We start from the raw sequence: 115,343 nt of genomic DNA, 5'->3' as shown, positions 1-115,343 counted from the left end.
TTGTTTGATTTCATCTGTACCATTTCCCATTGCAATGCCTGTTCCACATACTTCCATCATTTCTAAATCATTGGAACTATCACCAAAACCATATGCATTCTCTTTTTTTCCATGGAATAATTGTAAAACACGTTCAATACCAGAACCCTTTGTAACTCCATTAGCAGTAATTTCTCCACCCGTTCTACCTAAAGATGCATAATATCCACCAGCAACAACTGTATGTAAAGATGGTGGAACACGTGCAAAGAATACATCTGCAATCAATTCCGTCTGAAATGAAAAATCAATCTTCTGTACAGGTTCATTTTCATATTCACTGATATAAGCCATAGATCTTCTTTTTCTAAAATCTTCTAAGTCTTCTCCTGCATGGCGCACAGAAAAGAAGCGACTCATACGATTCCTTTCCGGTGCATTCTGATAGGCATATGTTGTTGTTAACAAGCCATATCCACCACCCAGGTTATCACAGATCGTTCTAAGTCTTTCCACAGTCGCAGGATCTAAGTCTCTTGTTTCTAAAATTTCTCCATTGTATGCAATTCCAGCACCGTTACAGAAAACAATACCCGGAAATTCCAATTGATCAAAGTATTCCTGTGCCATACGATAACTTCTGCCTGTACAAATAAAACAATGATGTCCATTTTTCATTGCTTGTTGGATTCCATCAATTGCACTTTGTGGAATTCTTCTTGTTTTTGGAGCAATTAAAGTACCATCCATATCAAAAAATAAAAACTTTTTATCACTCATACTTTTCTCCATTCATCATTTCCAGCAACGACCATGTGCCATTGTGGTATTGAAATCTACAGATTCCTCCATTCGGTGTTGGATTGATTCCCTTTTCATGTGCTTCATGAAATAACTTTTTACGATCAATTCCAAACAACGTTTCTAACAATACTGTATAGTAATTTGCATGTGTAACTAATAATACGTTATCTCCATCCACCGCCTGATCCGTTGTGTCACGCAAGAAGGAAACAATTCTTTTCTGTACATCTTCTTTGTCTTCACCACCAATATCTTTGTAGTGAACTTCATCAAAACGTTCTTGTTGCTCGCTGAAGTTTTCTGTATAGTCGCTACCTTCTAGATCACCAAAGAAGATTTCTTTCAATCGCTCATCCGTATATGCATGCATATCTCTATTAGACAAAATAATATCTGCGGTATCTCTCGCTCTTTCACTCGTTGAAGAAAATGCTAGATCAAACGTTACGTCTTTTAATTTTTCACACGTTTGTTTTGCCTGAGTAATTCCATTTTCTGTTAATGGAGAATCGCATTGTCCCTGCAGACGGTGCAGCATGTTAAAATGCGTTTCACCATGTCGAACAAGATAATATGAAACTGTTTTAGGAAAATGCTTTTCCCTAAACTCTTCAGCACTGACAGGTTCTTCCTGCATTGCCCACTTTCCATCTTCATATGTAAATACACAAATACCACAATTCGGCATCCATGGTTTTCCTTCTGCATTTCTTTTCTCAGCATATGCATGCTGATCAAAGTTTAATAATGTTTTCATTAAATGCATAATAAAACTGCCATGAGATACAATCAGAACATTGTCATTATCATTACAGTCTTCCAGGATTTCGGAAAATGCTTTTCTCGTTCTTTGATCAAAGATTTCTGTCGATTCGCCGTGATACTCTCTCCAGTCATCTCTCATCGCATCGCCCCAGATTCTGCTTTTAAATGCATCCATTGGCTGACCATCCAGATCACCAAAATCAAATTCCTTTAAACCCTTTTTATCAATTAAAGTAACATCATGATACTGACAAATGATTTTTGCAGTATCTAATGCACGTTCACTAGATGAAGTATATGCATGTTGAAATGACACTTGTCTTAAAACAGATGCAATTTCTTCTGCATCTTCAACACCTTTTTCAGTTAATGGGGAATCACACATTCCCTGCATTCTCCCAAGACGGTTAAACAGTGTCTGTCCATGTCTGACATAATAAAAGTTAACTTTCATACTCATTTGTCCCTCATTCTTCATTGTACTAAAAAACAGAAGAAATAAATTACCATTCTTCTGCTTTTATGCAAATATTACAAATCTTTTCAAAACAATACGCTGAAAAGTATCTTTCTTCCAATGGAATCCAGCGATTCATAAAATCATCATACTTTTCCGGATTTCTTTCATAAAGTCTTTTTTGTTGGGTTTGTGGATCAATTGTTAAATAGATCATATAGTCATAATACTTTCGTAACACTGGATGCATTGCATATGACCCTTCAATAATCGTTACATGTGTCTGCTTTACAGTTCTTTTTTCTTTCAATGTCATTGTTTTACAATCAAATGGTGCAAATACAATATCAGCATCTGAATGTAATTTTGATGCAACTTCTTCAATGAAACGTTCTCGATCTACGTTACCACCAATTTCAGATAATCTTTCTTTTGTTCTTTGCTCTTTTTTCAAAAAATAATCATCCATATGAAATACATTGGCATGAAAATGTTGCGCCAGTTTATTTGCAAGTGTTGTTTTTCCAGAAGCACATCTTCCATCAATTGCAATCACAATATATTCTTGTGAATTTGCTTCAATTGCTTCAATGACTTGTTTTATCTTATCCATACTTGCTACATTATATCATCTCTATCATATAAAAAGTGCAATATCTCACACGAGAAATCACACTTCATCTTTATTTCATCACTTTCTTGATTGCCATACAGACAGGTGGAATCACTAATAGATGCATCACAATTCCAGGAAATGTAGAAACAAAATACGCTGTTGCCCACATCTGTAAAGAATAATTGCGAAGACCTAAAATCATAGACTGTATCATACCACCTGCAATCCTTCCAACAATCATTGCGATCATCAAAGCAGCATAGATCTTTACACCATCTTTCTTTTCCTTCAATACACGCATCATGATACCTGTCACAATTGCATACACAGGTAATTCAAAACACATCGCAATCAATGTATTTCCCTGTGGCATACCAGTGATCATAGAATTCAAGATTGGACAAAGGACACCAACAATTGCACCTTCCACTGGTCCTAATACAAGACCTCCAATCAAAGCAGGCATATGTAATGGAGAAAACAGCATTCCACCTTTTGGAATTCCATGGAATGCATATGGCAATACAAGACCTAATGCTAATAGCATTGCCATCACTGTAATTCTTTTTGTCTGTTTCATTCGATTATTTCTCAAATTCTTTCACTGCTTCTTCTAATAAATTTCTAATTTCTAAATGCTGCGGACAAACTTTTTCACACAAACCGCACTTCAAACATTCACTAGCTTTTGCATGACCATTTGATGTAACGATATTGTAATAATAATCAGCATTCCAATCTCCAAATGTCTTCTTTGTATTATATGTTGAAAAGATATCAGGAATACGAATATTCTTTGGACAATGATTCTCTTCTACACAATAATGACAACCTGTGCATGGAATCATATGATGACTATGAAATGCTTCAGCCACTTTCTCTACAGCTGTAAATTCTTCTTCCGTAAATGGTTTAAATTCTTTCATGAAAGATACATTATCTTTCATTTGCGCTAAATCAGACATTCCAGACAAAACAACTCTAATATCTTTAAAGGAAGCTGCAAACCGAATTGCATAAGATGCATTTGATCCTCCATGTAATGCATCTAAGATTGCTTGTGCATCATGTGGAAGATTCACAAGATTTCCACCTCTGACTGGCTCCATAACCAATACAGGTTTATCATGTTTTTCACACACTTCATATACAAGTTTAGATTGCACAGATAAGTCATTATAATCTAAGTAATTAAACTGAATCTGAACAATTTCAATTTCTGGATATTCTGTCAATATCTGATCAAGTACTTCCGCACGGTCATGAAAAGAAATTCCTACATGTTTTACTTTTCCTTCTTCCTTCAATGCAAATGCAGTTTCATACGCTTTACATCTTTTGAACTTTTCAAACTCTTTCGCATTCTGTGCATGCATCAAATAAAAATCAAAATAATCAACACCTGTATTTTCTAACTGTTCTTCAAAAAATGGACGAATATCTTCATTTGTGTTAAAAAATGAACCTGTTAGCTTATTCGTTAAAATATATTCATCTCGTTGATGCCTTGAAGATAAACATGTCTTTACCGCTTTCTCACTCTTTCCATTTAAATATCCATGTGCTGTATCAAAATAATTAAATCCATTTTCAATGAAGTAATCTACCATTTTATTTGTTTGTTCCACATCCACTTCTTCATCTTTCATTGGCAGACGCATCATTCCAAAACCAAAATTTTTGTGTATTTGTTGAAATACTTCCATATACATTCTCCTGTTCTTTTTCAAAATTGATTCATTATATTACTTTAAATTCCAACCATTTTAATGAACGATATCTGCAGTAAAAGATGACTGCACGAATCGTCCAGTCTAAACACATCGCAAATGCAATTCCAATCACTCCCATATTCAAATAAATTGCAAAGATGATTGAGAAAACAAACCTAGCAAGTAATGTAGATGCAATGGATACAATCATTGTAAACTTCACATCTCCTGCCGCACGCAATCCATTACTCAAAGGTCCAGAGATTGGATATACAATTGCATTAAATACACCATGAATTACAACAAGGCAGAAAATCAACTGCAGGGTTTCACTAGAGAGTTGATAGAAATGCATGAATAACGGTGTCAAAGCTAAAACAATCAAATTCCACACAATCGATAATACAATTGCCAGTTTATTCAACTTCTTAAAATAATATTTAGCCTGCTCCTGATTACCACTGCCCATGCACTGTCCAATCACAGTAATATAGACTGGTCCAAGTGTCACGCCCATCAAAGCAGCCAGTGACCAGATACTTTGTGCAACGCCATTTGCGGCAATCTGATATGTGCCAAACAAAGCAACCACACTACTCAATGCAACTTTAACAAACTGAAAAATACCATTTTCAATACCATTTGGAACCGCAATACTTAACACTCTTCTTAAAATATCTGTATCAAATGCAAATAAATCTTTCTTTGTATAATATGTCATTTGATTTTGTTGGAAACATAATTTTGTTATCACAATTGCACTAAATGCTCTAGCAATCAAAGAAGGAATTGCTACACCAGCAACCCCAGCATGCAACACAAATACGCCAATACAATTGCCAATGACATTAATGATATTGGATGCTAAAGAAACATACATTGTAGTCTTTGTTTTTCCCATAGAGCGGAACAAAGATGCACCTGCATTATAGATTGCGATAAATGGGTAAGATAATGCAGAAATTACAATATATGTAATACATGCATTCATAACATCTATTTCTACTTTTCCAAATAAAGCAGATAAGATTACCTGATGAAACATGAGAACAATACATGTCAAAACAATAGAGAACAGTGTTGAAAACATCAACAATTGAGAAGAAGAGCGCACACTATTCTTTTGATCTTTATTTCCAATATATTGTGAGATGACAACTGCACCACCTGAAGCTAATGCGGTAAAAAGATAGATAAATATTGTATTAAAACTATTTACAAGAGAAACCCCAGATACTGCAGCTTCTCCAACATAGGAAACAATAAATGTATCCATAATTCCCACTAACATCACTAATAATTGTTCAAAGAACAATGGTACAATCATATTTTTTAAATCGCGATTACTAAACATTAGTCATGAATCTTTCTAGATACGACCATCTTTACAAAATCTGTATCAAAATGCTTTACAGCTGTTCCAACATATCCTCTATCTAAAGAAGAAATCTGATTCATTTCTTCTTCACTCAATGCAAAATCCCAAATATCAATGTTTTCTTGAATTCGTTCCACATGTACAGATTTTGGAATCACTATAACGCCTCTTTGCACATTCCATCGCAGCATTACCTGTCCAATACTTTTATTGTGCTTTGAGGCAATTCCCTTTAATACTTCATTATTGAAAGCATCATATCTTCCACCGCCCAGTGGAGCCCATGCTTCTGCCTGTACATGGTATTCATTCATAATTTCTAACGCATGAGGCTGTGCAAAAAATGGATGTAATTCTACCTGGTTTACCATCGGTGGAATTTCTACAAAAGAACAGAAATTCACTAATGTATGTGGATAGAAATTAGATACACCAATTGCTTTTAATTTACCTTCTTTATATGCATCTTCCATTGCGCGATAAGCACTAAAGTAATCACCCATTGCCTGATGCAAGAGATAAAGATCCAGATATTCCAGACCACTCTTCTCTAAAGAAGCATCAATTGCTTTCCTTGCGGAATCATAATCTTTCATATCCTGCACCCACATCTTTGATGTAATAAATAATTCTTCTCTCGTACAAATTCCTTCACGAATTGCTTCTTTCACAGCTTCCCCTACTGCATCTTCATTTGTATAAGAGGCTGCAGTATCAATCAAACGATATCCAGCTTTGATTGCCTCTAATACAGATTGCTTACATTCTTCTTTATCACGCACCTGAAAAACGCCAAAACCTTCAAGGGGCATCTGTAATCCATTGTTTAATGTTGTATATTCCATTTGATATACCTCTCTTTCCATCCATAGAATAGTATTTCCAAAGCAAGAAGTACAATATCAAACATGTATTGTGCTATACTAAAAATGAATAGAGGATCTATGGATTTACACTTATTAGAAATATTACTGGCATTCAAAAAATACGGTACACTTTCTAGTACCGCAGAGGCTTTACATATCTCTCAGCCAACATTAACAAGAAACATGCAAGCTTTAGAAAAAGAAGTTGATGTTCCTGTTTTTATTCATGGAAAAAACTCTTTGAAGCTCAATGAAACTGGTGAATTTCTCGTGAAAGAAAGCGAAAAGCTTTTACATTCCTATGCGGGAATGCTTCAACAGCTCCATATTTTAGATGATTCTTTAAGAGTGATTCATATTGGCTGCAGTGCCCCTGGACCAAAATCAGTATATGAAACTATCATTCAGTCTTACTATCCAACTTCAAAAATTGATTGGATATCCAATGAAAATGAAACTGAATTACTCGAAGGTTTGCAAAAACATACATATGATTTCATATTCATCCAAAAACAACCATTATCCAAAGAATTCTACTCAAAATCATGCTTAAAAGAGCAATTATTTACATGTGTTGAAAAAGATCATCCATTCATGAAATATAAAGATGGAATCACATTTGAACAAATGGATGGATATACATATCTACAAATTGAAGATGTTGGTATCTGGAAAGATATCAAAGCTAAAAATATGCCTCATTCAAAAATCATCACACAAAAAGATAGAGAAGACTTAACTGCACTTGTCAACAGTAGTTCTCTACCTTGCTTTGTATCTAATATTACAAATGAGAATGATCGTAAATACCCACGCCGCATTCGCATACCAATCATCGATTCAGATGCAACACGAGAATTTATGATCGTTCTGCCTAAAAAATCAACTTCTCGTTTCTCTAATTTTCTATCAGAAGTAAAAACGATCAGCTAAGAGAAAAGACCCATACGGGTCTTTCTCTTTTTTCTAAAATTCATTAAGGGGATAGAAATCACTGAATGATGTTTAGGGGTTTACATTATTCAGGGCAGATCATTCCTGCACCTATAATATAGTGAACATCTATCTTACAATTATGGCATCTATTTGTGAAATTATGTGATTAGGCATTCCCCTGTGCTTTCATAAACACAGATAAGATCCAGTCACTATTAATACATGGGAATTGTTCATCTTCTATTTCAAACATTTCTTTATTTGCTTCCAGTTCATCATGCAATCCACTTACAGGAATTAAGAATGACATCCCTTTATCATCCATGCGAATATCAATTTTCATTACATCATCTTTTGTATAAACATAATCTATCGACGTAACATCTTCAGCTTTTCCTTTTCTACTATCAAGAAAATCAATAAAACTATCGTATTTTGCAAGTTCTACCGCAATATCATTCGCACCATCTTCAAAAATCTGAATCTTTTCCACAAACTCTTTTACCGTAGCACATCTTCTTAATGTGTATCCCTTTGCAATCAAAGGCTTTGCAAAAGAAGAAAGATCACCTAATTCCTTCGCGGATACCCAGATAATAAAACGATGCTCTGTGTCTTCATACAACAAAGGATTTTGAATCATAAAATCACTATGACAATGTGGACAAGAATGTCTAAAGATATCTCCAGACATACATCTTTCTTTTAAATCAGGATCTTGTGATACATTGACTGTATTATAAATTTCTACATCAAATTCTTTTCCACAATATGGACATGTATACTTGATTGTTTCGCTGTTACTCATTGTGCCTCCATTAATTCTTTAATGATATTCCATGAAAGTCGATACCGATTTCATTTGTTTCCTGAATCAATTGATTCATGATTTTCTTCTGTTCCTCATCTAAATGCTCCCCAGCAAACAATGCAAACAACCTCACACCATCATTTAAATATGGAAGTGCATATACTGGTTCCCCTTCATGCACACCAATTGCATCCTTTGGCTCTTCCAATAATGCACCAACTAAAAATGGTCCTTTGATTCCTGTAATACGCATTGGATATTCATACATGCTGAGGTCATGGATCATGCCAGCATATACAACATCTGGATAATATGCGTCACGAATTTCATCCAGTCTTGCATCTTCTCTCGATTTCAAAACATCTTCATCAATATTCTGATCCATCATTTCTAAGAATGGCTGGTTCTTTTCAATCATATCGCGATCTGCTTCCGCAACACGCATAGTTTTATAGTAGACTTCATCAATTGTGAAATCACCAAGCATTTTCTTATTCTTCAACCCTCTTGTACAACGCTCCCAGCTTTGTCCAACAGATAACACATTGAAATGAATCAAACCTTCTTCATCACAATATGAAGAACACAACACATAACAATCCTTTTCTGTGATTTTTACAATATCATTTAATTGTTCTGTTAATTCATCTGCTTCAATAGTTATGTATTTATGATAATAATCTGTAAAGTTATACTCTGAAACGATCATAATTTTCTCCAAATAAACAGGCAGGACCTAAGTCCCGCCTATTATATCATTTTTACTCTGTGATTAGTTATTGTTTGAATTTCTTCCAAAGATTCTTAATACATATAAGAAGATATTAATGAAATCCAGGTAAAGTTCAAATGCGCCATAGATTGCAAGATTGTCAGCTAACTGACCATATCCGCCAACACTGTAGTACATTGACTTGATTCTCTGCATATCCCAGGCTGTAAGTCCTAAGAAGATAATCACACCTAGATAAGATAAGAATAAGCTATCTCTCAATGCTGGAATAAACATAGAAGCAATGGAAGCAATGACCAATGTAATCAATCCACCCATCAGTAATGTTGAGAATTGAGACAAGTCTCTATGTGTTGTTGCGCCAATGACTGCACAGCTTCCAAATAACACTGCCGCAAACAGGAATGCTCCAAATACAGAAGCTGTTGTATAAACATATACAAGTGTTGAGAATGTAAATCCTGTTAATGCAGCATAAGCAAGGAACAATAGATTCGCTGTAGAGCTCTTCATTGTTGTAATCTGACTAGATAAGCCAATGACTACACCAAACTGTGCGAGAACTAGAATGATTGTTCCAATTCCACCTGTCAAGCTGTACCAGTAGTACCATGCATTTGTAAAATAACAAACTGCTGCAACTAAAGCTGTAACAGCTAACCCTAATCCCATTTTTGTAAAAACTTTTACGAGGTATGTATTCACATCATCCTGTGCAAAACCTCTTGCCTGTGTATTAAAATTTGTCATTTTATACACCTCCTTTTCGTAGTATATTTAATAGTTTATATAAGTTTGAACGAAAGTCAAACGACAAGCATATGCAAATGTCTATGCATTTGTATGATACCAGTCTTGGATCATTTGATTTTCTTTTGCATTCCCATTTAAAACAAAAACACCATTTTTATCTGCTTCATCAATCAATATTTTCTTTCCATCAAAATAAATAGATACAATATTCTGTCGCAAGAATGGAACAAATTCATTTCCTTTATGATAAACAAGCCATTGATTCGATAATGAAAAATGCTTGTATGTCTGAAATACTTCTTGGTTAAATGCTTCTACAGATACAATCCTTTTTGTGAACTTACGATATTCTTTGCATCCATAAACATAACTCATCAAAATCAGCACTGTTAAAATAATCGTTCCAACAAAAACAAATGAAATACTTTGACTTGTTTCATGTAATGGAAGTAATGCTGCCCATAAAAGAAGCATGACAACACTCCATATAACAATATTCTTTCCAACAATTGTATTACAAATATTCTTTTTGATTCTTTTCGTTATCATACTTATTCACCTTTCAGGAATGTCTCTAAATCATCCCAGATTGTGATTTCTTGTTCCATACCAATCCAATGCACTGGCATCTGATTTTTAAACCATGTGTATTGTCTTTTCGCAAAGTTTCTTGAATGTTTCTGAATACAGTGCATCACTTCTTCACTTGTACAAGTTCCTTCAAAATAATCTTTCCATTCTTTGTAGCCAATGCCTTCCATGCATGTATCCTCAAAACAAACACCTGCATCTAATAAATGTTTGATTTCCTGTTCCAGGCCTTTGGAAAACATATTTTCTACTCTCTTGTTTATTCTTGCATACAAATGTTCTCTTTCCATCGTGCAGCCTATGATATATGCATCATATAACAATTCATGCTTCTGTTCTTTTTCAATATCACTTTGCTTCTTGCCAGTATTTTTTTGAATTGTTAAAGAACGCATAACTCTTCTACGATTATTTGGATGAATCTTTGCTGCCTGCATTGGATCTGTTTCTTTCAGCATCTCATACAGCTGTTCATTTGTATATGCATCTAAAGCAGGATCATATGCTTCTTCCGCTTCATTTTCAAACGTATAGTCATACAGACAAGCCTTCAAATACAAACCTGTGCCACCACAAATGATCATTGGTTTTTCACTAGAATCCATAAGTTCTCTCGCCATAGACTGAAACATTGAAACACTATAGGATTCTTTTGGAGATAAGATATCAATCAAATGATGTTTAATTCCCTGCATTTCTTCCTCTGTCACTTTTCCACTGCCAATATCTAATCCACGATATACCTGAATGGAATCACCAGAAATAATTTCTAGACCATATCTTTTAGCAATTTCAATTGCGAAATCACTTTTTCCTACCGCAGTAGGTCCCGCAACAACAATTACTTTTTTCATCGGAACTCCTTTATTAGATCATTTACATCCATGAAAAATAAGACTGGTTTATGATCTACAGACATCATTGGTTCTTTACATTGTGATAACTTTTGAATCAATTCTTTCATTTCATCAATGGATAAATTACTTTTCTTTTTTATATGGGAACAGGCAATCTTCGCAATTTCCTGCTTTTTCATTTTCGCAAAATGCAAAGAATCATCACTCTTAAATGCATCTATCAGATCCACTAAGAACTGTTCATCTATATCTTTCATCCAGACTGGCAGACTGCGAACAATCAACGTATCATTGCCAAATGGTTCAAACACAAGATGATATTCTTTACACACTTCATCGATTTCATCACATCTCTGTACAATATCATCACTTGTATGTACCGTCAACGGAACAAGTAAATCCTGCATCAACGCTTCTTGAGCCATTTGATTTAAAATCTCTTCAAACAGCACTTTACGATATGCTCGCGTTTGATCGACAACAGCCAGTGCATGGTCTGTTTCACATAAAATATAAGCACGATGCAATTGACCAATTACACGCAGTTCAGGTAAAGGAACACTTTCTTCACCTTTTTCTTCAACAGGTTCCACTTTTGCCATTAAACTTCTAAGCAATGCTTCATCTTCTTCTTTTTCCTGCCGGATAGATTGTTCCACAGACACATCTTCATGTACTTCTTCTACAGTTTCTTTTTTTGGAAGTTCTATTTCTGGTCTCATTTCTTCTTCATCAAAAGATAATGGCTGATAGTATTCAATCTTTGCTTCTTTGACTTCTCTTACAGGAATGATATCTTCAACATTCAATGCCTGGTGTACCTGATCTTTGATCAACGTTTCTAGTTGTATTTCCTTGGAAATACGTACTTCCCACTTAGATGGATGCACGTTTACATCTAATAGATGCGGATCCATTTCAATGGATAAAACACACAAAGGATATCTTCCACTTGGAATCAGCCCTTCATATCCATCCTGAATTGCCTTATAGATACGATATGTTCTAACCATTCTTCCATTCAGAAATACATGCATCATCTTATTAGAAGCACGTGTAATTTCCGGTTTGATCAAATACCCAGTCACATGATAATCAAAGTCTTCAAAATCAACTTCAATTGCATTTTCACTCGCACTTCTGCCATATACATTAAACACAACTTCTAATAGATTTCCCTGTCCACTTGTTCTAAAAACATCTCTGCCATCATTAATAAAATGAAATGCAATTTCTGGATGAGATAAAGCAAAACGGTTAATGACATCTTGAATCAAACTAGATTCATAAGAAGCAGAACGCATATGTTTTAAACGAGCTGGCGTATGATAAAACAATCCTTCCACTGTAATTTCTGTCCCTTGATTACAAGGATATGGAGATGCACTCTTCTTTTCTCCATATGCGATCACAACACGTGTATTATCTTTTCCATCACTCGTAACTAAAGTAACTTGTGAAACAGAAGCAATACTTGGTAATGCTTCTCCTCTAAAACCTAATGTATGTATTGAAAATAAATCATTCTCACCTTGGATCTTACTCGTTGCATGACGCTTAAATGCCATTTCTGCATCTTCACTGCTCATACCACATCCATTATCACTGATCGTAATTTTAGAGATACCGCCTTCTTCAATAGAAATCGTAATTTGTGTACTGCCTGCATCAATGGCGTTTTCCACAAGTTCCTTTACGACACCCATTGGTCTTTCAACAACTTCTCCTGCTGCGATTAAATTCGCTGTTTGTGTATCTAACTGATGTATTCTTCCCATAACAAATATTGTACAATATTTCTATGCATTTAAAACAAGAATACAGATACGAACAAATTATCAAAAAATCTCAATTCATCGCTTGTCTTAAACCAATTCATTCCGAAGATGAAGCAAGAAACTATATCGAAGAAATCAGAAAAGAATTCAATGATGCCAATCATGTATGTACGGCATATGTATGTGGTGAAAACAACATGATTCAGCGATCCAGTGATAACAAAGAACCAGCTGGTACTGCAGGCGTTCCAATGTTAGAAGCAATCCTTAAAAGTGATATTCAGGATGTATGTGCCTGTGTTGTTAGATACTTTGGAGGTATTAAATTAGGTGCTGGCGGTTTGATCCGTGCCTATTCTTCTTCTGTTTCTACTGCACTGCAGCAGGCAGATAAAGTTGTGGATGTCATATTTCATCAATATTCCATTACTTATCCATATGAATTATCTGGAACAATGGAAAACTGGCTGCGTAGAAATACAAATGTTGTAGATTATATGTATGATGAACAGGTTACATGTTTATTTGAAACAGAAAGTAAAGAAATTGAAACTGAAATTCAAAATTTGACTTCTGGAAAATGCACTGCAGAATACATCAAAGATGTAAAAAGAGAAAAAGACATTTAAAAACACCTTCTCAGTAAAATACCAGGAAGGTGTTTTATTTACATATTCCTTTGAATTTCAAGTATTTCATCAATGGAATATCCTGTCACTTTAGCAATCAAAGAAATGTCTAAATTTTCTGACAGCATATTTTTGCATATTGTCTGTTTCTCGCTTTCAGCCATATCTGCGGCCATATTTGCAGCCATATCAACAGCCATATCTGCGGCCATATCTTTCGCTAATTTTTGAGCAATTCCACGAGCAATTCCTAGTGCTCTATGTTCTGCTTCCCACGCCACCATTTCTTCATAGTTCATATAGCTTTCTCTCTTTCTGTCATTTCGTTTGACTTCTTCAACAGCTTGCTTGATTTTTTCTGTAAATTCATCACTTGTCTGATTTGTTTCAAACAATCTAAGCAACGAACATAGTAATTTATCTTTTGTAATACCCTTTGTATTCAAGAATATTGTAGTTGAGTGACTTTCAAAATTCAATTCAGGATGATCAATCAGTCCACTTTTATAAACATATCTTCTCTCATTCAAGCCAAAAAAATCAAAATTGCATATGAAAATCACAACTGTTTTTTTCAATGATGAATACGACTCTCCTGGTCGAAAAGAAGCCACCTTTTCTAATGCATGGTAGTACTCTGCTCTTTCTAACAAATATTCTCGATACAATTGCAATTCCACGATGTATATTTCTTTATCGCCAACAAATTTTACATCAAATCTTGTTCCATGAGAATTCACTCTTGGCTTAACATGGTGCTCTACACTTGCTTGTTGAATACTTTCAATCTTCCGATTCATACAAATTTCAATTAATTGTTTTGTTAACTTCAAATTTCTTTCATCCGCAAATACTGTCGGAAACATCCACGCATTCATAATTGTTATATCATCAATTTTGTTCATATATACTTTTTCCTTACACTATTCTTATTCACAAAAATTGATGTATTTCCAAAAAAAGATAAGAGATATATTCTCTTACCTTTAGAATCCTAATTCATCCGCAATCTTTTCAGCTTCTTCAATGACTCTTTCGAACTTATCTAAAGCAATATTAATTGGTTCAGGTGTTGTTAGATCAACACCCGCATGCTTTAATTCATCCAATGGATATTGACTAGAACCCATAGACAAGAACTCAAGATAGTTCTTTAATGCATTTTCTTCCTTGTGCAAGATCTTTTCAGAAATAGCACACGCAGAAGAATATCCAGTTGCATATACATATACATAGAACATGTTATAGAAATGAGGAATTCTACTCCATTCATACTTCAGCGCATCATCAACAACCATATCTTCACCAAAATATAATTTGATTAAATTCAGATACAGATCATTCAATGACTGCGTTGTTAAAGCTTCTCCTCTTTCACACATCGCATGTGCTTCCTTTTCAAATTCCGCAAACATTGTCTGACGATAAACTGTACCCTTGAATCCCTCTAGATATTGATTCAATAACGCAAGTCTTCTCTTAGGATCTGTTTCTTTTTCAAGCAGCTGATCAATTAACAGGTTTTCATTCACTGTAGAAGCAACTTCCGCAACAAACATTGTATATTCACTATACTGGAATGGCTGTGTATGATTTGTCAGCCATGTATGCTGAGAATGTCCCATTTCATGCGCCAGTGTAGAGACAGAATCTAATGTACCTGTATAGTTCATCTTGATGACAGGGTTAGAATCATATGTTCCTGCTGAGAATGCTCCTGTTTCTTTGCCCTTGTTTGGATAAACATCGATCCATTTCTGATCAAATGCTTTCTGTACTCTTTCAACATATTCTTTTCCTAAAGGTGCTACAGCATCAAGAACCATACGCTGTGCTTCTTCATAGGAATATGTATCTGTAATACCACTTGTTAATGGTGCATATAAATCATAGTAATGCACTTCATCAAGCTTCAAGAGTCTCTTTCTCAAACGCACATAGCGATACATGAGATCCATTCTTGCATGTACTGTTTCAATCAAGTTGTCATATACTGTTTCAGGAATATTATCACTTGCCATTCTCATCTGACGAGATGAATCATAATGTCTGAGTCTAGCTTCTGTTGTACATGTCTTAACATTACCAGCATAGACAGCTGTTAATGTATTGTTATTATGTGCAAAGCTTTCATAGAAAGAATCAAATGCATTCTTTCTTAATACACGATCCTGTGATGTTTGAAGAAGAATATAGTTCGCAGCTGTTACTTCGTGTGCTTTTCCTTCACTATCCAAAGCATCCTTAAATAACATATCTGCATATAACAATGCACCCATAGCTTCTTCTGGCGTATTCAATGCTTCCGCAAAAGATGCCATGATAGCTTCTTCTTTATTAGATAATGTATGTGCTTTTGCACGAACAAGATTTTCCAGATAAATCTTATAGTCTTTTAAACAATCATCCTGAATGATCGCATGCAATGTTTCTTCATCATTGCTTAGAATTTCAGGTTCTGCATAGGAACAGATCGTCTGCATCTTAACAACTTCACTATATGCCTTTGCATACATTCCCTGTGCCTTTGTATCTCTTGTATCTTCAACTTTTCTTAAAGAAGCATAAGAAAAAATATCTGTCACTTTCAACATCACACCATATTCCGCATCCAGGAATGTCTTGATTGCGGAAGCATTTGTTAATGTACCTTCATACTTAGCAAGATCTTCTACACTTGCTTTTACTGCTTCTAATGCATCTTCGAATTCATCATCACTGTGAAATAGCGTACTGAGATCCCACATGTACGCAGGATCCATTTCATTTCTTTCCTTTAAAACTTCACTCATTTCCTTATCCTTTCTTCACAAACATAATATCCATATCTGTGTGAGTTCCTTCAATACCATCTACTGTACCACAATCTGTGTATTGCCATATTGAAAATGCATATGGATAGTCAGGATATTCCGTATCATAATGTGCTACCCATGTTTCAAATTCCTGCATATATTCCAACAAGAAATACTGTTCCAGTAGACGAGCACTATTATAATTCATTGTCTGATATCCCGCATTCTGAATCACATGTAAAAAAGTCACCGCATTCTGCGTCCATGTTTCTTGACTCAATTGATCCACTCTGCCATTGCCCTCACCAGCTTTTTCAATATCAAAACATACCGGAAGATCAATCGCATAGTCTTTGATTTCACGCAATGTAAATTCAGCTTCTTCTCTTGCTTCCTCTACCGTAGCAGCCTGTGAAAAGAAATACACACCTACCTGTAAACCATTCTTCTTTGCCTGTTGAATATTGTAGTCAAAGTAAGAATCTTTATGAATTTTTCCTGTTTCATAGCCACGATAACCAACACGAATATATGCAAATTCTATTCCAGAATTCTTTACTTTTTCCCAGTCGATCCACTCTTGATGAGAAGAGACATCAATGCCCTGCATAGATGTATATTGATCATCTTCATAAGACATACGATCTCCATCTTTTACAAGTTTTGACCAGTCATATGTGTTTCGAATCAATGCACTTTCCACAGGTGTTTCTTCTTGTTCACGAACTCTTTGAAGATCTTTCAAACAGGAAGAGATTCCAAAAATCACTAAAGACACAAGCAAAATAACAATTAGAACATTTTTCTTGTTAACTTTTCTTTTTCTCTTTCTTCTCTTTTTTGCCATATGTAAAATTATACTCTACAAACAGGCAATGAATTATTAAGTACTCATGAAGATATGCAATCCCACAATAACATGCGTATTTCTACACATTCAAATATTTCTTCACACATCACTTCACCATGATATTTTTCAATGATTTGCTTGATTGTTGCCCATCCATATCCGTGACTCTCAGCGGATGAAACAATGAATTCTCCATCTTTTAATACATTGTGATCAATAGAGTTTCTCTCAATGATTTTCAAGCAGTTTCCAACTTCACTGATTTCAAGAACGATATTCTTCTTGCTTCCAACGTGCTGCATTGCATTATCCAGCAAGTTTGATATTAATAGATATAAGTCACTATCTTCCATCTTGATTGTATGAGACAGTGTCATAACAAACGAAAACGTGATTCCTTTTTCTTTACATTGTTGCTTTGTATGATTCAACAATACATCTAACACAGTATTTCCTGTTTCTACTGGAATCAGATCTTGATTGATTTCATTGAGATATTTTTCTTTCATTGCCTCATCATCTAATGCATTCACATAGTGTTTTAAATCATGTTTGATTTTCAATAATTCCTTCTTTGTATTTAACAGTTGATTCGCAGAAATACTATTCTGTTTATACAATTCCGCAAGAATTTCCTGTTCCTTTAATTTTTCTTCTTCCTGAATTAGATGAATCGACCAGTAAATCAATACAACAGAGAAAATCATGAAACAATACAGACAAATACCTAAATACGATTTCGTCATTTCATCTGTACACAATGCGATTTCAAAACAATCTAATACAATGATCAGAAAAATCAGAAGCAAAGAATATACAGAATAACTCACAGATGGCAGATGCAGCTGTTTCCGATTCCATTTCTTGTAAGCAAAAAGCAAGATTCCCTGCATACATAAAGATACGATCCAGGCAATATGCAAATTATTATTGTGTAATAGCTTATAATCCAGATTGTTATATATAATCATACTCACAACGTATATTGCGGCTGCATTACATACCGCAATACCACTTTCTAATACACAGCACGAAAAGAGATCTTCCGCATGAAATTTTCTTTTATCAATGATAAAAAATACAATTTCCATCACTAAAAGAAGCATTGTGGAATAAATTGGACTAGTAAATATGTCTCTTCCATCCATCCAGAAAAACAGAACAGAAAAACCACCAATCATACATATCTTCCCAGCTTTACTCATCAAATGGTTCAAAAACAAGACTCTAACTACAATCTGTAAAAATAATAATACTTTCATAGTCATCTCCGTAAGCAATATGTTATATATGCTCTTCTTATTTTTTCTAGGTTATTTTTAGGAATTTTCAAAGAAACACCATTTTCCATTTTGAATGTTCCATTGGACAACATATCAACGTTATATAAATTCACAATATATCTTTTGGAAATTCGAATAAAATCTGGCTGTTGAAATATCTTTTCAAATTGTTTTAATGTTTTTCTTTCGCGAAAACCTGTTTTGTTTTTTCGAGTGATGATATTTGCATCATTATCACAAACTTCAATATACATAACATCCTGATAATCAATTGACTGCACTTCACCATTATATGCATACACATATTTTCTAGTTGCTTTCATTGACTGAAGAAAACGATATAACATCATAGGAACATCATGTTTTAAATTTGCTTTACGAATAAAGCCATCAATTCCAAACTGCAGAATTAAATCATCATGATTTGAAGACAGATATATCTTTGCATCAGATTTAACTTTACGAATTTCATTAGAAATACAGACACCATTTCGATATGGCATATCAATATCAATCACATACAGATCAAAAAACACTGGATTCTCAACTTCAAACATTTCATTCATAAATTGTTTATCTGTTACGCATTGCACATAAAATGTAACGCCATCCATATAAATATGTTCAATTTCATTTTTGATCAAAATAGAATCCTGTACATCGTCATCAATGATTATCACTCTATATTCCATACTTTTTCCCCACTAAAATTTTAATATGGCTTTGCTTTCACTACGTCTCAAAATAGTCACATTTAGCTCAATATTTCACATCTTCCAAAATAATTGCTTATACTATAATTAATAAAAGAAAACATCATTTCTTATTCCATTTTACACACAAAGCAAAAGGAGGAAAGCAACAGATTACAATCTAGTTGTACATGAAACTATGAACAAAAAAACGAGTGGAAAGCTATATATTACAATTTCAATCGTATTATTACTTACTGGATGGCTGATTGCTCATTTCTTAGGATATCCACTGAGGGCATTTGCATTATGTAAAGGTGGATGGCCTGATATGATGTTTCTTAGTGAAGTCCTTTCGATAGATTTTATTGCACTACTCATTGGGATCCACGGTATTCTGCTTCTACACAGTAAAGATGAATAACAAAACAGAAGAACTTGCATGTAACTGCTTGTTCTTCTGTTTTTATTTTTATTCGTTTGTTTCAACCTGCTTTTTCTCAGCATTGATTTCTAACAGCTTATTTGTAAGTTCATTTTCAATCTTGGCAAGTTCCTGTTCAGCCTGTGCACGCTTTTCTCTGCCATCTTTTTGAATCTGTTGCACTTCTTCTAATGTAGAAATCAACTGTTCATTTGTATGTTGCAATGTTTCAAGATCAACAATGCCTCTTTCACTTTCCTTCGCTGTATCCACAGTTGCCTGGTGCAATGTTTCAGCATTTTTCTTGAGAAGTGTATTTGTCATATCCGTAACTTCTCTTTGTGCTTCCATTGCTTCCTTAGAATGAGAAATACCCAAAGCAAGAACAATCTGGTTCTTCCATAGAGGAATTGTATTCACAAGTGTAGACTGAATCTTTTCCGTCATCAGTGTATCGTTATTCTGAACGAGTCTGATCTGAGGTGCCATCTGAATTGAAATCTGTCTTGTCAATTCAAGATCATATAACTTCTTTTCAAATCTAACACAAGCCTGTTCCAGATCATTTGCTGCCTGTGCATCTTCTGGCAAGCCACTTTCCTTTGCTTTCTTTGTTAGTTCTGGAAGTTCATTCTCACGAATTTCATTCACTCTTTTCTTACCAGCTAAGATATACATTGTTAATTCCTTTGTATTCTGCTGGTTGCGAGCATACAATTCATCTAACAAAGCAATGTCTTTCAACAAAGTAATCTGATGATCTTCCAGCATCTTCGCAACTTTTTCAACATTTGCTTCTGCCTTGTCATACTTTGCCTTAAACTTTGTAACGGAATCTCCACCCTTATCAAATAAAGAAGCAAAGAAACCCTTCTTTTCCGTTTCATTTGCATCATATTCTTTCAATTCCACTACAAGATCACTCAATAATGTACCAATTTCACCAAGATCCTTTGTACGAACATTATTTAAAGCTGTATCTGAGAAATCAGATACTTTCTTCTGTGCTGCAGAACCATACTGTAAAACAGTATTACTTTCCATAATGTCGATCTTAGAAGAAAATTCATTTACAGTCTGTCTTTCCACTTCAGATAAATTTGCTTCATCAATAGGATTTTTTTCAACAACTGTTTCTTCTGCCTGTTCTTCTTTTTGAGCTTCTTGTTCTTCTGCTTCAGGATCAAGTGTTAATTTGATTTCTTCAGCCTGTGCCTGTTTGTTTTCACTCATCTTGATTCTCCTCATCTTTCTCTCTTTTTAGAAATGATAAATGCTAATAACTTGATACATAGAATCGCTACAAGGATTCCAGAAACAAGTTTTATATATTTTGAAAGCTGTGATTCTGTTGTATTTTTAAAGAAACCCCACAGTGTAAATTCTGTATCTTCTGTTTTGACTTCTGCAGCATTTTTATAGCTGGAAGATATTTCTGCGATATTATCACTGTTTCTTTCCAGTTCTGAAAGATATGTACAGATTGCTTTAAAAGATTTCAGCTCTTTCTTTTTATATGTTAATACATTTGCGCCCAATTTTTGAATCTTTCCACCATTCACATCATAATAACGCACATTCAGACTGCCATCTGTATATGAAGAAAGATTTAATAAATCTCTTGCGGTAGATAATGTTGTAACAACAGGATATAACTCATCATTATGTACAGGAACATAATAATCATTCACCGCATCAACGTATACTTCTTCTACATGGTTATTATCCTGGCGATAATCACTGTATGTATATTTCAAGCCAGAAAAATACAACTGATTTTCTCCATCACCTTTTCTACCATACGTAACATCATATTCACAAAGCTTACGTACATCACTGCCCTTTAAGAATACAAGAATTAATGATTCCCCATAGCTGCCATCACTGCCTGTACCATTTGGAACAACATTATATGCATCCAATGCAGAAATAGAATCCTTTGTAAATGTAGACTGAATTTCCTTCTTGCTGATTAAACCAATCGCACGTTTCTTTACCGTTGGCTTCATATTCTGAATTTCTTCGAGTTTTTTATATTCAGGAGTATCTGGTGTTGGAGTTGGTGTTGCCTCTACCTGTTCTTCTGTTGCCTCTTCTGCAGGCTGCTCTTCCGTATTCTTATCGACTAAAGACTGCGCTGCTTTCAACATCTGCTTTTTCTTATCTTTCCAGGAAGCATACCACTGTGCATACCAGTCATCATATGCCAATGCATATGCATCAGTAATCAGATCCGCAGTATTGTTATTCAACAATTCATTTGTACTATGATCAACTGGCGTAAAGTTAAATGGATTCGCCGCCATTGTTTTATCCACAGAAACACCATATGCATCAAACAATGCAGAAGATACCTGGTTTGTATAGTCATTGATTCTATACGCAACATCAGGATTTTCTTCAATTTCACTTGTGACTGCGACTAACTGATATCCACTAATAGAACCATCCTCTTTATTGATGTCTAATACACCAAGATATTGTCCATTTTCTCCACAAGAAACAATATTTGTTTCTCTTTCTGTTTCAACTTTCCATTTTTCAACAACGTCACAAGAAGCAATAACAGTATTGATACCCTCAACGCTCTTTGCAATTTCATGTGCGAATGCATCACCACCATGTGCAATCGCAATCACATAATCACAACCTTCTTCATTCAATGAAGAAACAATATCTTTTGCTGTATCTACTGCGCTTTCCAAAGAGACATCATCACTAGAAATAGATTGCTCTTTCATCACTGAAAAGATGCCAATTTTCTTCCCCGCTCTTTCAACAACTTTATATGTAGAGCCACCCTTTTCAGCCAATGTACTCTTCAATGCTTTTCCAGCTTCACTGTCAAAATAATTCAGATTACCAGTTAATAATGTAGGAACCGTTTCATTCACACCAATCATATCAGCCAGTGTCTGTGTTCCATAAGTAAATTCTTCATCCCCTAATGCAATGGCATCATAGCCAAACATAGACATCAAAGATAAATCTGGTGCACTTGTAGAATTCAAGCAGCTGAATGCTGAACCAGTAGAGAAATTACCACCATCAATCAACACCGTATTTTCTGTACGATTGAGATGAATAAGATTTGCTAAACGAGAATAGCCTCCTAAAGTAACATATTCCTCATTATCTGCCTGTTTATATTGAAGAATATGATCCTGCAGATCACTTGTGAATAAAATACGTAGATTTGTATCTTCTACCGCTTTTTCTTCACCCTCTTCTGATATTTCTTCTATGTTACCATCATCTTCACCTTCTGCAAAAACAGTAAATGACTGGATGCTCGTGAAAGCTAAAACAGATGACAATAATAAAGGAACATATTTCTTCATACACTCAACCTCGACCCATGCATTATATCATTATTCAAGCATCTCATATATACAGAATAGTATTATATGCATGCCAATAATTAAGATTTTTCAAAAAAGAAAAAGGCAACGTGTGCCTTTTCCTTACTTCATCATATTCATGATATCATTCAAAGAAGGTTCATTGCTTTCCTGCTTTGGCTTTACTTTTACAGTATAGTCAAAATCTTCCTTCTTTAATTCCGTCATTTCTTTCTGATCTGTAGAATTCACAAGTCTTTCTGCCTGTTTTAGAATGGCTTCTTCTACAACATTTCTAGCTAGACGACCATTGCCAGCTTCTTCAGCATTGATGGACTGTACTTCATTAAAGTATTGAATCAATGGTTCTTTCGCATCTTCACTGATTTCATATCCCTTTGATTTTGCCTGGATACAAGCAATCTGATAAAGCTGTGTTCCAGTATAGTCATCAAAGTTAATTAAATTTGGAAATCTAGATTTCAACCCAGAGTTTGCTTCCAGAAATGTAGCCATTTCTTTCTTGTAGCCAGCCAATACGACAATCAGATTATCTCTATGATCTTCCATGGCTTTGACAAGCGTATCAATTGCTTCTAGACCAAACGAATCATCTTTCCCTCGATACAGAGAATATGCTTCATCCACAAACAATACACCACCCATTGCACTCTTGATGACAGACATTGTTAATGGTGCTGTCTGACCAACATATTGTGCAACCAGGTCCGCTCTTGTTACTTCTACAAGCTGACCTTCACTCAATACACCAATGGCTTTTAAATAGCGTGCAAGTAACCTGGCAATGGTTGTTTTCCCTGTACCTGGATTACCCGTAAAAATCATATGCATGGAAACAGAAGCACTCTTGAGACCTTGCTGTTTTCTTTTTTCCTGTAAAGAAATATGAGCCTGTAAAGAACGGATATAGTTTTTTACTTTATCTAGACCTACAATTTCATCAAGTTCTTTATTCACTGCTTCAATTTCTTCTGCACTGTTCTTTTCTCTTGATAATACTTGTTTCTTGCTTCCATAGACTGCATATGGCATGCCATCTGCTTCCTGGAAAAGAATTTCTTCATTGCTGCCTAAGTTCTCATTTAAAACAAAGGCTGAAATAGATACATAAAAATCATGAAAGACAGAACGAATTGCATCAATTCCCTGTGTTTTATCAAAATGTGTATGTACCCAGCAACGAATACTTTCATCCACTTTCACATCAATATGCAGATTGTTTTTACATTTTCCAACAAATACATCTGTATTTTGAATAATGATCTTGCTGATAGCTTCATCATCTAGCTGTACAAATGTAATGTCATCTAATACGTGATACATAAAGTCCGCACCAAATGCATTCTGCACGCCAGATACTTTTCCATTTGTAATAAACACAAGATATTTACCATTCACATGCAATGAATCGATTGCATCTTTCACAAGACCCGTCTGTGCTTCCACTAAAACACCTTTATTCAAGACATATCTCTTATTCAATACAACTTTTCCATCAATCACTAATGCATCCACCATTCTAAGAAATGACGCAAATGAAGATTCAAAGTTTTCAAAGCAAATCACAGAGCCTTTGCCATTTAAAGCCTCATACAGATCCTGCAAGAAAATCTGTTCTTGTGAAGCAGATGTATAGCGAGACATATCCATCGTATATACTTCATTGCTCGCAAGAATGTTTCTTTGACACAATGCACTCGCCACTTCATGAATGGAAGAATGCTTTCCTGTGCCACGTGGGCCGTGTAGAAGCATCACATTCTTAATGCCATTCTCATTTTCACCCATCACAAAAGGACGACGGAACGCAACACAAACCTTTTTCACAGCTTCATCCTGACCAATGATTTTCTGAGATACTTCAGTTTCAATTTCCTGGAATACCTTTCCTTGATCGAATTCTTTGATCACTTCTTTTGCTGGTTCAATTCCATAATCATCTTTAAGCTGTTTCTCAAGTGTTTCTAAATCAATGTCTCTTTGTGTCTGTGCGCGTGCTGGTTCTTTCTTATTCAACTGTTCCTGCATTTGTTGAAGATCTTCTTTTTGTTTTGTTAAGATGCGATTCAACTCGTGCATTGCCTTATCTGCCGTTTTTAAAATTGTATCCGTTGTAGAAGGTGCAGATTCTTTCTTTGGTGCTTCTATTGTTAGTTCAATGTTTGAATCATCTTTTTCTTCATATGTTCTTTTCTTTGAAAACACTTCATTCCAAAGACGATTCTTTTCATCATTTCTATCACTCATAAATCATCTTCCCTGGCCGCTTGAGCGCATACTGCCATCACTCGTTAATCCATCTTTTTTCAATACTGCTTCTAATGTAGAAATATCTGCAGATAAATTAATGAAATCTTCATCTGTCATAGAAGAAATGATCTTAGCCATTGCATCATTGATCAGATGAATTGTACGAATCAATTTATTTTTTGTATCTTCATAAGAAGGATCAGTTTTTGCATACTGCAGATTACGATACTGATTCAAGATATTGATCAAGATTGGTAAATAATACTCATACAGTTTCTTCAGCTTATCTTTAGAATTTGGAAACTTAGACTCTAATGTCTGTACCTGTTTCAATAAAGAAGCCGTTTCATATAAACCATTGGAAATCTCTTCATCTGGAATATCATTATTCAAGCTTGTTATTTCTTCAATGAAATATTGTGCATTCTTTTCCTTCTTTACAGTTTCTTCCTTCTTTGGCTGTGGATTTTCTACCACTTCAGCATCAAATACTTCAGCCTGTAAAGGAGAATTTGCCTGCGTGGAATAAAGATCATTAATGATTGCAGAATAAGATTCTGGATATCTTCTCTGGTAATCATTCAAAGAACAGATATATGTATTATTACGATATACATCCAAGGAAGATAAAGAAGCATATTTTTCTTCTCTCAAACGTAATTCAATTTGGTCCACGACGCGAATGCTGTTTCTAGATTTAAAATACTGTCTTAAATATAAATTGATTTTTGCGATTTTACTGGATTGACTGCTGCCACTTCTTTGATATCTGTTTTCTCTTCGATAGGATGAAAACTGATTGAAAGACTGCTCGTCAGAACTATTGTTTTTATATGTGGAAACAGAAGCAATCGCAATTCCAACAACAACCGCAATGATTAAAAACAATGGCAGCATAAAGCTCATGCCACCTGAAAAAACAAAAAATAATATTAACCAAACCCACCAGTTTGAATTTCTTCTTCTCATACTAAAAATACTCCTTTAGTTTGTCACAATTATAGCATATCCACTCTTCATTCAATTGTTAATATTATTAACACTTTTAAAACAAATTCATTGTAGAATATATCCATGAAAAAAATAATTGCATCGAGCGATCAAAAAGATCCTATTTTAAGAAAACTATCCAGCCAAAATCATGGTATTGTAACCGACACACAAATCATTCCTCTTTCAACTTTTCTCAAAGAAGAAAAAGATGATGATCTCGTTTTAAGTATTCAACTATCTAATAAACTATTACAGGCACAAGAACATTTCCCTATTTATCAGGCAATGTTCCTCTTTCCTGTATTCATTCAAGAAATCTTATCTTTCGCAAAGGAATGTATTCTATATTCAATTTCTGTAGATGATCTTCCAGAAACAAATGCGAACGAAAAAGAACTCAAAGAAATTCTCAACATTGCCTTTACTTTAGATTTCGCAGAAAAAGACAATGTAAAAAATGGAATTCCTGTTTCTTCAGATTCTATTTCATTACATTATCAATTTATTAAAGATTTCTACCACTATGATATCTATGAAAAACTAAAGAAAACATATGACTATGAAGCATATCCGTCCAATACACCAGACGTGTCTTTGAAGTATGCACTAAACGCAAGAAGTGAAGCAGAAGCTATTGCACAGGATATCTGTAGAAAACAGATTCCTTGTAATGTGATTCTATCCACTGCTACTGCTTCACCTCTATACGAAGCTGTCTTTAGAAGATATAACATTCCATTTTCATCTTTAAGACAGTCAAAGTCATTACACTTACCATTGCTTTTTAAATCATTGATTCTTTTTGGAATTCATAAAGATCGCAAATCATTTTTAGAGGCGTTGAAATACAATGCATTCTCTCATAGAGTCAGTAACGATACATATGCATTCTTACGTGATACATTAACAACATATGATCTTCCTGATCCAATTGATCTAGAAAATACAAACTACGCAAAAGATATTGAAAAATATCAAGCTTCCTATGAAAAAGCACAGGCATATTATGATTTGATCCAGGATGAAATCGATAGTCTATTGACATATACATCCATTCATGAATTCTTATTCCGTGCATTTGATATTGTACGCAAATCATCTTATCTGAAAGATCCAACTGAATTACAGGCTGGTATTTCAATGCGTCAGACAATCATTGAATGTGAACCATATATTCAAACGGAACAAGATCTTTTATTTTTAGCACGCTGCTTTGAAACATTGCATTCCGATGAACAGGTTCTACAATCCGATTTCTGTGTGATTACAGATCTAACACATCCTGTTGAGCCAAAGCAAATCAGTTATGTCTGTTCTGTTTCTGGTGCAAACTATCCTTCTGTACCAAAATGCAGTGGATTGTTTGATGAATCCTATGTAGAAAAGATTACGAAATATCCATCTCGTTCTACACGTTATCAACTCTATATGGATCAACTATCCTGGATTGAAAACAGTGCAGAAAAAAAACTTATTTATTCTACATACACAAATGACTACCAGGGAAAAGAAATTCAGCTGGCATTTGAAATTGAAAATAAATATCCAGACATGTTAGAGAAATGGAATCTTGTTTCCTTAGCTCCAGACAAAAAGAAAAATCATGCCTTAACAGAAGAAACCGCAAAAAAACTCTTTGCGAAAAACAATTGTATTACTGGTTCTATTTCAACAATTGAACGTTATTTTGCGTGCCCATATTCCTATTTCATCCAATCTGGCTTAAAAGTCAGAAAACAGGATCATTCATGTGTTGATGCTAGAACTGTTGGAAATATGCAACATGAATTACTGGAAACAAGTGTGAAAGAATATGGTAAAGGCTATTCTAAAATTACAGAGGAACAGATTCGAACATATTTAAAAGATGCATTTGATGTATTAGATGCATTACATCCAACAGAAACAATCTTCAATCAAATCACAAAAGAAAGAATTGTACATGGTATTCAACAGGCACTTGTATTCTTGAATGATTTTGAAAATCATACTTCTTTTAAAATCAAAAGAGTTGAACATGCATTCCATGAACAAGTTACAGAACATGTTGATCTTGTTGGAAAGATTGATCGAATTGATCACTACGGGAATGAATTGATTCGTATCCTTGACTATAAATCATCTAGTAAATCATTAAGTGAAGCACAAATCAAATCTGGTCAGCAATTACAGTTAATGACATATATGATGATTGCGAAAAAGCTCTACAACATAGAGCCAGCAGGCGCCTATTACTATTCTTTAAAAGATGAAAGTTATCAGGCAGATGCAAAGAAAGTAGTGAAGAAAGAAATTGAGGAACAAGACTGGAGTGAAGAAGCAGAACTTGTTCGAATGCTTAATGAAAGAAGACTCAGAGGATTTACGTTTACAAAGCGTCTTACAGAAATGGATGACGATGAAAAACATATCGTTTCTTTAAAAACACAGATGAGTTATGAACTTATTGAAGAGTGTCTGAAGGAAATCTATGAATATTTCTATGCACATGTCACACATGGAAAAATTGATTTATCTCCAACAGACAATGCTTGTCTGTATTGTGACTATAAGACAATTTGTCGATTCCATGGAGAAAGAAGAAAAGCTGCACCCATTTGTTGTGAAGATATCAGTTTTAAAGTTGGAAAGGAAGAAGCATGAACTTAGATATTGAACAAAAGCAAGCCGTTGAAGCTTTAGGAAAAAATATACTTGTATCTGCTTCTGCAGGTGCTGGTAAAACAGGTGTACTTGTACAACGATTAAAGAAAAGAGTCATTCAAGACCGTGTTCGTGTTTCTCGTATCCTTGCGATGACATTTACTGCAGCTGCAGCTTCTGAAATGAAGAAACGTCTTGCAAAAGAACTGCATACTGCCTTTCTGGAAACAACAAGCGATGAAGAAAAAGCATGGCTGAGTGAGCAATTGGTTGAATTAGAAGCCGCAAATATCACTACGATTGACTCATATTGCTTAACAATCATTAAAAAATATTATTCTGTCATTGGATTGGATCCTGCAACAGCCAAGAAAGTTCTTTCCCAAGGCAGTGTGAATATTTATAAAAAGGATGCATATCTCAATACATTAGCGAAATATATTGAAAATGATCCTGCTTTATCCTATAAAGTCATTTCTTATTTTTCTGCACGTGCAGAAGATTATGATTCTTTATACTCCATTATCAATACAATCAATACACACGCACAAAGTACCATTGATCCAGATGATTGGTATCAACAGGCCATTTCTTCCTATGCACCAATTTCACGCATTTCAGATTTATCCCAGGCAACGCTTGAGAACTTCTTTTCCCGTCTTTCACTAGATTTAAATTGCCTGTTATCATATTTAAATCAAATGCGTTTTTACGGCGATGGTGATGAAAAGATCAAATTTGAAACGCTAGACCAGGAAGAAATCGCAATCCGCAATTGCATCAATGCCATTCAGGATCACAACTATTCTAAATATTCATATTCTTTAGAAAATCTAGCATTATGTAAAACAAGTCCTGACACAAAGAATGCTGAATATACTGCTTCAAGAAAAGCACTCAATGATAAAATCAAAGATTTATTAAAAAATAATTATGATTCTAAAATGATGATCCAGGATCATAATGATCTTTCTGATATCACATCTTATATCGTTTCCCTGGCAAAAGATTCATGGAATGCATTTATTTCATCCAAGCAGAAAGACGCTGTCATGGATTTCAGTGACATGGAACGCTATGCATATGATATTTTATGTGCGAATAACTACACAGTAGCGCATATCTTACAAGATTCCTTTGATGAAATCATGGTAGATGAATTCCAGGATACATCAGATTTACAGAATGCAATCATTGATATGATTTCCAATGGTCACAACGTATTCAGAGTAGGAGATGTCAAACAATCCATCTATCGTTTTCGACAGGCAAAACCTTCTCTAATGAGAAATCTCATGCATGATCCAGATACAATTCAAATTACTTTACGGCATAACTTCCGATCTATGAATTCCATTGTAGAGTTTTCCAATCATTTGTTTTCCAGAATCATGAATGTTGATGGATGTAAAGATTCCTATACAGAATTGGATACCGTTTCTGTAGGTACTGCGCGTCAGCAAGAAGAAATCGTTCCTGTTGAATTTACACTCATCAAGCAAGAAAAAGATGCAGATGAAGAACTTAGCGCAAAACAACAGAAAGCATACTGGATTGCAAAAAAAATCTTATTGATGAAAAAAGAAGATTCTGCATTATCCTTTAAAGATTTCTGTATTCTTGTACGTTCACATGCAGATAAAACTGTGATTCGTTCTGCTTTTGATTTCTACAATATTCCATATTTAATTGATGCAAGAGAAGGCTTCTATCAGTCTGAATTATGTCAGACAATTCTTTCTATGATTCGTGCAATCAAAGATCCTAGAGATTCGATTGCTTTAGTTTCAGTATTAACTTCTCACTTCTATGATTTTTCTGATGAAGATCTAGCCCTTCTTAAAATTAGACACAGTTCTATTTATGAAGGTATTTCAGAAGAGCATCCAGAAATCATTGCAGAATTAAAAGAACTCAATCATATCGCGGAAGATAGAAATATCGTTGAATTACTCACACAGATTTCTATTCGTCATGATTTCTATAATCGACTTAACAACAATCAAAAAGCAAACTTTGATTATCTCTTTGATCAAGCCAGCAATACAAAAGTGGATACGATCCAGGACTTCCTAGAAACAATGGAAGCAAGTGTCGATGAAAAATCATCTGAAGCTGTATCAAAAGGAAAAGATGATGACGTTGTTACTGTTACAACCATTCACCAATCCAAAGGATTGCAGTATAAGAATGTATTTCTGTGGAGCACTTCTAAAAATGACTTTAGAGACAAAAGCAGTGCTGTCATGATTGATGATGAATTAAAACTTGGCATCAACCATTTAACAATGCCATACCGTTTAAAACGTCCAACCATTCAAAGACTTGCTGTAGAGTATCGCTCTAACTTAGAAGATATCGAAGAATTTATTCGTCTTTTATATGTTGCGATTACACGTGCAGAAAAAAGAATGTTTATTGTTGATACAACAAAGAAAGATATCTTAAAACAGCCTGTTGATCTATCCCTATTATCACAGCGTGGTGGCATGACTGCATTGATCTACAGTGCAATGAAAGATGATCCATATTTCAAACTCACAGAAGTAGATGAAATGGATGTCGAAAAAGAAAAGGAAATTCCTAAGACATATGTCCAGGAACTTCCACACTTAACAATACAGCCTGCACTTCTTTCTTCCTTGTATACTCCATCCAGTACAGAATTTAAAAAATTACCTGTATTAGATGAAACAAGCAAGCTTGCGGGCAGTAAATATGGTACAAAGATGCATGAAATCATGGAAGCATTGCCGAATAAACTATGGACAATGCAAGACTTAGAAGCTTATGCTTTATCCACTACAGATAAACAAAGAATCCTGGCTTTTTCGCAATCAGATATTTATCAGCAATGCCTGTCTATGGAAATTCATAAAGAATTCCCATTCTATGTTGAACAAAATGGGGAACGTATCACTGGTACAATGGACTTTTTAGCAATGAATGATTCAAATATCATTCTCATTGACTATAAAACAGATAATGCATCTATTCCAGAAATCAAACAAAGATATTCCCCACAGCTGAAAACATACATGAAAGCATTATCAATCATGTACCCAAATAAAGAAGTCAAAGCATATGCATATTCTTTCCATCATGAATCATTCATTCAAATTTAAAGGTATCTCGCATTGAGATACCTTTGTTTTTATGCTATTTCGCTTACAGTATTTGTAACCATTTCTTCATACTGACGTGTATAAAGATCATAGTAATAGCCATGTGCCTGCATGAGTTCTGCATGTTTCCCTCTTTCAATGATCTTGCCATCTTTTACAACTAAGATAACATCAGCATCAACAATCGTTGATAAACGATGTGCAATCACAAAAGATGTTCTACCTTTGATCACTGTAAAAATTGCATCCTGAATTGCTTTCTCTGTCAATGTATCAATAGAAGCAGTAGCTTCATCTAACACTAAGATCTTAGGATCTGCTAGAATTGCTCTTGCGAATGAAATCAACTGTTTTTCACCCGTGGATAACATATCTCCACCTTCACCTACTTCAGAATCCAAACCTTTATCCATTTTATCAATGACAAATTCCGCATTCACAAGTTTCAATGCCTTCCAGATTTCTTCATCCGTAGCATCTGGCTTACCATATCTCAAGTTATCTCTAACTGTACCCGAGAATAGATGAGGGGTCTGTAAAACATAGCCAATATTTGAATGCAGCCATAGCTGAGATCTATCTCTTGCATCTTTTCCATCAATCAGTACTTGACCATATGTTGGCTCAAAGAATCGACATACTAGATTTACAAGTGTAGATTTACCAGCACCTGTTTCTCCAACAATCGCAACGTTTGTACCATGTGGAACTTTCAAATCAAAATGTTCCAGTACCATTTCATTCCCATCAGGATATTTGAAAGATACATCTTTGAATTCTACATCTCCATATAAAGTTTCCCAGTTTTCTTTCTTAGGATGGAATGTATCTCCATACTTTTCAACAACTTCAACACGATCCGCTACATCTGACTGTGTTTCAAGTAATGTTGTAAAACGTTCAATATTGACTTGAATTGCGATCAATCTTGCAATACCACCAACAATACTCTGAATTGGTTCTAACATATTCAATGCATATGTCATAAATACAGAAAGTGTACCAATCATAATGATACCTTCCTGGTTAATCATTCCACCTTTCCATAGAATAATTGCTAATGTAATAGAAGATAACATTGTAACTAAAGAAGAGAACAATGCGGAATATCTTCCTGCAAGAACAGATGTTTTTTCCATATCATCAGAATCTACATCAAAGTCATGATTGATCTTGTTTTCAACAACCAGTGTCTTAATGGATTTTGCACCAGCAATGCCTTCATTGAAGTTTGAAGTGATTTTAGAGTTGATTTCTCTAATCCTACGATTCAGCGCAACCAGTTTCTTTTGAAAGAAAATAATCAGAATCACTGCGAAAGGAATAATCAGCATAATATACATTGCTAAATGAATATTGATGAGTGCCATATTGATCAATACAAATAACAAATAGGATCCCTGCCATACCATATCCATCATATCCCATGACACTAACTGTCCAATTCTACCCGTATCACTCATAACTCTAGCATGAACATAACCAACATTGTTTTGATTAAAATAAGAGAATGATAATTCCTGTAAATGATTAAATGATGCATTTCTCAAATCACGATTCACACTCATTTCAATCTTTCCAGCCCATGTTGTACTAACAAAATTCAAGATAACAAATACGATCAAAATCACAATATATACAATGATAAATGGAACAATTGTATCTGTTGTTTTCAATGCGATGAAATGATTCAGTGCATATTGATTAAACAAAGGATATATAGAATCAATCAGTGAAGAAAGAGCACCCATAATAATCATACTGATCATGATCTTCTTGTATGGTTTTACAAAAGGCAGCAGCTTTGGAATACCAAAATACTTGAGTTTTACATTCTTATTTTCGCTCATTTGGATACCTCCGAAGCACTTCTGCTTTGTAATTCATAAATCTGCTGATAGATGCCGCCATTGTGAATCAATTCCTCATGTTTACCCATCTCAACGATTTTTCCATGATCCATCACAACAATTAAATCTGCATTCATCAATGTTGTAATTCTCTGTGCAATTAAAATCACTGTAGAATTTCCAACATTTTCTTTTAACGCATGACGAATTTTTGCATCTGTTTCCGCATCAACTGCACTCAAAGAATCATCAAATACCATCACAGGAGGTTTCGAAATTAACATCTGTGCAATCGCAGTTCTTTGCTTCTGCCCACCAGAAAGTGTGACGCCTCTTTCTCCAACATACGTATCATAGCCTTCTTTAAAGTGTTCAATTGCATGATCCAGTGAAGCAATCTTCGCTGCTCGCTTTACTTCTTCACGGTCCATTTCAGGCAAAGCAATGGCAATATTTTCTTCCAGTGTTCTAGAGAACAGATAAGGTTCCTGTAAAACCATACCAATATTTGTTCTCAAACAGCTCAATTTAATATCTCTAACATTAACGCCGCCAATTGTAATCGAACCATTTTCTTCTGGCAGTTCGTATAGACGATCCAGTAAATACATCAATGTACTCTTGCCAGAACCCGTTCCACCAAGAATACCTACTGTTGTTCCTGCTTTGATTGTAAAGTTGATATCATCCAGGATTTCAGCACTTCCATTTTCATATTGGAAAGATACATGATTGAATGCAATATCCTGATGCAGATCGACATCCTTTGCACCTTCAACATCCTTTTCTTCTTTACTGTTCATGATATACATCAAACGTTCAATGGAAATTCCAGCTTTTGCCAGGTTTGCGATAACTCTGCCAATATTACGAATTGGCCACATTAACATCGTCGTATAGGAGTTGAATGCGATAAAATCACCCGCACTCATTTCTCCATTGACACACAATACTGTGCCAACACATAAAACACTAAAAATCTGCAAATACGAAAACAAATCAGAACTGCTCCAGAACGCAGCTAATAAGCGCATTAGATGCACCCACATATTTGTGTAGTGTTCATTCTGTGCTTCGAATCTTTCTCTTTCGTAGGATTCTCTGCCAAATGCACGAACAACTCTAACACCTGTTAAATTCTCTTGTGCAATAGAAGAAAGTTTACCTTCTTCAATGTCTACCTTTTCAAATGATTTTCCAATTCCTTTATGAAAGAACAAGGAATATCCAATAATCATTGGAATAAAGATAGAAGAAACAAGTGTCAGCTTCACATTGATTGTAAACATGAAATACATCGCAAATGTAATCAAAATAACAATTCGGAATAAGAATATTAACTGTTCAGATAAGAAGATTTTGATCTGTTCCACATCTGACGTACATCTTTGAATAATATCTCCTGTCTGGTTTTCAGAATGCCAGACAAATGGTAAATGCAAGATGTGATTAAACAATTCATTTCTCATTGTGTGTACCAATTTCTCTGCCCCTTTTGCATTCAAAAGATTTAAAAAGAAACGGAATAATGCACCTAATGCTGCAATACACACAACAAGCAATGCCATAAACCACAAATGCTCTTTAATCCACACTGTCCCACCAACAGAAATCAACATTTTGTTTAGCACTTCTGGCAGTTCTGTTACTTTATCACCAAGAACACTGTCGACTGTAAATCCAATGATTCTTGGATTGATCATATCCATGAAAGACACAAGACATCCTGAAATAATCGCAAGAAGAAAATATTTCTTGCTTCCATTCAGGAAAAACAAAACCATCTGTGTCTTTGTTTCAAATCGCTTCCTTTCCATTCATTTCCCCTCTTTCTAGAAAGATTAGATTGTTTCTAATTTTGTATATCCTTCTAATTTTTTATATGTTTCTTCATTTCCAACAACACAGATACATCCTTCATCTAAAGCTTTCTTAAATACATCTGCGTATGTGGAAAGTTCTTCCCCTGTTGTTTCGATGATTGATTTACGATTATTTTTTCTATCTTCATACGTTACATTTGTAAAATAGAAGCGATCTGCAACTCTCACTTTTGATAGTGGAGAAAGCAAAGGTTCGCTTGAAGCAATCGTACCAATGATCATCTGCGTCAGATCTTCATTGGAAGCCGCCAATGAAGCAACTCTTTCATATACATGCTTATATGCATTGATCGCATTTGTAACATCTGGATCACGATATGAATATGCCCCAATATTTCCATTCTGATTGACCGCAAATCCAGTGCCATAAGCACCTCCCTTCACTCTGACTTCATTCCATAAATAATCGTATGTCAGTAAATGAGAAAGAACATTTAACTTTGGTGAATACTTGCCACCAGTTTCTTCAATATTCTGATTGATTGCACTATAAGAAACACCACCAGTAATCTGAATAAACTCTTTCTTATCTTTTAATAATGGATAATGCATCTTAGCTGGCTGAGCATCTACGTTATATAAGCCGTCTACAAACTTTTCAACAAATGACAATTGATCTTCTCCTGTAATAGAAGCTGTGCAGCGAGCCTTTGAGAACAACACTTCCTGATACAATTCACATTCCTGAATAAACGTATCTATTTCCTTTTCAAAGTTCTTTTCTAGATTCTTTTCATAGATACCAGACTCATATCCACCAACATATTCTCTAAAGACACCTTCTGCACTATTATGTGCAGCACATCTTCTCATTGCGATACTTTGACCATTGGCAAGTAATCCTTGTCTAAAGGATTCATTATCCTGTTTCAAAAGAGGAAGAATCTTTTCTGGATCAAAGACTGTTTCTTTCGCTATTTCTAGCATCAAATCAATTGCTTTTTCTGTATTTTCCTTTAAACAAGAAGCTGAAATACCAAGCAATGGAATACAAGAATCATGTACCCCTGTTGGAGAATATGCATCCAGGAAGAATGATAATCCACCTAGATCTTTACGAATTGCACTTTGAATCTGTTCAACTGTCTTATTCTTTGTTGGAAGATTCGTAAATAAACTTGCAAAGAATCCTAATGATGGTAAATGATCTACAGTAATTCCTGCTAAGTTAAAATAGAAATTTAAATATGTAATACCACTATCTTCTGCTGGATGTAATACAACATCGACACCATACTTACGAATGACTTCATATGGATATACAATTGGATCCTTTGAAATATCTTCTTTTGTCAGCTTTGGCAGTGTAGCTAGCTGTTCTTCTGTATCTGCTGTTGCCTGCCATGCATCTAGTGTTTGATTTAATGCAATGTATTTTGATACATCTTCTTGCCAGGAATCTTTTGCTTCTTTTAATTTTGTTTCTTCTTTTTCTACTCTTTCTTGAGAAAGCGTATAGGAAGGTACCGCAACAACTGTGGATAAATGATCTGACAGGAAGAATTCTTTTAACAATTCTTCAAAATACCCTTCATCTACTTTCTTGCGTAATTCTTTAAATACAGGATTTAAAGAGAATCCTTGTGTAATGTCCCCATCATAAAGCCATGTTTCTAATGCACGCTGTGCAAACATAACACCTGCGGGTTCATGCTTTTCACGATATTTGAATTCTAACTGATTGAGTGTAGCTAATATCGCATCATGATCTAAACCATTTTCAATCAATCCTTCTGCGCACTTCTTGATTGCTTGCATCACTTCATCATATTTCTCTTCATCTGTATTTCTAACACACATGACAATCCATGGCTGTTGAATGCCATCATAGATATCTAATTCAACATCTTCACCAAGATCTTGTTCAATGATTGCTTTTTTCAATTCAGATTCATTGGAAGATACAAGAATTGTTGATAGTAATCCCCATGCCAGGTTCTTTAAAGGCTGATCATAAGAAGATACAATTCTTGCCAACGCAATCTGTGTTCTATGTTCCTTGCTTTCATCTTTAGATAATTCATATTGCACAGTATGATGTTGTGCTTCTCTTTCAACTTGATTTGGAATAGAAAAATCCATCTCTTCCTTTTCATATTGAGAGAAATATTCATCATTGATAAACTTTGTTACTTCATTGATATCTAATGTACCATCCAGCCACACTCTTGCATTACTTGGATGATAAAACTTCTGATGTGTTTCAATAAAAGATTCATAGCTGAGATCTGTAATATGTTCAGGATCTCCACCAGATACATATTGATAACAGTTATCAGGAAATAGCATACGATTCAATTCATCAATAATCGTTTCATCTACAGAAGAGAATGCACCTTTCATTTCGTTTAAGACAACACCTTTATAAATTGGTGTATCTTCTTCATGACGAATTTCATAATGCCACCCTTCCTGATAAAAAATATTAGGATTTGTATAAATTGCTGGATGGAATACCGCATCCATATATACAGACATCAGATTCATAAAGTCTTTATCATTTCTAGAAGAAACGGGATACAGTGTCTTATCTGGGAATGTCATTGCATTCAAGAATGTCTGCATGCTTCCTTTCAATAGTTCAACAAATGGTTCTCTGACAGGATATTTCTTAGATCCATTTAAAACTGAATGTTCAAGAATATGGAATACACCTGTATCATTTTCAGGAATTGTTTTAAATGCTATCGCAAATGTTTTATTTTCATCTGCACGATCAAGCCAGGCAAGCTTTGCACCTGTCTTAACATGCTGCATTTCATACAGTGTACCTTTCACATCACTTAATTCTGTTATATTTTTGATTTCAAATCCGTTGATTACTTCATTTATTATCATTTTGATACCCTCACATGTCTTCTATTTTATTATGGATTGCTTTCTTTTTCTTCTTTTTTGACTAACATACTTCTATTTTTATACCAGAAAATGTAAGAAATTAAACCAACGACGCAAAATACAGCGGATAAGCCATACGTTGCAGTCAAAGAATGATCTGCCGCAACTCCAAACGAAACACCAGTAAAGAACATTCCTAAATGTTGAAATAATGAATACAGCGATAACGTACTTGCACGTGGTGTACCGTCAATGGATTCATTTTGAATGTCATTCATCAATGCATATGTCATAGATTCTGCACACACCATACATGCAAATATAACAACAGAAAGAATTGCACTATGTGTAAAAATGATAGCGATGGATAAAACTGCAGCCATTACAAACAGCATCATCATAAAATGATCTCGCTGGATTCTTTGTGTGATTGCATCTAGTAAACCAGTACTTAATGAAACTAAGTTCATGATCATAAAGAGAATACCAAACCACTGTACGGGAATACCGACGCTTTCATACTGCAATTGATTGTAATACGTTGTTAATGTATGCATGGATTCACTCAGTAACAAGGACGCAATCAATACAGGCAGCATCTTTTTACATGCTCCTGCAGTTTGAAGCAATGAATTCTTTGTTTCTTGTTCTTTCTTTTCTTCTTTGACATCTATAAGGAAAAACGAAATTACAAAGGAAGCAAAATGCATGATTGCAGTCCATAACGCTGCACCTCTTAAGTCATGAGAGAAAAACAATGAAAAGGATAAGGAAGCACAACACATGCCTAATGTTCCAAACATGCTCATTCTTCCAAATGCTCCAATGGCTTTTTCTTTTGGAACGCTAAGATACAGAAGTGCAGTATCACATCCCGATAAACCAGAAGATGCAATCCCTAATAAAACTCTTTCAATCACAAATCCCCAGAATGTCGTTGCTTTATAAAAAGCAAGCTTTGACAAAAAGAAGAATCCATTCGAAATCACTATTGTCTTACGATATCCAATCCGATCACAAATCAAACCCCACGGTACTTCAAATAAGATGACACAGATACAAAGTACACCATCAATCAGGCCCATCTGTGTTAATGTAATTCCACAATCTGTACGATATAACGTACAAACACTGCTATAAAAAACAAGTCCTTGCAAAAAAGCAAGAACATAAAAAATCAAAATATTATTCTTTTTCATATTCAACTCCTTAGCATGATAAAAACATCTATATTTACATATTCAGTTTTCTTACATACAAGGCACGTATTTCATAATGAAAAAAGTATAAAATAAAAAGAACTGTAAATCAACCTTCATGATACGAGGTATAAATCAAATATCCCATAAACAAAAGGATGGAAGAACCTCCCATCCAATTAATTATCGTATCCTTTACGAATCTTCTCCAAAAAAACATGCATGTATTTTTGATAAGTTAAGTGCAGTTTACAGAAATATAACATACAAGTTTATTTTCATTTGTTACATTTTTACAGTTGGATTACTTTTGTAAATCTATCTAACACTGACTGTTCTGTTCCGTGAGAAATCATGATCAGTGTTATATCCTTACGACTCAATAAATCATTCAAGATATCTCTCGCACTGTCTGCATCTATTGCAGACAAAGATTCATCTAATACAAATATTTTCTTATTAGACACGTATGCTCTTGCTAATGCAATTTTCTGTTTTTCTCCACCTGATAAATTCTTTCCATTTTCCTGGATAAGATAATTTAAATTTCCACCGCAGGATTCATATAAATGTGTTAGTTTCAATCGTTTAATAATATCTAAAAGTTCAGCTTCCCTGATATCTGTATATAAAGTCATATTGTTCTTAAGACTTGTATTGAAGATATGAACTGTTTGATCCAGATACGCTACATCTTTTAAGATATCAAAAGAATGCAGTTCTTTTCTTTCTATGCCGTTTAATTGAATGGATCCCGTATATTTCTGGTCCACCAGAAATATCGTCTTGATCAGAGTTGATTTTCCACAGCCACTTTCCCCTAAAAGTGCAATAGAATCATGTGGTTCAATTGTAAAAGACAAATGATCATAGGAAATACTTTTTTCATCATTGAGCTGAACAGAAGTCAAATCTTTTACTTCTACTGGTTCAACAGCAGTTTCTCTATATGTCTTTTCTGTATAGTCTTTCAATTCCACTAAGTGTTCATTTGCTTTGATACTGGTAATATCAGATAATACACTGCCAACTGCATTCATGAACGTTCCAGATAAAGAAGCCACAGATAATACAGCTCCAATTGCAACACCTTTTGTAATAGAAAGATAAATAATCAGGCCAAGTAATACGACCTGAGAGAATAAAGAAACAACTCCCATTACACATTTCACACCATTGCTTGCCTTATCTAAAGAATATCTTTTGTTTTCCAGACAACTGGATGCATTAGAAATCAGTCTTACAAATATATTTTCTTTCTGAAATACTGCATATTCCATACGTCCCTGCAGCTGATCTTCTACACTGGATACAAATATTTCATTCTCTTCTTTCAATGCAATTGAGTGTTTTTCAACACCCTTTTGCAGCAGTCCCGGCAGCAGCATCATAACAGCAAACAATAAAATCGTAACAATTCCTACAGACCAATGTATGGTAATTAATGCCAGAAAAGAAAATACAATTGAGAAAATATCAGTAAATGCATCAAAAACAGGATCAATCAAATTCTTATCCATCTGATTGATTACTTCTGTATTCTTCGCAACTTTACCAGAAATGCTTTCTGCTTTCCATCTGGCATTATCTGTCTGTGCAAATTCTTCAGCATACTGTCTGCGTAATGTATTATGTATCTTTGCTTTCAGTTTTGAATTGAAATTTTCAAGAATAAAATTCGAAATATAAAACAGAATAAAAACACCTAACAAGATACATATGTTACGAAGCAGAATATGCGTAGAATGAATTGTCTCCTCTGTCAATAGACTCCCCAGTCTATAGCTGCCAATAACATTAAATATGCTTGCAACAATGGATAGTAGAATTGAAATACAATACATTGATTTAAATCTTTCGAATAGTTTTTTCATAACTCCCAGCCTCTATTTCTAAAACAATTTCAATTTTCTTTCAGAAAATGTTTTCATTATATCATATTAATTGCCTACATCAACTAATTCATGTCACTTTTTATTCGTCAACTTCTGCCAAAATTTATACATCTATTGAAAAGAGCAGGGCTACTGTAACTTGCTCTTAAATTGTTTTTACAAGCACATGATATTCTTTTTGGTTTTATCCCAACGCATCAAGTATCTTCTTCTGCTTGCTTGTTAATGTTTCATGATATCTTTCATCAACAATCTTGCAGTTTCTTTGTTTTCTGACTCATTTCATTTCTTATAATCATTTCTATAAACGGCATTTCTATCATCGCATGTACCTCAAGGCGCTCAAGCTGTTTGATGTGTTGAAATTCATTCAATTCATCATGTTATTTGAAAATCAAATTTTTGACACCTCATCCAATTTTGTAGCGACAATATAAAGAAAAAGAACTGTAAATCAATACAGTTCTTAATATAGAATCTTATCAATAATGATTTCAGCTCTTCCAAGATTTACCTTGTCCCCAGCATTGATCTTGCTTCTTCCTAAAGGAGGAAGTTTAGAGCCATTGATAAATGTACCATTATGTTCAGATACATCTTCAATATATAAATTTCCATTTTCCAATGTAAATCTTGCATGTCTTCTAGAAACTGCTGGTTCACTGATTGGTAAACCACAAGAAGAACTATCTCTACCAATGAGTACTGGGAATGCATTGAGTGTTACCTGTTGCGCCTGTCCATTGATAATGACAGATACAACCATACCTCTAGGATTTGCCGGTTTCACTGCAGAAGCCTGCAGTTTACTTTCAATTGGATCAATCTCTTCCACTGGCTGTTTTACAATCACAGGCTCCTCATACACAGGCTGTTGCTGAACTCTTGCCTGTGCCTGTTTTTTAGAAACAGGTGGAATTTCATTTCCAGATTCATCTACATAATATGTATTCTTTTTCACTGCCAGGAAAATAACCGCAATACCAAGAACTGCTACCATACCAAGCAATGCAAATATAATCAACTTATCGATTTCAGGATTATCAAACATAATATTTCCCTCCACTAACATGAACTATCATACAACGAAATTGTTCATTTTACTATGATTTGAACATTAATTTCTATTGCTGTTAACCGCATCATAAATGCGATTTTTACTGATTCCCGTCTTCTTTGCGGCATCTTTAACTGCATCTTTTGTACTCATACCATTTTCAACAGATGCATTTACCATTTCAATGATTGTGTTCATGTCAATCGCTTTTGTTTTATCTTCATGGTTTCCATCCATGACAATAACCATTTCACCACGCAGCTCATCAACAACATCAAGAATTTCAGAAATTGTTCCACGCAAGAATTCTTCATGCATCTTTGTCAATTCTCTAGCTAAAGCCATCTTACGATCACCAAAGACTTCCATACAGTCTTTCAAACACTTTTCAATACGATGTGGTGCTTCATAGAAAATCATTGTCATTGGATAATTCTCATATTCTTTCAGTTTCTTAACACGATCTGAATGAGACTGTGGAAGAAAACCAATAAAGATAAATGGCTGTGCAACTAGACCAGATGCAACAAGTGCGTTTAAAAATGCACTTGGTCCACTCACTGGAACAACATTAAATCCTTCACTTGTCGCAAGTGTAACGATTTTCTGACCAGGATCATTGATGAGTGGATAACCAGCATCAGAAATCAAAGCAACATTCTTTCCATCACGTAGTAATTCAAGAATGCCATTCGCACTCGATTCTTCATTAAAGTTATGATATGCAATCAAACGATTATGAATATCAAAGTGCTTTAAAAGAGAACCACTTGTTCTTGTATCTTCACAGGCAATCACATCTACCTTGTTTAAGATTTCAATTGCACGAGGATTCATTTCATTTAGATTGCCAATTGGTGTTGGAACCAGGTATAGCGTTGGCATTTCATTTTCAAATGACTTTTGACGATTCACGCATTTTCTCCATCTTTTTTCTTACGTCCAAATGTACGTACCGTTACATTTTTATTTTCTGCTGGTGTTTCCTGTTTTTTGCGACTTGTAAATCTTCTCTTTTCAACATTAGCAGAATTTGAAGTTTCTTTTTTCTTGCCAAAAGAACGAACTTCCTTCTTCATTTCAGGTGCCTTTAAATCATAGTTTACATGTGTTGGTGCACCTTCAGGTCGATTTTGATGAATGATTGTCTTCTTGACTTTCTTTCCTTCTTCTTCCGGTTTTTTCTTGACGATGACACCTTTTCTTGGAATACCCTTTTCTCTTAGATCTTTTAATGTAATGAAGATTGCAGCTTCTCTATTTTCAAGCTTTGCTTCTTCATTCATAACATTCATATTTGTTAAACGATAGATCTCACCTTCATACTCTACTTGAGAGCCAATCTTAGGTAATCCTTCTGTTAACTGTTTATAATCATCATCTTCATACTTCAGACAGCATTTCAATTTACCGCACATGCCTGAAAGCTTATCAATATTTAAAGCTAATAACTGATTCTTTGCCATGTTAATAGAAATAACATCAAAGTGTGATTTAAATCTGCTGCAGCAGCATTCCATACCACACATGCCAAGACCGCCAACCATTCTTGCCTTATCTCTTTCACCAATCTGGCGTAATTCAATACGGCAATGTAAACGTGCACCTAATCTTTTCAAGAGTTCTCTGAAGTCTACTCTTTGTTCAGCAAGATATACAAATAAGATCTTTGTTCGATCCAATGTATATTGTGCACTTAATAAATGCATATCCAATGCAAGATCTTCAATTTCTTTATTACAGATAGAAAATGCATCTTTTTCCATTTCTAGATTTTCTTCAAAAGCACGGTGATCATATTCTGTTGCTTTACGAATCACAGGTTTTGTTGGAACATGCAGACCATATTTATCTACATCCAGACAATCTGCCTGTACCTGTCCCATTTCCATCCCTTGTTGTGTTTCTACAACGATCCAGTCATCTTTTAAATAATTACTATCCATTGCCCCAAAAGAGTAAGGTTTTCCTTCGCCTCTAAATCTCACCACAACAGAGTATGGATAATGAACTGCTTCTTCTTGTATTTCATTTGTTAGTGTCATTGATTCCTCCTAACTGATACAGTGACTGATACAACACAAGATTCAAATCGTTGTATCGATTACATGCATCTTTTTCTTCTAATGCGATTCTTAAAATATCGCAACACATCTTCTTTTTTTCAAAAGAATTTTTGACTACATTCTGATACCAAAGTGGACCATCTAAATTTTCTGTAATGACATCATGTGCATATAACATCAATAAGTCATAGAAACTAGACAAAATCAAAAGATTTTCTTTCTTGGAAATATTTGTATCTTTTGCTTTACTTGACCAGTTTACTTCCCAGTCAACACTGAGTTCTTTTCTCTTCATGCCTTCACAATTTAGAAATTGCTTCAACATTCCACAGACATGTTCAAAAAGGACTGTATTTTTTTGACCTTCAATATCATACATATTCTTTAGATCATCCATATCTTTTACAATATGAGACATAAAATATGCATCTTTTTGATTTACACCTTCATGTATTAAATCATCAAAGTAATCTTTTGCACTTCTAGGCATAAATGGAAGAACAGTACATCTAGAAATAATCGTTGGAAGCATACGATTGACGTTGTCTGTCGTAAGAATCGCAGTTACACCACTTCCAGGTTCTTCTAGAAATTTCAACATGCTGTTTTGTGCAGAAATCGTCGCATTTTCTGCATTTTTGATGATATAGATTCTTTGTCCATTTTCTTCCAATGCTGTCTTAGAAAACTTTTCTTGAATACCATCAATCATTTCCTTGGAAATAGATTCATCTTTTCCATCAAGAATCATCAAATCAGCATATGTACCTTCTCTAACTCTTCTACAAGTATTACATTCTTCACATGCCAATCCATTTTTTTTCTCACACAGAATACTTTGTGCAAGTAAAATAGCCGCCTCATACTTTGGTGTTCCATAAGGACCAGTAAAAAGATATGCACTTGATATACGATTTGTTTTACACGCATTATCCAGTGCACGATAAACGATTGGTTGTTGTTTTTCTAACAACTCTTTAATCATCTAACAATCCTTTCATAATGGAATAACACTCATTGATAACTTCATCTACACTCTTAGAAGCATCTACAATGACCATTCTATCCTTGTACTTTTCAACAACTGCTTCATATCCTGCATGCACAAGATTATGGAAATCTTCACTTTCCTGATCTAAACGATCTAAAGAAGCACGATTTGCATTAATACGATCCAATCCCGTTTTAGCATCAATATCTAAATAAATTGTTTTATCTGGAAGTTTTCCTTCAATTGCAAACATATTAATGGAATAAACTTCATCAATTCCAATCTTTCTTCCATATCCCTGATATGCTAAAGAAGAATCTACAAAACGATCTGAAACGATAGTAATGCCCTCTTCTAAAGCTGGCAATACTTTTTCTACTAAATGCTGGCGACGTGCAGCAGCATAAAGCAAAGCTTCACATCTAGGATCCATTTCTGTATTCTTTGGATCAAGAATAACATCACGAATCTCTTCCGCAATCTTAGAACCCCCTGGTTCTCTTGTGTATCTTACCTGATATCCTTCTTTTTGAAGTCTTTCAACAACAGCAGTAGACACTGTTGTTTTTCCACTTCCATCAGGTCCTTCAAATGTTATAAATAAACCTTTTTTCATGCATTTCATTATAACACAACAACCATTCGCTTCCCTATCAAAAGAAGACGGTACTTTTCCATACCATCTTCTCATTATTAAAAACTAAATAGATTTTATATAAACATCACATCATATATAGGTAAATAGAGAATATGATCTTTTTCATATACATTTGCATCATTTGATAAAATAATACCTTGATCCATTCTATACCCTTCCACTGCAAGCAGTTTAGTCATTGCTTTGAAAGAAAATCTTTCTTTACCCGATTTCACTTCTATTGGAAGAACATTTAATTTTACAAAATCATCTGCTAGAAAATCCACTTCACCTATTTTTTCCTATCGTAGTAATAATTCTTATATCCATGTGCGTATAATTCCTGTGCTACCACAGTTTCATACACTACGCCAAGATTCACACCTGTACGCTGTTTTAAGATAGCATTCACATTGTTTCAAGATAATTTTTAAAGTATTCTTTGCACTTTTTCCAAAATGAAAGAAAAAGCTATAGCAGAGATCATCTACTATAGCCTGTTTCTTCAATTATTCACTTGTCTTTGTACGGAAGACATAACGTGTAGTAACATCCATATCTGGGTTATTACCAGCGTATTCTTTGTACTGCATGTTCATAGACTTGATATCATCCATGATTTCTTTCAACATTTCAACTTCATCAACAGATAGATCAACCTTTTCTTTTAACTGATCCAATCCATCCTGTCTAAACTGTTTTTGTCCATCAGCTAGCTGTTGTGCACCATCGTTCAATGTAACGAATGCATCCTTGAGAGAATCAAGACCATCAGCCATTTGGTTAAAGGAATCACTCTGGTTAGCTACTGTCTGTGTACCTGTCTGTAATGAAGCCATACCTTCATTGAGTGCTTCATTATTAGAAGCTAATTGTGAAGTCGCTGTCTTTACCTTATCAATACCTGTCTTAGACTGTTCAGCAAGTGCCTGTACACCTGTATTGACTTGATCAATACCTGCAGAAATCTTCTTAGATCCAGCAATCAATTGATCAAATCCATCATCCATTGTTTTTTGCATGCTTGCTAGCGCACTTAATTGGTTTGTAGATCCTTCAAGTGTTGTCTTTAATGCACCCATTGTATCAATCGCATAATCTACATCTTTACCAAGTCCTTTTAATGCGGTTAAAGATAAATCAAGTGTATCTTTCATACCACTCAATGATTGAGCTGCCTGTTGTAACTGTGCTGGTAAACCACTAGCATTACCAGATAATACATTTATTTGTTCTTCTAAAGTTGCTTTTTGTGTTTCAAGTGCAGCTATATATTCATCCAAATTACCTTTTGTATCTGCATTTACTTCATCAGTCGGAATACTATTTAATGCAGAGATAGAATTATTAATTGCGTCAATAGATAATTGTAATGAACCCTTTGAGGATTCAACAAATGTAGTCATTACTGTCTTAAGTCCATCTAATTGATCTGTTGCTGTAGAAAGTGTTGTCTTCAATTCATTTAATGTTTCTGCATCTTTTGTTAATGTATCTTTTAAGCCATTGAGTGTTGTGATTGCTGTATCTAGCTGTGTCATCATTGCAGTTACATTTTCAGAAGATAATCCAGCATCTACCTGTTGTTTCATATTCTGTAGACCAGCAGTTAAAGCTGCAGCACCACCTGTCAATGAAGATTCAGGTTTACCTTCTTCTACCGGTGTTGTCATGCCAAGAGAAATCTGATTTGCTCCATCAGAAATTGCATATAAAGCATTTACACCATCATTCAACTGACCAACACCATCTGTATATTGTGCTAATGCAGCTTTCAAGCGAAGTGCACCACTATTTAATGTCAATGCACCATCACTTAATGTACGAATACTTCCTGAAGAACTTGTTAATGGTTCAGATTCTGTAATTAACTGTTGTGTGCCATCTGCTAATTGCTGAGAACCATCAACTAACTGATCATCCGCATCCATTAACTTTGTAATACCATTTGTTAATTCTTCAATGGAATCACCTTCATCAAGAATATCAGAAATATCTTCTTCATTAGACATACCCATCATAAGATTTAATTCATCACAATCCGTAACATCGCATTCAATATTGATATCATCACCAACACTTAATTGATCACTCACTTTAGAAAGGTCTGCAGAATCTAATGTATCCTTGAGTCCAGGAACAGCCGCAAATACAAGCATCTGTTTAGAACCATCTGTAACGATCTTACCTTGATCACATGTTGTATTAGAGTAATGATCATTATCCAATGACAACATACCACCTGCAACAAAGAATGGATGAATAATGACATTCTTGCCATTGATTGTCTTTGTTTCAGAATTAACATTTGTTAAATGAATATTGATTTTCAAATGACCACTCTTGCCTTTTAACTCTTCCTGAGATAATTTCTGACCATCTAATTCATAAGTAATCTGCATTGTTACTGGAAGCTGTTCTGTAGAATTTCCCTGATAGTAAATATCATTACTATCACTATTCCATGTATATTCACCATTGTTATCTTCTGGTACTTCATCTGTCTTGACATTCTTTACATCTGTTAAGTTCAGCTTTTCTTTTAAGTTTTTGATGCCAGAATCATTGTGCAGCCATCCAGATACAACAATGTCAGAAAGAGATCCATCTCCATTCAATACAGCGTAAACTGTTTCTGTCTTCTTTGTAGAAGAAGCAGTCTGTTTGTCACTAGATTCATTTGTTTTAGAAGTATTTTCTTCAGCGTATACAGTAACAGGAATAGAAGCAGTTGCCATTACTGCACTCAGTGCAACACTACCTGTAACCTTTAAAATATGTTTTAGATTCATAATTCAACTTTCCTTTCTTTTGGCCAGCCTTTTGTTGTCTTTTCAATAAACTTATGGAAGAAGATCAACAAGGATGGCAATACAAACAAGATACTAATTACTGAGATCAATGCACCACGTGCAAGCAATACAACAAGACTCTTGATCAAATCCATCTTTGCGAAGAATGAAACACCGATACATGCCGCAAAGAATGAGAAACCACTTGTCATAATAGAAATACTTGAACGCTTTGTCGCAATACGTGCTGCTTCTTTCAGATCTTTCCCAGCTTCCAGCTCTTCTCTAAATCGTGTTGTTAATAAGATTGCGTAGTCAACCGTTGCACCCAACTGGATTGTTCCAATAACCATACTTGCGATAAATGGCAATGTTGTCTTTGTGAAGAATGGAATACCCATGTTAATGGAAATCGCAAATTCAATTGTTAATACAAGGATGACTGGTAATGCAAATGACTTAAATGTTAATGCAACAATCAAGAAGATCAATGCTACGGACAATACATTTACAAATGCGAAGTCAACATTTGTTGTATTAATTAAGTCACGTGTCATGCTTCCTTCCCCGCCAATCAATGCATTTGGATCATATTTATGAATGATTTTATCCATCTGATCTAACTGTTTGTTAAGTTCTGTTGTTGCAGATTTATAATCACTGTTCACCACAAGAAGCTTGTGATCATCACTTTGACATATTTCTTTTACAATAGATGGTTTGAAGGAATCTGGAATACCAGGTCCAACAAATTCTTCGTAACTGATAATGTTATGAATACCATCTAAATCCTTGATTTGATTTGACATTTCTTGAATCTGGGATGTTGTTAAAGAATCATCTACGATTACAAAGTGTGTTGTTGTCATATCAAACTTATCTTTTAACTGATTTGTTCCAATAATACTTGCGAAGTCTTCAGGCATACCAGAAATCAGATCATAGTATTGCGTCGTATGAGACTGTGCATAAATAAATGGAATAAATACAAGAATGAAGACAATTAAGATTTTCTTGTAATGTTTTGTTACAAATAATGGCTGATGCTTTAATTCATGAATGATTGTCTTATGTGTATATTTTTCAATTGGCTTATCAAAGAACATCAGTAAGCTTGGTAAGATAAATATCGTAGACAATACACCAAATACAACACCTTTTGCCATAACGATACCGATATCTCTACCTAATGTCAGCTGCATAACACATAAGGCTACGAAACCAGCAATTGTTGTAACAGAGGAAGAAGTAATAGATGTAAATGTTGCCTGAATGGCTTTTGACATTGCTTCTTCATTATCTAAATGTTTCTTTTCTTCTACATATCTATGTAATAAGAAAATAGAATAGTCCAATGTTACGGCGAGCTGTAATACAACCACCAACGCTTTTGTAATGTAACTGATTTGTCCTAAAAAGATGTTTGTTCCAAAGTTATATACGATTGGGAAGATCATTCCTAGCATGAATACGATAGGAGCAACTGTACTTTCTAGACCTAAGAACAATACAACCATACATAAGATAACTGCGATACCCGCATAGATTGGCGTATCATGTTCTGTCTGGTCCTTTGTATCTTCTGAGATTGCGGAAATACCACCTAGATAACAATCTTCATTTGATAACTTTTTAATTTCAGCAATTGCATTCATCGTTCTAGTAGATGATGTTGGTTCTTCGAATGTAACGATCATCATCGTACTATCACCAGAATAAAGCATTTCCTGAATGTTATCTGGAATTGCTTCCTTTGGAATTGTGATGTCCATAACATCATCTCTCCAAATACATTTTTCAACACCATCGATCTTGTTAATCTGATCTTTGATCTTTGCTGCTTCATGTTCAGTTTTGTTATTCAAGACAAGGAAATCTACACTGGAAAGATTGAATTCATCTCCAAGTATATCCTGCGCTTTCATTGATTCTGAACTAGCTGGTAAATATGACAACAGGTCATAATTTATATCTGTCTTCAAATATCCGTATACACTTGGAATCAACAATAATATTGCGACTACTAAGATGACATTACGGAATTTAACGATCCATTTTGACAGTTTTTCCATATGAATCCCACTTTTTAATCCTTTCTTTTTACTACGCTGAAAAGTATATTGCAAAATGACCATAAGTCAATATTTTTATATACTCTTATATATACAAATGATGTAAAGTGTAAAAAAAATAGGCACAGAGTCATTTTTAGATGCAAATTCAAAACTTTATGTCTATAATGAAAGCATGAAAAGTAAAGTTCTCGAAAACAAAAAGAAAAAGAAAGAAAGCTTATTAAATTCCGCATTTGAGTTATTAACTCAAAAAGATATCACTGAAGTATCTGTCAGTGATATTGTGAATATGTCTGGATTAGCAAAAGGCACTTTCTATCTTTACTTTAAAGATAAATACAATATTCGAGATGTATTGATTCAACAGGAATCAGAACATCTATTTAAAAATGCTTTAGATGAACTCAATAAAAATGATATTCGAAACTTTGATGATGCAATTATATATGTCATCAATCATGTATTAATTAATTTAGAAAACAATCAAAGTATTCTTCGATTCATCCAAAGAAACTTATCAATTGGTGTCTTCCAGACAACTTTAAAAAACGCTATTACAGAGGATACATTCTCTATCATTGATGACTTCAAAAAGAGATCTCTAGAAGCTGGCTACCATTATGATAATCCTTATACGATTTTATATATGATCATAGAATTAGCAGGAAGTACCTGTTACGATGCAATATTACACGATATTCCTCTACCAATAGAAGAATACAAACCATATTTATTCAATGCCATTCGTGCAATCCTGCACTCATCAGATATAACAATAAAACAGTCCTAGAAAAAAGGATATTGGAACTCTTCCAATATCCTTTTTCATTACTTCTTGAAATAACGATTTAACATTCCTAAGAATGCCTGTCCATGTCTAGATTCATCTCTAGCCATTTCATGAATGGAATCATGTAATGCATCTAGATTCATTTCCTTGCACTTCTTAGCAAATGCTGTCTTGCCCTTAGATGCGCCATTTTCAGCAGCAACTCTAGCTTCAAGATTTTCCTTTGTTGATGCAGAAACAACTTCACCTAGCATTTCAGCATATCTGCTGGCATGATCTGCTTCTTCAAATGCTGCCTGTCTATAGTACATACCAACTTCTGGATAGCCTTCTCTCATTGCGACTCTGCTCATAGCTAAATACATACCAACTTCACTGCATTCACCAGCAAATTCATTTCTCAAGAATTCTTTCATGTCTTCTGGTAAATCTTTTGCGACACCAACAACATGTTCACTAGCCCATTCTAGCTTTTCATCTTCTTCTACTGGAACAAACTTATCCTTTCCAGCTTTGCATAGTGGACATTTCCAGTCTTCTGGAAGATCTTCCCACTTTACGCCTTCTTTTTCTTCGTCATAAATATGACCACAAATTGTGCATTTATACTTCATATACACACTTCCTCTCTTTCTACAATTTAGATTAACACTTACTCAATAAATATCAAGATTGATTCACATAAATTTCAGAGAAAGACATTTTTAATTTCACATATTCAATATATGATAATAGGTGAAAAAGGAGGATTTTATCATGTTTAGAAATCCTGGTGGAAAAATTAAATCTTACGCAAAAGTATTATTTTGGATTGGTGTTGTAATCAGCATTATTATTGGAGTGATTGAGATAGGTTCCAGCTTTGTAGCTGCTGCATATAGCTATCAAGGTTCTTTTGGTACTATTTTATTAGGTATTCTTGGCGGCATTTTGACTGTTGCCATTGGAACATTGATTTCCTGGCTGGCAGTCTTAACACTATATGCATTTGGAACCCTGGTAGAAAACTCAGATGAACTTGTTCGTTTAAATGGTGGTATTCCAAGTGGTGATAAAACTGCTGAAAAAATCGAAGTACCTGAAAAAATGCATCAAACATTACACAACATTCAAACAGAACCTGTTGTAAAAGCAACACCTGAAAAGCAAACAGAAGAACCTGTTGAAGAGGTAAAAGAAGAACCAGCAGCAGAGGTTGTCGATGCTCCTGCAGAAGAAACTTCAACAGTTGAAAAAACACCTACTGAAGAAGATACTGCAGTAACTGAAGCAAATGATAAGGTATGTCCAAATTGTGGTGAACATGCTGAAAAAGATGCACATTTCTGCAGAAAATGTGGAACAAAACTAGACTAATTTAAAACAGCTATCAATGATAGCTGTTTTACTTTACTCAAATATTCCACCAATTGTTATATTTGAATCTAATGAAGTAACGATTGCTTTCGATGCCTCATACAATTCATTCACTGTAGTGTAATCTTTATTACATTGTTGTGCCTGTAATGTTTCATCACTTACATTTTTCATTGGATGAACCTGGATATGATATCGTAAAGCAGGATATGTACCTTCCATTGTTGTATACATTAGATCTGCTTTAACGTTATCAATGACAATAGAACCATCTTCTTTTTTGGTGATATCTAAACCTGCACATAATCCCACTAAATTTTCTTGATTTAATTGAGTTGAAATCAAGTTTCCCATTGCATAGAAAACCGGTTTATTATTTACCCATTGGAATGGTTGAATCACATGTGGATGATTTCCAACCACAACATCTGCACCTGCGGATGTCAATTGATCCGCTAAAGTTGTTTGTGTACTATTCACTTCATGTGAATATTCTGTACCCCAATGCATAGATACAATGACAACATCATTTTCACTCTTTGCCTGCCTGATTTTTTCAAGCATTTCTTCTTCATGTCCTGGATAGTAGTTCACTTCCCATGAATAATCAGGATTAATTCCATTTGTATGTTCACAATAGGCAAGAAAAGCAATTTTAATACCATTCACTTCCATTGCAGGAATAGCATTATATTCATCTTCTGTACTGTTCGTTCCACTCATTAAAACATTTGGTTGACTGTTCCAGAATTCTCTTGAACTTTGTACGCCTCTAAATCCCTTATCCAGGCAATGATTATTTGCAGTAGAAATTAAATTAAATCCTTTTGAAACCATATAGCTTCCAAATTCTTTAGGAGAATTAAACGTTGGATAGCCACTTAATCCTAATTCAGTACCACCAAGCAATGTTTCTTGATTGTAATAAGCTAAATCATAATTTCCAACAGCATTTAATACTTCATCAAGCTGTTTTCCAAAATCAAATGTGCCATCTTCATTTTCAGCATCTGTATAAACAGAATCGTGTAATAGCCCATCTCCCGTCAGAAATAAAGAAACTTTATTTTCTTTTGGTTCTTCTGTTTCTACTGGCTCATTTGTTGAAATAACACCTGGATCCTTTCTTATGACTGTTTTATCTTTTTTATTTGCAATCATATGAATCAAAGAAAAGCCACCAGCACATACAACAAGCAAGCTAACTATAACAATGATCAAATTACCGATTTTAAGTTTTCTCTTTCTTCTACTCGGCATAGTTTCCTCCGGATATACCGTAATACTCTTCCATTGTCATATTTGGATCAACATTATATAAAGCTGTTGCTTCTTCAACACCAATATATCTAAAATGCCATGGTTCATACATATATCCTGTAATATCTTGCTTTCCATCTGGATAACGCATTACAAATCCATATTCATGAGCATGTTGTGCAAGCCATTGTCCTTCTGCAGTATTTTCAAAATCACGATTTAAGTTATATCCATTTGCTTCACATGAAATATCTGCTGCTAAACCAGTCTGATGATCTGAATAGCCTGGTCTAGAAGAATATGTATCTGCAGCTTCCTGCCCATCCCTGTTAACATAGTTGTCATAGAGCTGTCGCTGGAAATCTTCGCCACGATACGCTGTGGTAACAACTGGATAAATACCTTCTGCATTTGCCGCATTAAACATGTTTGCAATCGCATCCGCAGCTTCTTGTCTCATCTGAACATCACCATACGCCGTAGAGACACTTAAAGAAACAAGATCCCCTGGGACATATCCATCTGGCAGCTTATGTTTTTTGTTTGCAAATACAAGTACACTGTCTGTACTTGTAAATCTTGGATCCGATTCTGGATCCATTGTCGGCTCTACCGTTGGTTCAACTGTAGCTTCAGGTGTTTCAGTTGGTTCTATAGTACTTGTAATTGGTCGAATGTCTTTTCCACTATCTTTGATCAATATAAATCCGATAATTGTCAGTAATGCTACAAACATTACCACAAATGTTACTAATAGTTTTTTTGTCATGTTAATTATTCTCATGATCCTATTCATGCATGTTAGAAATCATATATTCTACGATCTTTGCACAATGCACGGCAGCTTTTCCTTCAAATTCTTCATAAGAGACAACTGTTTCTTCATCTGCTTTATCAGAAATCGCACGAATAATAACAAATGGAATATCATTTAAATATGCTGCTTCTGCAATTGCACAGCCTTCCATTTCAACACACTCAGCATTGAATGTGTCCTTGATCCAGTTTTTCTTATCTTTTTCACAGATAAACTGATCACCTGTTGTAACTCTACCTTCATATACAGATACTTCAGGTGCAGCTTTTTCAACTGCTTCTTTTGCAAGTTTTCTTAAGTATGGATCAGCTTCAAAGAATACTTTTCCAAGACTAGGAACTTCTCCAATTGCATATCCAAAGTTTGTTGCATTAACATCATGGAAGACTGCATCTGTAGATACAACAACATCACCAACATTGATATCGTTATTCAAAGATCCCGCAACACCAGTATTCAGTACATGTGTTACATGGAATACATCACAAAGAACCTGTACAGACATACCTGCTCTAACTTTACCAACACCACATTTCACCACAACAACATCCATATCGCCAATCTTGCCTTCACAATATTCCTGCTTTGCAACTGTTGTTGTATTTGTAATCTGCATAACTTCTTTTAGATGTGCTACTTCCACATCCATTGCACCAATAATTCCAATTTTCATTCTTTTTCTCTCCTTATTACTTTGGGTATACAAGATGATTTTCATCAATATTTTTTAATGTATTTTCAAGATATCTATTTGCCCAGTATTTTGCCATTGTTAAATTCTGATCAGAATAGTTACCACATTCTACTGGTGTTGCTCCTGGAATCTCTCCTTCAAACGAAACAATAAATTCACACATTTCCTTCACAAGAGATACGACCTCTTTACTTTCATAATCTCCATGTAAAATCATATAGAAACCTGTTCTGCAACCCATTGGCCCAAAATAAACAACACGTTCTTTCATTGTTGGATGATTTCTTAGGAATGTAGCACCAAGATGTTCAATTGTATGAACTTCTGCAGTAGACATGACAGGTTCTTTATTTGGTGTCGTAAATCTCAAGTCAAATGTTGTTAGTACTTCTTCACCAGCATAATCTTTACGGCTGACGTAAACGCCTGGTTCAAGTAGTAAATGATTGATTGTAAAACTAGCAATTCTTTCCATAATCAAATAATACCTCTTCTTTTATTCTCTTTTACTAAGAATGTCATCCCTATTGTTTTCGCATCATGGATTTCACCCTTAACGATCATATCTGTAATTTCATCCAATGTATATTTATATACATTAATATTTTCATCACTGTCTAAATGCTGGCCTTTATATGCACCTTTTTTTGCATAGTACATACCAATCGTTTCACTATCATACGCAGGTGTTGGATACATCAAACCAAGATACTTCCATTCAGTACCTTCATATCCAACTTCTTCCACGATTTCTCTTTTTGCGGTATTGAGATTATCTTCTCCTGCCTCTCTTTTTCCTGCAGGATATTCAAGTGTAACTTCAGATTGTGCATATCGGTATTGTTTTACAAAAAAGAACTTTCCATCTTCATCTTCTAATGCAATACCAACACCACCTGGATGTTCAACCACAACACGATCAACGATTTGTCCATCATCAATTTGTGCTTTATCTTCTCTCAAATTAACGACATTACCTTCATATACATAGCTTTTCGCAAGTGTTTTTTCTTCCATATCATTTTTCCTTTGCCTATAATTATAACAAATCAAGGAGAAACTTTAGTATGAATCAAAAAGTTTATTTTGCGGGCAGTATTCGCGGAGGACAAGATGATATTCAGCTATATCACGATATGATTGAATACATTAAGAAAACAGATATCGTTTTAACAGAACATATTGGAGATATGACACGTTCCATTTCTGAACAATCTAGAAGTGAAGATGCTTTGATTTATGATCAAGATACTTCATGGCTTAGAGAATGTGATTTAGTGATTGCGGAATGTACGCACCCTTCTTTAGGCGTTGGCTATGAAATAGCTTATGCTGAGAAATTTAATAAGCCTGTGTATATCTTCTATCAAAATGAAAGAGCTAAACTTTCCGCAATGTTAAAAGGAGATCCATACTTTCATATTGATACATATACTTCCGAAGAAGAATTATTTCAGAAATTAGATGCAATTCTTAAAGCATTTTAACTTTTGGAGTCATAGAAAGATAAAATAGCTATATAAGGCATAAATATGCACTTTATAGCTATTTTTTGTTTTGTATGTGATTATCGTAATATTAGTTCAATTCCTTCTTCATCGCATTATATCCAATGACAACTGTCCATACATATGCACATGTCTTAGGAATCATCAGCATGCCAATCATTGGAATTGTATCCGCCCATAATACTACTGGAATATAGAAACCAAAGCTTAATACAATTGTCATCCACATCCATTTGAATGCTGTATCGTTGTTTTGCTTAGCACTGGCGTAGAACAATACAATTGTGATCAGACCTATGACTGCGAATGGAATATTTCTATAGATTCCCCAGCTGCGTGGAGCATCCGCACTGAGCCAGTTATTCTGCGGCATCATGCATAATGCAATACGAATTGTGGCAAACAGATATACTGCAATAGTCAGATTCTTCTGTCCCTTGATTTCATATCTTTCACGCCATACATAGTAGAGAAGAACATAGAAAAGTGTCATTGTTACGGAAGTAATCCATTTTCCTAGTCCAAGAGCAACTGTAAAGTTTTCTAAACCAGTTGTACATAATGCAATCATACGTGGAATCAAATGGAAGGAATCTCCTGCACCTAGAACAATTGCCATCCATCCAAACAGTTTAAACTGACGGCTGTTCTTGCTTGATTTGACCATACGAATACCAATCGTAATTACGGATACCAGATAACATACATCGAAGAGTGTTTCAATTATTGCCTGCATAAATTTCTCCTTTTATATTGAACACTGTTCATTTTAGTTCAAAATAGAATCCCATACATAGATGGGATCAATATACTGTTCTGCGTACTACTTCACATACTGCAGATGAATCAAAGTCTTGTTTCAATAAAGCAGAAAGTATCAAAGAAAATAATATTCCTGAAAACTTCTCTGCAGTGAATTCATCTGTAAATGCATCTTTGCGTACTTTTGGATCATTTTTCAAGACACCACAGATACCATCAAGGATATGCTGCCATGCGTGATGCATACGATGAATACCGTCAGATTTATCTTCCTTCATATAGCTGATGGAATGTAATGTGAAGAATCCTGGATATTTTTCATTTCCATATGCCATTCTTTGATAAATCCACTGCACACAGCTTTGGATATCCTGAAATACAGAATCATCTTCTGGTGTATGAAAGATTTCATTCCACACACTTTCAATTGTAGCGCCAACTAGATCTGTCTTAGAATCAAAGTAGTTATAAATAGATCCAATAGAAACGTTGCAAGCTGATGCAACAGATCGAATGCTTACCGCAGCCCATCCTTTCTTTTGAATCAATTTACGACTTGTCTGTAGGATTTCTTCTTTTGACGTTACAACTTTATTCATAATCACCTCAAGCTGAACAATGTTCATTTATAGTATATGCATATTATTCTGTATGTCTAGTATTTTTTATATTTTATTTTTGAATATGAATATACGCAAACAAATATGCATTCAGATAATAAAAAATGTAAGTCAGATGACCTACACTTTCAGCTTCATTTGTTTTTTTACATCCTTGATATAAGAATTACATTCAAAACTGATGAGTAATTCAATTAACATCAAACACCAGATAATTGGTTCACACCAGATAACGGCATTATACTGGAACATAGGAATCAAAAACATTGTAAATAAGATCTTGCCAACACATTCAATCACAGATGAAAATAAAGGCAGGATTTTTGAACCAAGTCCTTGTAAAGCAAATCTTGTCTGCATGAGCATACCTAATATCGCATAGAATGGACCAACAACATATAGGAACTTTGAACCATTTCCTATAATTGTTGGATCATTACTTCCAGAAATCAAATGAATTAGACTAGGTGCACCAAACCAGAGAATTAAAGAACAAACTGCCGCAAATACAACATCAAATAGATAAGCATCCTTCATTGCGCGTAAGATTCTTTCACCTTGATTACTACCCTTATTCTGTCCAATAAATGTAGATAAAGCAACACCAATAGAAATAAACGGAAGATTCATTAATGCATATACTTTTCTAGCTGCAACGTGACCTGCAATAATCTTCGTTCCTAAACCATTAATACCGGACTGTAAGATAATACTGCCAACAGATACAATAGATCCCATTAGTGCCATTGCATATCCCTGTCCTGCCAGGTCTTTCATCATTTCACTATCCCATGCAAAGTCTTCTTTTTGTGGAACCACTTCTTTCACTTTTGTAATCATATAAATGATACAAAGCACTGCACTGATTCCCTGGGAAATAACAGTCGCAATTGCTGCACCTGCAACGCCCATATTGAACCATGCCATACATGCATAGTCTAAAAAGATATTCAATATTGAAGAAAACACCAGGAATACAAGTGGCATAAAAGAGTTGCCAATCGATCTTAAAATACCGGAACAAAGATTATAGGCAAACATTACAAATACAAAGTAGCCAATCACTGAAATATAAGCCAATGCCTGATCCATGATTTCCTGCGGTGTGTCAATTAATACAAGCAATGGTTTTAATAAAAACATGGATAAGATTGTTAATATTAACGTTGTGAAAACACCAATTTCAATGGATCCAGCAACTGCTTTTTTCATCTTATGTGTTTCACCAGAGCCAAACGCTCTAGCAATTACAATTGAAAAACCAGCACCTAAGCTCATTGAAAAACCAACAAGCAATTCAAAGATAGAAGCAGTTGCTCCTACTGCTGCCAATGAATTTTCTCCAAGAACATGTCCAACGATTGCCGTATCTACTGCGTTATACAATTGCTGGAAACAGTTTGAAATAAAAATAGGAATCATGAATATAATCAGATTCTTTAAGATAGGTCCATGTAATAAATCTACAGAACCTTTTACACTTTCTTTACGCATTTTTTACCCCTCAATTCTTTACAATTATAATTTGTGGTCAAACTTAAAGCAATGCTCTTTGAATGCGTTTTCAATTTGTATAAAATAGATATTGAAAGGATGGGGAAATATATATGGCATTTCCAAAAAGTTTTTTATGGGGTGGCGCAGTCGCAGCAAATCAGTGCGAAGGTGCTTATCTTACAGATGGCAAAGGATTATCCTGCGCTGACATGTTAAAAGGAGGTAACGTTTCTACACCTAGAATGTTCTCTCCTGTGATTGAAGAAGGTGTTTATTATCCTTCTCATGAAGCAATTGATTTTTATCATCACTTTAAAGAAGACATCGCATTATTTGCAGAAATGGGATGGACTGTATTTAGACTATCTATCAACTGGTCTAGAATTTATCCAAATGGTGATGATGAACAGCCAAATGAAGCTGGCTTAAAATTCTATGATGAAGTATTTGATGAATGTAAGAAATATGGTATTGAACCATTAGTTACATTATCACACTATGAAATTCCTTGGGGAATTGTTACAAAGTATCATGGTTTTGCTGACCGTAGAGTCATTGATTTATTTGTTAAATACGCTACAACTTGCTTTGAAAGATATAAAGATAAAGTTAAGTACTGGCTCACATTTAATGAAATCAACTGTGGCTTAATGCCTGGTGGTGGTGCATATAATGGCGTTGGATATGTATGTCAGGAAGATCTAGATAATACAGCGCAGCGTCCAGTTGATCAGCTCATTGATAACCCTCAGAAGCGTTTTGAAGCATTGCACAATGAATTTGTTGCAAGTGCAAAGACAGTCATTGAAGGACATAAGATCAATCCTGATTTCATGATTGGTTTAATGATTGCTCATATGTCTTCTTATGGTTTAACACCTGATCCAAAAGATCAATTCAAGAATTTACAGTCTGATGACCGTATGAATAACTTCTGTGGTGATGTCATGGTAAGAGGTGAATATCCATTCTTTGCAGAATCATTCATGAAAGAACAAGGTGTTACTGATACATCTTTCATGGATAATGAAGAAGATAAGAAGATCTTAAAAGAAGGTGTTGTTGACATGTACACTTTCTCTTACTACATGACAAACTGTGTAACAACACATGAAGATGAATTAGCAAAAGGAAATGTATTCTTAGGATGCAAGAATCCATATCTTGAAGCAACTCCATGGGGATGGCAGATTGACCCACTTGGACTACGTTATACATTAAATGAACTTGCCGGAAGATATCCAAACGTACCATTGATGATCGTTGAAAATGGTATGGGTATGATTGATAAGGTTGAAGAAGATGGTTCTATCCATGACTCTTATAGAATTGATTACTTAAGAGATCATGTAAAGGCTATGAAAGATGCCATTGAAAAGGATCATGTAAACTTAATTGGTTATACAACTTGGGGTCCAATTGATCTTGTATCTGCAGGTACAGGTGAAATGTATAAGAGATATGGTTTCATCTTTGTTAATAGACATGATGATGGAACTGGTGACTTCTCTAGAAGTAGAAAAGACTCCTTCTTCTGGTATAAGAAGTGTATTGCTTCCCAGGGTGAAGATTTAGACTAATTAATTCTCTATTGAAAAGGGACTTCGAATGAAGCCCCTTTTTATGATGCTGATGATGAAGCTGATGCATTGCTGCTGGCATTTCGATTTCTTATCATATGCTGTAATGCAATCACAATTGTAATGATTTCTTTTTCTTTGGACACATCATAAATATCAATAGAATATTTATCATGGAGTGAGAATGCTTTTTGGCATACATAAGCAATCGGATGATCATTCTCATCACTCAATAAGAAATTCAGTCTTAAAACATTACCTGTTATCTTCCATCCTAATCCTTCAATATTTGTAATATCTTTCATCAGATGAAATAATTCGTTGCTTAATTCAAAACGCATTCCATCATGCATTGCAATATAATGTCTTCCATGGAAAGAAAACATCTTTCTCGTGATATTAGATATTTCATTTCCTTGTGCATCAAACACTGTTGTATCATCCACAAAAGAAAGAAATTTGCTATTGGAATAATAAACAACCTGATCATTTTCATCTGTTACTTCAGTTGCCTGATGAAATGAAAATACTTCAGTAGAAATGAATAAACTTTTCACGGGTTTGCCATACATTTCCTGTACTTCAATATTGCTGGAATCATTATGATCATGATAGTGAGAAAATAAATTCATACATACCATCATACACATCATGATAATAACAAACAGCAAGACAACACCTGTTTCCATAGGAAGTTCTCCTTTTATCAATACTGATAATAATTTTTCGCAACAATTGCTTTTTCTTTAACGACCTGTTTTCCTAATGCAAATACATCCGTTACATTCAAATCAGTATCTAAGAGTACAATATCCGCATCTTTTCCTTTTTCGATACTTCCCTTTTGTTTTAAAAGTAATGCATCTGCAACATTCTTGGTAATGATAGAAATCGCTGTAGAAATATCTACATGTTCTTCTAGAATCAATGAACGGATAGATGCATATAATGATTCCATTTTACCAACACCCATACCAATGATATTTAAATTCTCATCCCAGATTGGAAATGATCCATTTGCATCTGATGATAATGTAATCTGCTTCAATGGAACGCTCTCTAATGTTTTCTTTAGTAAAGATGGTGTTTTTTCATCTGCTGTAAAATCAATATATCCACCCTTCGAAGCAAAAGCTAATGCATCTTCATATTGGTTCGCAACATGTGTTGGTCTGAATTGTGTAATCGGAATATCCGTTTCCTCTACGATTTCCAAGATTTTCTTATATCCATCTTTTCCTTTTCCAGTATGCATATGAACAACACCAGGTTTATTTGCAAGCAATCCTGCAGTTCTGCATTCCGTTGCCATTCTAGCAAGTTCCTGCTTTAAAGGAGCACTAGAACGATGATCACTGATTGCAACCTTTACACCAATGATTTCATCAATAAATGCAATATCTTTTCCAATAGAACCAGTTAGAGTTGTTGTAGGAATTGCATAGGAACCTGTTAAACAATAAGCACTCATCCCTTGTTCTCTCAATGCTTTTGTTTTCGCAACCAATTGTTCAATAGATTTCACATGTGCATCTGTACCAAGAAGACCAATGACTGTTGTTACTCCATACTGGATACAGTCTGTCATCTGGATTTCACGTATCAAGGAAGAAAAACCATTTTCTCCCCCGCCACCAATAATATGTACATGCTGATCAATAAACCCAGGAATCAAATACTTTCCGCTTGCATCAATTTCTTCATGATCATATGAAAATACAAGATTTGGCTGTATATCAATCATTTTATCGTTACAGATCAATACATCCTGGATTCCTGCATCTTCAGGTGCATATATATGTGCATTTCTAATTACTTTAAATTCATTCATAATTTTTCACTTCAAAAGATCTTCACATCTTTCTACAAAAATAGATTCACTTTCACTCTTATAAATTCCAGCTTTCAGCTGAAAGCATGTTTTTTCTTTTTCTAAACTTTTGGATTTGTTCTCCGCAACAATCGATTTCTTTTCAAAGTCATAGATACGATCTACAAGCAGCGTTGCACAAGAAACAAGTGAACACGAAACAGAAGCAATCAATATTCCTAAATTGATTCCTGTAGATGCACCAACTGCTAATACACCAGCAGCACACGCACTTAAAGCAATCCCTGTAATTGTCAGAATGTTATGTGTATTTTCATAACTCACTGCTTTTGTGTGAGAAGACTTAATCTCTTTTTCAATCTTATCTGTAATGTATGTATCTATGTTCATATGTTATTTATTCTTCTCTGGAAGGTAGAAAATCTGTTCTCCATCCTTGGATAATTGATAGTTGCCTCTTGCATAAGATTCAACATAATCAGGATCCTGCAGCTTTTCTTTTTGTTGTGTGAGATATGTATTCTCGTCTTTCACTTCTTGCAGCTTTGCCTGCACTTCAGCCAGCTGCTGATGCAATTTCACAGTTGTCATACACTCAATAACAACTGTATAAATCATGTAAATAGAAACAGGTATTAAAACAACAGTCATTACTTTGCGAAAAATAGAATATGAATTCTTTTTAATTTTTTTCTTTAATTTCTTTGCCATATACTACTCGTTCCTTTCTTCTTTCTCTACAAATGATTGCGATACAATTTCATACATATCAGAAGCTTCCTGCTTCCTCTTTACTTCCTGAATCGATAAAACACGAACTTCCATTTTACGGCTTCCAAATGTTACGCCAACAATATCCCCAACTAGTACTTCATGTGATGGTTTTACAACTTTACCGTTGATTTCAATTCTTTGATTCAATGCCAGTTCTTTTGATACTGTTCTTCTTTTTAATATTCTTGATACTTTTAAAAACTTATCGATTCTCATGTACAGATTCCTTTGCCTTTTCAATGCATTCTACAGCCATTTTTAAATCATTTTTACCCTTTGGCAGTAACACTATAATACACTGATTTGCATATCGAATTGTGATATCTTTTGAAATTTTAGTGAAAGATTCAAACAATTTCACACCATCAACATGCTGCGAATATAAAGAAGAGAATGTAATTTCCATTTGATTCTTTACTTCTCGATAAGATTGCACAATTGCCTCTTTCAATGCAATATCTAACTCTTTCTTTTCAAATAAAGATCTGACTTCCTTTGGAAGTTTTCCATACTGATCTTCAATTTCACTGCGATATGCTTTTAATTGTTCCTTGCTATCTAGTTTATCTAGCTTTTGATACATATCCAGTTTATCAAAATCATCATTTGTAAACCCATTTGGAATGTAGCTGGATTTTGAAATACTAGGATTAGGTTTTACTTCTTCATGGACAATTTCTTTTCCACTCTTTTTGGCTTCAATTGCTTCTTCCAGCATCTCAATATACATATCAATACCAACCGTATCAATAAAACCTGATTGAGATGGTCCTAATAGATCCCCTGCACCTCGAATTGTTAAATCTCGCATCGCAATCTTATAGCCTGAGCCAAGAGATGCAAATTCTTTGACTGCAGTTAATCTCTTTTGCGCGATTTCTGTTAATTGATGTCGTTCTGGAATCATTAAATATGCATAGGCAAGTCGATCACTTCTGCCAACTCTTCCCTTGATCTGATAGATTTGTGCTAAACCAAAGTTTTGTGCATCTTCAATCAGAATTGTATTTGCATTTGGAACATCAATTCCATTTTCAACGATTGTTGTACAGACAAGAACATCAATTTCATGCTGGTTAAATTGAAGCATAATATCTTCTATTTCTTCTCTTTCCATCTGTCCATGAACACAGCCAATTCTTGCTTCTGGAAGTAAGTGCTGCAGTTTTCTGACACGGTTATAGATTTGTTCGATGTTGTTATATAAATAGAAAACCTGTCCATTTCGACTCAATTCTTTTTCAATCGCATTCTGAATTAATCCATCATTCTTTTCAACAACATATGTCTGAACAGAATAACGATTCATTGGAGGTGTTTCTAATTGAGACAATTGACGAATTCCAACAAGAGACATCTGTAATGTACGTGGAATTGGCGTTGCACTGAGTGTCAATACATCAATTCCATTTTTCATTTCCTTGATTCTTTCTTTATGTTCCACACCAAAACGCTGTTCTTCATCAATGATTAAAAGACCAAGATCTTTAAACTTAATATCTTTACTTAATAAACGATGTGTTCCAATAACAATATCAACTCTGCCTTCTTCAAGATCTTTTAACGTTTTCTTCACTTCACTTTGTGATACAAAACGATTCAATACACGTATTTCAACAGGATATCCTTTATATCGCTTTGTAAATGTCTTGTAGTGCTGTTCTGCCAGGATTGTTGTTGGACATAGCATCGCAACCTGTTTGTTATCACTGACAGCTTTAAAAGAAGCAATGACAGATACTTCTGTTTTACCAAAACCAACATCACCGCATACAAGTCGATCCATTGGTTTATCACTTTCCATATCTTTTTTAATATCTTTCACTGCTTTTTTCTGATCTGGTGTTAATTCAAACATAAACGCATCTTCAAAAATTTTCTGATCAGGTGTATCTTTTGAAAATGCATGACCAATATGTGTTTCTCTATTTGCATATAAAGATATTAAACGATCCGCAATATGTGCAACGTTTTCCTGTAATCTCTTTTTTGTCTTTTCCCAGTCCCCACTGCCGAGTTTATTTAATCTAGGAACAACACCTTCACGAGATACAAACTTACGTACAAGTTTGAACTGTTCTAATGGAACAAGTAATTCTGCATTTCCACGATATATAACTTTAATAAAATCTCTTTTTACACCTTGGAATTCTCTTGTTTCAATTCCTACGTACTGTCCTACACCATACGTTGCATGAACGATATAGTCTCCTGGTGAAAGATCTTCATAGTGATGCAGAACTTCAGCATTTCTAAACTTATTTTCATATCTTCCACGATGATGATGAATTTCAAAGATTTCACTTGCTGTATAGACATGAAAATGATCCCCTATCTGAAATCCTTGCATATAGTCTGCAAGATAAATATTGATACCATCTTTGATTTCACTTTCAGCATCAATCATCTGATATGGAATATGTTCTTCCATACATGTATGAATGACTCGTTCAATTTCTTTTTCATTTAAAGCCAAGACATTCTTTTCTGGTGTATTGATCATCTTTAAGCGAACATCTAATGTTTCATTTGGAATATTTACTTCATGAATATTAGAAATATTATCAATGAATGGATCTTCTTTGATTCTTTTACAATCTAATGCAATTCTAGAATATTCATGAAATAAAGAATACTTTGGAAGCATCTTTCCTTCCTGAACCATTTCTTGCACATATTGTATGGAATCTTCTAAGAAATGTTTAATAGAAGCAGTTACTTCAGATGGATCTGAAAGAATGATGACTGGTGTATCCATATATTCCCATATTCCACTTGCATGATCTAATAAAGCAGTATATGGGTACATTCGTTTTTCAAAAATATGATTTTCCAGTGCATCTAAATCTGCTTCAATTTCAGGATTTGCATTATTTTCTAATAAAGCAGCTGCTTTCGTTTTGATTTCTTCAATTTCTGCATCTGTAAAAAGTACATCTGATGCTGGAACAATCTTAACTTCTTTTACCTGTTTGATTGTTTTTTGACTGCCTTCATCAAAGAAACGAATACTGTCAATTTCAGTATCAAAAAATTCAATACGAATTGGATGATCATAGTTAATGGAATACACATCAACAATTCCACCTCTAGCCGCAAAAGAAAGAGGCTGATCGACATGGGAAGTTTGAGAATAACCTCCATGAATCAATTTTATTTTCAATTGATCCATATCCATTTCTTCCCCTACTTTAATATTGATAATACAGTCTTTAAAGTTTTCAGAAGATGGCAGGAAACGAAGTAAAGCACTTGGACAAGTCACAACGACCTGATGTGGATTTTCCAGTAAAGAAGACATTGTTTCAACTTTGATTGCACTCATTTCAGGAGAAGATGCAATTGCTTCTACACGTAATGACTCATTCGACGCAAAAAGAGCACATTCATCATCTTCGAGGAAAGAAGAAATTCTTTCATATAGACGCTGTGCTTGATACAAATTCTTTTTTACCACAAGAATAGATCTTGGTCGATGCTTGTATGAAGTTGCAATGACAAGAGCTTCCTGGATCGTAGAAGTTAATGGCAGATCAGATAGATTTTTATCTAACAATGATACTGCCGGATTATCTTCTAACTGTTTTAAAAGCCATTGAGGCATTTTATTGTTTGACATATTACTTTTTAATATTGTACTGATTCATGACTTTATCCATAGGCTGTGTAATCCATGCATATGCCGCATCTGCACTATTCTGCAATGCATTGTCAAAATCAGCTTTTTCACTTTTTGGAACTGGAGATAATACCCAGTCAGGTACTAATTTATGATTTCCTTTATCAGAATGTCCTACACCAATACGAATTCTAGGAATATCTGTTGTACCTACATGCGCAATAATAGATTTCATTCCTTTTTGACCACCTGCTGATCCATTCTTACGAATTCTTACTGATCCTGTAGGCAAATCCATATCATCATGCATAACTAGAATATCTGATGGGTCAATATGATAATAATTTACAGCCTGAATAACCGCATTTCCTGATTCATTCATATATGTGAGTGGTTTCATCAATAATACAGATTCACCATCCACTTTAACATTTGCAATCAATGCATTCCATTTTTTTGTTGTGGAAGCAACATTACATTTATCTAAAAGACGATCCATAGCTAAAAAGCCAGAATTATGTCTTGTATTTTCATATTCTTTTCCAGGATTTCCCAAACCTACAATTAATTTCATTGATCCTCCTCTTTTTCTTCGATGTTATCAAATTCCTCTTCTTCTACTGGAGCACTCACTTCTAGACCAAGCTGTTTCATCCATCTTTCACCAATACCACTCTTTGCGAAATTTTCCAGCATTGGTTTACATTCCTCATACTTTTCAGTTTGATCATTTTCTTTATAGATGACTGCTGCTGTTGCATTTGCAATGTTCTTATATAAACCAATTAAAGATTTGGAATATTGATATTGACTATAATCACCAGCTAATAAAGATTCATAGAAAGCTAATCCCTGATCACCTTCTTTTTCATAGAATTGATTAATAGCTTCAGCTTCTACACGTACAAGCTGATTTTTTAAAATATCTTTATACTGGTCCATCTTTTCATTCAGCTTTCTTCTATAGTCAGGCTTTCCATCTTTTTCAAGAATATTTGGAATTCCTAAGTATAAATAAAAGAACGCATCTTCATTTTCTGTAATTTTTACAGAACCATCTTTTTCATGTGTCATCATTCGATCTACATCAATAGAATTCATTACTTCATCAAATTCTTCAAATTCATTATGGAAAGCTAACCCCCAAAGATGAATAACTCTTCCCTTATTTAAAAATTCATTATCATCCTTCATTTCTTCTTCAAACTGCTTCATATTTTCAAAGAATTCTACTTTATCACCAACAGAATTAACTACATCAATTAATTTTTTACTTTTATTTGTTCTTTTACTCATTAGAAACATTCTAACAATCATTAATACTAAGATAAGATAAATAATAATTTGCATTTCTTTCACCTCTTCGTAAATTATACAAAACTTAGCTTTAAATTATAGCGCATTTTCCTTCAAAATCTGAAAATCTTGTGAAATGATTTCTCTTTTTCTTGTTTTCCATATAAAATGGTTTTATGGCAAATAAAGAAGATACATTTGAAAAAGAATTGAAAAATATAAAAATTGAAAGTAAAAAAGCACCATTTCCTGATATTGATTTTGAATTAGAGAATGGAACAGATGATAATACAATAAATGATAAGATCGTTAGACCGAATACTTCTACATCATTATTTGATAATATTCCTGATTCAAAAGAATTGATGGAAGAAAAGAAAGTTGATGATGTTTTTAGAGAATTGGAAAAAACAGCTGCTGATCTAAAGATTCATGAAGCAATTGAAAAAGAAGAAAAAAAGCAGCAGAAATCCAAGAAAAAAACGACGATTATTATCATCCTTTCTGTATTGCTTGTTTTATCCATTTCTTTGTTATTTTTAAGTATGTATGCATACAAAAATAGAGAAGAAATTAAAAAAGCCGCAAAACCAACACTGGTTCCAACACTTGAACCATCTACTTCTGTTACAGAAAATCAATTACCTGCGGAATTAACGGATTTAAATTCTTTCCAGCTTCTTGTTGATTTCCAGCATGCATTGAGTAAAGATTATGTTCCTGCAAATTTAGCTACACCTTATCTGAACAGTACAACTGATGTCATTCAAGTAAATGCGGAAGCTGGTGAAATGGCAAAACAGATGAAAGCTGCTGCGGAAAGTGAAGGTATTTCATTGACAGTAACAAGTGGATATATGAATTACAAAGAAATCGAAGAACGTGCAATGGATATTATTTCTATGAATGGAGAAGAATATGCAAAGGCAAATGGTTTCCTGGCTGGCTACAATGAACATCAGACTGGTCTAGCACTTGATTTCACAGATAATCCAACAAATATCAATAACACAGTTTCATTTAAAGATACACCAGCTGGTCAATGGCTATTTGCACATGCACATGAGTATGGATTTATTCAAAGATATCCTGAAGGAAAAGAAAGTATTACAGGTGTTAATTTTGAACCTTGGCATTATAGATATGTCGGTGTAGATGTCGCAAATGCTATCTATAATAAGGGTGTTGAGTTGAATGATCCAAACTATACATTTGAAGAATATTACAGTATTGAAAAATGATATCAAAGAATCTGTGAAAATTCATAGATTCTTTTTCTGTTGTTTATTGACAATTATCTACACAAAAGATATTATTTTATAGCGTTTGTTTTCTATAACATGTAGAAAAATTTATGAATGGAGGTGGCATGAATGAAGAGAACATACCAACCAAGCAAGAAAAAGAACAAAGCCACTCATGGCTTTAGGGCCCGTATGGCAACAGTCGGCGGACGTAAGGTCCTTGCAAGAAGACGTGCTAAGGGAAGAAAGGTCTTATCTGCTTAAACCGCCGACAAGGTGGTTTTTTTTCAATTTTGAGGTTTTCATATGAAAAAAATAAACCGTGTCAAGAAATCTCAAGAATTCCAGGAATTGATTCATACTGGAAAAAAAGTTACAAATCATCAATATGCTTTATACTATCGACCTAAAAAAGAAGAAATGAATCGTATTGGAATTACACTGTCTAAAAAGATAGGAAATGCGGTAGTAAGAAACAAATTGAAAAGACAGGTTCGTATGATGTGTCAGAATCTAATTGACTTTGAAACATGCAAATACGACGCTGTCATTATTGTAAGATTTGGATATAAAGAAAACGATTATCTTACAAATAAAAATAGCTTGGAAAAACTATTTAATAAAGCTACAATGTTGTAGTTAAATGAATAAGGAGAAGGGTAATGAAATTAAGTCCCCGCATGAAAAAAATCTTGAAGTGGTCTTGCCTCATGTTATTTGTGGTTATGACAGTAGGTTGTACCGTTCCAAGAGATGCCAATAACAATATTATTTTAATCACAAACGATACTACATTCTCAAGCATTATGGCTGATGAAAACTGGTTCAGCGCAATCTTCGTATATCCATTAAGTAAGCTAATCAATATTTTAGCTCCTAAGATTACAGTTGGTGGAGCTATCATCGCAATTACAATCTTAGTTAATGGTATTGTTGCTTTAGCTACTTATAAATCAACAATTGCGACACAACAGATGCAATTGATCCAGCCTGAACTTGAAAAGATTCAGCGTAAATATGAAGGAAGAGATGATGATACTTCTAAGATGCGTCAAGCTGCTGAAATGCAGGCACTATACAAGAAGTACAATATTTCTCCAACTGGTACATTATTAGTTACATTTATTCAGTTCCCAATCTTAATGGCTATGTATATGGCTGTTCAGAGAAGTGAAGCTGTTCAAACTGGTTCATTCTTAGGAATGAAGATGGATTCTACTCCATTAACAGGTATCCAGGGTGCATTGAAGGGTGATGCAGCTGGATGGATGTATTTATTACTATTTATCTTCATGGCAGTATGTCAGTTCTTATCAATGAAGCTTCCTCAGATGATTCAGAAGAAGAAGGCTGAAGCTGAAGCAGCAAAACATCATAGAAGACCTGATATTCCTGAAAACAAGTCAATGAAGTTCATGCAGATCTATCTGATGGCAATGATCATGATGTTTGGTTTGATGTGGCCAAGTGCTATGGCTCTATACTGGGCTATTAACTCATTGGTTAATATTATTAAGACTTTAGTTGTTCAAAAGATTATTGATAAAAACAATGCAAATAAGAAAGGAGCAAGATAATGACTTCTTATTCCGCTAAAACAATTGAAGAAATCTTAGAACAGGCTGCAGAAGAAAAGGGTTGTTCTGTTGAAAATCTCTCATACACAATCTTAGAAGAAAAAGATGGTGTATTAGGTATTGGTAAATCTATTACAGCGAATGTATTTTCAATGGAAGATGTAAAGGAATTTATCTTTGATTATCTTGGAGACTTCTTTACTGGTATTGATTTAGATATTGAAGTTGCACTGGAAGAAAAGAATGATGGATTCATCATTAACTTAAATGCTGATAACAACGCTGTATTGATTGGTAAGATGGGTAAGACATTATCTGCTTTCAATACTGTAGTAAGAGCTGCAGTGAATGCTGAATTCAAGAAGAGAATCGATGTATTGATTGACGTAAATCATTACAAAGATGAACGTTATTACAAATTAAGAGCAATGGGTAAAAGAATTGCCAAACAGGTTCAAAGATCTCATGTAAATGTAGAACTTGATCCAATGCCTAATGATGAACGTAAAGTGATTCATCAGACATTAAATGACTGGCATAACATTTCTACGGAATCTGAAGGGGAAGGAACAAATAGACATCTTGTTATCAAGTATGTTCCAGATGAAGAACCTGAAGAAATCGAAGATATGTCTGACGATACAATGGGTGAATAAGAAAATGACCACTGTTACAAAACAGTGGTTTTTTTATGGGCTTGCAAAGCTTTGAAGGAAAGATAATAAAAAAATATAATAATGACTTAGACATTCATCATCAATCATGCTTAAAATTTATTTGATAAATATGTTATCATTATTCATGTTAAACTCCTTTTATTTTTTGAACCGGACATTCAAAATCATGAAAAGGGAAAGGTAATATTATCAGTTCTTCTGTGAATCGATATTATTACCTTTTTTATTATTGTTGCTTAAATTAACGGCCATTCTCATTTTTTTCCACAATTGTTTATTACTTTTACTGCATTATATGAAGTCTTTTTTTATCAACAATATCGACAATATGTAAAATACATGATATTTATGCCAGAATTTAAAGTTTTATCAAATTTTTTAAAAACAGTTTTCCACAGCTAATCCCCACATCCACAATTACAGTTTTCCACAATTGTGGAAAATTGTGGAAAACTCATATTTTGTAATAAATAAGCCATTATTTAGTTGTTGATTATTGTGTATTATTTTGAGGTTTTTTCTAATTTTCAACAATTTTCTGATTTTTCCACACTGTTGATTATTATTCCACAATTAATCAACATTTGAATTTTGTTGAAAATTGTGGAAAAGTCATTATTTCCTTTATTTTATGCATTATTTTACATGTGCATAAATTGTGAATAAAAAAATTATCCACAATTATTTATATCTTTTCCACAATTTTAGAATTAGAATATATAAGCTATTAAGAAATATTTTGGAGTTTTTTATATGAATTTTACAAAAGATCAATATCTTTTAGATGTTTGGAATAAAGTTCTCGATTACATGCATACGAATCAGAATGTTGATTCCGAAATTATCAATAACTTTTATAAGCCTTGTTCGCTGCATCAATTAACTACGGACAAAGCAATCCTGGTTGCACCTAATATTATCTCTAAACAGATATTACAAAGTCAGTCAGATGTCATTGTACCTTGTTTTATTGATGTACTTCATTTAGATCATACGATCATTCTTGAAGTCTATCAGGAACATGAACTACCAGATGAAAAATCGATTCTTACACCAGTTCCTTCATACAACGACATTGATTTTCAATCTATGCCCATTCAAAAGGATCGTACATTCGATAACTTTATCGTTGGTGACTGTAATAAAGAATCACAGGCTGCTGCTTTAGCTTGTGCTTTGAATCCTGGTAAATTCTTTAATCCATTATTTATTTATGGTAACTCAGGACTTGGTAAAACACATTTATTGATGTCTATTGCCAATTATGTATTAAAGAACGATCCATCAAAGAAGGTGTACTATACTGAATCTTTGAAGTTTGTAGAAACGGTAGTCAATGCAATACGTGATAATCGTATTGAAGAATTCAAACATTATATGTATAACGTTGATTTATTGCTTGTCGATGATATTCAATTCCTGGCAGGAAAAGAAAAATCACATGAAATCTTCTTTACGATTTATAACGAGCTTGTAAATAACAAGAAACAGGTTTGTATTGCTTCTGATCGTCAGCCTCGTGAAATCAAAGGTCTGGAAGGTCGTCTGATATCTAGATTTTCTTCTGGTTTATCTGTAGGCATTGATTCCCCTGAATTTGAAACATCTCTTGCGATTCTACAAAGTAAAATCAAGCAGAATGGATATGGAATCGATGATGTTGATCAAGAAGGATTGGCTTATATCGCATCTAATTTTTCTGGCAATGTTAGAGATCTAGAAGGGGCTTGGAATCGTGTTTTATTCTATGCAATTGAATTTCAGCCGGATGGCGGATGCATTAAATTTGAGACTGTCATGAATGCATTGAAAAACCAGGCTGTTGTTTCTGATAAAACTGGTTTATCTCCTAAGAAAATCATTAAAGTCGTTGCGGACTATTATGGTTTGACAAGACAACAGATTACATCTAAAACACGTACAAAGAATATCAGCAATGCTAGACAGATATCAATCTATCTATGCAGAAAACTGCTTGACATTCCATATATTAAGATTGGTGATGAATTTGGTGGAAGAGATCACTCAACAATCATTTCTGCTTGTACAAAAGTAGAAAAGCAGCTTCAGAAAGATACTGCATTTAAGAATGCAATTGATGAAATAGAGAAGCAGCTATTATAGTTTCCACAATTTTATCCACTTTATATCAACACACGAAAATGCTAAAATTTTATTGTTATTAAGCTGAAATTTAGAGTTTTCCACAATTTCCACACTCTTAATAACAATAAACTTATTATTAATAAATATACATAACAGGGAGGAAGGCTTATGAACTTCAACATTAATAAAAATGAATTATCCAATGCATTATCTATCGTATCCCACGCAGTATTCTCAAATTCACCGCAGGCAAGTTTAAGAGGTATCAAAATTGAAGCAAAAAATGATTCCTTGATTCTCACTGGCAGTGATTCTGATATTTCAATTCAGAAAACAATTCAAAAGAATGAAGATAACAATTTAAACATTACAGAAGAAGGATCCATCTTAATTGATTCTAAGTATGTATTAGATATCGTTAAGAAGATCGACAGTGAAAATGTACAGGTAGAAATCATTGATGGATCTTTAACAAGATTCTCTGGTGCTTCTGCAGTATTTAAGATCAATGGCATGAACGTCTATGATTATCCAAAGATTGATTTCTCTTTACCAGAAGAACCTATTGTTATGAAGCAGAGTGAATTAGCTTCTATTATTGAAGAAACGGCATTTGCGGCCAGCTTAAAAGAAACTAGACCTGTATTAACAGGTGTTAACTTTAAGCTGAATGAAAATGAATTGGTCATTACAGCGACTGACTCATATCGTTTAGCAAAGAAAGTGCTTCATTTAGAAACATCTCATTCATTTAACATTACAATTCCTTCTAAATCATTAAATGAAGTGAAAACAACAATGTTAACAAGCAATGATACAATTTCTATTTATCAGAATAATAAGAAAGTACAATTTGTTATTGATGATATGATCTTACAATCAAGATTATTAGATGGTGGATATCCAGAAACAGATCGTTTGATTCCTTCATCATTCTCATATACTTTAAAGATGAATCGTCAGGATCTGATCAAGGCAATTGACCGTACAACATTCATCAAGAATGATAATATGACAATCAATAAACTGCAGTGTTCTGTAGATGAAGTTGTGATTACAAACAAATCACAGGAAATTGGTGAATCAAGAGAAGTATTAAATGCTGAATGGACAGGTGATCCATTGAATATTTCTTTTTCTGGAAACTATGTAATGGATGCCGCTAAAGCTTTAAAAGATGATGAAATCATCATTGAATTCACTGGTGAAATGAAGCCATTTATTCTTAAAAATCTAGATGATGACAGCGTGATCCAGTTAGTTCTTCCAGTTAGAACTTATAACTGATTTCTTTAATTATTTTAACCTTGTAAATATATTGTAATATCTTTAGAAAAGTGTGATAAACAAAGGACTTTTAAGAGGTTTTATGATATAATTTATAAGGTTTTTTATGTGCCTGAATAAAGGAGAATTCTATGGAAAAATTAAACAAAGAATACATTAAATTAGATCAGTTCTTAAAGATGTCTAATATCATTTCTACTGGTGGCGAAGCGAAGATCTATTTAATGGAAAATAAGGTTCTCGTCAATGGCATTGAAGAAAATCGTAGAGGTAGAAAATTATATCCTGGTGACACAGTAACAGTAGAAGGAAGAAAACTTGTTGTTGGATGATCATTCAGAATGTAACTTTACGTAATTTCAGAAATTATAAATATTCTTCCATTGATTTTTATCAGGGAATGAATGTAATTACTGGAAAGAATGCGCAAGGAAAAACAAATCTACTAGAAAGTCTTGTTTATCTATCTCTTACTAGAAGTCATCGTATTTTAGATGATAAACAGTTAATCAAAAAAGGCGAATTGTTTTCTGATATTAAATGTACGTTTCTTGATGGAGAAAAGAGTAATGAAATTGAATGCGTGATTCATTTAAAGGGAAAGACTCTATTGGTTCGTCATCAACCAGTTAAGAAAAGCAGTGAATTTGTTGGAATGCTGAATGTTGTTCTTTTTTCACCTGATGATCTGAATATTTTTTCTGATTTTCCAAAAGAAAGAAGAAAAGTAATGGATCAGGAAATATCAAAAATTTCTAATACGTATCTATTAGCTTTATCAAAATTTCAAACAACGTTAAAACAAAGAAACAGTCTTTTAAAACAACAAACTGTAAACCAGTTACTGTTAGATACATTTGATGAAAATATTTCTAAATATGAATTTATGATCATTCAGGAAAGAAAGAATTTTATTGATAGCATAGATTCTTATATTACAAATATTTATCACAGGTTATCTGATGATCCTGTGGATGTACATTTAAAATATAAATGTTGTTTAGACAGTGATATTTCTTATGAAAATATCTTATTGGGACATAGAAACAATCGCCAGAAGGATATTGAGAATCATGTAACTTCTTTTGGAATTCATCGTGAAGATATGTTATTTGAAATGAATCATGAGCCTTTGATTCAAATCTCTTCACAGGGACAAAAAAGAATGACAGTTCTTTCATTTAAAATGGCTCTTTTAAATTTCATAACGAAACAAACACATAAGCAGCCAGTATTATTGCTGGATGATGTATTAAGTGAACTGGATTATGAAAGACAAAAGAGATTAATAGAAATGGTAAGTAAATCTTATCAATGTATCATCACTACGACAGAAATACCTGAATTTCTCAGAAATGAGAATATGAAGATATTTAAAGTGGCTGATGGAAATATTATAAATACGACAGGAGGTAATGTATGAGTGATGAAAAAGGAATCGTTATAAAAACTGAAGATGGAAGTGAAGCAGTCATTGGCGGTACTTTAGATTCTAAAGTAACTGAGGAATATAATGACTCTGAAATTCAGGTTCTGGAAGGTCTAGAAGCAGTTCGCAAAAGACCAGGTATGTACATTGCTTCTACATCATCAAAAGGTCTGCATCATTTAGTATGGGAAATCGTTGATAATGGTATTGATGAAGCTATGGCGGGATATGCTTCTACAGTGACAGTTACGATTGACGAAAATAACGCAGTTACTGTTGAAGATGATGGTCGTGGTATGCCTACGGGTAAAAACAGTAAGACAGGTAAATCTACAATTGAAACGATTTTTACTGTTTTACATGCTGGCGGTAAGTTTGGTGGCGGTGCCTACAAGTATTCTGGTGGTTTACATGGTGTAGGCGCGTCAGTTGTGAATGCGCTTTCTTCTTGGCTTGAAGTACATGTATATCATGATGGTAAAGAATACTATCTAAGATTTGAAAATGGAGGTCATCCTGTAGGTGAATTAAAAGAAATTGGAACATGTGATGAAAGTAAACATGGTTCTGTTGTTAAATTCCTTGCTGATCCAACGATTTTCACTGAAACAACTGTATATGACCATGAAATTATTCGTGACCGTTTAAGACAGCTTGCTTTCTTAAATAAAGGTATCCGTCTTGTATTCAATGATGAAAGACAGGAAGAAGATAAAAAGAAGCATTATGATTTCTATTTTGAAGGTGGATTAAAGCAGTATATTGAATATTTAAATAAATCTAAAACAGTTGTACATCAAGATGTCATCTATGCTGAAGGATATGAAAAAGATATTCAGGTAGAAGTAGCTTGTCAGTATAACGATGGCTATAATCCAGCAATCTATACTTTCTGTAATAATATCAATACTGTTGAAGGTGGAACACACTTAGAAGGCTTTAATAATGCTTTAAGCAGAACAATTAACAAGTATGCTAGAGATGCAAAGATTCTAAAGGATAAAGATGATAATCTATCTGCAGATGACTGTAGAGAAGGGATTACTGCAGTTATTTCTATCAAGCATCCAGATCCTCAATATGAAGGACAGACGAAAACAAAGCTTGGTAATACAGTTGTAAGAAAAATTGTTTCAGATATTTTTGGAGCACAGCTGGAAAGATTCTTATTAGAAAATCCTGATCAAGGTAAAGCAATCGTTGAAAAGGCTATGGTAGCTTCACAAGCACGTGTTGCTGCAAAAAAAGCAAGAGAAGCAACAAGAAGAAAGTCTGCATTGGAAGTTTCTTCTCTTCCTGGAAAACTTTCAGATTGTTCTTCTAAAGATGCTAGTATCTGTGAAATCTATATTGTCGAAGGTGACTCTGCCGGCGGTTCAGCTAAGCAGGGCAGAGATTCTCATTTCCAGGCAATTCTACCTTTAAGAGGTAAGATTTTGAATGTAGAAAAAGCTAGACAGGCACGTGTATTTGATAATAATGAAATTCGTTCTATGATTACAGCTTTTGGATGTGGTTTCTTAGAAGAAACAGATCCTTCTAAATTGAGATATAACAAAATTGTTATCATGACCGATGCCGATGTCGATGGTGCTCATATTCGTATTCTATTATTAACATTCTTCTATCGTTATATGCGTTCTATTATTGAACAGGGACATGTATATATCGCACAGCCTCCTCTCTATAAGGCACAGAAGGGGAATACAGTACGTTATGCATATACGGAACAACAGATGGAGCGTATTAGAGAAGAATTAGGAGATCGTATCTCTACGCAGCGTTATAAAGGTCTTGGTGAAATGAATGCGGAACAGCTATGGGAAACAACAATGGATCCTAAGAACCGTACATTAATTCGTGTAAATATTGATGATGCTGAAAAGGCAGATGAATATTTCAGTATTTTTATGGGTGATGAAGTAGAGCCTAGAAAAAACTACATTATTGAAAATGCGAAATTCGCAGAATTGGATATTTAAGGAGGTCAATGAATGGCTAGAGATGATTTTATGGAATTTGATGAGTCAAAATTTGACCCAGGAAAAATTACAGAAGAAAGTTTAACGAAAGAAATGAAGAGAGACTTTATTGACTATTCTATGTCAGTTATTGTTTCTCGTGCATTGCCTGATGTTAGAGATGGTTTAAAGCCAGTTCAAAGAAGAATTTTATTCGCAATGAATGAAATGAATAACACACCAGATAAGCCATACCGTAAATGTGCGCGTATTGTTGGTGAGACAATGGGTAAATATCACCCTCATGGTGACTCTTCTATCTATGGTGCATTGGTATATATGGCGCAATCATGGAATATGAGAGAAATGCTGATTGATGGACATGGTAACTTTGGTTCTATGGATGGTGATGGTGCTGCTGCGATGCGTTATACAGAAGCTCGTCTATCTAAGATTTCTATGGAAATGCTGAGAGATCTGGAAAAAGAAACGGTTAAGATGACACCTAACTATGAAGGCGAAGATCTTGAACCTGATGTATTGCCTGCAAGAATGCCTAATTTACTTGTTAACGGTTCTATGGGTATTGCGGTTGGTATGGCTACAAATGTTGCTCCTCATAACTTAGGAGAAACAATTGATGCCATCATTGCACAGATGCATAATCCTGAAATTACAACGACAGAACTGATGGAATATATCAAAGGACCTGACTTTCCAACGGGTGGATATATTGTAGGAAAATCTGCCATTCGTAAAGCATTTGAAACGGGGAAAGGTTCTATCATTATGCGTGGGAAAACTGAAATTGATAGAATGCCTAATGGTAAAGGAAGAATTATTATTACGGAAATTCCTTACGCTGTAAATAAAGCAAGCATGGTTGAAAAAATAGCTGCACTTGCACGTGAAAAGCAAATTGAAGGTATCACTGATCTTAGAGATGAATCTAACATGAATGGTGTTAGAGTTGTTATGGAATTGAGAAAAGATGTACAGCCTGAAGTGATTTTAAATCAGTTGTATAAATTATCTCCTCTACAGTCTAATTTCAGTGTGAATAACGTTGTATTGTTTGATAAGGTTCCTAGAACTGCTTCAATGAAAGAGATGATACAGGGATATATTGATCATCAGGATGAAGTTATTGTTAATCGTACAAAATATGATTTGAAAAAAGCTGAAGCAAGAGCACATATTTTAGAAGGTTTAAGAATTGCGGTTGATCATTTAGATGAAATAATTCATATTATTCGTTCTTCTAGAGATGATGCAGAAGCAACAAGTAGAATGCAGGAACAATTCAGCTTATCTGATATTCAATGCAAAGCAATTCTAGATATGCAGTTTAGAAGATTGACAGGTCTGGCACGTGAAAAAATTGAAAGTGAATACCAGGATTTATTAGTGAAGATTGCAGACTTTAAGGATATTCTCGCAAATCATTGGCGCGTTGAAAAAATCATTGAAGATGAATTAACTGAAGTGAAGATTAAATATGCTGATGAAAGAAGAACAACCATTATTGAAGGTTCTGCAGAAATGGAAGATGAAGATCTGATTCCTGTGGATGATATCGTTATTACAATGTCTTCAAATGGCTATATCAAGAGAATGACATCTGATACATATAAAGTACAGAATAGAGGCGGTAAAGGTATCAAGGGAATGGATTTGAATAAGGATGACAATATCGAATTATTCATTCATATGTCTACGCATGATAATTTACTGATTTTCACTAATTCAGGTAGAGTATTCAGAATCAAGGGATATAACATTCCTCAATTTTCTAGAACTTCTAAGGGATTGCCAATCATTAACTTATTATCTATTTCTAGAGATGAAAAAGTTTGTGCTTTGGTTCCTTACAGCGACTCCGAAGAAAAAAAATATCTATTCTTTGCGACAAAGAAGGGTCTTGTAAAGAGAACATCTGTAGAAAAATTTGAAAACATCAATAAAAACGGTAAGATTGCAATCAAGTTTAATGATGATGATGCATTAGCATTTGTTAAGGCTACAAGTGGTCATGCGGAAATTATCATTGCAGGAAGCAATGGCAAAGCTGTTAGATTCAATGAAGAAACAGTACGTCCTTTAAGTAGAGCAGCAAAGGGTGTAAAAGGATTCAATGTTGATGGTGGTGAAGTCATTGGCTTAGCTACAAATGAAGAAGGAAAATATATTCTTACAATCACAAAGAATGGATTTGGCAAAAAGTCTGATTTAAGTGATTATCGCATTACAAGTCGTGGTGCAAAGGGTGTAAGAACTGCAAATCTGACAGATAAAACTGGTGAGCTAGTTGCAATGAGAAGTATCAATGGTGATGAAGACTGTATGATTATGACTGATGCAGGTATTATCATTCGTATTTCTTTGAAACAAGTATCTGTTGTAGGCAGAAATACAATTGGTGTTAAGTTTATTAATATCAAAGATGGAGAAGGCGTTTCTAACGTGGCTATCTTAGATCCAGAAGATGATTCTGAAGAAGATCAGGTAGAAGAATCATCGGAAACAAAAGAATAAATAAAAAAGAATGTTTATGATAAATTAAATTCATAGACATTCTTTTTATTTTAGTTAATAGATGATTGTGTATGTAACATGCATGCATAATCATCTATTTTTTAGATGTTTTCTTTTTCTTTTCTTTCTTTTTAGATTTTTCAATATCTTTTCTCACTAGTGAAAGAAGATATTCTTTTACTGAATCTTGTGATTCAATCCATTCAATTAAATCTGCTTCATTTTCATTATGTAATCTTATGGAAAAAGAACGATAATTATTTCTATTATATGTATTGTTATATTCTAATCTTTTCTCATAATTACTTTTACTTTTCATTTTTAAAATACCTCAATTTTTTTCATAATATCATCCCATTCATGACTTGACAATTGCTATCTTGAATGATTAAATGTTTTTAATTCGTAGAGAAGGAATAGTAATGAAAAACTGTAAATTGTAGAGAATCAGTGGCTGGTGAAAACTGATGCAGTTTGATTGAATCCGCCTTTGAGAGAAACCAATACTTTCCGGCTCCGACCGTTATACGGAAATGAAGAGGCTTATAAATTGTTTCACGTGAAACAATCTATAAACAAAAAGGGTGGCACCGCGATTACACACATCGTCCCTTTGTGGATGATGTTTTTATTTTGTAAAGGAGAATAAACATGATTGACATTAAATTAATTCGTGAAAATCCAGAACTTGTAAAAGAAAATATTAAAAAAAAGTTCCAGGATGAAAAGCTTCCAATGGTTGATGAAGTAGCTGAATTCGACAAGGAAGTCAGAGCTGTAAAAGCAAAAGGTGATGCTTTACGTGCTGATCGTAACAAGATGTCTAAAGAAATTGGCTTATTGATGCGTGATGGAAAAAAAGAAGAAGCAGAACAGGTAAAAGCCAAAGTAAAAGAAATGGGCGATGAAATGGAGACTCTCGAAAAGAGAGAAGCTGAATTGAATGAAGAAATCAAAAAGAGAATGTATGTGATTCCAAATATCATTGATCCATCTGTTCCAATTGGTAAAGACGATAGTGAGAACCAGGAAATTGAAAAATTTGGTGAACCATTTGTTCCTGATTTTGAAGTTCCATATCATACAGATATCCTTGAAAAGGTAGATGGTCTTGATATTGATTCAGCTGGTAAGACATCTGGTAATGGTTTCTATTATTTAAAGGGAAATGTTGCTAGATTACATTCATCCATTCTAGCTTATGCACGTGATTTCATGATTGATCGTGGATTTACATATTTTGTACCACCATTCATGATCCATGGTGATGTTGTCAGTGGAGTTATGAGCTTTGCAGAAATGCAGAACATGATGTATAAAATTGAAGGTGAAGATCTTTATTTGATTGGTACATCTGAACACTCTATGGTTGGAAGATTTATTGGACAAATCTTAAAGAAGGAAGATCTTCCTTATACATTAACATCTTATTCTCCATGTTTTAGAAAAGAAGTAGGTGCACATGGTATTGAAGAAAGAGGTCTTTATAGAGTTCATCAGTTTGAAAAACAGGAAATGGTTGTAGTATGTGAACCAGAAGATTCTAAATACTGGTATGATCAGTTATGGAAGAACTCTGTTGATTTCTTCAGATCATTAGATATTCCAGTTAGAACATTGGAATGCTGTTCTGGTGACCTTGCTGATCTTAAGGTAAAGAGCTGTGACGTTGAAGCCTGGTCTCCTCGTCAGAAAAAATACTTTGAAGTAGGTTCTTGCTCTAACTTAGGTGATGCACAGGCTAGAAGACTTGGTATTCGAGTAAAGGGTGAAAAGGGTAACTATTTTGCACATACATTGAACAATACAGTTGTTGCTCCACCAAGAATGTTAATTGCGTTTGTAGAAAACAACTTGAATGCTGACGGTTCTATTAGAATTCCTGAACCATTACGTCCATACATGGGTGGAATGAAAGTGATTCCAGTAGCAGAAAAGAAAAAGAATTTCTAATCTGAATGAGTATCGTAAGATACTCATTTTTGTTTCACGTGAAACAATTTAAATAAAGATTGAGTTTCAAAGCTGAATCATATATAATACTAACGGCACAGCAGTCATGTTTCTAACCTGGTCAGGACCGGAAGGTAGCAGCCATACGAGCCTCTGATCGCGTGTGCCATTTTTTTATTATTATGAATCGTGAAAATGAATATATGAGAGAAGCTTTGAAAGAAGCTTATAAAGCAAAAAAAATTGATGAAGTACCTATTGGTGCCGTTGTAGTAAGAAATGGTGAAATTATTGCACGCGCACATAACATGAAAGAACACGATCAATTAGCTTCATCTCACGCGGAACATCTTGCTTTAACAAAAGCACAAAAAATATTAGGTACATGGAATTTGCAGGATTGTGATTTATACATCACTTTAGAACCATGTATGATGTGCACTGGGCTAATTCAATTAAGTAGAATACGTCGCTTGTATTATGGAACTTCAGATCCAAAAGGTGGATGTCTTGAAACTGTGATTCATGTAAAGCAAATTCCACATTTAAATACATATCCAAAAGAAATATATGCAGATATTATGAAAGAAGAATGCTCAGAAATATTAACTACATTCTTCAAAGAAAAAAGAAATAAAAATAAGCATAAAAACCATACATAAACCTGAATTAGAAGTCAGGTTTTTTGTTATAATTATTTCTGCAGGAGACATACATGGCAAAAATAGCACTATATCAAAAATATCGTTCCTCAACTTTCGAAGAAGTTGTAGGACAGGAATATATTGTTAAATCAATAAAAAATGCGGTAAAAGAAAACAAAGTGGGACATGCTTACTTATTTTGCGGTCCAAGAGGTACTGGAAAAACAACAATGGCACGTTTGCTGGCAAAAGCGGTAAATTGTGAAAATCCAGAAAATGCTCCATGTGAAAAGTGTGAAAACTGTGTTGCTGCAAATTCAGGGACACATCCAGATATTATTGAAATTAATGCTGCAAATGAAACACATGTAGAAGATATTAGAGACCTGATTGAAAGAAGCAGACTTGCTCCAATGCAAGGAAAACATAAAGTTTATATTATTGATGAGGTGCACCAGTTATCAAGTGCTGCTTCTTCTGCATTATTAAAAACTTTAGAGGAACCACCAGAAAATGTAATCTTTATTCTTGCGACAACAGATCCTCAGAAATTATTACCTACAATTATTTCTAGATGCCAAAGATATGATTTTACAAAGGTTAGAACTGATCAAATTCGTGATCATTTATTAAATATCGCAAAAAAAGAAAATATCATCATGGAAGAAAATGCTGCGATGATGATTGCTGTATTGAGCGATGGCGGTATGAGAGATGCATTAAGCATTATGGACCAATGTGCATCTTATACAAGTGATGAAATTACAGTTGATGCAATTGATCGAATCTATGGTTTAGCAACGACAAGTGAAAAAATTGGATTAATTGAAGATATTCTAAATAAAGATTTAGCTTCTATTCTGACAAGAATTCAAAATTATGAAGAAAAAGGTATTGATTTTGTTAGATATACAGATGGAATGATAGATATTCTAAAAGATTCAGCAGTATATTCTGTCTGCAAGAAAGAAGAACTGTTAAAAGTATTGAATCAAGAAGAAGCAAGTACATTATCTTCAAAGATTTCTTCGTCTATGTGCATGCAGATCTGTGAAAAGCTTCTAGATACAAAATCTAGATATAAACAATCTACATCTGCCGCAAGAGTATTTGAGGTAATGTGCCTCTCATTAGCAACAGAGGAAGCAACAAATCCAATTGTGAATGCAATTCCAGCTGTAGTTCATAATATTTTTTCACCATTAAATACAGAAGAAAGAATTGTTAGAACACCAGTTATTTCAGAACCAGTAAAACAGACAGTTGAAGAAAAAACTGATGAAGTTGTTAAGGCTAAGCCGGTAGATGTGATACCTTTAGATAAAGTGTTATCTATATTATTAGTATGTAATAAACAAAATAAGGTATCAGATGAAAATACTTTATCAATGATAGGAAGCTATGCAGATTTAAATCACAGAAAATATACTACGGTATTAAATGAATGCAAGGTAGCTGCGAGTGGTAATGACTGTATTCTTCTTTATACAAAAATGCAATCTATCGCAAATCGTATCAATGAAGAAAAAATGAATCGTGAAATATATGAATTCATGAGAGATGTATTGCATACGGATAAAGTAGTATTTGCGATTACGGAAGATGATTTTATAAAAGCAAAAGTTGAATTTGTAAATCACAAAAAAGAGGGAACATTACCAGAACCAATTCAAATAGAGAAATATAAAGAAGAAAGTTCTGAAGAATCTTCAACATTAGAAAAAGTAAAAGAATTATTTGGTGAAGATAACATAGAAATTGTTTAGGAGATAAAGAATATGGATATCAATATGATTATGAGACAGGCGCAGAAAATGCAGGCTGACTTAAAAAAGACACAATCTAAATTGGAAGCAACAATTTATGAAGGAGAATCCAATGGTATTAAAATCCAGATCAATGGAAAATGTGAATGTCAGAGTATCACGATTCCAGAAGAATTGATGGATGATAGAGAAATGCTGCAAGATATGCTTCTGATTGCTTTCAATAATGCAGTCAGCAAGTGCGATGAAGATAGAGAAAATCAATTAGGTGGCCTCACTGCAGGATTAAATCTGCCAGGGATGTAATACATGTATCCAAAGAGCTTACAAGAACTGATTGATAGTTTTAGAAATTTACCTGGTGTTGGTGAAAAAAGTGCAGAGAGATATGCTTTGAATGTATTGGACTGGAAAGATACAGAAGTACAGGCATTTGCACAGGCTTTATTAAATGTAAAGGAAAAACTGCACTATTGTAATGAATGTGGTAATTTAACAGAGGATGATACATGTGATATTTGTAATGATCCTGATAGAAATCATGAAGTGATATTTGTTGTACAAAGTTCAAAAGATGTTCTAGCAATGGAAAAAACAAATGAATATCATGGTGTGTATCATGTATTGAATGGATTGATTTCAACATCAAAAGGCATTATGCCTGAAGATTTGAATATTGATTCATTAATTCAAAGAGCTAAGAATGCAAAAGAAATCATATTAGCTACAAATACAACAATGGATGGTGAAACAACTGCGATGTATTTGAATAAATTATTACATGCGGAATGTCCAGAAGTATTAGTAACACGTATTGCGCATGGTCTACCTACGGGTGGTATGTTAGATTATGCAGATGAAATGACATTAACACATGCTTTGTCAGACCGAAGAAAAATGTAAAGGAGAAAATACGGTATGAATAACGATCTAAAGATTGCTCAGGAAGCTACACTAGAAGATATTTACAAAATTGCACAAAAAGCAGGTATTAAAGAAGAAGCTTTAGAACCTTATGGAAGAGATAAAGCAAAGATTGATCTCAATCAGTTGAATCTTGAAAATGAAAAAGATGGAAAATTAATTCTCGTTACAGCAATTACTCCAACAAAAGCAGGTGAAGGAAAGTCTACTACAACAATTGGTCTTGTAGATGGTCTTAGCAAAATTGGTAAAAAGGCAATGGCTTGCTTAAGAGAACCTTCTTTAGGTCCAGTATTTGGTTTAAAAGGTGGAGCTACAGGCGGTGGCTATGCTCAGGTCATTCCAATGGAATCTATCAATTTACATTTCACAGGAGACATGCATGCAATTACTACAGCAAATAATCTTATTGCTGCAATGTTAGATAATAGTATCTACCAGGGAAATCCATTAAACATTGATCCTGCAAAAGTTGTATGGAAGAGATGTATGGATATGAATGAAAGAACTTTACGTGATATTACAATTGCACAGAAGAAAAAGACAAATGGTGTTGAACGTGAAGATCACTTTGTTATTACAGTAGCAACAGAAGTAATGGCAATTCTTTGCTTATCTAATGACATTCATGATTTCGAAAAGAGATTATCTGAATGTGTTGTTGCATATACATATGATGGTGAACCAGTAACAGTAAAAGATATTGGTGCAGCAGGTGCAGCAACAGTTGTTATGAAAGAAGCATTGAAGCCAAATCTTGTACAGACACTTGAGCACACACCAGTATTTATTCATGGTGGACCATTTGCAAATATTGCACATGGATGCAACTCTGTAATTGCTACAAAAACTGCATTAAAACTCAGTGATTATGTAGTTACAGAAGCTGGATTTGGTGCTGATCTAGGTGCTGAAAAGTTCTTAGATATTAAGTGTCGTGCTGCAAATCTAAAACCTAATGCAGTTGTTATTGTTGCAACAGTACGCGCTCTAAAAATGCATGGTGGAGTTGAAGTAGATGCATTAGGTGAAGAAAATGTAGATGCATTACTCAAGGGTACTGCAAATCTAGAAAAGCATGTTGAATCAATTCAGGCATTTGGTGTCCCATTTGTTATCGCAATCAATAAGTTTGCAAAGGATACAAAGGCTGAAGTAGAAGCATTATTGAATTGGTGCAAAGAAAAGAACTATCCAGTTGCTGAAGCAGATGGATGGGCAAATGGTGGAGAAGGTATGAAAGATCTTGCTTCCATCGTTGTAGAAAAGTGTAAAGAAGAAACACATTATGCACCTATCTATGATGTAAATGACTCAATTGAAAATAAAATATTCAAGATTGCGACAACAGTATATGGTGCAAAGGATGTTGAATTCTCTGATGAAGCAAAAGAAACAATTGCTTTATATCAAAAATATGGATGGGACAAGTTACCAATCTGTATGGCAAAAACACAGAATTCATTAAGTGATGACGCTAAATTAGTTGGTAGACCAGTTGACTTTACAATCCATGTAAGAAATATCAATATTTCAAGAGGTGCAGGATTTATTGTTGCATATACAGGCAATGTATTAACAATGCCAGGTTTACCAAAGGTACCTGCCGCAATCAATATGGGTATTGATGAAAACGGCGAAACATATGGATTATTTTAAAGATTAGAGAAATATATTATGGGTTCTATTGCTTATGTAACGGACAGTGAGATGCTGGAATATCATCGATTGTGCAGAAATCGCACAATCATATTCTGGCGTCTTGCAAATAAAAAGAAATTTGCGGATTTTAGAAAAGGGGATCTTCTTTTCTTCTTTTCGCGTCCAAATCATGGCAGAAAAAAAGGACTCGTTGGATATGCACACTATGATTCTGTAAAAAGATTATCTTTAAATCAATTATGGAATCAATATAGTGAAGCATGTGGATATGAAACAAAACAACGATTAGAAGAAGCAATTCGAAAAGCAGGAAAAGGTGAAATTCCTAAAACAATGCGTTGCCTGTATCTTACGGATGTTGTATTCTTTATTTCGCCTGTTTATCCAGATGAAATTCATTCTTTGGATCTGACAGATCACTTAGAATCCTATACATATTTAGATCGAAGTGATCCTTCCGTTACGGTAAAAATATTAACTGCCGCACAAAAACACGGAATTGATCTATGGAGTGCAGATCCAGATAAAAATCCTGATGAGATATTTAGAGATGATGTTGTAAGACATCAAATTGCACTTATTTCTAAGAAAATAGGAAAAGAATCAGGCAGTGAAAAAGAAAGAGCATTGTCCCATAAGTTAGCTGAGTTGAAAATGAAAGAAAATAGATGGGAAATGATTCGTGGATCAAACAGTGAATGTCTGTATATGGATAAATCAAAGATCAAGATAGCACTGCCTTTGGTTTATCAGGCAAATGATAAAGATCTTAGAATTCGAGAAGTCATTGGAAAAGTGACAATGTATCGATATTATATTAAGAAATTGAAATTTGAACGTCGCATAGTATTTGAGTTACTGGCAAGTAAGGATAAAGAAATTCCTGAAGTAGAAAAAATGGTGGAAGATATAAATAATGGTTGATTTTGATATAGTTGTAATTGGTGGAGGACATGCAGGAATTGAAGCTGCACTTGCATCTGCAAGATTAAAGAAAAATACATGCTTACTCACATTGAGTATTGATAACATTGGTAAAATGCCTTGTAATCCTTCTGTTGGAGGTCCCGCAAAAGGTATCGTTGTACGTGAAATTGATGCATTGGGTGGACAGATGCCAATTACTGCAGATAAAACTGCATTACAGTTTAAAATGCTGAATAGTGCAAAGGGTCCTGGTGTTAGAGCATTACGCGTACAGTCTGATAAGATTGCATACAAGAAAATGATGCAGGATGTTTGTCTTCATACTGAAAACCTGACTGTCAAAGAAGCAATGGCAGTAAAGATCAACACTGAAAATAATCGCATTACTGGTATCACATTAGCAGATGGTTCATTTATTTCCTGTTCTATTGTTATTTTAACAACAGGAACATATATGGCTGGTGTGAATATGATTTCTTCTGAAGTAAGAGATGGCGGTCCAGATATGGAAAAGACAACAAAAGATTTATCACAGTCTTTACGTGATCTTGGATTACATACATTCCGTTTAAAAACAGGAACACCTGCCAGAATCTTAACTTCATCAATTGATTTTTCTAAAACACAATATGAACCAGGAACAGATGCATTTTTACGTTTTTCAGAAACAACAAGACAAGAAGATGTACGAGCATTTAAAGATCAGGTTCCATGTTATTTAACATATACAACTCCAGAAACACATGAATGGATTTTAAACAATTTAAATAAATCATCTATGTATTCTGGTGTTGTGAAAGGTGTTGGACCAAGATATTGTCCATCCATTGAAGACAAACTTGTTCGTTTTAAAGATAAACCTAGACATTTATTATTTTTGGAACCAGAATCTTTGTCTATGGATACAACATATATCCAAGGATTCTCTACATCTTTACCAAGAGATATTCAGGAACATATGGTACATTCTTTACCAGGCTTTAAAGATGCAATTATAAAAAAATATGCATATGCAATTGAATATGATGCTATTGATCCAATACAGATGAAGCCAACATTTGAATCAAAGATTATTGAAAATCTGTTCACTGCAGGCCAAGTCAATGGAACAAGTGGATATGAAGAAGCTGCAGGCCAAGGTATTATGGCTGGAATTAATGCTGTTATGAAACTAGATGGAAAGCAGCCACTTGTATTTGCTAGGGATGAAGCATATATTGGTGTACTTGTAGATGATTTAACAACAAAGGGTACACTAGAACCATATCGTTTATTAACGAGCAGAGCTGAATTCAGATTATTATTGAGACATGATAATGCTGAAGAAAGATTGATTGATAAAGGCAGAAGTATTGGCCTAATCAGTGATGAAAGATATGCAGCATATGAAAGAAAGCAGGCAGAACTTTCTAGATTGAAAGATCATTTGAAGGAAACAGTCTTTGAAATTGATGATGATAGAATTCATCAGTACTTGAAAGAATGTGGATATGATGAAGATGGCCATCGTGGTATCAATGGTTTGAATCTTGTGAAAAGACCTAATATTGAAACAAAGAAATTATTTGAAACAATCGATGAAGAAACAGATTCTTTTATTGCTTCTAAATGTGATATTGATATTAAATATGCTGGATATATTGATAAAGCAAGAAGAGAAGCAAGTAAATTAAAAGCAATGGATTCTATTTCATTAGGTGTTGATTTTAACTATGATGAAGTTGACAATTTATCGATTGAAGGCAGACAGAAACTGATGAAATATAAACCTGCAACAATGGGACAGGCTTCAAGGATTTCGGGTGTCAACCCTGCAGATCTTGCGGTACTTGCAATTGCAATCAAACAAGGAAAGGGAAAAGCGAAATGAGATACGAAGATGTAGTAAGTAATGTAAATGTATATGGATTTGAGGAAGCTGTTAAAGGTGCTAAATATTCCTATGCAATTGATACAAATGCCGTAACAAGTGAAGTGACAAAAACAACACTTTCATTAGCAAATTCAAAAGCAGGAAGTGGTCATGATCAGTTTATGACAGGAATTATTGTTCAATTTGATCTTACATTTTCAAATAAGGCATGGGTGGAAGCAGAACGCTATAAGTTTTTGAATTTTATCTCTTCTCAGTCAACAATGCATCGCATTACAAAGTTTGATCTAGACCAGGCATATCTTCCTTATGTAGATAACAGAATTGTTGAAATCATGAAGGAAAAAGTAAAAGCATATAATGAGCTTCAGGCACAAATGACATCTTTCAAGAATGAAGGAAAAGATGTATCTGAAATGATGAATACATTAAATGAAATGTATTTAGAAATTTTATATTCCAATCCAGCTGGATTTAGATTGACTGCGAAGATGACAACAAACTATCGTGCATTAAAGACAATCTACAACCAGAGAAAAAATCATCGTCTTCCAGAATGGAGAGCATTCTGTGAATGGGTAAAAACACTGCCTCATTCTGAATTTATTACTGGTACACAAATTGAATTATAAAATTGTGGAAAAATTATTTTTCAACGCAAATACATAAAATGGCTTAAAATGTGGGAAATTTCAAACTTCACTTTTATAAATTGTGGAGAAAAAAGTTTTCCACATATTTTTATCTTTTATTTTTATAACAGTCTGCTAAAATTATCCATGGAGTAAAAAATACAATGACACCTGACAAATTTATTGAAGAATGTAAAAAAAGAAATTTAGTGATTTCCGAGGAAATGATTACACAGTTGGATACATATGCCAAGCTTTTAAAAGAATGGAATTCTAAAATGAATCTGACTGCGATAGATGAAAGAGAAGAAGTGTATGAAAAGCACTTTTTTGATTCCATTCTTCCTTTGAATGATTCTATTCAAGGTAAAGTAGCAGATGTTGGCACAGGAGCTGGTTTTCCAGGTGTTGTATGGAAAATTGTGAGAAAAGATCTAGAAGTATCTTTAATTGAACCAACAGGAAAACGTTGTAAATTTTTAGAAGAAGTCATTTCTCAATTACATTTATCAAATATTAAAATATATAACGAAAGAAGTGAAGAACACGTGAAAGAACATCGTGAAGAATACGATGCCGTTACAGCACGTGCCGTAGCAAACCTCAGAGTACTTTCTGAACTATGCTGCCCACTTGTAAAAGTTGGCGGTTCTTTTGTGACGATGAAAGGTTCTCGTGGAGATGAAGAAGTTTTAGAAGCAAAACATGCAATTTCTGTTTTAGGAATGCAGCTTGATCAAAGAGAAGAAACAGCTTTAACGAATGGAGATCCTAGAGAGATCTTTACATTTAAAAAGGTTGAAAAAACACCTTCAGCATATCCAAGAAACTACGGACAGATAAAGAAGAAGCCACTATAGGAGAAAAGCTATGAAAAATAATTTTTTTGATAGATTTATGGAAAATAATATTCAACATACAATTATTTCCGTTCCTGTAGAAAAGATTCAGCCATCTCGTTATCAGCCACGTCTTCATTTTGATGAACAGAAATTAGATGAACTATCACAATCCATTCAACAGAATGGATTGATTCAGCCATTAACAGTTCGAAAAGTGGATGATGGCTTTGAATTGATTGCTGGAGAAAGAAGATACCGTGCATGTAGAAAAGCAGGATTTCAGGAAATTCCTTGTTATGTATTAACACCATCTGATGATGAAGCTGCACAAATGGCACTCATTGAAAATGTACAGAGACAGGATCTTTCTGCCATTGAAGAAGCTAAGAGTTATGTGCAGATCATGAAACAAGCACATCTTTCTCAAGAACAGGTTGCAAAGAAGATTGGTAAATCACAATCTGCAGTTGCAAATAAAATTCGTCTTTTAAATTTACCTGATGATATTCAGGATGGTGTGATCAATGGCGTTATTACAGAAAGACATGCACGTGCATTATTAAGTGCACCAGAAGAAAAACAAGTACGTATATATAAAGATATCGTAAAAAAGGGATTGAATGTTAGAGAAACAGAAAACTACATTGAATCCATCAATCAGCCTAAAAAGGTACACGCTAGACAGAAAACAAAAGGATATTCAAAGAATATCCAGATTGGAATCAATACAGTGAATCAATCTATAAAAATGATTGAAAAACTAGGTATTGAAGTAAGAGTAGATACGAGTGAAACAGATGATCAGGTAAAAATGATTATTTCGTTTCCTAAGAAATAGAGGAATTGAATATGGGAAAGATTATTGCAATTGCCAACCAAAAGGGTGGTGTAGGAAAAACAACAACAGCCATGAATCTTGCGGCTGGTTTAGCATATGTTGGAAAAAGAGTTTTATTAGTTGATTTTGATCCACAGGGAAATGCAACGCATGGTATCGGAGCAAATAAAGTTGGTTTTGATCAATCTGTATATGATGTTCTTCTAGGAAATGAATCTGTAGATGATGTCAAAGTAACGTTACAGATGCCACCATTAGATGTTCTTCCTTCAACAATTGATTTGTCTGGTGCAGATGTAGATATGGCAAATTATGAAGTTGGAAGAGAAAAACTTTTAAAGAATAAATTAGATGTCGTAAAAGATCGCTATGACTACATTATTATAGATTGTCCACCAGCACTTGGTTTATTGAATACAAATGCCTTGACTGCAGCAGATTCTGTAATGATTCCTGTACAGTGTGAATATTTTGCATTGGAAGGCTTAACACAGTTATTATCTACAATCCGTCTTGTTCAGAAATTATTTAATTCTGAATTATCTATTGAAGGTGTTTTGCTGACAATGTTTGATGTCAGAACAAAATTATCTGTAGAAGTGCAGCAGGAAGTTAGAAAGTATTTTAAAGAAAAAGTATATAAATGTTATATTCCAAGAAATGTAAGATTATCAGAAGCACCATCTCAAGAAGAAACAATTTTTGAGTATGATACAAGAAGTGAAGGCGCCAAAGCATACGCACAGCTTGTAAAAGAAGTCATTACACAAAACGATAAAGCAAGGAGGTAACATATGCCAAAAGCAAAGCAAAGAGGTCTTGGAAAAGGCTTGAATTCCATTTTTGGTCAAGATGTTGAACAATATCTGGATGATATTCAAAACAATGCAGCAGAAGCACCAGGTAGAAGAGAAGTTGAACTTCCAATTGAAGAAATTCGTCCAAACCCTTATCAGCCAAGAAAAGAGTTTGATAAAAAGGCATTGGAAGAATTAAGTGAATCTATTAAAACACATGGCATCTTTACACCATTGCTTGTTAGAAAAAGTGTATCTGGATATGATTTAATTACAGGTGAAAGAAGATTGCGTGCTGCTAAAATGGCAGGATTAAAAACTATCCCAGCCATTCAAGTAGAATTCACAGAAGAACAAATGATGGAAATTGCGATTCTTGAAAATGTTCAGCGTGAAGATTTAAATCCAATTGAAGAAGCAGCAGCATATGAATCTTTGATTCAAAAATTAGGCTATACACAGGAAAAACTTGCGGAAAGAGTAGGAAAATCACGTGAGTATTGCGCAAATATCATGCGTTTATTAAAGCTTCCAGAAGATGTACAAAGCATGGTTGTAAATAAACAACTGACGATGTCTCATGTTCGTCCATTATTATCATTGAATGATGAAGAAGAAATCTACGAGGCTGCAGAAAAAATCAAAAAAAATAAAATGTCTGTAAGAGAAGTAGAAGCATATGTTCGTGATGTGAATGGCGGAGGACAGAAGAAGCCAAAGAAAAAAGAAAAAGATCCAATGATTCGAGATCTTGAAATTCAATTATCTGAAAAGCTAGGTACACAAGTTGTATTTTCTAAAAAGAGCTTTACAATTTCTTATCATGATACAGATGATCTGAATCGTATTCTTGAATTGATTGGATGCCTGGATGAATCCATTCATCAGTCATAAATAAGCAAAGATAGCTATGAAACAGGAGCTATCTTTTTGTATACTATAGTTATGGTTGGAACAGACATTGTATATATTCCTAGAGTTGTATTAAAGCAATCTTTTATTGACTATGTATTAACAGAAGATGAAAGAATTATGTATGAGAAAATACATTTAGATAAAAGAAAGAAAGAATTTGTTGCGGGTAGAATTGCATGTAAAGAAGCAATTTTTAAAGCAACACAAGATAAAGAATATCTTTCATATTCTATTTTGAATACATCAGATGGAAAACCATACGTTAAAGATCACCCTGAAATAGAAATCTCTATTTCTCATGATCAAGACTATGCATTAGCTTTCGTCATCATTCAATCCATTAGCTAATAGTTCATTGTATTTTGCATTGTTATATTCTGTGATTTTCTTTTGACGATATGAGGCAAAATCAGATTTGATTGCGAGCATTTCATCTACAATATCTTCAATTCTAGAAGGCTTTCCCTGTAATAGATACCCAATCATTCTTTTCATTTGCTTTTCTGTATGTAACTCATCTGCAAGGATACAGCCAAATTCTTCTGGAAATCCATATTTCTTTATTAAAGATATGAGTTGTTTTCGTTTTAAATCGCTTTCATTCATGATATAACTATAATAAAGAAATTGAGAATTTGACACAATCACTTACATGTAGATTGAAAATAAATTTCAAAATAAATAAGATAAAAACGTGTGAGGTGAAAAATGAATTCGAGATCCTGGAAATTTTTTTATACAGCCATGATCATTGGAACGAGCATTCCACTCATATTTGATTATCGAATCTCTTTAGGATTTCTACTTGGAAGTCTAGAAGCGTTGATTCATTATAAAAGATTAGAGTCTTTCTGGAATGGTGTATTGAATACAAAAGTATCGACAAAAAATACTGGAGTTGGTCATTTCCTATTCACATTCGCAATGATGGCAGGTGTTCTTCTCGTCTGTGCATTCTTACCAGATGTATTCAATATATTTGCATGTGCTGTTGGAATGCTGCTGATCAAATTCGTAACATATATAGATTTGTTAATTCCTAAAAAGGAGGAAACATGGTAATACAAAGTGATGTTTATACAATTATTTTCTTAACAATCGTATTGGGAAGCGGAATCGTAGTTTTATCTAAGAAAATCGATGCCTTAGATCCAATGGAAAAACCAAAAGGAATTCTATTGCCAGTACTGTTAGGCGTACAGTCTGTGTATAACACAGTCAAAGATTCTGTTGGAAAACACTATGCGGATAGCTTAACACCATACATTCTTGTGTTATGGACATATATCTTTACCGCAAATGTCTGTTCATTATTTGGCTTTTCATCTCCAACATCAAATTTAAGTGTAACGTTGTTGTTGTCAGTCATTACATGGCTTTTGATTCAGGCTGCTGAATTTAAGTTCCAGGGAATCAAAGGGTATTTCCATGGATTCTTAGAACCTATTCCAATTATGCTTCCAATGAACATTTTTGGTAAGTTTTCAACAATGGTTTCTATGGCATTACGTTTATTTGGAAATATTCTGTGTGGTGGAATTATGATGCAGTTGATTTATAGTTTCTGTCAATGGATCTCTAATTCTATCGTTGGTTTATTTACGAGTGTGAATGGCAATGTATTTAACTTCATTGCTCCATTCTTAACACCAATCCTGCATGCATATTTTGATTTATTTGCGGGATTTATTCAGACACTCGTATTCGTAACATTAACTGTGGTTCTTATCGGGAATGATATTCCTGAAGAATATAAAGACAAAGCTTAAAGTATAAGGAGGAGCTTAAAATGGATATCAATAAAGGTTTAATTGCAATTGGTGCAGGTTTAGCTGTCATGACAGGTATGATGACAGGTCGAGGTGAAGGTGAAGTTGCTGCTCACGCATGTGATGCAATTGGTAAGAATCCTGAAGTAGAATCTAAGATTCGTTCAACTATGATTCTTGGTATTGCACTTTCTGAAACATGTGCTATTTATGGACTGCTCGTTGCCATCCTTCTGATGTTTGTATATTAATCGACAGGAAATTTAAGCAATGATTGATGTCGATATCACTGGTCAGTTAATACCTAATTTACTGACAGTCTTAGTCCAACTATGCAGTACATTAGTTCTGTTTTTGCTTGCAAAAAAATTCTTATGGAAATCTGTAAAGAATTGGTTAGATGCTCGTGCAGATAAGATGCAGTCCGATCTTGAAACGAGTGAAAAAGCAAAGCAGGATGCTTTGAGTGACCGCGAAAGCGCAAAGAATCAGTTAAATGAGGCTGCAAAGAAATCAGAAGCAATTGTGGAAGCTGCTGTCAAAGAAGCGGATAGTGAAAAACAGGCAATTCTTGATAAGGCACGCGCAGAAGCTGAAGAAGAAAAAGCAAAGGCTCGTGAAGCAATTGAAAATGATCGTCTCAAGATGGTTGATTCTGTGAAGAAAGAAATGGTCAATGTCGCTATGGATGCTGCTGAAAAGCTGATTGGTTCTAAAAATGGTGAAGAACTTGATCGAAAGGCAATCCAGGATTTTGTGAAGGAAGCTGACAGCCATGAAGAATGAAGTTGCGGAACGCTATGGAGCAGGACTATTTGAATTAGCAAAAGAAGAAAACAAAGTAGAAGAATACATGAATCAGGTAATGCTTTTGAAGCAAACATTAAAAGAAAATCCTGAATTATCTACTTTCTTTCTCTCCGTTAAAGTCTCAAAAGAAGAAAAAAGAAATGTGATTGATAAAGTATATTCTACATATGTTGATCACAATATTGTTAATTTCATAAAACTTGTTGTAGATAAAGGTAGAGCAACACAACTGCTTAATATCTATACAAGCTTTATTCAAATGTGTGAAGAAGATCTTGGAATTCAACATGCAACGGTATTGTCTGCACGTAAACTTTCTCAAGAAGATATGAACACAATTGGAAACACTTTAGTATCAAAAACAAACAAGAGAATCATTCTTGAAAATGTAGTTGATCCAAGTATCATTGCAGGAATTAAAGTCACAGTTGGAAATACTGTGACTGATGTCACAATGAAAACAAAGATTGATAGAATGAGGAATACGTTATTGAAAGGAGGACAAATGGCATGAGTACTTCAATTAGACCAGAAGAAATCAGTTCACTCATTAAAAATGAAATTAAGAACTATGATAATAAGATTCATTCTGATGATGTTGGATATGTTATTTCTGTAGGTGATGGTATTGCCATGATCCAGGGCATTGATAAAGCAATGTCTAGTGAGCTTCTTGAATTCCCTAATGGTGTTATGGGAATGGTCATGAACCTGGAAGAAGACCATATTGGTGCTGTTCTTTTAGGTGATGATACAAAGATCAAAGAAGGCGATGAAGTAAAGAGAACAGGAAAAATCGTTGAAGTTCCTGTCGGGGAAGGACTACTTGGAAGAGTTGTCAATCCATTAGGTGAAGCAATTGATGGTGGTGCTCCAATTCAATACACAAAGAAACGTGAAATTGAAAGAGTAGCACCAGGTGTTATGACAAGAAAATCTGTTGATCAGCCATTGATGACAGGTTTGAAAATGATTGACTCTATTATCCCAATTGGTAAGGGACAAAGAGAATTGATCATTGGTGATAGAGAAACAGGTAAGACTGCGATTGCGATTGATACAATCATCAACCAGAAGGGTAAGGATGTATATTGTATCTATGTAGCTATCGGACAGAAAGAGTCAACAGTTGCTCGTTTAGTTCAAAAATTAAAAGAACATGATGCAATGAAGTATACAGTTGTAGTCAATGCATCAGCTTCTTCTACTGCACCATTGCAGTATATTGCTCCATATGCAGGATGTGCTATGGGTGAAGAATGGATGGATAATGGTAAAGATGTTTTGATTATCTATGATGATCTAAGTAAACATGCAGTTGCTTATAGAACAATGTCATTACTATTAAAGAGACCTCCAGGACGTGAAGCATATCCAGGTGATGTTTTCTATCTACATTCTAGATTATTAGAAAGAGCTGCGAAGTTGAGTGATGAATTAGGTGGTGGTTCTTTAACTGCTTTGCCTATCATTGAAACACAGGCTGGTGATATTTCAGCATATATTCCAACAAACGTTATTTCTATTACTGATGGACAGATTTTCTTACAGACAGATTTGTTTGCATCTGGTGTTAGACCAGCTGTAGATTCTGGTTTATCTGTATCTCGTGTAGGTTCTGCAGCACAGACAAAAGCAATGAAGAAAGTATCTTCTTCATTAAAGCTGGATCTTGCACAGTATCATGAAATGCAGTCTTTCGCTCAGTTTGGTTCTGACTTGGATGCTTCTACAAAGAAGATCTTGAACCATGGTGAAAAAGTAACAGAACTATTGAAACAGCCTCAGTATCAGCCAATGTCTATGGTAGATCAGGTATTGTCTTTATTTGCGGTTAAAGAAGGTTATATGGATGAAATTTCTGTTGGCGATATTGCTCAATTTGAAAAGACAATTCATAAGACATTCCACGCAAACTATGCAGATATCTGTAAAGAAATAGAAGAAAAAGAAGCATTGAGTGATGAATTGATGGAAAAGATGAAGAATGCAATGAAAGACATTCTTGATCAATTCAAATTACTTAAGGGAGTAAATTAGTATGGCTGGCCAGTCTAGACAGGCGTTGCGTACGCGTATCAAGTCTGTACAGTCTACCCGTAAGATCACAAAGGCAATGGAAATGATTGCCAATGCTAAACTTGTTCGTTCTAGAAGCAAGATGGAAGCCAATCGTGAATACGCACAGAAGCTTCAAGATACAGTTGATGAAATTGTTATGAATAATCCGGATGCGGAAAGTCAGTATGTAGTTAAAACAGACAATCCACATAAGGTAACAATTGTATTTACATCTGATCTTGGCTTATGTGGCGGCTATAATGCGAATGTCATGAAAATGGCAAATGAAGTGTTAGAGAAAGAAGATCCAATCTATGTGATTGGCACATCACTGTATTCCCAGTTTAAAGAAAAAGGGTATCACGTGATGAATGATGAAATCATTTCTAGTGATAAACTAACGTTTTCTGAATTAAAAGAAGTGATGGAATCCTGTATCAATATGTACCAGGATGGTAAAGCTGGTACAGTGCAGATCTTATATACAAAGTTTGTCAATACAATGACATTTACACCAGATATTGATGTTTTATTACCTTGTGTCTTAGTAAAGAAAGAAAAGGTAAAGGAAAAGTCTAACAAGCTTCCAGTAGAAACTTTATTTGAACCGGACGCATCTTCTATCTTGGATAGTTTAATTCCAATGATGGTTACGAATGTTGCGTATTCAAACTGGATGGAGTCCACAACAAGTGAACAAGGAAGTAGAAGAGTTGCGATGAAAACAGCATCAGATAATGCTGATGATCTGTCCTCCTCATTACAGCTTGAATATAACAAAGCACGTCAAGCCGCTATTACCCAGGAAATTACTGAGATTGTTGGCGGAAGCAGTGCAGTATAAGAAAGAAGGCATTTATGAGCAATACAGGAAAAATACTACAAGTTATTGGACCAGTTGTAGATATTCGCTTTGATGCAGAACATTTACCTTCCATTAAAAACGCTATTTTAATTAAAACAGATGATGGCCAGCAGATGACAGCGGAAGTTGCACAACATGTTGGTGATGATGTTGTTAGATGTATCGCTATGTCTTCAACAGATGGTCTTGTAAGAGGAATGGATTGTATCGATACAGGAAAACCAATTGAAGTTCCTGTTGGTGATGCAGTTCTTGGAAGAATGTTTAATGTTCTAGGTGAAGCAATTGATGGTCTTGGTGAAGTAAAGGCAGATCAAAAGATGCCAATTCATCGTGAAGCACCAACATTTGCTGAACAGACAACACAAAACGAAATCTTAGAAACAGGTATCAAAGTTATCGACTTATTATGTCCTTATGCAAAGGGTGGTAAGATTGGTTTATTCGGTGGTGCAGGTGTTGGTAAAACTGTACTTGAACAGGAATTAATTCATAATATTGCCATTGAACATGGTGGCAGATCTGTTGTTGCCGGTGTTGGTGAAAGAACACGTGAAGGCAACGATATGTACTATGAAATGAAGAATTCTGGAGTATTAAAGAACACTGTTCTTACATATGGACAGATGAATGAATCTCCAGGTGCCAGAATGAGAGTTGCGTTGAGTGCTCTTACAATGGCTGAATATTTTAGAGACGTTGAACATCAGGATGTATTGTTATTTATTGATAATATCTTCCGTTTCACACAGGCAGGTTCTGAAGTATCTGCGTTATTAGGTCGTATGCCATCTGCGGTAGGTTATCAGCCTACATTAGCAACAGAAATGGGACAGCTGCAAGAAAGAATTACTTCTACAAAGGATGGTTCTATTACTTCTGTACAGTGTGTATACGTTCCAGCGGATGACTTGACAGACCCAGCGCCAGCCGCAACATTCTCACACTTGGATGCAAGACTTGTATTGGATCGTTCTATCGCTGCTTTAGGTATTTATCCAGCAGTGGATCCACTGGGATCTTCTTCTCGTATGCTTGATCCACTTGTTGTTGGTGAAGAACATTATCAGGTCGCTAGAAAAGTACAGGAAATTTTACAGAGATATAGAGAATTACAGGATATCATTGCGATTCTTGGTATGGATGAACTTGGTGAAGAAGATAAGAAAATCGTTAACCGTGCACGTCGTATCAGAAACTTCTTGTCTCAGCCATTCAGTGTTGCGGAACAGTTTACTGGCATGAAGGGTGTATATGTACCTGTGAAGGATACAGTTCGTTCATTCAAGGAAATTCTTGATGGTAAATATGATGATCTGCCTGAAGCAGCATTCTTGTCTGTAGGTACGATCGAAGACGTTGTTAAGAAAGCAGAGTCACTAAAATGAGTCAACTACATGTTCGCGTCGTAACACCACTTGGTGTATATAAGGAATTTGATACACCAATCATTAACATTCAAACGGAAGATGGTAATCAAGGTGTATTGGCGAATCATATGCCACTTGTAACAATGTTAAAGATTGGTACAATGACATCTATTGAAGATGGAGTGAGAGAAACATATGCAGTATCTGGAGGATTATTTTACTTCAGAGAAAATCTTGCAGAAATTCTGACAGATTCCATTGAAAATAAGAAAGATATCGATTTGGCTAGAGCTGAAAATGCAAAGAGAAGAGCAGAAGAACGTTTGAAATCAAATGATCCAAATATTGATTTCAAGCGTGCTGAGCTTGCATTGAAGAAAGCCTTGAATAGAATCGAAGTTAAGAATCTGAAATAAGGTATACATAGCGATATGTATATCTTTTTTTTTGAAAGGAAAGTTTATGAAAGTGATTATGAATTGTGATGACCTTGGATATACAAGGGAGTGAATGAAGCGATTGTAATTGCTTATCAACAAGGAATTTTAAGATTAACAACAGCACTGGTAAATAGTGCATATATTCAGAAAGCAGTTATTATGATGAAAGAAAATCCTGGGATTGGTGTTGGACTGCAATTGAATCTGATATAAGGGAAACCACAAACCAATTGCCCGTCATTAACAAACCCAGATCATATTGATTCTCATCATTATGTACATGTAGGAATTGTTGATTCTGATCTGTATCGATGGTCTAGCTATAACGTTCAAAGAATTAGATATTTTATGTAGCGATACTGTAAAACAATATATTGAAAAACATCATATTGAGCTAATAAATTATTCAGAATAAATGAAGAGGAATGCATTATTTTCTGCATTCCTTTTTTACATCTGTAGGTGATATCCGATATTTTTTCTTAAATGCTTTGGAGAAATAATCTGCATCTAGAAATCCTACTGTATGAGAAATATCTTTCATGGAAGCATTTGTTGATTCTAATAGTTTCCTAGCTTCATTCAAACGAATAGATAGTAATCTTTGATGAATTGTAGTTCCATATTTCTTCTTGAAGTAAGTATGTAATGTTGCTTTTGATACATTGAAATACGAACAAAGTGAATCTATCGTAATTTGTTCCATGTAGTGTTTAATAAGATAACTTTGTATAGCTTCCGCAAGATCACTGCTAGGAACATTCACTGTATTTGTTAACGATAGATATTCTGCACAAATATCAACAAGCTCTCCTAATGCTTTAATTTGTGCTTTTGTGTGTTTGCATGTTCGATGCATTGCTTTTTTTAATTCTTTAGTGTCATGAATATATTGAGAGGCAAGTATTTCTACATTAGATGTATCTTCATCTGCATCGATTGCCTGACCAAGCATAAGATACCCAGTAAGCTGCCCATAGGTATACAGAGGCATAATTGCTTCATATAGGCCACACCAGCATTTATAAACATAAATTTGAGATGATTGAAAAACATGTTCCATAGCTTCCATATCACACTTAGTACATTTATTTCTCGCATCTTTGTATTGATCCAGTAAATAACACAATGGACATTTCTTGTCAGGATAAGAAACAACAACATTTTGATGAATATCAAAAATTGTCATATTCATTCCAGATAATAAATAAAAACTTTTTAGTATTGATTTTAAGTCTTTCATAGAATCTTGATAAAAGTATGATTTATACTTTTTTCCTGTTAGAAATACTTTAATCCATAAAGATTATCTCGTAAAGAGAATATAGTAGAAGTATGGAGGAATTACGTATGAATTTATCTTGGTTAAGTAATCCAGAAATATTTCAAGTGAATCGTTTAAAAGCACATTCATCACATCATTATTATGCAAATGAAAAAGAGAAACAGAGCAGTTTCATTCATGTATTAGATGGTACATGGAAGTTTCATTATGCAAATGCTCTCAATGAAGTCATCGAAGGTTTTGAAAAAGAATCGTATGACTGCAGTACATGGGATGATATTCAAGTACCGTCTCATATACAGATGCAGGGATATGGAACACCAATGTATGTAAACCAGATCTATCCTTGGAGTGGAAGTGAACAATTATTGCCTGGTGAAATTCCTGAACATAATCCAGTAGGCAGCTATGTTACGTATTTTGACAGTTCTATTTTAAAAGAAAATACAAAAACGAGGATTGTATTCCATGGTGCAGAAAGTGGTATGGCTTTATGGATCAATGGTGCATTTGTTGGTTATAGTGAAGATAGCTTTACACCAAGTGCATTTGATATTAGTGAATATATTCATGAAGGAAGAAACAAGGTAGCAGTGAATGTCTATCGTTTTACATCTGGTTCATGGCTGGAAGATCAGGATTTCTGGAGATTTTCTGGCCTGTTTAGAAGCGTGGAATTACAATCTGTTCCTTTTGTACATGTCAATGATTTAAAGATCACACAAGATGTGAATGATCTCAAACATCCAAAAATCATTGTTGCACCTGTAATGGAAGCAGACGAAGACTATACATTAGAGTATCGTTTATTTGATGCAGATCATACATTGCTTCAAAGTAAAGTTACAAATGATACATGTGTATTTGAAGTGGATGATCCTGTTTTATGGTATGCTGAAAAACCATATTTATATCATGTAGAAATTCTTGTAAAACAGAAAGATAAGATCATTGAATGTGTTCGCGAACATGTTGGTATTCGTAAGTTTGCATTGAAAGATGGCATTATGTATATCAATGAAAAGAGAATTGTATTCCATGGTGTAGATCGTCATGAATTCAGCTGCGAAAGTGGCAGAGTTGTATCCTATGACTTAACAAAGCAAGATATCCTCAACATGAAAGCAAATAATATCAATGCGATTCGTACATCACATTATCCAAATCAGACATTCTTATATGACTTATGTGATGAATATGGAATTTATGTTATTGATGAAACAAACCTGGAAACACATGGAACATGGTCTGAATTCTTTGACAAAGAACATATCATTCCAAATGATGATCCAAAATGGCTGGAAAATGTATTAGACCGTGCCAAGTCAATGTATGAAAGAGATAAGAATCATCCAAGTATTTTGATCTGGTCTTGTGGAAATGAATCGTATGGCGGAAAAGATATCTTTGAAATGAGTGAATATTTTAGAAGTGTGGATCCATCAAGACTTGTCCACTATGAAGGTGTTTCTTCAGATACAAGATATCCAGATACAACAGACATGGTATCTAGAATGTATACACCTGCTAAGGATATTGAAGAATATCTAAAGAAACATACAGAAAAACCATTTATTCTATGTGAGTATGCACATGCGATGGGTAATAGTAATGGTACTTTATATAAGTATACGGATCTTGAAAAGAAGTATTCTCAATATCAGGGTGGTTTTATCTGGGATTATGTAGATCAGGCGATTCTACATGATGGAAAGCTGTACTATGGTGGAGACTTCCATGAAAGACCTAGTGATTATGATTTCTGTGGAAATGGAATTATGTTTGCGGATCGAACACCAACACCAAAACTGCAGGAAGTGAAATATTGTTACCAGTTCATTGATACAAAAATCAATGCAAAAGAAATTACAATTACAAATCGTTATCTCATTACAAATTTAAATGAATTTGATACGTTTGTAATATTGTATGCTGATGGAAAAGAAGTGAAGAAGGAAATATATCATTTATCTTGCGAAGCAAATGAAAGTATTACTATAGAGAATCCATTTGTTGTGGATGAAAAACATGAGTATTCTGTTGTGGTAACATTTGAAAAAGATGGTCATGAATATGCACATGAACAATATGTATATCCATACCAAAGAGAAGAACATCATGTATGGACACCACTTTCAATCAATGAAGATTACTTAAATGTAGGTGTATCTTTTGAAGGCGGTAATGTCATTTTCTCTAAATCAAAGGGTTTAGTGTCTTATAAAGTGCATTCACATGAATTTATCAGAATGCCTGTCAGACCAAATTTCTTTAGAGCTGCAACAAATAATGATGTTGAAAATGGATATGGCTATCGCTATGGACAGTGGCTGCAGAATAGTCTGTATGCAAAGTGTAAATATATCAACACAGTCAAAGAAGAGAATCGTTGTATTGTTTCCTATGAATATGCATTACCATCCATGGAAGATCATCCATTACATATGAACTATGAAGTCTATGGAGATGGTGAAATTGTTGCAGATATGTATTTAGATGCTTTTGAAAATCATATTGAAATGCCAGTTTTTGGTATCTTGTTACAGACATATACAGATTTAGATGAAGTATCTTACTATGGCAATGGACCAGAAGAAAACTATATTGATCGAAAGAAAGGTGCAGTGCTAGGAAAATATACATACAATGTAAAAGAAAATCTAACACCATATCTTTATCCACAGGAATGTGGTAATCGTACAGATATAAGAGAATTAGATGTTCATTCAGACAGGCACGCATTGTTGATTCAAGGAAATATGTTTGAATGCTCCGTACTTCCATATTCACCATTCGTATTAGAAAACGCAAAACACCAGTGGGAATTACCACAGGCATATGAAACAGTTTTAAGTATCAATGAAAAACAAATGGGAATTGCTGGTGATAATACATGGGGCGCAAGAACACATGATGAGTTCCTGCTGACAAAAGAAAAACATCACTTGAGAATATCTATCAAAGGAAACTGAAAAAAATAGGATTTAACCTGATTGGGTTAGATCCTATTTCATTTCAAGCATGATTTTAATGATTTCTTTATCTGTTTCTGCCATACCGTCATGTGCAAGGTGACCTACATTTTTAATTGTAGCTTCAACGCCTCCACCAACGATACCATCACCACGGTAGAATTCTTTACCATGTTTATACATCTGCATGCCAAGCAATCCACTTTCAACGCCAGATGCAATCTTAGCAGCACAGCTGGCTTTTGCACCATCGCAAACAACACCAGAATTGATTGCCAATGCATTGACGACTGTATGAGAAATTTCATTGAGACCTCCACCATAGAGGTACATGATTCCAGCGCCAGCACCACAGCCCGCACTTGTTGCACCACAATATGCACTTAAGCAGCCAATACCAGTCTTCAAATGAATGCTTGTCAGGTTTGCAATCAATAATGCTCTATATAGTTTTTCTTTTGAAACACCTAATTCTCTTGCATAGATAATCACAGGAACAGAAGTAGTAATTCCCTGGTTGCCAGAACCGCTATTAATGACAACAGGTAATTCACATCCATTCATACGTGCATCACTGCCTGCAGCAGCATATGCTTTTGCACGGTTGTGAAGAGAATCTCCGTATGCCATAAGTAATGTTCTGCCAACTGCAGCACCATATTTTCCAGTGATACCTTCTTCACTGATTGCCATGTTGTAGGTAATCTGTGTATCTAGTATTTCTTTGACATCTTCTAAGTTGCATGTATTCGCAAATTCAACAATACCTTCCATAGATAGAATGGAATGATCAATACTGGAAGTTGTTTTCGCAATTGGAGCTTCAAAGATTGTTTTGCCATCTACCTGAATTAAGCAAAGCCCTGTATGGTATTGTGCAGTTCTTGCATAGACTGTATGGTTAGCTGAATGTAATGTTACCGCAATATCTAAAATGTAATCGGAAGTTGATTTTGTAACAGAACAAGGAACACGATTCAGAAATGAAACAATTTCTTTTTGTTGAGAATCTGTAATTGAAGAAAGAACTTCTAATTCAGCTTCTTCTTCACCCGCAACGATACCTGCAGCAGCTGCAGCAGGAATTCCACGTAAACCATTGGTATGTGGAACAATAACACTTTTTACATTCTTGATGATATTTCCAGAAGCACATACTTCTACAGAAGTGATTTCTTCATCTATGTATTTTTTTGCTTTCGAAGCAGTTAAAGCAATTGCAATTGGTTCTGTACATCCCATTGCTGGTTTTAATTCTGATTTCAATATTTCGCAATATAAATTATATGTAGTTTTATCCATAATGTTTACCTCATGTATAATAGTACCACGTAATAGATAACAGGAGTAATGGGTATGAAACAAATTAAAGATACTTTTTTTATTGTTGTGGGTAATATGATTTGTTCCTTGGGAATTGGAACAATTGCATTAAGACTAGGATTATCGTTAGGCGGCGTTTCTGGTTTGGCAAAAGTATTACATGGTATATTACCAATATCCATTAGTATTATTGTATTGGCAGTGAATTTAATATTATTTGCATTGGCTTACTTTTTTGTTGGGAAAAAGTTTGCGATGAATTCCTTTTTGTCTGTTATTTTATTTCCAGTCTTTTTAGAAATTGCACAGAACATTACAGTACTGGACTGTTTAAAAGAAGACTTGCTGCTGGGTACATTGATTGGCGGAATCTTGCTTGGCAGCGGCAGTGGTTTAATTTTAAGAGGAAATGGAAGCAGTGGTGGATTTGACATCATTGGTGTTATTCTGAACAAGTACTTTAATATTAAGACAGCTTCAGCAATGGCTTTGATTGATGTATTTGTATTGGTGTTTCAAATAAAAATAGAGAATCTGATGTTCTCTATTTATGGTGTGGTAATGATTTTTATTACTTCTTATATGGTGAATTTGATTCTGACAAAAGAAAACAATGAAGTTAAGATCATGATTTTCTCCAAGAAAGAAGATGAAATTCAAGATATGCTTCTTCATGAAAGAGATTGCGGGTGTTCTATCTTACATGGAGAAACAGGCTATACAAAAGAAAAGATGCGTGTCATCGTAAGTATCATGCCATATGATAAAGTGAATCATGTAAAACAAAGCATATTAGCAATTGATCAAGATGCATTTATTGTTTTAGAAAATGTTCAGGCGGCATATAGTGGTGTGCATTATTTAAGAAAGCCAGAAGAAATGTAAGCACTTTCGTTGTTCCTGGCAAGAAACGTTGTTATAATTTTCTGCGTTAAGGGTGATCAGGAAAAAAGGGGAAACATGGAACAAATCAGTAAAAAAACATTTTTTAGTTTCGCAATCATGGATAGTCTTTATTGGGCTTTTTATGCATGTTTTGTAGGGTTTATTACGACGTATTTATTAACATGCGGCATGGATAATGCGGTATTGTCTATCATGCTTGCGTGTTTTATGGGAGCATCTTTTATTGGTGCATTCTTCTGGGGAGGTATTTGTGATAAAGCAAGAACAAATAAAAAAATATTTATTCCAGAATATATCGCTACAATCATAATTGCCTTCATTATTTATTTCATGGCAGAAAAAAATATCTGGGTATCAACAATCTTATATCCTTTGTTTGGTTTTTTATCTTCACCATTAGGCAGTAACTTAGATACGTGGATGCTTCGTTCTTTTCATAAAGATGCTTCTGCATATGGCAGAGCTAGAGCTATTGGCTCTATGGGATATGCGGTTACGGCATTGTTTATGGGAATGTTGATTAATGCAATTGGGTATCAAATGATTCCTGTTGGAACTTTCTTTTTTGCAATCCTTGTTTTGATCATTGCGTTTATGATTAAAGAAGTTCCTTTTGAAAATGTTGTAATACATTCTGGCAGTGGCAGTGTAAAAGATCTATTGCACATTGGTTCTTTTATGTTTATGCTTGTAACCGTTTTCTTTACAGGTTTAGCAATAGCACCAGTGAATAACTTAAAGATTGTTATTTTAAAGAGTGTTGGTGGAGATGTTGGATTGCTTGGTGTGGATTCCTTCTTAGGGGTTATGGTACAGGCATTGTTTATCTTTATTTCAGGAAATCTGAAAAGGATACCTACATATGTAAGACTATTCTTAATGACACTGACTGTTTTTATCACAATGGGACTTGTAGCCTTTGCGGTGAATCCTTGGATGATTATTCTTGGAACAGTATTTTCAAATATGAGTTATGGAATTATGCTTCCAACACAAAGAGAAATCGTAGAAGCAAATGTTCCTTCCACATTAAAAAATACAGCGCACAGTTTATCTGATGCGATGTATGGTAGTTTCTCTGGTATTCTGGCATTATCATATTCAGGATTTGTTATGGATGCATTTGGTGCTAGATCAGTAGCTATGCTTGGCGGTGTGATCATGATCATCGCTGTAGTACTTTCATTGACAAAGATTACGAAAAAAAACTAAAACTTATAATAATTTGAGAAGATTAGTGGGACTTTCGAATGTATATGTACCGTGTAATGGGGATGTGGAAACACTTCCCCATTTTGCATATCCAAAATCAATACCTGCATTGATAGATGACTGTTGATCAGATAGTGCGTCTCCAATATAGATGATTTCTTCTTTTGGTACGTTTAAGTTTTCAATACACTTTAGAAGTGGTTCTGGATCTGGCTTATGCTTTGTAGTATCTTCCGCAAGAATAACAGTATCCATATATTGATCAATGCCTTTAGAACAGATATCTATTTCATACTGTTTGTGTGTTTTGGCAGATACAATTGCCTGTTTGATATGATTTTTCTTGAATACTTCAAATACATCCATAAACCCATCATATAGCGTTGCACCTTCTTCATATGCATTGACATATTTGAACCATCTAGCATATGTTGCTTCTGGATCTTTAACCTTTAATTCTTCCATGACTTTCATGCCAGGATAAGCAGCAAACTTTAAGACCTGATTAAATGACCATGTTTCTCCTGTTTCTTCTTTGATGATTTGAAGCAGTGGGTACATGTTCATATTTAACGTATTTAAAATTGTTCCATCGATATCATAAATGATTGCTTTATATTTGTTCATAGATACTCCTATTGTCAATAGGCATTATAACAAAAAAGAAATAGAAATTATCTACTTCTTTCTGTGTCCTGTACAAACATCATTAAGAATCCTATCAGTAATAACGTTGAAGAAATCCAAATCGTTTTCATACCAAGGTAAAGAATACAAGAATATCCAACCGTAGCACCCAATGCAAATGTGATAATGATTCCAATGTAATGTAGCGCCTTTTTTAAAGATTCTTCATTCTTTGTTCTCATCCAATGAGAGAATGCGGAAACACCTGCTCTCATATTACCAATGCACATTGTACTTGCATATGGATAGCCATGTACGGAGCGGAATGCCTGTACCTGCATTGCACAAGAAAAAGATACAAGACAATTCGCATAAAGATTTCCATTTTCATTGAAAAATCCTGATACAAATAAAGAAACGATTTCCAAGATTAAGATTGTTTGCCTCCAATGTAATTTTTTTGCTTCTTTATAGTATCCTTGGATTTGTTCCGCAACAAAGATGCCTAATGCAAATGACAGGAGAGGAAATACGTAACGGATAGCATCAGCATATTGTCCATCAGACAGTTTAGATGCCATTAAAACGATGTTTCCTGTTTGAGCATTCGCAAATACTTTATTTCTAGCGAAATAAGTATATGCATCTTGTAGACCACCAGAAAATGTGATGATCATAGCGAGTAGAAATGTTTCTGACATCTGTTTATTTTTCATACGTGAACTATTATAGTCACTATTTTTGATATGAAAAGAATAAATTTATTTCAGAAAACATTTTAAAGCGCGATGAATACTAGACTTATGTGATAAAATAGATACATGATAAAAAGATTTTATTATGGATTGATCAGTATGAAATATGCATTCTTTATGTTTGGGATTCCAATGCTGATATTTATAACTGCATTTATTGAAACAAGAAAAAAGCTGGCGGTATTTCATACATTGATGTTCATATTTATTATATTGTTAGCTTGCGTGTTAGCTTTCTATTATAAAGATAAGCTGCATGTATTAAAGCAATTGAAACAAGTGAAAGATTTAGTGGAATATGAAAAGGGTGGTGTTGTTGATCGCTCATGGATTTTAGAAGATCGTATGCTTTGTACAAAGGGATTAGATATTCGTGAAGTTAGAAGCAGCACCGTAAGTAAAGTAGTACTTCTAAATGAAGAAAAAGGAAAACAGGTATTAGAACTATCTGTAAAAGATGAAATTGTACCAATGACAACAATTTCAAAAGAAGAAGCACAAAGATTTGTGGCATATTTAAAAAGAAAAAATCCTTCCATTATTGTTGAAGGAATAGAAGCGAAAGGAAATGGTTCCCTGCAAGAATTAGGCGCAGGCGTACAGGTATAAAACATGGCAATGACAAATGCAGAACTGATGAAAGCTTTAATTCAGAAATTTATACAGGTGACCTTGGACGATGGATCTGTTCATGCTGGATATATTGGGAATCCAGAAGATTTTCAAGGGGATTCATTACCAGCGCATATAGTATTAATTAATGGTTTAATGAGAGACAACATTGAAGTTGCCAGAGTGGTAGATGTGGAATTTCCAAAAAGAGAAGACACAACACAGATCCCAATTGTTGGATTTGAAGACAAGTAGATGGAAACATCTGCTTTTTTAATTGGAACTGGCTTGAATAAGGGTTACAATGGTCATGCGGTGAGGTATCTATGACATTTAAAGAACAAAAACGAATACAATATTTAAGACCATTTATGGTAGTGATTGCGGCAATTATTATGTCGCTGAACATAAAAATTATGGTAAGAAATGGTGGGCTGTATCCAGGCGGTGCAACGGGATTGACCATTCTTACACAGGCAATTCTTCAAAAGTTTTTCAATATTGAAATCAGCTATACATTTGTAAATGTATTCTGGAATGCATTACCTGTATATATCGGATTTAAATATATTGGTAAAAATTTTACATTGTTTTCTCTGTTTATGATTCTGTTAAACAGTGTACTTGTAGATATGATTCCAAAGTATACATTAACTTCAGATATTTTATTGATCAGTGTATTTGGTGGAATGTTGAATGGACTAGCGATATCTTTATGCTTGATGGTTGATACAACAACAGGAGGAACAGATTTTATCTCAATCTTTCTTTCATCTAGATATAATGTGGATGGATTTAACCTTGTTCTTGGATTGAATGCGGTAATCTTGATTACGGCAGGTGTCTTATTTGGATGGGATAAAGCATTGTATTCTATTATTTTCCAATATGTATCAACACAGACAATTCATTTGTTATATCGAAATTATGCGCAGGTGACTTTGTTTATTATTTCAAATAAAGTAGATGAAATCTCTGAGATGATTCATGCTATTACACAACATGGTGCAACGATCATCAGAGGAGAAGGTTCTTACAAGAATGATGAGAGAAAGATGATCTATTCTGTAATCAATGAGAGTAGTGAAAAAGCAATTGTCAGCAACATTCTCGCAATTGATCCAAAAGCATTTGTGAATTGTGTGCGTACAAAAGAAATACGTGGTCACTTTAATCAAATGCCTAAAGACTAAAAAAGAAGTGAAATTCACAATGTCATTAAGTTAAGAGAAATAAATTCTTAGTGATATTAATTGAAAATTCAAGAAAACAAATCTTTAGCGAAAGTTAACAGCTTTTCCATAAGATTTGTTTTTTAATTCCTGAAATCATTGATTTATCAAAGATGATCAAAGGGAACTTGATCAATGCATCAGCGGAAATCTTACTCCTGAGCAACATTGTTATGAATATCTCTCTAAAACAAACATACCAGGGCAAAAAAGAATCAAAGGCCAAGAGGCTCTTTGGTTACGTTATATTATCAATGAATTTTTTTGCCTTTTTTTGATTACATTCTCTATTCATAGGACCTGTGATCTTCTTTCTGATATCATTATTGAGTCGGCTTCCTCCCGACCTCTGGAAAGGAGGTGAGTACACGTGGAGTATCTAATAGCTTTCATAAGCTCCGTCGTAGCAGGTGTTGTTTCGTACTATATCTGTAAATGGCTGGATGGAGTCGAAAAAAAATAGCAGATCAGCCTAGGTATTGAAAAAGGGAACTGTTCCAGCAGTTCCCTTTTTTTTACACGTGGCTTAATAGCTTTCATAGCCATCTACAATATAGCAAATTTTTCTTTTTTTTCAAGTTCTACATTTATAATCAGCAAATATATTTTGTAATAAATTTTTTGTTAATATTTTTCATAATTAACCATCAGATTCACTATTGAGCAAAAATAGGAAAAGCAGCATTCAAAGCATTCGTAATCTGTCTGCGGGTCATTGGATGAGATTTAAAAATATATTTGGCTAC

General features: G+C 34.2%; 108 protein-coding genes, 1 other RNA gene and 1 other annotated feature (1 of these 110 running past the window's edge). Of the genes, 51 read left to right on the top strand and 58 right to left on the bottom strand.

Going from position 1 to position 115,343, the window contains the following annotated elements; genetic code table 11:
• The 7 genes from ACTND6_RS00545 to ACTND6_RS00515 form a co-directional block, all read right to left on the bottom strand.
• A protein-coding gene (locus ACTND6_RS00545; RefSeq protein ID WP_441020956.1) for an HAD family hydrolase crosses the window boundary here: on the bottom strand, positions 1 to 759 show its 5' portion. Its footprint begins 75 nt before the window's first position; the window shows 759 of its 834 coding nt (coding positions 1-759); the start codon lies at positions 757 to 759; its stop codon lies off the left edge, out of view.
• Positions 752 to 2,008 (bottom strand): histidine phosphatase family protein, encoded by a 1,257-nt coding sequence (locus ACTND6_RS00540; RefSeq protein ID WP_441045023.1) that lies wholly within the window; start codon positions 2,006 to 2,008, stop codon positions 752 to 754. The genes ACTND6_RS00545 and ACTND6_RS00540 overlap by 8 nt, the downstream gene beginning before the upstream one ends.
• 43 nt (positions 2,009 to 2,051) lie before the next feature.
• Positions 2,052 to 2,618, bottom strand: a complete 567-nt coding sequence (locus tag ACTND6_RS00535) for a uridine kinase family protein (RefSeq protein ID WP_441020951.1) — start codon at positions 2,616 to 2,618, stop codon at positions 2,052 to 2,054.
• Positions 2,619 to 2,688: 70 nt separating this feature from the next.
• Positions 2,689 to 3,201, bottom strand: a complete 513-nt coding sequence (locus tag ACTND6_RS00530) for an ECF transporter S component (protein ID WP_441020950.1) — start codon at positions 3,199 to 3,201, stop codon at positions 2,689 to 2,691.
• Between the two features lie 4 nt (positions 3,202 to 3,205).
• Positions 3,206 to 4,327, bottom strand: coding sequence for an aldo/keto reductase (locus ACTND6_RS00525; RefSeq protein WP_441020948.1), 1,122 nt, complete (start codon positions 4,325 to 4,327; stop codon positions 3,206 to 3,208).
• Between the two features lie 34 nt (positions 4,328 to 4,361).
• Positions 4,362 to 5,687: an MATE family efflux transporter gene (locus ACTND6_RS00520; protein ID WP_441020946.1), complete on the bottom strand. Its 1,326-nt coding sequence runs from the start codon at positions 5,685 to 5,687 to the stop codon at positions 4,362 to 4,364.
• Entirely contained in the window at positions 5,687 to 6,556 is an 870-nt protein-coding gene (locus tag ACTND6_RS00515) for an aldo/keto reductase (protein ID WP_441020943.1), read from the bottom strand. The genes ACTND6_RS00520 and ACTND6_RS00515 overlap by 1 nt, the downstream gene beginning before the upstream one ends.
• A 99-nt stretch (positions 6,557 to 6,655) precedes the next feature.
• Here ACTND6_RS00515 and ACTND6_RS00510 point away from each other — a divergent pair, with 99 nt between their 5' ends.
• Positions 6,656 to 7,510, top strand: a complete 855-nt coding sequence (locus ACTND6_RS00510) for a LysR family transcriptional regulator (protein WP_441020941.1) — start codon at positions 6,656 to 6,658, stop codon at positions 7,508 to 7,510.
• Positions 7,511 to 7,679: 169 nt separating this feature from the next.
• On the opposite strand, the gene ACTND6_RS00505 is transcribed toward ACTND6_RS00510, so the two are convergent.
• The 6 genes from ACTND6_RS00505 to mutL all read right to left on the bottom strand — a co-directional run bounded on the left by ACTND6_RS00505 (position 7,680) and on the right by mutL (position 13,036).
• Positions 7,680 to 8,321: a CpXC domain-containing protein gene (locus tag ACTND6_RS00505; protein ID WP_441020939.1), complete on the bottom strand. Its 642-nt coding sequence runs from the start codon at positions 8,319 to 8,321 to the stop codon at positions 7,680 to 7,682.
• 10 nt (positions 8,322 to 8,331) lie between these two features.
• The gene (locus tag ACTND6_RS00500) at positions 8,332 to 9,033 is read right to left on the bottom strand and encodes a hypothetical protein (protein ID WP_441020937.1); all 702 of its coding nucleotides are present in this window, start codon (positions 9,031 to 9,033) and stop codon (positions 8,332 to 8,334) included.
• Between the two features lie 63 nt (positions 9,034 to 9,096).
• A complete protein-coding gene (locus ACTND6_RS00495; RefSeq protein WP_441020934.1) occupies positions 9,097 to 9,807 on the bottom strand; it encodes a Bax inhibitor-1/YccA family protein in 711 nt (236 codons plus the stop codon).
• 81 nt (positions 9,808 to 9,888) lie between these two features.
• Complete coding sequence (locus ACTND6_RS00490; protein ID WP_441020932.1) at positions 9,889 to 10,359, bottom strand: hypothetical protein; 471 nt, start codon at positions 10,357 to 10,359, stop codon at positions 9,889 to 9,891.
• Positions 10,360 to 10,361: 2 nt separating this feature from the next.
• Positions 10,362 to 11,255: a tRNA (adenosine(37)-N6)-dimethylallyltransferase MiaA gene (miaA, locus tag ACTND6_RS00485; RefSeq protein ID WP_441020930.1), complete on the bottom strand. Its 894-nt coding sequence runs from the start codon at positions 11,253 to 11,255 to the stop codon at positions 10,362 to 10,364.
• Entirely contained in the window at positions 11,252 to 13,036 is a 1,785-nt protein-coding gene (gene mutL, locus ACTND6_RS00480; protein WP_441020928.1) for a DNA mismatch repair endonuclease MutL, read from the bottom strand. The genes miaA and mutL overlap by 4 nt, the downstream gene beginning before the upstream one ends.
• A 23-nt stretch (positions 13,037 to 13,059) precedes the next feature.
• Between mutL and ACTND6_RS00475 the strand changes: the two genes are divergently transcribed.
• The gene (locus ACTND6_RS00475) at positions 13,060 to 13,665 is read left to right on the top strand and encodes a YigZ family protein (protein ID WP_441020926.1); all 606 of its coding nucleotides are present in this window, start codon (positions 13,060 to 13,062) and stop codon (positions 13,663 to 13,665) included.
• Positions 13,666 to 13,703: 38 nt separating this feature from the next.
• Here ACTND6_RS00475 and ACTND6_RS00470 read toward each other — a convergent pair whose 3' ends face one another.
• The 5 genes from ACTND6_RS00470 to ACTND6_RS00450 form a co-directional block, all read right to left on the bottom strand.
• Positions 13,704 to 14,570: an Rpn family recombination-promoting nuclease/putative transposase gene (locus ACTND6_RS00470; RefSeq protein ID WP_441020924.1), complete on the bottom strand. Its 867-nt coding sequence runs from the start codon at positions 14,568 to 14,570 to the stop codon at positions 13,704 to 13,706.
• 81 nt (positions 14,571 to 14,651) lie between these two features.
• Positions 14,652 to 16,457 (bottom strand): oligoendopeptidase F, encoded by a 1,806-nt coding sequence (gene pepF / locus ACTND6_RS00465; protein WP_441020922.1) that lies wholly within the window; start codon positions 16,455 to 16,457, stop codon positions 14,652 to 14,654.
• Positions 16,458 to 16,461: 4 nt separating this feature from the next.
• Positions 16,462 to 17,307 carry a glycoside hydrolase family 25 protein gene (locus ACTND6_RS00460; RefSeq protein WP_441020919.1) on the bottom strand — a complete coding sequence of 282 codons (846 nt, stop codon included), beginning with the start codon at positions 17,305 to 17,307 and terminating at the stop codon, positions 16,462 to 16,464.
• A gap of 44 nt (positions 17,308 to 17,351) precedes the next feature.
• The gene (locus ACTND6_RS00455) at positions 17,352 to 18,572 is read right to left on the bottom strand and encodes a GHKL domain-containing protein (RefSeq protein ID WP_441020917.1); all 1,221 of its coding nucleotides are present in this window, start codon (positions 18,570 to 18,572) and stop codon (positions 17,352 to 17,354) included.
• A gap of 2 nt (positions 18,573 to 18,574) precedes the next feature.
• Positions 18,575 to 19,285 (bottom strand): LytR/AlgR family response regulator transcription factor, encoded by a 711-nt coding sequence (locus ACTND6_RS00450; protein ID WP_441020915.1) that lies wholly within the window; start codon positions 19,283 to 19,285, stop codon positions 18,575 to 18,577.
• 199 nt (positions 19,286 to 19,484) lie between these two features.
• Here ACTND6_RS00450 and ACTND6_RS00445 point away from each other — a divergent pair, with 199 nt between their 5' ends.
• Positions 19,485 to 19,709 (top strand): hypothetical protein, encoded by a 225-nt coding sequence (locus tag ACTND6_RS00445; protein ID WP_441020913.1) that lies wholly within the window; start codon positions 19,485 to 19,487, stop codon positions 19,707 to 19,709.
• Between the two features lie 48 nt (positions 19,710 to 19,757).
• Here the strand turns inward: ACTND6_RS00445 and ACTND6_RS00440 are convergent, their stop codons facing one another.
• From ACTND6_RS00440 to ACTND6_RS00425, 4 genes are all read right to left on the bottom strand, one after another.
• A complete protein-coding gene (locus ACTND6_RS00440; RefSeq protein ID WP_441020911.1) occupies positions 19,758 to 20,942 on the bottom strand; it encodes a toxic anion resistance protein in 1,185 nt (394 codons plus the stop codon).
• A gap of 11 nt (positions 20,943 to 20,953) precedes the next feature.
• On the bottom strand, positions 20,954 to 23,050 hold the full coding sequence (locus tag ACTND6_RS00435; protein ID WP_441020909.1) for a 5'-nucleotidase C-terminal domain-containing protein: 2,097 nt from the start codon (positions 23,048 to 23,050) through the stop codon (positions 20,954 to 20,956).
• A 123-nt stretch (positions 23,051 to 23,173) separates the two neighbouring features.
• Complete coding sequence (locus tag ACTND6_RS00430) at positions 23,174 to 25,318, bottom strand: AAA family ATPase (protein ID WP_441020907.1); 2,145 nt, start codon at positions 25,316 to 25,318, stop codon at positions 23,174 to 23,176.
• A 3-nt stretch (positions 25,319 to 25,321) separates the two neighbouring features.
• Positions 25,322 to 26,290 carry a hypothetical protein gene (locus ACTND6_RS00425; protein ID WP_441020905.1) on the bottom strand — a complete coding sequence of 323 codons (969 nt, stop codon included), beginning with the start codon at positions 26,288 to 26,290 and terminating at the stop codon, positions 25,322 to 25,324.
• Between the two features lie 105 nt (positions 26,291 to 26,395).
• On the opposite strand from ACTND6_RS00425, the gene ACTND6_RS00420 reads away from it, so the two are divergent.
• Both ACTND6_RS00420 and ACTND6_RS00415 read left to right on the top strand, forming a co-directional pair.
• Entirely contained in the window at positions 26,396 to 28,957 is a 2,562-nt protein-coding gene (locus ACTND6_RS00420) for a PD-(D/E)XK nuclease family protein (protein ID WP_441020903.1), read from the top strand.
• On the top strand, positions 28,954 to 32,082 hold the full coding sequence (locus tag ACTND6_RS00415) for a UvrD-helicase domain-containing protein (protein ID WP_441020901.1): 3,129 nt from the start codon (positions 28,954 to 28,956) through the stop codon (positions 32,080 to 32,082). Before ACTND6_RS00420 ends, ACTND6_RS00415 begins: the two co-directional genes overlap by 4 nt.
• 29 nt (positions 32,083 to 32,111) lie before the next feature.
• Here the strand turns inward: ACTND6_RS00415 and ACTND6_RS00410 are convergent, their stop codons facing one another.
• From ACTND6_RS00410 to ACTND6_RS00350, 13 genes are all read right to left on the bottom strand, one after another.
• Complete coding sequence (locus ACTND6_RS00410) at positions 32,112 to 33,932, bottom strand: ABC transporter ATP-binding protein (RefSeq protein ID WP_441020899.1); 1,821 nt, start codon at positions 33,930 to 33,932, stop codon at positions 32,112 to 32,114.
• Positions 33,929 to 35,749 carry an ABC transporter ATP-binding protein gene (locus ACTND6_RS00405; RefSeq protein ID WP_441020897.1) on the bottom strand — a complete coding sequence of 607 codons (1,821 nt, stop codon included), beginning with the start codon at positions 35,747 to 35,749 and terminating at the stop codon, positions 33,929 to 33,931. The genes ACTND6_RS00410 and ACTND6_RS00405 overlap by 4 nt, the downstream gene beginning before the upstream one ends.
• 24 nt (positions 35,750 to 35,773) lie before the next feature.
• The gene (locus ACTND6_RS00400; protein ID WP_441020895.1) at positions 35,774 to 38,653 is read right to left on the bottom strand and encodes an insulinase family protein; all 2,880 of its coding nucleotides are present in this window, start codon (positions 38,651 to 38,653) and stop codon (positions 35,774 to 35,776) included.
• Positions 38,654 to 38,682: 29 nt separating this feature from the next.
• A complete protein-coding gene (locus ACTND6_RS00395) occupies positions 38,683 to 39,852 on the bottom strand; it encodes an MFS transporter (RefSeq protein ID WP_441020893.1) in 1,170 nt (389 codons plus the stop codon).
• A gap of 293 nt (positions 39,853 to 40,145) precedes the next feature.
• Complete coding sequence (locus ACTND6_RS00390; RefSeq protein ID WP_441020891.1) at positions 40,146 to 41,726, bottom strand: ATP-binding cassette domain-containing protein; 1,581 nt, start codon at positions 41,724 to 41,726, stop codon at positions 40,146 to 40,148.
• Between the two features lie 487 nt (positions 41,727 to 42,213).
• The gene (locus ACTND6_RS00385; RefSeq protein ID WP_178176637.1) at positions 42,214 to 42,798 is read right to left on the bottom strand and encodes an FHA domain-containing protein; all 585 of its coding nucleotides are present in this window, start codon (positions 42,796 to 42,798) and stop codon (positions 42,214 to 42,216) included.
• Between the two features lie 66 nt (positions 42,799 to 42,864).
• A complete protein-coding gene (gene rsmI / locus ACTND6_RS00380) occupies positions 42,865 to 43,719 on the bottom strand; it encodes a 16S rRNA (cytidine(1402)-2'-O)-methyltransferase (RefSeq protein WP_441020888.1) in 855 nt (284 codons plus the stop codon).
• Complete coding sequence (gene ricT, locus ACTND6_RS00375) at positions 43,716 to 44,849, bottom strand: regulatory iron-sulfur-containing complex subunit RicT (RefSeq protein ID WP_441020886.1); 1,134 nt, start codon at positions 44,847 to 44,849, stop codon at positions 43,716 to 43,718. The genes rsmI and ricT overlap by 4 nt, the downstream gene beginning before the upstream one ends.
• Positions 44,833 to 45,855, bottom strand: a complete 1,023-nt coding sequence (locus ACTND6_RS00370; RefSeq protein ID WP_441020885.1) for a hypothetical protein — start codon at positions 45,853 to 45,855, stop codon at positions 44,833 to 44,835. Before ACTND6_RS00370 ends, ricT begins: the two co-directional genes overlap by 17 nt.
• Complete coding sequence (gene tmk, locus ACTND6_RS00365) at positions 45,848 to 46,477, bottom strand: dTMP kinase (protein WP_441020883.1); 630 nt, start codon at positions 46,475 to 46,477, stop codon at positions 45,848 to 45,850. Before tmk ends, ACTND6_RS00370 begins: the two co-directional genes overlap by 8 nt.
• A 95-nt stretch (positions 46,478 to 46,572) precedes the next feature.
• Positions 46,573 to 46,785 (bottom strand): hypothetical protein, encoded by a 213-nt coding sequence (locus tag ACTND6_RS00360; protein WP_441020881.1) that lies wholly within the window; start codon positions 46,783 to 46,785, stop codon positions 46,573 to 46,575.
• Positions 46,786 to 47,007: 222 nt separating this feature from the next.
• On the bottom strand, positions 47,008 to 49,290 hold the full coding sequence (locus ACTND6_RS00355) for a hypothetical protein (RefSeq protein ID WP_441020879.1): 2,283 nt from the start codon (positions 49,288 to 49,290) through the stop codon (positions 47,008 to 47,010).
• Positions 49,287 to 51,362, bottom strand: a complete 2,076-nt coding sequence (locus tag ACTND6_RS00350) for an efflux RND transporter permease subunit (protein ID WP_441020877.1) — start codon at positions 51,360 to 51,362, stop codon at positions 49,287 to 49,289. The genes ACTND6_RS00355 and ACTND6_RS00350 overlap by 4 nt, the downstream gene beginning before the upstream one ends.
• Before the next feature lie 175 nt (positions 51,363 to 51,537).
• On the opposite strand from ACTND6_RS00350, the gene ACTND6_RS00345 reads away from it, so the two are divergent.
• Positions 51,538 to 52,155, top strand: coding sequence for a TetR family transcriptional regulator (locus ACTND6_RS00345; protein ID WP_178175600.1), 618 nt, complete (start codon positions 51,538 to 51,540; stop codon positions 52,153 to 52,155).
• Positions 52,156 to 52,193: 38 nt separating this feature from the next.
• Here the strand turns inward: ACTND6_RS00345 and ACTND6_RS00340 are convergent, their stop codons facing one another.
• Positions 52,194 to 52,769 (bottom strand): ferritin family protein, encoded by a 576-nt coding sequence (locus ACTND6_RS00340; RefSeq protein ID WP_178175599.1) that lies wholly within the window; start codon positions 52,767 to 52,769, stop codon positions 52,194 to 52,196.
• Positions 52,770 to 52,911: 142 nt separating this feature from the next.
• On the opposite strand from ACTND6_RS00340, the gene ACTND6_RS00335 reads away from it, so the two are divergent.
• Entirely contained in the window at positions 52,912 to 53,511 is a 600-nt protein-coding gene (locus ACTND6_RS00335) for a zinc ribbon domain-containing protein (RefSeq protein WP_441020875.1), read from the top strand.
• 33 nt (positions 53,512 to 53,544) lie between these two features.
• Here the strand turns inward: ACTND6_RS00335 and ACTND6_RS00330 are convergent, their stop codons facing one another.
• From ACTND6_RS00330 to ACTND6_RS00310, 5 genes are read right to left on the bottom strand one after another with little or no spacing between them, the layout of a single operon-like run.
• A complete protein-coding gene (locus ACTND6_RS00330) occupies positions 53,545 to 54,771 on the bottom strand; it encodes a CapA family protein (RefSeq protein ID WP_441020873.1) in 1,227 nt (408 codons plus the stop codon).
• Positions 54,761 to 55,540, bottom strand: coding sequence for a M15 family metallopeptidase (locus ACTND6_RS00325; protein WP_441020871.1), 780 nt, complete (start codon positions 55,538 to 55,540; stop codon positions 54,761 to 54,763). Before ACTND6_RS00325 ends, ACTND6_RS00330 begins: the two co-directional genes overlap by 11 nt.
• A gap of 19 nt (positions 55,541 to 55,559) precedes the next feature.
• Positions 55,560 to 56,261 (bottom strand): 5'-methylthioadenosine/adenosylhomocysteine nucleosidase, encoded by a 702-nt coding sequence (locus tag ACTND6_RS00320; protein ID WP_441020869.1) that lies wholly within the window; start codon positions 56,259 to 56,261, stop codon positions 55,560 to 55,562.
• A gap of 16 nt (positions 56,262 to 56,277) precedes the next feature.
• Complete coding sequence (locus tag ACTND6_RS00315) at positions 56,278 to 56,757, bottom strand: S-ribosylhomocysteine lyase (RefSeq protein ID WP_441020867.1); 480 nt, start codon at positions 56,755 to 56,757, stop codon at positions 56,278 to 56,280.
• Between the two features lie 2 nt (positions 56,758 to 56,759).
• Entirely contained in the window at positions 56,760 to 57,299 is a 540-nt protein-coding gene (locus ACTND6_RS00310) for an NUDIX domain-containing protein (RefSeq protein WP_441020865.1), read from the bottom strand.
• 50 nt (positions 57,300 to 57,349) lie between these two features.
• On the opposite strand from ACTND6_RS00310, the gene ACTND6_RS00305 reads away from it, so the two are divergent.
• A complete protein-coding gene (locus ACTND6_RS00305; protein WP_441020863.1) occupies positions 57,350 to 57,769 on the top strand; it encodes a nucleoside 2-deoxyribosyltransferase in 420 nt (139 codons plus the stop codon).
• A 91-nt stretch (positions 57,770 to 57,860) separates the two neighbouring features.
• On the opposite strand, the gene ACTND6_RS00300 is transcribed toward ACTND6_RS00305, so the two are convergent.
• The 3 genes from ACTND6_RS00300 to ACTND6_RS00290 form a co-directional block, all read right to left on the bottom strand.
• Positions 57,861 to 58,526: a hypothetical protein gene (locus ACTND6_RS00300; protein WP_320100489.1), complete on the bottom strand. Its 666-nt coding sequence runs from the start codon at positions 58,524 to 58,526 to the stop codon at positions 57,861 to 57,863.
• A gap of 67 nt (positions 58,527 to 58,593) precedes the next feature.
• Positions 58,594 to 59,151 carry a TetR/AcrR family transcriptional regulator gene (locus ACTND6_RS00295; RefSeq protein WP_441020861.1) on the bottom strand — a complete coding sequence of 186 codons (558 nt, stop codon included), beginning with the start codon at positions 59,149 to 59,151 and terminating at the stop codon, positions 58,594 to 58,596.
• A 141-nt stretch (positions 59,152 to 59,292) separates the two neighbouring features.
• Positions 59,293 to 60,666, bottom strand: coding sequence for an MATE family efflux transporter (locus tag ACTND6_RS00290; protein ID WP_441020859.1), 1,374 nt, complete (start codon positions 60,664 to 60,666; stop codon positions 59,293 to 59,295).
• A gap of 113 nt (positions 60,667 to 60,779) precedes the next feature.
• On the opposite strand from ACTND6_RS00290, the gene ACTND6_RS00285 reads away from it, so the two are divergent.
• Positions 60,780 to 62,249 (top strand): family 1 glycosylhydrolase, encoded by a 1,470-nt coding sequence (locus ACTND6_RS00285; protein ID WP_178175587.1) that lies wholly within the window; start codon positions 60,780 to 60,782, stop codon positions 62,247 to 62,249.
• 41 nt (positions 62,250 to 62,290) lie between these two features.
• On the opposite strand, the gene ACTND6_RS00280 is transcribed toward ACTND6_RS00285, so the two are convergent.
• The 8 genes from ACTND6_RS00280 to ACTND6_RS00245 are packed head-to-tail and all read right to left on the bottom strand — an operon-like array spanning position 62,291 to position 69,823.
• Positions 62,291 to 62,938, bottom strand: coding sequence for an LURP-one-related/scramblase family protein (locus ACTND6_RS00280; RefSeq protein ID WP_441020857.1), 648 nt, complete (start codon positions 62,936 to 62,938; stop codon positions 62,291 to 62,293).
• 17 nt (positions 62,939 to 62,955) lie between these two features.
• Positions 62,956 to 64,080, bottom strand: coding sequence for a beta-aspartyl-peptidase (iadA, locus tag ACTND6_RS00275; protein ID WP_441020855.1), 1,125 nt, complete (start codon positions 64,078 to 64,080; stop codon positions 62,956 to 62,958).
• Between the two features lie 6 nt (positions 64,081 to 64,086).
• A complete protein-coding gene (locus ACTND6_RS00270; RefSeq protein ID WP_441020853.1) occupies positions 64,087 to 64,470 on the bottom strand; it encodes an SLATT domain-containing protein in 384 nt (127 codons plus the stop codon).
• A gap of 3 nt (positions 64,471 to 64,473) precedes the next feature.
• The gene (locus tag ACTND6_RS00265) at positions 64,474 to 64,791 is read right to left on the bottom strand and encodes a septum formation initiator family protein (protein ID WP_178175583.1); all 318 of its coding nucleotides are present in this window, start codon (positions 64,789 to 64,791) and stop codon (positions 64,474 to 64,476) included.
• A gap of 3 nt (positions 64,792 to 64,794) precedes the next feature.
• Positions 64,795 to 65,070 (bottom strand): S4 domain-containing protein, encoded by a 276-nt coding sequence (locus ACTND6_RS00260; protein ID WP_178175582.1) that lies wholly within the window; start codon positions 65,068 to 65,070, stop codon positions 64,795 to 64,797.
• Complete coding sequence (mfd, locus tag ACTND6_RS00255; protein WP_441020850.1) at positions 65,057 to 68,473, bottom strand: transcription-repair coupling factor; 3,417 nt, start codon at positions 68,471 to 68,473, stop codon at positions 65,057 to 65,059. Before mfd ends, ACTND6_RS00260 begins: the two co-directional genes overlap by 14 nt.
• 1 nt (position 68,474) lies before the next feature.
• The gene (pth, locus tag ACTND6_RS00250; protein WP_441020848.1) at positions 68,475 to 69,047 is read right to left on the bottom strand and encodes an aminoacyl-tRNA hydrolase; all 573 of its coding nucleotides are present in this window, start codon (positions 69,045 to 69,047) and stop codon (positions 68,475 to 68,477) included.
• Positions 69,044 to 69,823, bottom strand: coding sequence for a hypothetical protein (locus tag ACTND6_RS00245; protein WP_441020846.1), 780 nt, complete (start codon positions 69,821 to 69,823; stop codon positions 69,044 to 69,046). Before ACTND6_RS00245 ends, pth begins: the two co-directional genes overlap by 4 nt.
• Before the next feature lie 122 nt (positions 69,824 to 69,945).
• Between ACTND6_RS00245 and ACTND6_RS00240 the strand changes: the two genes are divergently transcribed.
• The 11 genes from ACTND6_RS00240 to gyrA all read left to right on the top strand — a co-directional run bounded on the left by ACTND6_RS00240 (position 69,946) and on the right by gyrA (position 82,585).
• The gene (locus tag ACTND6_RS00240; RefSeq protein ID WP_441020844.1) at positions 69,946 to 71,010 is read left to right on the top strand and encodes a M15 family metallopeptidase; all 1,065 of its coding nucleotides are present in this window, start codon (positions 69,946 to 69,948) and stop codon (positions 71,008 to 71,010) included.
• Between the two features lie 132 nt (positions 71,011 to 71,142).
• Positions 71,143 to 71,277, top strand: a complete 135-nt coding sequence (gene rpmH / locus ACTND6_RS00235) for a 50S ribosomal protein L34 (RefSeq protein WP_178175578.1) — start codon at positions 71,143 to 71,145, stop codon at positions 71,275 to 71,277.
• 42 nt (positions 71,278 to 71,319) lie between these two features.
• Positions 71,320 to 71,652: a ribonuclease P protein component gene (gene rnpA, locus ACTND6_RS00230; RefSeq protein WP_441020842.1), complete on the top strand. Its 333-nt coding sequence runs from the start codon at positions 71,320 to 71,322 to the stop codon at positions 71,650 to 71,652.
• Between the two features lie 23 nt (positions 71,653 to 71,675).
• A complete protein-coding gene (locus tag ACTND6_RS00225; protein WP_441020840.1) occupies positions 71,676 to 72,590 on the top strand; it encodes a YidC/Oxa1 family membrane protein insertase in 915 nt (304 codons plus the stop codon).
• Positions 72,590 to 73,246 carry an RNA-binding cell elongation regulator Jag/EloR gene (gene jag, locus ACTND6_RS00220; protein WP_441020838.1) on the top strand — a complete coding sequence of 219 codons (657 nt, stop codon included), beginning with the start codon at positions 72,590 to 72,592 and terminating at the stop codon, positions 73,244 to 73,246. The genes ACTND6_RS00225 and jag overlap by 1 nt, the downstream gene beginning before the upstream one ends.
• Before the next feature lie 774 nt (positions 73,247 to 74,020).
• Positions 74,021 to 75,391, top strand: a complete 1,371-nt coding sequence (dnaA, locus tag ACTND6_RS00215) for a chromosomal replication initiator protein DnaA (RefSeq protein WP_441020836.1) — start codon at positions 74,021 to 74,023, stop codon at positions 75,389 to 75,391.
• Positions 75,392 to 75,541: 150 nt separating this feature from the next.
• Entirely contained in the window at positions 75,542 to 76,660 is a 1,119-nt protein-coding gene (gene dnaN, locus ACTND6_RS00210) for a DNA polymerase III subunit beta (RefSeq protein WP_441020834.1), read from the top strand.
• Between the two features lie 131 nt (positions 76,661 to 76,791).
• Positions 76,792 to 76,992: a S4 domain-containing protein YaaA gene (gene yaaA / locus ACTND6_RS00205; RefSeq protein ID WP_178175570.1), complete on the top strand. Its 201-nt coding sequence runs from the start codon at positions 76,792 to 76,794 to the stop codon at positions 76,990 to 76,992.
• Positions 76,989 to 78,083, top strand: a complete 1,095-nt coding sequence (recF, locus tag ACTND6_RS00200; RefSeq protein WP_441020831.1) for a DNA replication/repair protein RecF — start codon at positions 76,989 to 76,991, stop codon at positions 78,081 to 78,083. The genes yaaA and recF overlap by 4 nt, the downstream gene beginning before the upstream one ends.
• Complete coding sequence (gene gyrB / locus ACTND6_RS00195; protein WP_441020829.1) at positions 78,080 to 80,071, top strand: DNA topoisomerase (ATP-hydrolyzing) subunit B; 1,992 nt, start codon at positions 78,080 to 78,082, stop codon at positions 80,069 to 80,071. The genes recF and gyrB overlap by 4 nt, the downstream gene beginning before the upstream one ends.
• 12 nt (positions 80,072 to 80,083) lie before the next feature.
• The gene (gene gyrA / locus ACTND6_RS00190; protein WP_441020827.1) at positions 80,084 to 82,585 is read left to right on the top strand and encodes a DNA gyrase subunit A; all 2,502 of its coding nucleotides are present in this window, start codon (positions 80,084 to 80,086) and stop codon (positions 82,583 to 82,585) included.
• 94 nt (positions 82,586 to 82,679) lie between these two features.
• Here gyrA and ACTND6_RS00185 read toward each other — a convergent pair whose 3' ends face one another.
• Positions 82,680 to 82,904, bottom strand: a complete 225-nt coding sequence (locus ACTND6_RS00185) for a hypothetical protein (RefSeq protein WP_441020824.1) — start codon at positions 82,902 to 82,904, stop codon at positions 82,680 to 82,682.
• Between the two features lie 78 nt (positions 82,905 to 82,982).
• Positions 82,983 to 83,201, top strand: a binding site (T-box leader).
• A 35-nt stretch (positions 83,202 to 83,236) separates the two neighbouring features.
• Here ACTND6_RS00185 and serS point away from each other — a divergent pair.
• From serS to ACTND6_RS00110, 15 genes are all read left to right on the top strand, one after another.
• Positions 83,237 to 84,538, top strand: a complete 1,302-nt coding sequence (gene serS / locus ACTND6_RS00180; protein WP_441020822.1) for a serine--tRNA ligase — start codon at positions 83,237 to 83,239, stop codon at positions 84,536 to 84,538.
• An 84-nt stretch (positions 84,539 to 84,622) separates the two neighbouring features.
• An RNA gene (gene ffs / locus ACTND6_RS00175) (signal recognition particle sRNA small type) lies at positions 84,623 to 84,721 on the top strand.
• Entirely contained in the window at positions 84,721 to 85,200 is a 480-nt protein-coding gene (locus ACTND6_RS00170; RefSeq protein WP_441020820.1) for a nucleoside deaminase, read from the top strand. The genes ffs and ACTND6_RS00170 overlap by 1 nt, the downstream gene beginning before the upstream one ends.
• Before the next feature lie 53 nt (positions 85,201 to 85,253).
• A complete protein-coding gene (gene dnaX / locus ACTND6_RS00165) occupies positions 85,254 to 86,948 on the top strand; it encodes a DNA polymerase III subunit gamma/tau (RefSeq protein WP_441020818.1) in 1,695 nt (564 codons plus the stop codon).
• 12 nt (positions 86,949 to 86,960) lie between these two features.
• Positions 86,961 to 87,254: a YbaB/EbfC family nucleoid-associated protein gene (locus ACTND6_RS00160; protein ID WP_178175563.1), complete on the top strand. Its 294-nt coding sequence runs from the start codon at positions 86,961 to 86,963 to the stop codon at positions 87,252 to 87,254.
• 3 nt (positions 87,255 to 87,257) lie between these two features.
• A complete protein-coding gene (gene recR / locus ACTND6_RS00155; RefSeq protein ID WP_441020816.1) occupies positions 87,258 to 87,851 on the top strand; it encodes a recombination mediator RecR in 594 nt (197 codons plus the stop codon).
• 15 nt (positions 87,852 to 87,866) lie between these two features.
• Complete coding sequence (locus tag ACTND6_RS00150; protein ID WP_441020814.1) at positions 87,867 to 89,531, top strand: formate--tetrahydrofolate ligase; 1,665 nt, start codon at positions 87,867 to 87,869, stop codon at positions 89,529 to 89,531.
• An 18-nt stretch (positions 89,532 to 89,549) separates the two neighbouring features.
• The gene (locus tag ACTND6_RS00145) at positions 89,550 to 90,458 is read left to right on the top strand and encodes a hypothetical protein (RefSeq protein ID WP_441020812.1); all 909 of its coding nucleotides are present in this window, start codon (positions 89,550 to 89,552) and stop codon (positions 90,456 to 90,458) included.
• Positions 90,451 to 92,331: a tRNA uridine-5-carboxymethylaminomethyl(34) synthesis enzyme MnmG gene (gene mnmG / locus ACTND6_RS00140; protein ID WP_441020810.1), complete on the top strand. Its 1,881-nt coding sequence runs from the start codon at positions 90,451 to 90,453 to the stop codon at positions 92,329 to 92,331. Before ACTND6_RS00145 ends, mnmG begins: the two co-directional genes overlap by 8 nt.
• Positions 92,328 to 92,966, top strand: a complete 639-nt coding sequence (locus ACTND6_RS00135; RefSeq protein ID WP_441020808.1) for a hypothetical protein — start codon at positions 92,328 to 92,330, stop codon at positions 92,964 to 92,966. The genes mnmG and ACTND6_RS00135 overlap by 4 nt, the downstream gene beginning before the upstream one ends.
• A 164-nt stretch (positions 92,967 to 93,130) precedes the next feature.
• Positions 93,131 to 93,826: a 16S rRNA (guanine(527)-N(7))-methyltransferase RsmG gene (rsmG, locus tag ACTND6_RS00130; RefSeq protein ID WP_441020806.1), complete on the top strand. Its 696-nt coding sequence runs from the start codon at positions 93,131 to 93,133 to the stop codon at positions 93,824 to 93,826.
• A 10-nt stretch (positions 93,827 to 93,836) separates the two neighbouring features.
• A complete protein-coding gene (locus ACTND6_RS00125; protein WP_441020804.1) occupies positions 93,837 to 94,646 on the top strand; it encodes a ParB/RepB/Spo0J family partition protein in 810 nt (269 codons plus the stop codon).
• Positions 94,647 to 94,657: 11 nt separating this feature from the next.
• Positions 94,658 to 95,437: an AAA family ATPase gene (locus ACTND6_RS00120; protein ID WP_178176991.1), complete on the top strand. Its 780-nt coding sequence runs from the start codon at positions 94,658 to 94,660 to the stop codon at positions 95,435 to 95,437.
• A 3-nt stretch (positions 95,438 to 95,440) separates the two neighbouring features.
• Positions 95,441 to 96,337 (top strand): ParB/RepB/Spo0J family partition protein, encoded by an 897-nt coding sequence (locus tag ACTND6_RS00115; protein ID WP_441020801.1) that lies wholly within the window; start codon positions 95,441 to 95,443, stop codon positions 96,335 to 96,337.
• Between the two features lie 51 nt (positions 96,338 to 96,388).
• Positions 96,389 to 96,706, top strand: coding sequence for a holo-ACP synthase (locus tag ACTND6_RS00110; protein WP_441020799.1), 318 nt, complete (start codon positions 96,389 to 96,391; stop codon positions 96,704 to 96,706).
• On the opposite strand, the gene ACTND6_RS00105 is transcribed toward ACTND6_RS00110, so the two are convergent.
• Positions 96,674 to 96,964: a hypothetical protein gene (locus ACTND6_RS00105; protein ID WP_178176994.1), complete on the bottom strand. Its 291-nt coding sequence runs from the start codon at positions 96,962 to 96,964 to the stop codon at positions 96,674 to 96,676. The genes ACTND6_RS00110 and ACTND6_RS00105 overlap by 33 nt on opposite strands.
• A 138-nt stretch (positions 96,965 to 97,102) precedes the next feature.
• Between ACTND6_RS00105 and ACTND6_RS00100 the strand changes: the two genes are divergently transcribed.
• From ACTND6_RS00100 to ACTND6_RS00055, 10 genes are all read left to right on the top strand, one after another.
• Entirely contained in the window at positions 97,103 to 97,420 is a 318-nt protein-coding gene (locus ACTND6_RS00100; RefSeq protein ID WP_441045021.1) for a hypothetical protein, read from the top strand.
• Positions 97,414 to 98,127 carry a F0F1 ATP synthase subunit A gene (locus ACTND6_RS00095; RefSeq protein ID WP_441020795.1) on the top strand — a complete coding sequence of 238 codons (714 nt, stop codon included), beginning with the start codon at positions 97,414 to 97,416 and terminating at the stop codon, positions 98,125 to 98,127. The genes ACTND6_RS00100 and ACTND6_RS00095 overlap by 7 nt, the downstream gene beginning before the upstream one ends.
• A gap of 20 nt (positions 98,128 to 98,147) precedes the next feature.
• Positions 98,148 to 98,378 (top strand): F0F1 ATP synthase subunit C, encoded by a 231-nt coding sequence (locus tag ACTND6_RS00090; RefSeq protein WP_178176997.1) that lies wholly within the window; start codon positions 98,148 to 98,150, stop codon positions 98,376 to 98,378.
• Positions 98,379 to 98,397: 19 nt separating this feature from the next.
• Positions 98,398 to 98,913, top strand: coding sequence for a F0F1 ATP synthase subunit B (gene atpF, locus ACTND6_RS00085; RefSeq protein ID WP_441020793.1), 516 nt, complete (start codon positions 98,398 to 98,400; stop codon positions 98,911 to 98,913).
• The gene (gene atpH / locus ACTND6_RS00080) at positions 98,903 to 99,451 is read left to right on the top strand and encodes an ATP synthase F1 subunit delta (RefSeq protein WP_178176999.1); all 549 of its coding nucleotides are present in this window, start codon (positions 98,903 to 98,905) and stop codon (positions 99,449 to 99,451) included. The genes atpF and atpH overlap by 11 nt, the downstream gene beginning before the upstream one ends.
• The gene (atpA, locus tag ACTND6_RS00075; protein ID WP_178177000.1) at positions 99,448 to 100,977 is read left to right on the top strand and encodes a F0F1 ATP synthase subunit alpha; all 1,530 of its coding nucleotides are present in this window, start codon (positions 99,448 to 99,450) and stop codon (positions 100,975 to 100,977) included. Before atpH ends, atpA begins: the two co-directional genes overlap by 4 nt.
• A 1-nt stretch (position 100,978) precedes the next feature.
• On the top strand, positions 100,979 to 101,842 hold the full coding sequence (atpG, locus tag ACTND6_RS00070; RefSeq protein ID WP_441020789.1) for an ATP synthase F1 subunit gamma: 864 nt from the start codon (positions 100,979 to 100,981) through the stop codon (positions 101,840 to 101,842).
• A 14-nt stretch (positions 101,843 to 101,856) separates the two neighbouring features.
• Entirely contained in the window at positions 101,857 to 103,251 is a 1,395-nt protein-coding gene (gene atpD, locus ACTND6_RS00065) for a F0F1 ATP synthase subunit beta (protein ID WP_441020787.1), read from the top strand.
• Positions 103,248 to 103,649, top strand: coding sequence for an ATP synthase F1 subunit epsilon (gene atpC, locus ACTND6_RS00060; protein ID WP_178177003.1), 402 nt, complete (start codon positions 103,248 to 103,250; stop codon positions 103,647 to 103,649). Before atpD ends, atpC begins: the two co-directional genes overlap by 4 nt.
• A gap of 90 nt (positions 103,650 to 103,739) precedes the next feature.
• Entirely contained in the window at positions 103,740 to 103,886 is a 147-nt protein-coding gene (locus ACTND6_RS00055) for a hypothetical protein (RefSeq protein WP_441020785.1), read from the top strand.
• 217 nt (positions 103,887 to 104,103) lie between these two features.
• Here the strand turns inward: ACTND6_RS00055 and ACTND6_RS00050 are convergent, their stop codons facing one another.
• A complete protein-coding gene (locus ACTND6_RS00050) occupies positions 104,104 to 104,916 on the bottom strand; it encodes a PocR ligand-binding domain-containing protein (protein ID WP_320078952.1) in 813 nt (270 codons plus the stop codon).
• Positions 104,917 to 105,023: 107 nt separating this feature from the next.
• Here ACTND6_RS00050 and ACTND6_RS00045 point away from each other — a divergent pair, with 107 nt between their 5' ends.
• A complete protein-coding gene (locus ACTND6_RS00045) occupies positions 105,024 to 107,930 on the top strand; it encodes a glycoside hydrolase family 2 TIM barrel-domain containing protein (RefSeq protein WP_441020783.1) in 2,907 nt (968 codons plus the stop codon).
• 33 nt (positions 107,931 to 107,963) lie between these two features.
• On the opposite strand, the gene ACTND6_RS00040 is transcribed toward ACTND6_RS00045, so the two are convergent.
• A complete protein-coding gene (locus ACTND6_RS00040; protein ID WP_441020781.1) occupies positions 107,964 to 109,232 on the bottom strand; it encodes an L-cysteine desulfidase family protein in 1,269 nt (422 codons plus the stop codon).
• A 54-nt stretch (positions 109,233 to 109,286) separates the two neighbouring features.
• Between ACTND6_RS00040 and ACTND6_RS00035 the strand changes: the two genes are divergently transcribed.
• Together ACTND6_RS00035 and ACTND6_RS00030 are read left to right on the top strand one after the other, a co-directional pair.
• The gene (locus tag ACTND6_RS00035; RefSeq protein WP_441020779.1) at positions 109,287 to 110,138 is read left to right on the top strand and encodes a YitT family protein; all 852 of its coding nucleotides are present in this window, start codon (positions 109,287 to 109,289) and stop codon (positions 110,136 to 110,138) included.
• 75 nt (positions 110,139 to 110,213) lie between these two features.
• Positions 110,214 to 111,371, top strand: a complete 1,158-nt coding sequence (locus tag ACTND6_RS00030) for an MFS transporter (RefSeq protein ID WP_441020777.1) — start codon at positions 110,214 to 110,216, stop codon at positions 111,369 to 111,371.
• Positions 111,372 to 111,374: 3 nt separating this feature from the next.
• On the opposite strand, the gene ACTND6_RS00025 is transcribed toward ACTND6_RS00030, so the two are convergent.
• Both ACTND6_RS00025 and ACTND6_RS00020 read right to left on the bottom strand, forming a co-directional pair.
• Positions 111,375 to 111,998: an HAD family hydrolase gene (locus ACTND6_RS00025; protein ID WP_441020775.1), complete on the bottom strand. Its 624-nt coding sequence runs from the start codon at positions 111,996 to 111,998 to the stop codon at positions 111,375 to 111,377.
• A gap of 47 nt (positions 111,999 to 112,045) precedes the next feature.
• Positions 112,046 to 112,714 (bottom strand): YoaK family protein, encoded by a 669-nt coding sequence (locus ACTND6_RS00020; RefSeq protein ID WP_441020774.1) that lies wholly within the window; start codon positions 112,712 to 112,714, stop codon positions 112,046 to 112,048.
• A gap of 105 nt (positions 112,715 to 112,819) precedes the next feature.
• On the opposite strand from ACTND6_RS00020, the gene ACTND6_RS00015 reads away from it, so the two are divergent.
• The 3 genes from ACTND6_RS00015 (at position 112,820) to ACTND6_RS00005 (ending at position 114,558) form a co-directional block, all read left to right on the top strand.
• Complete coding sequence (locus tag ACTND6_RS00015; protein WP_178176610.1) at positions 112,820 to 113,362, top strand: hypothetical protein; 543 nt, start codon at positions 112,820 to 112,822, stop codon at positions 113,360 to 113,362.
• Between the two features lie 3 nt (positions 113,363 to 113,365).
• On the top strand, positions 113,366 to 113,620 hold the full coding sequence (locus ACTND6_RS00010; RefSeq protein WP_441020771.1) for a hypothetical protein: 255 nt from the start codon (positions 113,366 to 113,368) through the stop codon (positions 113,618 to 113,620).
• Between the two features lie 71 nt (positions 113,621 to 113,691).
• Complete coding sequence (locus tag ACTND6_RS00005; protein ID WP_441020769.1) at positions 113,692 to 114,558, top strand: YitT family protein; 867 nt, start codon at positions 113,692 to 113,694, stop codon at positions 114,556 to 114,558.
• The last annotated feature ends 785 nt before the right edge of the window (positions 114,559 to 115,343 follow it).

Source organism: Bulleidia sp. HCP3S3_C9, assembly GCF_052064035.1.
Lineage (GTDB): Bacteria > Bacillota_I > Bacilli_A > Erysipelotrichales > Erysipelotrichaceae > Bulleidia.
This window is presented reverse-complemented; position numbering and strand designations above follow the sequence as displayed.

Excerpts from the sequence above, each read along its gene's own strand:
- ACTND6_RS00320 (WP_441020869.1), bottom strand. The coding sequence starts at position 56,261 with ATGAAAATTGGAATTATTGGTGCAATGGATGTGGAAGTAGCACATCTA.
- ACTND6_RS00370 (WP_441020885.1), bottom strand. The coding sequence starts at position 45,855 with ATGATTAAAGAGTTGTTAGAAAAACAACAACCAATCGTTTATCGTGCA.
- atpF (WP_441020793.1), top strand. The coding sequence starts at position 98,398 with ATGATTGATGTCGATATCACTGGTCAGTTAATACCTAATTTACTGACA.
- ACTND6_RS00110 (WP_441020799.1), top strand. The coding sequence starts at position 96,389 with ATGGTTGGAACAGACATTGTATATATTCCTAGAGTTGTATTAAAGCAA.
- ACTND6_RS00005 (WP_441020769.1), top strand. The coding sequence starts at position 113,692 with ATGACATTTAAAGAACAAAAACGAATACAATATTTAAGACCATTTATG.
- ACTND6_RS00290 (WP_441020859.1), bottom strand. The coding sequence starts at position 60,666 with ATGCGTAAAGAAAGTGTAAAAGGTTCTGTAGATTTATTACATGGACCT.
- ACTND6_RS00495 (WP_441020934.1), bottom strand. The coding sequence starts at position 9,807 with ATGACAAATTTTAATACACAGGCAAGAGGTTTTGCACAGGATGATGTG.
- atpD (WP_441020787.1), top strand. The coding sequence starts at position 101,857 with ATGAGCAATACAGGAAAAATACTACAAGTTATTGGACCAGTTGTAGAT.
- ACTND6_RS00265 (WP_178175583.1), bottom strand. The coding sequence starts at position 64,791 with ATGGCAAAGAAATTAAAGAAAAAAATTAAAAAGAATTCATATTCTATT.
- ACTND6_RS00355 (WP_441020879.1), bottom strand. The coding sequence starts at position 49,290 with ATGAATCTAAAACATATTTTAAAGGTTACAGGTAGTGTTGCACTGAGT.
- ACTND6_RS00100 (WP_441045021.1), top strand. The coding sequence starts at position 97,103 with ATGATCATTGGAACGAGCATTCCACTCATATTTGATTATCGAATCTCT.
- ACTND6_RS00525 (WP_441020948.1), bottom strand. The coding sequence starts at position 4,327 with ATGGAAGTATTTCAACAAATACACAAAAATTTTGGTTTTGGAATGATG.
- ACTND6_RS00325 (WP_441020871.1), bottom strand. The coding sequence starts at position 55,540 with ATGACAAAAAAACTATTAGTAACATTTGTGGTAATGTTTGTAGCATTA.
- ACTND6_RS00400 (WP_441020895.1), bottom strand. The coding sequence starts at position 38,653 with ATGATAATAAATGAAGTAATCAACGGATTTGAAATCAAAAATATAACA.
- ACTND6_RS00050 (WP_320078952.1), bottom strand. The coding sequence starts at position 104,916 with ATGAAAGACTTAAAATCAATACTAAAAAGTTTTTATTTATTATCTGGA.
- miaA (WP_441020930.1), bottom strand. The coding sequence starts at position 11,255 with ATGAAAAAAGTAATTGTTGTTGCGGGACCTACTGCGGTAGGAAAAAGT.
- ACTND6_RS00280 (WP_441020857.1), bottom strand. The coding sequence starts at position 62,938 with ATGGAAACAGGTGTTGTCTTGCTGTTTGTTATTATCATGATGTGTATG.
- ACTND6_RS00440 (WP_441020911.1), bottom strand. The coding sequence starts at position 20,942 with ATGAGTGAAAACAAACAGGCACAGGCTGAAGAAATCAAATTAACACTT.
- ACTND6_RS00450 (WP_441020915.1), bottom strand. The coding sequence starts at position 19,285 with ATGGAATATAGAGTGATAATCATTGATGACGATGTACAGGATTCTATT.
- ACTND6_RS00410 (WP_441020899.1), bottom strand. The coding sequence starts at position 33,932 with ATGAGCGAAAATAAGAATGTAAAACTCAAGTATTTTGGTATTCCAAAG.
- ACTND6_RS00030 (WP_441020777.1), top strand. The coding sequence starts at position 110,214 with ATGGAACAAATCAGTAAAAAAACATTTTTTAGTTTCGCAATCATGGAT.
- jag (WP_441020838.1), top strand. The coding sequence starts at position 72,590 with ATGACTTCTTATTCCGCTAAAACAATTGAAGAAATCTTAGAACAGGCT.
- ACTND6_RS00090 (WP_178176997.1), top strand. The coding sequence starts at position 98,148 with ATGGATATCAATAAAGGTTTAATTGCAATTGGTGCAGGTTTAGCTGTC.
- ACTND6_RS00095 (WP_441020795.1), top strand. The coding sequence starts at position 97,414 with ATGGTAATACAAAGTGATGTTTATACAATTATTTTCTTAACAATCGTA.
- ACTND6_RS00125 (WP_441020804.1), top strand. The coding sequence starts at position 93,837 with ATGAAAAATAATTTTTTTGATAGATTTATGGAAAATAATATTCAACAT.
- ACTND6_RS00120 (WP_178176991.1), top strand. The coding sequence starts at position 94,658 with ATGGGAAAGATTATTGCAATTGCCAACCAAAAGGGTGGTGTAGGAAAA.
- ACTND6_RS00530 (WP_441020950.1), bottom strand. The coding sequence starts at position 3,201 with ATGAAACAGACAAAAAGAATTACAGTGATGGCAATGCTATTAGCATTA.
- ACTND6_RS00390 (WP_441020891.1), bottom strand. The coding sequence starts at position 41,726 with ATGAAAAAACTATTCGAAAGATTTAAATCAATGTATTGTATTTCAATT.
- ACTND6_RS00040 (WP_441020781.1), bottom strand. The coding sequence starts at position 109,232 with ATGGATAAAACTACATATAATTTATATTGCGAAATATTGAAATCAGAA.
- ACTND6_RS00430 (WP_441020907.1), bottom strand. The coding sequence starts at position 25,318 with ATGAGTGATAGAAATGATGAAAAGAATCGTCTTTGGAATGAAGTGTTT.
- ACTND6_RS00270 (WP_441020853.1), bottom strand. The coding sequence starts at position 64,470 with ATGAACATAGATACATACATTACAGATAAGATTGAAAAAGAGATTAAG.
- ACTND6_RS00015 (WP_178176610.1), top strand. The coding sequence starts at position 112,820 with ATGATAAAAAGATTTTATTATGGATTGATCAGTATGAAATATGCATTC.
- ACTND6_RS00405 (WP_441020897.1), bottom strand. The coding sequence starts at position 35,749 with ATGGAAAGGAAGCGATTTGAAACAAAGACACAGATGGTTTTGTTTTTC.
- ACTND6_RS00535 (WP_441020951.1), bottom strand. The coding sequence starts at position 2,618 with ATGGATAAGATAAAACAAGTCATTGAAGCAATTGAAGCAAATTCACAA.
- ACTND6_RS00105 (WP_178176994.1), bottom strand. The coding sequence starts at position 96,964 with ATGAATGAAAGCGATTTAAAACGAAAACAACTCATATCTTTAATAAAG.
- ACTND6_RS00185 (WP_441020824.1), bottom strand. The coding sequence starts at position 82,904 with ATGAAAAGTAAAAGTAATTATGAGAAAAGATTAGAATATAACAATACA.
- ACTND6_RS00425 (WP_441020905.1), bottom strand. The coding sequence starts at position 26,290 with ATGAGAAGAAGAAATTCAAACTGGTGGGTTTGGTTAATATTATTTTTT.
- dnaA (WP_441020836.1), top strand. The coding sequence starts at position 74,021 with ATGAATTTTACAAAAGATCAATATCTTTTAGATGTTTGGAATAAAGTT.
- serS (WP_441020822.1), top strand. The coding sequence starts at position 83,237 with ATGATTGACATTAAATTAATTCGTGAAAATCCAGAACTTGTAAAAGAA.
- ACTND6_RS00415 (WP_441020901.1), top strand. The coding sequence starts at position 28,954 with ATGAACTTAGATATTGAACAAAAGCAAGCCGTTGAAGCTTTAGGAAAA.
- ACTND6_RS00470 (WP_441020924.1), bottom strand. The coding sequence starts at position 14,570 with ATGAACAAAATTGATGATATAACAATTATGAATGCGTGGATGTTTCCG.
- ACTND6_RS00295 (WP_441020861.1), bottom strand. The coding sequence starts at position 59,151 with ATGAATAAAGTTGTAACGTCAAAAGAAGAAATCCTACAGACAAGTCGT.
- ACTND6_RS00520 (WP_441020946.1), bottom strand. The coding sequence starts at position 5,687 with ATGTTTAGTAATCGCGATTTAAAAAATATGATTGTACCATTGTTCTTT.
- ACTND6_RS00385 (WP_178176637.1), bottom strand. The coding sequence starts at position 42,798 with ATGTTTGATAATCCTGAAATCGATAAGTTGATTATATTTGCATTGCTT.
- ACTND6_RS00315 (WP_441020867.1), bottom strand. The coding sequence starts at position 56,757 with ATGGAAAGAATTGCTAGTTTTACAATCAATCATTTACTACTTGAACCA.
- ACTND6_RS00330 (WP_441020873.1), bottom strand. The coding sequence starts at position 54,771 with ATGCCGAGTAGAAGAAAGAGAAAACTTAAAATCGGTAATTTGATCATT.
- ACTND6_RS00145 (WP_441020812.1), top strand. The coding sequence starts at position 89,550 with ATGGGTTCTATTGCTTATGTAACGGACAGTGAGATGCTGGAATATCAT.
- ACTND6_RS00435 (WP_441020909.1), bottom strand. The coding sequence starts at position 23,050 with ATGAAGAAATATGTTCCTTTATTATTGTCATCTGTTTTAGCTTTCACG.
- ACTND6_RS00170 (WP_441020820.1), top strand. The coding sequence starts at position 84,721 with ATGAATCGTGAAAATGAATATATGAGAGAAGCTTTGAAAGAAGCTTAT.
- dnaN (WP_441020834.1), top strand. The coding sequence starts at position 75,542 with ATGAACTTCAACATTAATAAAAATGAATTATCCAATGCATTATCTATC.
- ACTND6_RS00150 (WP_441020814.1), top strand. The coding sequence starts at position 87,867 with ATGAATAACGATCTAAAGATTGCTCAGGAAGCTACACTAGAAGATATT.
- ACTND6_RS00225 (WP_441020840.1), top strand. The coding sequence starts at position 71,676 with ATGAAATTAAGTCCCCGCATGAAAAAAATCTTGAAGTGGTCTTGCCTC.
- gyrA (WP_441020827.1), top strand. The coding sequence starts at position 80,084 with ATGGCTAGAGATGATTTTATGGAATTTGATGAGTCAAAATTTGACCCA.
- atpG (WP_441020789.1), top strand. The coding sequence starts at position 100,979 with ATGGCTGGCCAGTCTAGACAGGCGTTGCGTACGCGTATCAAGTCTGTA.
- pepF (WP_441020922.1), bottom strand. The coding sequence starts at position 16,457 with ATGAGTGAAGTTTTAAAGGAAAGAAATGAAATGGATCCTGCGTACATG.
- ACTND6_RS00335 (WP_441020875.1), top strand. The coding sequence starts at position 52,912 with ATGTTTAGAAATCCTGGTGGAAAAATTAAATCTTACGCAAAAGTATTA.
- ACTND6_RS00300 (WP_320100489.1), bottom strand. The coding sequence starts at position 58,526 with ATGCAGGCAATAATTGAAACACTCTTCGATGTATGTTATCTGGTATCC.
- mnmG (WP_441020810.1), top strand. The coding sequence starts at position 90,451 with ATGGTTGATTTTGATATAGTTGTAATTGGTGGAGGACATGCAGGAATT.
- ACTND6_RS00135 (WP_441020808.1), top strand. The coding sequence starts at position 92,328 with ATGAGATACGAAGATGTAGTAAGTAATGTAAATGTATATGGATTTGAG.
- ACTND6_RS00045 (WP_441020783.1), top strand. The coding sequence starts at position 105,024 with ATGAATTTATCTTGGTTAAGTAATCCAGAAATATTTCAAGTGAATCGT.
- ACTND6_RS00260 (WP_178175582.1), bottom strand. The coding sequence starts at position 65,070 with ATGAGAATCGATAAGTTTTTAAAAGTATCAAGAATATTAAAAAGAAGA.
- ACTND6_RS00285 (WP_178175587.1), top strand. The coding sequence starts at position 60,780 with ATGGCATTTCCAAAAAGTTTTTTATGGGGTGGCGCAGTCGCAGCAAAT.
- dnaX (WP_441020818.1), top strand. The coding sequence starts at position 85,254 with ATGGCAAAAATAGCACTATATCAAAAATATCGTTCCTCAACTTTCGAA.
- mfd (WP_441020850.1), bottom strand. The coding sequence starts at position 68,473 with ATGTCAAACAATAAAATGCCTCAATGGCTTTTAAAACAGTTAGAAGAT.
- recR (WP_441020816.1), top strand. The coding sequence starts at position 87,258 with ATGTATCCAAAGAGCTTACAAGAACTGATTGATAGTTTTAGAAATTTA.
- mutL (WP_441020928.1), bottom strand. The coding sequence starts at position 13,036 with ATGGGAAGAATACATCAGTTAGATACACAAACAGCGAATTTAATCGCA.
- rsmG (WP_441020806.1), top strand. The coding sequence starts at position 93,131 with ATGACACCTGACAAATTTATTGAAGAATGTAAAAAAAGAAATTTAGTG.
- ACTND6_RS00035 (WP_441020779.1), top strand. The coding sequence starts at position 109,287 with ATGAAACAAATTAAAGATACTTTTTTTATTGTTGTGGGTAATATGATT.
- ACTND6_RS00510 (WP_441020941.1), top strand. The coding sequence starts at position 6,656 with ATGGATTTACACTTATTAGAAATATTACTGGCATTCAAAAAATACGGT.
- ACTND6_RS00245 (WP_441020846.1), bottom strand. The coding sequence starts at position 69,823 with ATGCAAATTATTATTTATCTTATCTTAGTATTAATGATTGTTAGAATG.
- ACTND6_RS00310 (WP_441020865.1), bottom strand. The coding sequence starts at position 57,299 with ATGGAAGAAAAAACACTTGCGAAAAGCTATGTATATGAAGGTAATGTC.
- ACTND6_RS00505 (WP_441020939.1), bottom strand. The coding sequence starts at position 8,321 with ATGAGTAACAGCGAAACAATCAAGTATACATGTCCATATTGTGGAAAA.
- iadA (WP_441020855.1), bottom strand. The coding sequence starts at position 64,080 with ATGAATGAATTTAAAGTAATTAGAAATGCACATATATATGCACCTGAA.
- rnpA (WP_441020842.1), top strand. The coding sequence starts at position 71,320 with ATGAAAAAAATAAACCGTGTCAAGAAATCTCAAGAATTCCAGGAATTG.
- ACTND6_RS00345 (WP_178175600.1), top strand. The coding sequence starts at position 51,538 with ATGAAAAGTAAAGTTCTCGAAAACAAAAAGAAAAAGAAAGAAAGCTTA.
- yaaA (WP_178175570.1), top strand. The coding sequence starts at position 76,792 with ATGGAAAAATTAAACAAAGAATACATTAAATTAGATCAGTTCTTAAAG.
- ACTND6_RS00350 (WP_441020877.1), bottom strand. The coding sequence starts at position 51,362 with ATGGAAAAACTGTCAAAATGGATCGTTAAATTCCGTAATGTCATCTTA.
- ACTND6_RS00340 (WP_178175599.1), bottom strand. The coding sequence starts at position 52,769 with ATGAAGTATAAATGCACAATTTGTGGTCATATTTATGACGAAGAAAAA.
- ACTND6_RS00455 (WP_441020917.1), bottom strand. The coding sequence starts at position 18,572 with ATGAAAGTATTATTATTTTTACAGATTGTAGTTAGAGTCTTGTTTTTG.
- recF (WP_441020831.1), top strand. The coding sequence starts at position 76,989 with ATGATCATTCAGAATGTAACTTTACGTAATTTCAGAAATTATAAATAT.
- ACTND6_RS00460 (WP_441020919.1), bottom strand. The coding sequence starts at position 17,307 with ATGGCAAAAAAGAGAAGAAAGAGAAAAAGAAAAGTTAACAAGAAAAAT.
- ACTND6_RS00115 (WP_441020801.1), top strand. The coding sequence starts at position 95,441 with ATGCCAAAAGCAAAGCAAAGAGGTCTTGGAAAAGGCTTGAATTCCATT.
- pth (WP_441020848.1), bottom strand. The coding sequence starts at position 69,047 with ATGAAATTAATTGTAGGTTTGGGAAATCCTGGAAAAGAATATGAAAAT.
- ACTND6_RS00025 (WP_441020775.1), bottom strand. The coding sequence starts at position 111,998 with ATGAACAAATATAAAGCAATCATTTATGATATCGATGGAACAATTTTA.
- ricT (WP_441020886.1), bottom strand. The coding sequence starts at position 44,849 with ATGACACTAACAAATGAAATACAAGAAGAAGCAGTTCATTATCCATAC.
- ACTND6_RS00540 (WP_441045023.1), bottom strand. The coding sequence starts at position 2,008 with ATGAGTATGAAAGTTAACTTTTATTATGTCAGACATGGACAGACACTG.
- atpH (WP_178176999.1), top strand. The coding sequence starts at position 98,903 with ATGAAGAATGAAGTTGCGGAACGCTATGGAGCAGGACTATTTGAATTA.
- atpA (WP_178177000.1), top strand. The coding sequence starts at position 99,448 with ATGAGTACTTCAATTAGACCAGAAGAAATCAGTTCACTCATTAAAAAT.
- ACTND6_RS00445 (WP_441020913.1), top strand. The coding sequence starts at position 19,485 with ATGAACAAAAAAACGAGTGGAAAGCTATATATTACAATTTCAATCGTA.
- ACTND6_RS00240 (WP_441020844.1), top strand. The coding sequence starts at position 69,946 with ATGGCAAATAAAGAAGATACATTTGAAAAAGAATTGAAAAATATAAAA.
- ACTND6_RS00020 (WP_441020774.1), bottom strand. The coding sequence starts at position 112,714 with ATGAAAAATAAACAGATGTCAGAAACATTTCTACTCGCTATGATCATC.
- ACTND6_RS00010 (WP_441020771.1), top strand. The coding sequence starts at position 113,366 with ATGGCAATGACAAATGCAGAACTGATGAAAGCTTTAATTCAGAAATTT.
- ACTND6_RS00420 (WP_441020903.1), top strand. The coding sequence starts at position 26,396 with ATGAAAAAAATAATTGCATCGAGCGATCAAAAAGATCCTATTTTAAGA.
- tmk (WP_441020883.1), bottom strand. The coding sequence starts at position 46,477 with ATGAAAAAAGGTTTATTTATAACATTTGAAGGACCTGATGGAAGTGGA.
- ACTND6_RS00305 (WP_441020863.1), top strand. The coding sequence starts at position 57,350 with ATGAATCAAAAAGTTTATTTTGCGGGCAGTATTCGCGGAGGACAAGAT.
- ACTND6_RS00500 (WP_441020937.1), bottom strand. The coding sequence starts at position 9,033 with ATGATCGTTTCAGAGTATAACTTTACAGATTATTATCATAAATACATA.
- ACTND6_RS00475 (WP_441020926.1), top strand. The coding sequence starts at position 13,060 with ATGCATTTAAAACAAGAATACAGATACGAACAAATTATCAAAAAATCT.
- ACTND6_RS00515 (WP_441020943.1), bottom strand. The coding sequence starts at position 6,556 with ATGGAATATACAACATTAAACAATGGATTACAGATGCCCCTTGAAGGT.
- ACTND6_RS00395 (WP_441020893.1), bottom strand. The coding sequence starts at position 39,852 with ATGAAAAAGAATAATATTTTGATTTTTTATGTTCTTGCTTTTTTGCAA.
- atpC (WP_178177003.1), top strand. The coding sequence starts at position 103,248 with ATGAGTCAACTACATGTTCGCGTCGTAACACCACTTGGTGTATATAAG.
- rpmH (WP_178175578.1), top strand. The coding sequence starts at position 71,143 with ATGAAGAGAACATACCAACCAAGCAAGAAAAAGAACAAAGCCACTCAT.
- ACTND6_RS00490 (WP_441020932.1), bottom strand. The coding sequence starts at position 10,359 with ATGATAACGAAAAGAATCAAAAAGAATATTTGTAATACAATTGTTGGA.
- gyrB (WP_441020829.1), top strand. The coding sequence starts at position 78,080 with ATGAGTGATGAAAAAGGAATCGTTATAAAAACTGAAGATGGAAGTGAA.
- ACTND6_RS00160 (WP_178175563.1), top strand. The coding sequence starts at position 86,961 with ATGGATATCAATATGATTATGAGACAGGCGCAGAAAATGCAGGCTGAC.